The organism is Streptomyces sp. NPDC026522 (assembly GCF_055567555.1).
This window is the reverse complement of the sequence record NZ_JBVHQF010000003.1, coordinates 55,783-168,938: the sequence shown is the minus strand read 5'-3', so window position 1 is coordinate 168,938 and position 113,156 is coordinate 55,783. Positions and strand designations below refer to the sequence as shown.

Here is a 113,156-nt window from a genome sequence, read left to right as displayed (position 1 = left end):
CCTCGACGTCCCCTTCCTCGACGCCCTCGAAGGGGTGCCGGCGTGATGCGCGCAAAGGCCGTCGTCCTGGAGGAGTTCGGCCGGCCGCCGGCCCTGCGGGAGTACGAAGTCCCGCCCGCCCCGGCCGGGGGAATGCTCGTCGCCTGCCGCCACGGCGGCATCTGCGGCACCGACCTGCACCTCCAGCAGGGCCATCTGCCGATCCCCACCCCGCTGGTCCTGGGCCACGAGGGCCTGGGCACGGTCCACGAGCTGGGCCGGGGCGCCCCCGCTCACGACGCCACCGGGGCCGCGCTGCACACCGGCGACACCGTGATGTGGGCCTCCTCGATCGCCTGCGGCACCTGTGTGGCGTGCCGGCTGCACCGGGAACCGACCCTCTGCGAGAACCGCCGCACCTACGGGGTGAACCGCTCCACCGCCGACGGCCCCGAGCTTTCCGGCGCTTGGGCCGAGTACATCGTGCTCCAGCCCGGTACCACCGTCGTGAAGCTTGACGACGCCATCGACCCGCTCGCAGCCATGTCCCTGGCCTGCGCGGGGCCGACCGTCGTGCACGCCCTCTACGAGCGGCGGCCGGTCCGCCTCGGTGAGACGGTCGTGGTCCAGGGCAGCGGCCCGGTGGGCCTGGCGGCCGCCGCGTTCGCGCGGCTCGCCGGGGCCGCGAAGGTCATCGTCGTAGGGGGTCCCGACAGCCGCCTGGCCCTCGCGGCCGCCGCCGGCATCGGCGACGTACACATCGACATCACCGCGCCCGGCGGCAGTGCGGCCGTCCGGGACCGGGTCCTCGCAGAGACGGGGGGCGCCGGAGCCGACCTCGTCATCGAGTGCGCGGGTGTGCCCGCCGCCGTCGCCCAGGGCCTCACCCTCGCCCGCCGCGGCGGCTCCTACCTGGTCATCGGCCAGTACACGGATGCCGGTGACACCCTGCTCAACCCGCACCAGATCGTGCACCGGCAGCTCGACGTCGTCGGATCCTGGGCGTTCACCGGGGCGCACCTCGTCGAGTACGTACGCCTGTTGCCCGCCCTCACAGCGCGCTTCGACCTGGGCAGCCTGGTGTCGTCCTACTCGCTGGACGACCACGAGGCAGCGCTCGCCGCGGTGGCGGACGGTTCGGTGATGAAGGCGGTACTCACGAACCGGTAGGTGGGCGTGGGGTGATACGCGGGAGGAGCCGCCGGATGGTATCCGGCGGCTCCTCCCGCGTCAGCGCGATCAGTGGCCGGCTGCCACCGGCACGGCGTCGGCCCCGTCCGTCCCGGCGCCACCGGGCTGGGAACTGCCGTTCTGCTGCCTGGCGTCGATGAGGAGGAAGGCGGCGACCGCGGCCACGACGAGGATGCCGACCGCCCACCAGATCGCGGTGGCGTAGCCGTGCACCGCGGCCTCGTTCGCGAGCCGGGCCGCGTCCGCGCCGGAACGGGCGTGGGAGGCGAGCCAGTCGGTGGTCGCGCCGGCCGCGATGGTGTTCAGCAGGGCGGTGCCGATGGAGCCGCCGACCTGCTGGGAGGTGCTGACCATGGCAGAGGCCACGCCGGCGTCCTGTGGCTGCACGCTGCGGGTGGCCAGGCTCATCGCCGGCATGAAGGCCGTACCCATTCCCAGGCCGAGGAGCACCTGCGCGGGCAGCACCAGGCCCACGTACGAACTGTCGACCTCGATCTGGGTGAGCAGCGCGATGCCGAGGGCCGACGTCAGGAAGCCGGGCCCCATCAGCAGGCGCGGCGGCAGCCGGGTCATCAGACGGGTACCGATCTGCGTCGATCCGATCACCATCCCCACCACCATGGGCAGGAAGGCGAATCCGGCGACGACCGGCGTGTACCCCTTCACGATCTGCAGGTAGTAGGTGAGGAACAGGAAGAGGCCGAACATGCCGATGACGGACAGGCCCAGCGAGAGGTAGATTCCGCCCCGGTTGCGTTCGGTCACCACCCGGAGCGGTAGCAGGGGGGCCGTGACCCGCCGCTCGACGAAGAGGAACGTTCCGAGCAGGGCCACCGAGGCGAAGAAGAAGCCGAGGGTGACGGGGGCGGTCCAGCCGTCGGACTCGGCGCGGGTGAACCCGTACACCAGGGACAGCAGGCCGGTGGTGGCGAGGACGACACCGGGGAGGTCCAGGCGGGCGCCGTTGCGGGCGCCGGCCGGCTCACGGACCACGGTGACTGCGCCGACCACGGCCGCGACGGCGAACGGGATGTTGACGAAGAGCGCCCAGCGCCAGTTCAGGTACTCGGTCAGCACCCCGCCCATGATCAGGCCGACGGCACCGCCCGCACCGGAGATCGCGCCGTAGATCCCGAACGCCTTCGCCCGTTCCCTGGCCTCGGTGAAGGTGACCGCGAGCAACGACAGCGCGGCGGGCGCGAGCAGCGCGCCGAAGACGCCTTGCAGGGCGCGGGCGGCGAGTAGCATCCCGGGACTGACCGCCAGGCCGCCCAGCGCGGACGCGCCCGCGAAGCCGAGCAGTCCGATGATGAAGGCACGTCTGCGGCCGGTCAGGTCGGCGATGCGGCCGCCGAAGAGCAGCAGGCTGCCGAAGGCCAGCGAATAGGCGGTGATCACCCACTGGCGGTTGCCGTCGGAGATGCCCAGGTCGTGCTGGGCCGAGGGCAGGGCGATGTTCACGATGGTCGTGTCGAGCACGACCATCAACTGGGCGATGCCGATGAATATCAGCGCTTTCCAGCGCCGCGGGTCCGACTGGGCGGTTGCGTGCATCACGTCTCTCAGTTGACGTTCAGGGCGCCTGTTCAAGGCAGGGCAGCAGGGTGGGCAGCAGTACGGCGAGTACCTCGACGGCGGCGCCCAGTGCTTCCTCGCCGCCGGCTCCGCCTGCGGCGGTCCGGGCGAGAATGCCCTCTCGGGAGGCCAGCAGGAACACGGCGAGGCTCTGTGCGCCGACGCGCGTTCCGGTGCGCTCCAGCAGGGCGGCGAGGGCCCCGGTGACAGCCCTGTCGTGTTCGTGCAGCCGCATGCTGAGCTCCGGGGTGCGGGCCGCGTCGAGCCGGAACTCCAGGAACAGCAGGATCCAGCCCCGTTCGTCCGGATCGACTGCCAGGAGCAGTTCCCCGATCCGGCGTGCCGCCCCCGGCGCCGGATCCCGCAGCAGTCCTTCCAACTGATCGAGCCGGTGCGCGGAGTGGCGGTCGAACAGGGCGAGGACGAGGTCCTGCTTGCTCTCGAAGTTGGAGTAGAAGGCCCCCCGGGTGTACCCGGCCGCCGCGCACATGTCCTCGATGCTGGTCTTCGCGTAACCCTGTTCGACCAGCACCCGCCCAGCGGCGTCGAGCAGCCGCTCACGCGTGTGCACCCGCCGCCGGGGCGGCCGTCCGGAATCGGCGGCAGCAGTCTTCGATGGAGCCATGCCAGAACGATACAACAGTGTATTGAATGCACCGTGTATCGAACCGGTCGAGCTACGGGACCGGGTCCGTCGGCGCGCGGGTCAGGCCGGTGGGGGTCTCCGGCCGGCGGTGGTGCCCGGGCGGTGCCCCGTCAGTGGCCGGGCGAGAGTTCGCCGCTGAGCGTTCCGTGCAGGCGGGCGGTGCGCCCGTTCGGGCCGGTGATCTCCACGGCCTTGCCGCGCCGGCGGTACTTGGCCTCGACGGCGTCGAGGGCGGCGACGGGCGAGGCGTCCCAGACGTGGGCGGACGACAGGTCGATCATGCGATCAGGTAGCCGAGGCCGTGCTCCCGGTTGGGCGGAGCGATCACGAGCGCGACGGCGCGCCGGTCGCGGCCGAGATCATGGCCGGGTCGACCCCCGCGATGATCGAGAAGGAGAGCGCCTCGGGGATCAGCGCCAGCGCGACCACCAGGCCGCCGAGCACCTCGGTCCGGAACACGGTCGGAGACATCCGGGCGGCCCGCCCCGGCCGCCCCGGACCGCCGGGCGCACGGGCGCGGAGACGGGGGAGGAAGGCAAAACGGCACGGACCTCGGGCCCGGGCACACCCCAACCGGCGGGCGGGCGCGCGGAAAAGACGCGGAGACGCAGGAAGGGCCTGATCCGTCATGCGGATCAAGCCCTTCCTGCTTACGAAGTCGGGGTGGCGGGATTTGAACCCACGACCTCTTCGTCCCGAACGAAGCGCGCTGCCAAGCTGCGCTACACCCCGATCGTCACCTGTGCAGCGTGTGCTGTCCTGGCGACATCGATTACTTTAGCGGACCGTCGGCCGGAGACGAAATCCGGTTTTCGCGGGGCGCCCGCGGGCCGGTCAGCCGGGCTGGGCGGGGGTCAGCGTCAGGAGGGTGGCCTCCGGCGGGCAGGCGAAGCGGACCGGGGTGAAGCGGTTGGTGCCGCAGCCCGCCGAGACGTGCAGGTACGACCGGTTGCCGTTCGCCGTGTGCGTGGACAGGCCCTTGACCCGGTCGGTGTCCAGGTCGCAGTTGGTCACCAGGGCCCCGTAGAAGGGGATGCACAGCTGCCCGCCGTGCGTGTGACCGGCCAGGATCAGCGGGTAGCGGTCGGCGGTGAAGGCTTCGAGGACGCGCAGGTACGGGGCGTGCACCACCGCCATCGAGAAGTCGGCGTCCGCCTCCGGGCCGCCCGCGACCATCGCGTAGCGGTCCCGCTTGATGTGCGGGTCGTCCAGGCCGGTGAAGGCGAGCTCCAGCCCGTCCAGCTTCATCCGGGCCCGCGTGTTGGTCAGGTTCAGCCAGCCGGCCGCGTCGAAGGCGTCGCGCAACTCCTCCCACGGGTTGTGCACGGCGCCGACGACCGGCTTGTTGCCGTTCAGCCCGTGCCGGCCCTGCGCCTTCTCGATCAGGTAGCGACCGGGGTTGCGCAGCCGCGGCCCGTAGTAGTCGTTCGAACCGAAGACGTACACACCGGGGAAGGACATCAGCGGACCCAGGGCGTCCAGCACCTCCGGCACGCCCTCCGTGTCGGAGAGGTTGTCGCCCGTGTTCACCACGAAGTCCGGGCGCAGCCCTGCGAGCGACTGGAGCCAGGCGCGCTTCTTGCGCTGCCCGCCGACCATGTGGATGTCCGACACCTGCAGTATCCGCAGGGGCCGCATTCCGGCGGGGAGGACGGGGACCGTCACCCGGCGCAGCCGGAACGACCGCGCCTCGAATCCGGCCGCATAGGCCACACCCGCGGCCCCCACCGCCGCGATCCCGGCGGTGACCTTCAGGGGTACTCCGTAACGCGCACGCATGCCCCCATCGTCGCACCCCGTGTCACCCCTACGGAAAACCGGCGGGCGCCGACGCCGCCGCACCTGGCAGACTCGGTGCATGACCACGCTCAAGGCCAAGCTCCAGGAAGACCTCACCGCTGCCATCAAGGCGCGCGACGAGCTCAGCTCGTCCACGCTGCGACTGACCCTCGCCGCCATCACCAAGGAGGAGGTCGCGGGCAAGGAAGCGCGTGTCCTCTCCGACGACGAAGTCCTCAAGGTGATCGCCAAGGAGGCGAAGAAGCGCCGCGAGGCCGCGGAGGCGTTCAGCCAGGGTGGTCGGGCCGAGTCGGCGGCGCGGGAGCTCGCGGAGGGTGAGTTCCTCGACCAGTACCTGCCCAAGCAGCTCACGGACGAGGAGCTCGGCGAGATCGTGGCGCAGGCCGTCGCGGAGGCGAAGGCGGCCGGGGCCGAGGGGCCGCGGGCCATGGGCGCCGTCATGAAGATCGTGAACCCGAAGGTCGCCGGGCTGGCGGACGGCGGCCGCGTCGCCGCGGCCGTCAAGCAGCGGCTGTCCTAGGCGGGCCCGCCTACCAGGCCTACCTGGCCGAGCAGGCGTACATGCGTACATGAGGGAGGCCCGCGCCGGATCATCCGGCGCGGGCCTCCCTCATACAGGGCCTCGTACTAAGGGGCTACTGGACGTCGCCGCCGATCGTGCCCGGCGGGATGGGCAGCCCGGGGAAGGGGTCGACGGGAACGTCGCCGCCGGTTCCGGCGATCGTCGCCCCGCCCGGATCGCCGTCGCCCGGCTTGCCGTCCCGTCCGGGCTTGCCCGGCTTCCCCGGCTTGGCCGGCTTCGCCGGGGTGGGGCTGGCCGGCCGGTTGCCGCGGGCGCCCCCGGACGGGGAGGCGGTGTCGGCGATGAACAGCGTCGAGAAGCTCTGGTTCTCCCGGCCCGCCAGCGCGCCCGTCACCGCCTGCTTCCAGATCGGGCCGGGCAGCCCGCCACCGTAGACCTTGTCGTAGAACTCGCCGCCGATGGTGATGTTCTCCATCGACACCTGCTTGAGGCCCGCGGAGCCCACCCAGGTCGCGCCGGCCATGTTCGGGGTGTACCCGACGAACCAGGCGTTGTAGCGGTTCTCGGTGGTACCCGTCTTGCCCGCGCTCTGCCGGTCGGTGAGACCCGCCTGGGCGCCCGTACCGGAGTCGACCACGCCGAGCAGCAGGGTGTTGATGGTGTCGGCCGTCTTCTCCGACATCACCCGCTCGCACTGCGACTTGGGGACGGAGAGCGCCTTGCCGTGCGCGTCGGTGATCGACTCGATGGCGATCGGGGTGCAGCGCACGCCCCGGTTGGCGAAGGTCGCGTAGGCGTTGGCCATGGTCAGCGGGGACATGCCCTGGGTGCCGAGCGCGATGGCCGGGACCTCCGGCAGCTTGGCGCCGTCGGCCGGGACGACGCCGAGCTTGGTGGTCATCTCGGTGACCGGGCACAGCCCGATGTCGCTGATCATCTCGACGAAGTAGGTGTTGACCGACTTGGCCATCGCCTCCCTCATTCCGTACGGCCCGACCTCGGACTCCGACTCGTTCTCCACCCGGTCCTTGGGCTTGCTGTCGTTGACCCACGGCTTGTCGCCGCAGGTCTGCACGCCGCTCGGGTACTCCATGTCGTGCGGGGAGGCGTACATCTTGGTGGGCGGCATGCCCTGCTCGATGGCCGCGGCCGCGACGAACGGCTTGAAGGTGGAGCCGGTCGGGAAGCCGAAGTTGGAGCCGCCCATCCGCTTGTCGACGGAGTAGTTGATCTGCGTCTCGTCCTTGCCGAAGCCGTACGGCTTGGACTGCCCCATGCCGAGCACCCGGCCGGTGCCGGGCTGTACCAGGGTGACGGCCGTCGCGACCTTGTCGTCCTGGTGGACGTGGTCCTTGATGGACTCGTTGACCGAGTCCTGCGACTGCGGGTCGAGGGTCGTACGTACGGTCAGGCCGCCGCGGTTCCAGAGCTTGGCGCGCTCCTCGCGGGTCTTGCCGAACACCGGGTCGGTCAGGAACGTGTTGCGCACGTAGTCGCAGAAGAAGCCGGCGCCCTTCACGGCGGTGATGCAGCCGTTCTTGGGCCGGGTCACCTTGAGCGTGACCGGCTTCTCCTTCGCCTCGTCGGCTTCCGCCTGCGAGATGTCCTTCATGTCGGCCATCCGCTGGAGGACGACGTTGCGGCGCTTCATCGCCTCCTGGGAGTCGTTGACCGGGTCGTACCGGGTCGGCGACTGCACCACGCCGGCCAGCAGCGCGGACTCGTCCAGGGTCAGGTCCTTGGCCGGCTTGCTGAAGTAGCGCTGGGACGCGGACTCGATTCCGTACGCCTGCTGGCCGAAGTAGGTGATGTTGAGGTAGTTCTCGAGGATCTTCTTCTTCCCGAGTTCCTCCTCGACCTGGATCGAGTACTTCAGCTCGCGGATCTTCCGCCCGAGGCTCTTCTCCTGCGCCTCGCGCACCTTCGACTCGTCGTCGCCGGCTTCCTCGACGAAGACGTTCTTCACGTACTGCTGAGTGAGCGTGGACGCGCCCTGGGCCGCGCCGCCCTCCTGCGCGTTGCGGTTGACCGCGCGCAGGATGCCCTTGAGGTCGACCGCGCCGTGTTCGTAGAAACGGGAGTCCTCGATGGCGACGATCGCCTTCTGCATGTACGGGGAGATGGCCGTCAGCGGGACGACCTGCCGGTCCCGTGAATAGACGGTGGCGATCAAGCCACCCTCCGCGTCCAGAATCGTGGTGCGCTGGCTCAACGGAGGTGTCTTGAGATTGGCCGGGATCTCGTCGAATCCCTCGACCGTCCCCTTGGCCGCGAGGCCCAGGGCGCCGGCGCCCGGGATCGCGATGCCGGCCAGTACGACTCCGGAGAGAACAGACACCCCGAGGAACTTGGCGGCCTGTTGCGGCCCCGTGAGCCCGCCGCCCGAGCGCTTCTTTCCCATGGAGGGCAGCCTACGTTCTCATTCGCCGGACATGCGCGAATGCCTTGGCCTAAGCTGTCCCCAACTGTCACAGCAGCCCGGCGCGACATCAACCCCTCGGCTTGATTTTCACCCCTGCCGAATGGGATGGACTGATGTCCGAATCCCGCCGTTCACTCGGACGGTGCCCAGCGGTGATTCTCCGATTTCACCCGAATCGCCGGAATGGTCGGGCATGTCGTCGGATCACTCCGTCGGGTGATCTGCCGCTTACCCATAGTCCGTTCGGACCATTCAAGATTGGGCCCGTCGGGGGTGTTGCACTGTGCCCGCCTTCCGTAACGTCCTCAACTGGCAGCGGTGAATATGCCGCTACCGCCGTGGGGGAGCCTCGATTCGGGAGAGGACGGCGCCGGGATGGGCTGGGTTACCGACTGGAGTGCGCAGGCAGCCTGCCGCACTACCGATCCGGATGAACTGTTCGTTCAAGGAGCGGCACAGAACAGGGCCAAGGCGGTGTGTACCGGATGTCCGGTGCGGACCGAGTGCCTGGCCGACGCGCTCGACAACCGTGTCGAGTTCGGAGTATGGGGCGGAATGACCGAGCGGGAGCGTCGCGCGTTGCTGCGCCGGCGTCCCACCGTCACCTCGTGGCGACGGCTGCTCGAAACCGCCCGCACGGAGTACGAGCGCAGTACGGACATCCTCACCATGGATGTCGACGCGGAGATCGACGTTCCGTACGAGACGTACGCGGCAGCCGGGTAAACCGCCCCCAGCCGCACGTACGAACGCCTACGCTCCGGCCGGAACCCCGGTCGCGAGCTGCTCTCCGATGGCCCGCAGCCCGGCGAGGTCGTGCACATCGCCGGGCAGGGCGGCCACCTCGGCCACCGCCACCTCGGGGTGCAGTGAGGTGAAGCGGTCCCGCGTGCGCTGTTCGCGCGCGATCAGCTGCATCCGCTCGGCATGCAGGCGCAGCAGTCCCGCGGTGATCTCGTCCACGTCGGCGTCGACGGCGCTGGGGGAGCCGGTCTCGGGAGTGCCGGTGTCCGCGTCCGAGTCACGAAGTCCAGCTTTCCCGGACTCCTGATCGACAATGCCGGAGTCCTCAAGATTCTCTGCGGCGGCCAACGCCCGTTCCGCGGAGAGCTGTTCGGCGTCACTGCCGTGGACCCGGTTCAGTACCAGGCCGGCCAGCGGCATCCGTTCCGCCGCCAGCCGCTCGACGAAGTACGCCGCCTCGCGCAGGGCGTCCGGCTCGGGCGCGGCGACCACGAGGAAGGCCGTACCCGGGGCCTGGAGCAGCCGGAAAGTGGCGTCCGCGCGGGTGCGGAAGCCGCCGAACATCGTGTCCATGGCGGCCACGAAGGTCTGTACGTCCTTCAGCAGCGAGGCGCCCATCAGCTTGCTCAGCGTGCCGGTCATCAGCGACATGCCGACGTTCAGGAACTTCATCCCGGCCCGCCCGCCGACCTTCGCCGGAGCCATCAGCACCCGGATGAACTTCCCGTCCAGGAAGGACCCCAGCCGCTTCGGCGCGTCGAGGAAGTCCAGCGCGGACCGGCTCGGCGGGGTGTCGACCACGATCAGGTCCCAGTCGTCCCGCGCCCGCAGCTGGCCCAGCTTCTCCATCGCCATGTACTCCTGCGTGCCCGCGAAACCGGCCGACAGGGACTGGTAGAAGGGGTTCGCCAGGATGGCCCGGGCCCGCTCCCCCTCCGCGTGCGCCTCGACGATCTCGTCGAAGGTGCGCTTCATGTCGAGCATCATGGCGTGCAGTTCGCCGCCGTCGCCCGACACCCCCGCGACCTTGCGCGGCGTGTTGTCCAGCGAGGCGATCCCCATCGACTGGGCCAGCCGGCGCGCCGGGTCGATGGTCAGCACGACCACCTTCCGGCCGCGCTCCGCCGCCCGGACGCCGAGTGCCGCCGCGGTGGTGGTCTTGCCGACGCCGCCCGAGCCGCAGCACACGATGATCCGGGTCTTCGGGTCGTCCAGCAGCGCGTCGACCGCCAGTGCGGGCGGAGTGTCCAGGCCCATCTCGTCATCCACCAGCTTCCCGGTCGTCGGCTCGCCCGTCCTCGTGGACCGCTCGGTCATGCGTCGACCGCCTGCTTGCGCAGTTCCGTCGCCAGCTCGTACAGACCGGCCAGGTCCATGCCCGCGCCGAGCAGGGGCAGTTCGTACGTCGGCACGTCCAGCCCCTCCAGTACGGTCCGCTGCTCCCGCTCCAGCCGCACCCGGCCCGCGTGCTCGGCGGCCTGCGCCAGCAGCGGGTCCACCAGCCGCTCGGCCAGGCCGCCGCGGCGCGAGCCGCCCAGACCCGCGCGGGACAGGGCCTTCGCCACATCGGTGCGGCGCTCGCCGGCCGCGGCGCCCAGGGCTTCCTCGTCCAGGTGGTGCGGGCGGACCATGTTCACGACGACCCGGCCCACGGGGAGCCCGGCCGCCTCCAGTTCGGCGATCCCGTCCGCCGTCTCCTGGACCGGCATCTCCTCCAGCAGGGTGACCAGGTGGACGGCCGTCTCCGGGGACTTGAGGACCTTCATGACGGCCTGCGCCTGGTTGTGGATCGGCCCGAACCGGGCGAGCCCGGCCACCTCGTCGTTGACGTTCAGAAAGCGGGTGATCCGCCCGGTCGGCGGCGCGTCCATGACCACGTGGTCGTAGACGTACCGCCCGGCCCTGTCCTTGCGCCGCACCGCCTCGCAGGCCTTGCCGGTCAGCAGGACGTCGCGCAGGCCGGGCGCGATGGTCGTCGCGAAGTCGATCGCGCCGAGCTTCTTGAGCGCCCGGCCGGCCGAGCCGAGCTTGTAGAACATCTGGAGGTAGTCCAGCAGCGCCCGTTCGGCGTCGATGGCGAGCGCGTACACCTCACCGCCGCCGCCCGGCGCGACGGCGATCTTCCGCTCCTCGTACGGGAGCGCCTGCGCACCGAAGAGCTGCGCGATGCCCTGCCTGCCCTCGACCTCCACCAACAGAGTCCGTCCGCCCTCGCGTGCGAGGGCGAGCGCGAGTGCGGCGGCGACCGTGGTCTTGCCGGTGCCGCCCTTGCCGCTGACCACCTGGAGCCTGCTCACAGCGTCCGAGCCTAACGAGTCGGCCGGACGGTTCGTGTTCCGGGCCGGGGAACGAGGCCGCGCGAGGGGCCCGCGCGACAGGCACTACCCTCGCTCCCATGACCAAGAAGTTCGAATACGCGACGGTCCCGCTGCTGGTCCACGCCACCAAGCAGATCCTGGACACCTGGGGCGAGGACGGCTGGGAGCTCGTCCAGGTCGTGCCCGGGCCGAACAACCCCGAGCAGCTCGTGGCCTACATGAAGCGGGAGAAGGCCGCATGAGCGGGACGGTCGAGGCGAAGCTGGCCGAGCTCGGCCTGACCCTGCCGGAGGTCGTGCCGCCGCTGGCCACGTACCAGCCGGCCGTCCGGTCGGGCGTGTACGTGTACACCGCCGGTCAGCTCCCGATGGTCAAGGGCAGCCTGCCGGTCACCGGCAAGGTCGGCGCCGAGGTCTCGGCGGAGCAGGCCAAGGAGCTGGCCGCGACCTGCGCCCTGAACGCCCTGGCCGCCGTCAAGTCGCTGATCGGCGACCTGGACAAGATCGCGCGCGTGGTGAAGGTCGTCGGCTTCGTGGCCTCCGCCCCGGACTTCACCGGCCAGCCGGGCGTGCTGAACGGCGCGAGCGAGCTGCTGGGCGCCGTGCTCGGCGACAAGGGCGTGCACGCCCGCAGCGCGGTCGGCGTGGCGGTACTGCCGCTGGACGCCCCGGTCGAGGTCGAAATCCAGGTCGAACTCACCCCGGACGCCTGACCCCCGGCCCCTGCGGCCCGGCCTCCCGCTCCGCGGGTTCACCGGCGCCGCGGGGCGGTGTCCCGGTCCGAGCCGCGGAGCCGGGGCCGCCTGGCTCCGGCTCCGGCCGCGCGTATCTCTGCTGCTCCGGCGGGATGCCCCGCGCTGCCGCCCGGGCCCTGGCCCTGCGTGCGCGGCCCGGGCTCCGGCCGTGCGGGCGGGTAAGTGCTGCCGCTCCGCCGGGTCCCGGTCCCCGGGTCCCCGCTCCGGCCCCGGCTCGTGCGCGTCCGGGCTCGGATTCCCCTGCCTGCGGCCTGCGGCCTGCGGCCTGCGGCCTGCGGCCTGCGGCCTGCGGCCTGCGGCCTGCGGCCTGCGGCCTGCGGGCCGGCCAGGAGTTCGCTTCTTCCGGCCCCCGCGGCGGTTCCTGCCGCCGCCCGTCGCGGTCTTCAGGCTCAGCTCGCGTGGGGCGCGTCGCTATACCGCTCCGGCGGACCCGCGCTGCGGCCCCGGCCCCGGCCCTGGTGCCGTGTGCGCGCCCCTGGACCGTTCCCCCCCAGGCAGCCGTCCGGCCTCCGCCCCGTGCCGGCGATGGCCTCGCGGGCACCAGCCCCTGTGCGCGCCCCTGGACCGTTCCCCCCCCGGGCGCCCGTCCGGCCTCCGGCCCGGGCCGGCGATGGCCTCGCGGGCACCAGCGCTGTGGGGCTGCGGAGGCGAGGGACGCGGGTCAGCGGCCCCGCTGCCCGCTCCCGCCCCCGGGCTGCCGTGCCGGCGCCGGCCCCGGTCCGGGCGCGCCCCGGACCGGATCTCCGGGCCGCCCCAGAGCCTGCCCAGGTCTCCGGGGCCGCCCTCCGGCCCGGGCCGGGGAACGGCTGTCGCTCCAGCCCCCGGCTGCCGCGTCGGACCCGGTCCGCGGCCGTGCGCGTCCCGGCTTCGCTCACGGCCCCGCCGGCGGTTCCTTCCGCCGGTTCCGCCCCTGCCGGCCCGCCGTTGCGGGCTCCGGGCGCGGCCGCGCGCGGGTGCACCGCTCCGGCGGGGGTACCCGGGCCCGGGTCCGGCCGCCCCCGCGGTGGTCCGGGCAGGGGTGGCGGGGTGGGGGCACTCGAACATCGGGGCGGATGGCCGTAGCATCCGGCCATGCCCAACGGTGAGCAGGGACAGCAGCAGCCGCAACCGCACGGGACCGCCCCCGCCGGCGGCCAGTGGTACCCCCCGGAGTGGCCCGACCGGATCCGCGCGCTCGCGGACGGTTCCCTCACCCCCGTCGAACCCAGACGCGCCGCCACCGTGCTGTTGCTGCGGGACACCGACGCGGGTCCCGCCGTGCACATGCTGCGCCGCCGCACCTCCATGGCCTTCGCGGGAGGCGCCTACGCCTACCCCGGCGGCGGGGTCGACCCCCGTGACGAGGACCACCGCATCGGCTGGGCGGGACCGTCCCTCGCGCACTGGTCGGACCGGCTCGGCACGGACCCCCGTAGCGCCCAGGCCATCGTCTGCGGAGCCGTCCGCGAGACCTTCGAGGAAGCCGGCGTCCTGCTCGCCGGCGAAGCCCCCGACACCGTCGTCGGCGACACCACCGGCGACGACTGGGAGGCCGACCGGCTGGCCCTCGTAGCCCGGGAACTGTCGTTCGCCGAGTTCCTCGACCGCCGCGGGCTGCTGCTGCGCTCGGACCTGCTCGGGGCCTGGGCCCGCTGGATCACCCCCGCGTTCGAACCCCGCCGCTACGACACCTGGTTCTTCGTCGCCGCCCTCCCGGAGGGCCAGCGCACCCGCAACGCCTCCACCGAGGCCGACCGGACCGTGTGGATCCGCCCCGCGGAGGCGGCCGCCGGGTACGACAAGGGCGAGCTGCTGATGATGCCGCCCACCATCTCCACGCTGCGGTCCCTGGAACCGTACGAGAGCGCCGCCCACGCCCTGGCCGGGGCCGCACACCAGGACCTGGCCCCGGTCCTCGCCGAGGCCGCCCTGGAGGACGGGGATGTGGTGCTCAGCTGGCCGGGGCACGATGAGTTCACCAAGCGCGTCCGGCTCGGACGCCCCGGAGGTGCCACCGCATGACCGACGCCGCTGCCCTGCCCGGCCAGCCCCGAGGAGTGGTCTCCTCCGGGCCCGCCACCGCCCGCGCGGTCAACGTCCTGGCCCCCAACGCCTCCGCCATGACCCTGGACGGCACCAACACCTGGCTGGTCTCCGAGCCCGGCTCCGATCTGGCCGTCGTCATCGACCCGGGCCCGCTGGACGAGGGGCACCTGCGGGCGGTCATCCGTACCGCCGAGGAGGCCGGCAAGCGGGTCGCCCTGACCCTCCTCACGCACGGCCACCCCGACCACGCGGAGGGCGCCGGCCGCTTCGCCGAGCTCACCGGCACCAAGGTGCGCGCCCTGGACCCGGCGCTGCGCCTGGGCGACGAGGGCCTGTCCGCGGGCCAGGGCGTCCACGTCGGCGGCCTGGAGCTGCGCGTGGTCCCGACGCCGGGGCACACCTCCGACTCGCTCTCCTTCCACCTGCCCGCCGACCGGGCCGTGCTGACCGGCGACACCATCCTCGGGCGCGGTACGACCGTCGTCGCGCACCCCGACGGCCGGCTCGGCGACTACCTGGACTCCCTGCGCCGGCTGCGCTCCCTCACCGTTGACGACGGGGTCCACACGGTGCTGCCGGGGCACGGTCCGGTCCTGGACGACGCGCAGGGCGCCGTCGAGTTCTACCTGGCCCACCGCGCCCACCGGCTGGCCCAGGTCGAGACCGCCGTGGAGAACGGTTTCCTCACCCCGGAGGCCGTCGTCGCGTACGTCTACGCCGAGGTCGACCGGTCGCTCTGGCCGATCGCGGAATGGTCCGTTCGGGCCCAGCTGGAGTACCTTCGCGAGCACGGGCTGATTCCGGGGGGACCTGAATGACCACGCTGTTCTTGTTGCTCGCGCTGATCGTCACGGCCGCCTGGATCACCTCTGCGGTGACCCTCCGCGCGAAGGCCCTGGAACGCCGGGCGGACCGTCTGGAGCGGCGCCTGGGCCTGGTCCTGGAGCACTTCGGCATCGACGAGCCGGAGCCGGCCGGGATGGACGAGGTACGGGCCCTGGCCCGCGACGGCCGCCCCGTCGCGGCCATCCGCGCCCACCGCCGCGCCACCGGCTCGGACCTCCTGGAGGCCAAGCGCGCGGTCGAGGCGCTCACCGACAGGCCCTGATCACCCGCCCCAGGCCCCCTGACCGCCCGCTCCTGGCCGGAAACGACGGAAGGGCCCTACCTCTGGGGGCAGGACCCTTCCGCACCGGCCTGTGGTGGCGCCGCGGCGTCAGCGCGAGCGCTTCGCCAGCCGCTCCACGTCCAGCAGGATCACCGCACGGGCCTCCAGCCGCAGCCAGCCGCGGCCCGCGAAGTCGGCCAGCGCCTTGTTCACGGTCTCGCGGGAGGCGCCGACGAGCTGGGCCAGCTCCTCCTGCGTGAGGTCGTGCACGACGTGGATGCCCTCCTCCGACTGCACGCCGAAGCGGCGCGACAGGTCCAGGAGGGCGCGGGCCACACGGCCCGGAACGTCGGAGAAGACCAGGTCGGACATCTGGTCGTTGGTCTTGCGCAGGCGCCGCGCCACGGCGCGCAGCAGCGCGGTCGCGACCTCGGGCCGGGCGTTCAGCCAGGGCTGGAGGTCGCCGTGGCCCAGACCCAGCAGCTTGACCTCGGTCAGCGCGGTCGCCGTGGCGGTGCGCGGACCCGGGTCGAACAGCGACAGCTCGCCGATCAGCTCGCCGGGACCGAGGACGGCCAGCATGTTCTCGCGGCCGTCGGGGGAGGTGCGGTGCAGCTTCACCTTGCCCTCGGTGACCACGTAGAGCCGGTCACCGGGGTCGCCCTCGTGGAACAGGGCGTCACCGCGTGCGAGGGTCACCTCGCCCATGGAGGCGCGGAGCTCCGCGGCCTGCTCGTCATCGAGCGCCGCGAAGAGCGGGGCGCGCCGCAGAACGTCGTCCACGAGTCTCTCTCCTATGTCGACCGGCTCAGGGGACCGCTCCCCATTTTGCCGGACGGCTGAAACAGTGCGATCAATCACAAGGATGCCGGACGCGCGGGCGTGCTGTGCGGCGAGAGCCCCATCGGGGTGGTGTTACCTGAGGTCCGGGCGGGTGTCAGCGGCCGGCCTTAGGCTGGCCGGGTGTCCAATAAGCCGGTGAGAGCACAGGCCATGGGGTCCGCAGGAGTGACGGCGGCCCAGAATTCAGCCGTGGGCGAACACGCCCCCGGGAGGTCGTCCTCGGCGGCTCCGCCGGGCCCCGAGGGCAAAGGTTCGACCAAGAAACCCGCATCCGGGCGGGCCGCGAAGCAGCCGAAGGCGGCACCGGCCAAGAACGGCACCCGCGCGGGGAGCGCCGAGCCCAGTACCCCCAAGCCCGCTACCGCCAAGCCCGGCACCGCCAAGCCCGGCACCCCCGCCCGGTCCCCGAAGCCGGAATCCCGCCTCGCGATGATCCGCAGGGCCCGCCGGACCAACCGGGAACTGGCCGAGGTCTACCCGTACGCCCACCCGGAGCTGGATTTCCGCAACCCGTTCGAGCTCCTGGTGGCCACCGTCCTGTCCGCGCAGACCACCGATCTGCGCGTGAACCAGACGACCCCGGCCCTGTTCGCCGCCTACCCGAGCCCCGAGGCCATGGCCGCGGCCGCCCCGGAGCAGTTGGAGGAGCTGATCCGGCCGACCGGGTTCTTCCGGGCGAAGGCCAGGTCCCTGCTCGGCCTCTCGCAGGCCCTGTGCGAGAACTTCGGCGGCGAGGTGCCGGGCCGGATCGAGGACCTCGTGACGCTGCCGGGCGTGGGCCGCAAGACGGCCAACGTGGTGCTCGGGAACGCCTTCGGTGTCCCGGGGATCACCGTCGACACCCACTTCGGGCGGCTGGTGCGCCGCTTCAAGTGGACCGAGCAGGAGGATCCGGAGAAGGTCGAGGAGGAGATCTGCGCGATCTTCCCCAAGAGCGAGTGGACGATGCTCTCCCACCGCGTCGTCTTCCACGGCCGCCGGATCTGCCACGCCCGCAAGCCCGCCTGCGGTGCCTGCCCGATCGCCCCGCTCTGCCCGTCGTACGGGGAGGGTGAGACCGATCCCGAGAAGGCGCGGAAGCTGCTCAAGTACGAGAAGGGCGGCCAGCCGGGCCAGCGGCTGAGCCCGCCGCCGGACTACCCGGGCCTGCCCGCCCCGCCCTTGGGCGCCCCGGCGCCCTGAGGACGGGGCCCGCGCGGCTCGCCGAGGAACGAAACCGGCGCCGGGCCGCGTTGAGCGGGTGTCGCCGTCGCCGGGGTGGACACGGATCCAGGAGCAGGGGTGCCTATGACGCGGGGTACGAGGGACGAGAGCGTGACGGGCGTGCCGCTGGGCGCGCCGGGGGCCCAGGGCGGTGAGCCGTACGTCGGCCCGCGCGGCGGCGTGCCCCTGAGCACCCGGGGGCTGCCCGGCTGGCTGGATCCGGTGGTCGAGGCCGTGCGTACGGTGCGGCCCCACCAGCTGAGCCGGTTCCTGCCCCCCGAGGACGGGCGGGGCCGCCAGTCCGCCGTGCTGATCCTCTTCGGCGAGGGTCCCCAGGGCCCGGAGCTGCTGCTCCAGGAACGTGCGGGGAGCCTGCGCTCGCATGCGGGCCAGCCGTCCTTCCCGGGCGGCGCCCTCGACCCCGAGGACGGCGACCCGCAGACCACGGGGCCGCTGCGGGCCGCCCTGCGGGAGGCCGAGGAGGAGACCGGCCTCGATCCCGCCGGGGTCCAGCTCTTCGGGGCGCTGCCCCGCCTCTACATCCCGGTCAGCGAGTTCGTCGTGACCCCGGTGCTCGGCTGGTGGCGGGTCCCGACCCCGGTCGGCGCCGTGGATCCGGCGGAGACGGCCCGGGTCTTCACGGTGCCGGTGGCGGATCTCGCGGATCCCGCGCACCGCGTGACAGCGGTGCATCCGAGCGGCCATCTGGGCCCCGCTTTCACCGTCGAATCGGCTCTGGTCTGGGGTTTCACCGCGGGGGTGATCGACCGGCTGCTCCACTTCGCGGGATGGGAGCGGGAGTGGGACCGATCACGTGAGGTCACGATCGACTGGCGCGCATGAGACGGTGGCCCACGTGAACGTGCTGGACATCCTGTTGCTGGTCGCCGCCGTGTGGTTCGCGATCGTGGGCTACCGCCAGGGCTTCGTCGTCGGCATCATGTCGGTGATCGGCTTCCTCGGCGGTGGTCTCATCGCCGTGTCGCTGCTGCCTCTGATCTGGGACCGGGTCACGGACAACGGCACCCAGGTCTCCACCACCGTCGTGGTGATCGCCGTCGTCGTGATCATCATCTGTGCCTCGATCGGCCAGGCCCTCACCACCCATCTGGGCAGCCGGCTCAGACGGCACATCACCTGGTCCCCGGCCCGCGCGGTCGACGCCACGGGCGGGGCGCTGGTGAACGTCGTCGCGATGCTGCTCGTGGCATGGCTGATCGGATCCGCGCTGGCCGGGACCTCACTGCCCACCCTGGGCAAGGAGGTCCGCAACTCCAAGGTGCTCCTCGGGGTGTCGCGGGTGGTGCCGGCGCAGGCGAACACCTGGTTCTCGGATTTCAGTTCGACCTTGGCGCAGAACGGTTTCCCGCAGGTGTTCAGCCCGTTCTCCAACGAGCCGATCACCGAGGTGCGGGCGCCCGATCCGGCGCTCGCCCGGAGCGGGGTCGCCGACCTGGCCAAGCGGTCGATCGTGAAGGTCGTCGGCACCGCGCCCAGTTGCAGCAAGGTGCTGGAGGGCACGGGCTTCGTGTTCGCACCCGGCAAGGTGATGACCAACGCGCACGTCGTCGGCGGGGTCGCCGAGCCGACCGTCCAGGTGGGCGGCGAGGGAAAGCTCTATGACGGCAAGGTGGTGCTCTACGACTGGGAGCGCGACATCGCCGTCCTGGACGTGCCCAGGCTGAGGGCGCCCGCGCTGGAGTTCACCGACAAGGACGCGGCGAGCGGCAGCGACGCGATCGTGGCCGGCTTCCCGGAGAACGGCTCGTACGACATCCGTTCGGCGCGCGTCCGCGGCCGGATCAACGCCAGTGGCCCGGACATCTACCACCGCGGCACGGTCCGGCGGGACGTGTACTCCCTGTTCGCGACGGTCCGCCAGGGCAATTCCGGCGGCCCGCTGCTGACGCCCGAGGGCAAGGTGTACGGGGTCGTCTTCGCCAAGTCGCTGGACGACCCCAACACCGGTTACGCCCTGACGGCGGACGAGATCCGCGACGACATCCGGAGCGGGAAGACCGCCGAAGGGCGGGTCGACAGCCAGGGCTGCGCGCTCTAGACGCAGCCCCCGGAGCAGCAGCGGGCCCGGAGGGCTCTACATCCGCGGATGGCGCAGCCGGGCCGAAACCCAGCGGGCCCGGCGGCGCAGGATGCGCGGGATCCCGAGCCGAGGGTCGTGGCCGTCGCGGCCCTCCCCCTCGCGGGTGCCCGGCGCGGCGGCCGAGCGGCGTTCGTGTGCGGTGTCACGGTAGTCGTGCGTCCAGCCCATACTCCGAGCTGTGCCCGGGCCCCAAGGTCGGTAATCCCGTACGGGGCGGCCAATTGGCCTATGCGCCGGGCAATTGAACGACCATCACACGACCGTACGAAGGATCGGCCGACTGCCGGGGCCGGTCCGCTCAGCGGTCCGGTTCGGGGTCCTTGAGCCAGTTCACCAGTTCCGCCGAGAAGGCGGCGGGGTCCTCCTCGTGCGGGAAGTGCCCCAGACCGTCGTACAGCCGCCACCGGTAAGGGGCTTCGACGTACTGCCCGGAACCCGCGGCGCTGCGCGTGCGCATCACCGGATCGAGCGAGCCGTGCAGGTGCAGCGTCGGCACCCGCACCGGACGCTTCATCCGCCGGTTGAACTGGAGCCCGTCGGGCCGGGCCATCGAGCGCATCATCCAGCGGTACGGCTCGATCGAGCAGTGCGCGGTGGACGGGATGCACATCGCGCGCCGGTACACCTCGACGTCGGCGTCCTCGGGCGGCACCGGTCCGGACCAGTCCCGGATCAGCCGGCCCACGAGCGCCCCGTCGTCGGCGACGAGCTGCCGCTCGGGGACGAACGGCCGCTGGAACCCCCAGATGTGCGAACTCGCCCGGGCCTGACCGAAGTCCGCGAGCATCGCCGCGCGCCAGCGGCGCGGGTGCGGCATCGAGGAGACCACCAGCCGGCGGACCAGCTTCGGCCGCATCACGGCCGCCGTCCAGGCGAGGTAGCCGCCCAGGTCGTGCCCGACGAGGGCGGCGTCCGGCTCGCCCAGGGACCGGATGACGCCGGTGATGTCGAGCGCCAGGTTCGCCGGGTCGTAGCCGCGCGGCGTACGGTCGCTGCCGCCCACTCCGCGCAGGTCCATTGCGACGGCGCGGTATCCGGCGTCGGCGAGGGCCGTCAGCTGGTGCCGCCAGGTCCACCAGAACTGCGGGAAACCGTGCAGCAGGAGCACCAACGGCCCGTCACCGAGCTCGGCGACGTGGAACCGCGCCCCGTTGGCGGCGACGTCCCGGTGAGTCACTTCCTTCCCGCCGGGGATGTCGAGCCGTACCGCCGAGGCGGCCGTGGGCGGGGTGCCGGAAGCCGGCGAGGGGGCTGTCATGAGGACGAGCGTGCCACACCCACGGCGTTGTCACTGACCGGGCGGGGGTGCGGCTTGACGGTCCCGACGACGGCCGCGGTCTCCTTCATGGAGGCGATGGACCGCTCCGGCGGCTTGACCTTCTTGAACTTGGAGATGGCCAGCAGCGAGAGCACCCCGGCGAGCAGCAGGAACGCGGCGCCGACGATGAGGAAGGACCAGGCGAGCCCCAGCCCGAGGTTGTGGATCCCGTACGCCGCGGCGAAGCTCAGCACCGGCAGGGAGAAGAGCGCGAACACTCCTGCGATGGAGATCGCGGCGCCGCCGGTGCCCGCGCGCTTGACGTCCTGGCGCAGCTCCGCCTTCGCGAGGGCGATCTCGTCGTGCACCAGGGCGGACATCTCGGCGGTCGCCGAGGCGACCAGCTGGCCGAGTGTGCGCTCGGCTCCCTGCACCCCTTGGTCCAACGCGCTCATCGCTCTCTCCCTATGTCGTCCGTCGGCGACGGCTGTCCTCCGTCAGTTCAGATCATGCCGGACGGTCGCGCTCTGCGCTGGACCCGGCCGCCGCTTCGCCGCCCGAGAGCGTCGCGGCCGCTGCCGCGAGGCGGCGGTGCTCGGCCGCCTTCTCCTCGTGGATCCGCGCCATCCGCAGGTGGTACTCGGGGTTGTCCAGTTCGTAGATGTCCGGGATGCCGTCGTGGTCCTCGTCGCGCTCCTCGGCCTCCGTCAGCGCCCTGTACTTGCGGTCGCGGAGCTTGAGCAGCACGCAAGCGATGACCGCGGCGATGAGCGAGCCGATCAGGACGGCGGCCTTCACCTCGTCGGTGAGGGTCGCGTCGCCCGCGAAGGCGAGTTCGCCGATGAGCAGGGACACGGTGAAGCCGATGCCGGCGAGCGAGGCGACCGCGAAGACGTCCGGCCAGGCGAGGTCCTCGTTCAGTTCGGCCTTGGTGAAGCGGGCGGCCAGCCAGGTGCCGCCGAAGATGCCGATCGTCTTGCCGACGACCAGGCCGAGCACCACGCCGAGGGTCTCCGGCCGGGTGAAGACCTGGGCGATCGCCTCGTCGGAGAGCGACACACCGGCGGAGAGGAGGGCGAAGAGGGGGACGGCCAGGGCCGCTGAGAGGGGGCGTACGAGGTGTTCGACGTGCTCGCCCGGAGAGGTGTGCTCCCCCTCCTTGCGGGTGCAGCGCAGCATCAGGCCCATCGCGACACCGGCGATGGTGGCGTGCACCCCGCTGTTGTACATCAGGCCCCAGATCACCAGGGCGAGCGGGACGTAGACGTACCAGCCCCGGACGCCACCGCGCAGCAGGAACCAGAAGAGCACCAGGCCCGCGACGGCGCCGCCGAGCGCCGGGAAGTTGATGTCGCTGGTGAAGAACACCGCGATGATCAGGATGGCGAAGAGGTCGTCCACCACGGCCAGGGTCAGCAGGAACGCGCGCAGGGCCGACGGCAGCGAGGTGCCGATGACCGCGAGGACCGCGAGCGCGAAGGCGATGTCGGTGGCGGTCGGGACGGCCCAGCCGTCCGTCGAGCCGTCCCCGAGCACGTTGACCAGTACGTAGACCAGCGCGGGCACCGCCATGCCGCAGACGGCGGCGATCACCGGGAGGGCGGCCGCCTTGGGGTCGCGCAGGTCACCCGCGACGAGTTCGCGCTTGAGCTCGATGCCGGCGACGAAGAAGAAGACGGCGAGCAGACCGTCCGCCGCCCAGTGCTGGAGGGAGAGGTCCAGGCCGAGCGCGGCGGGGCCGACGTGGAAGGACCGGACGCTCTCGTAGCTGTCCGCCAGCGGGGGGACGTTGGCCCAGACGAGTGCGGCGATCGCGGCCACCAGGAGGAGCACACCGCCGACGGTCTCGGTCCGCAGGGCGTCGGCGACGTAGCGGCGCTCGGGCAGCGAGAGCCGGCCGAGCAGCTTGCGGTTCTGGTGGTCGGTGGGGCTGGGCGCGGCCACGTGGGGCACCTCCGGGGCGGTTGGACGGCATGGCGAAGCTCGTTGCCGACCAGACTTCCCGGCGCACCCTGGGTGATTCTTTACGTTCTTAATACTTTACAGGCGGTGCGCAAGGGCATATCCGGCGATCTTCACCTTATGCACGAAAGGGCCATCCGGCGCGTCGCGCCGGATGGCCCCCGAGGCCCGGATCGGAGCCGTTCCGCCGGGCTCAGTCCTCGCTGCCGGCGGCCGGCAGCTTGCTCTGGATCAGGTCCATGACCGAGGAGTCGGCGAGCGTGGTGACGTCACCGACCGCCCGGTTCTCCGCCACGTCGCGCAGCAGCCGGCGCATGATCTTGCCGGAGCGGGTCTTCGGCAGCTCCTGCACCGGCAGGATCCGCTTCGGCTTGGCGATCGGGCCGAGCGTGGCACCCACGTGGTCGCGCAGCTCGGCGACCAGGGTCTGCGTCTCGGACGCGCTGCCGCGCAGGATGACGAAGGCGACGATGGCCTGGCCGGTGGTCTCGTCGTTCGCACCGACCACCGCCGCTTCGGCGACCGAGGGGTGGGAGACGAGCGCGGACTCGACCTCGGTGGTCGAGATGTTGTGTCCCGACACCAGCATCACGTCGTCGACGCGGCCGAGCAGCCAGATGTCGCCGTCCTCGTCCTTCTTCGCGCCGTCGCCCGCGAAGTACTTGCCCTCGAAGCGCGACCAGTAGGTGTCGATGAACCGCTGGTCGTCACCCCAGATGGTGCGCAGCATCGACGGCCACGGCTCGGTGAGGACCAGGTAGCCGCCCCCGCCGTCCGGGACCTCGCGGCCCTCGTCGTCCACCACCGTGGCGCCGATCCCGGGCAGCGCGCGCTGCGCCGAGCCCGGCTTCGTCTCGGTGACGCCCGGCAGCGGGGAGATCATCATCGCGCCGGTCTCGGTCTGCCACCAGGTGTCCACGATCGGGCAGCGGTCGCCGCCGATGTGCTTGCGGTACCAGATCCAGGCCTCGGGGTTGATCGGCTCGCCGACCGAGCCGAGCACCCGCAGGCTCGACAGGTCGAACTTCGCGGGGATGTCGTCGCCCCACTTCATGAACGTCCGGATCGCCGTGGGCGCGGTGTAGAGGATGGTGACGCCGTACTTCTGCACGACCTCCCAGAACCGGCCCTGGTGCGGGGTGTCCGGGGTGCCCTCGTACATCACCTGCGTGGCGCCGTTGGCGAGCGGACCGTAGACGATGTACGAGTGCCCGGTCACCCAGCCGATGTCGGCGGTGCACCAGTAGACGTCGGTCTCCGGCTTGAGGTCGAACACCGCCTGGTGGGTGTACGCGGCCTGGGTCAGGTAGCCGCCGGAGGTGTGCAGGATCCCCTTGGGCTTGCCCGTGGTTCCCGAGGTGTACAGGATGAACAGCGGGTGCTCGGCGTCGAAGGCTTGCGGGGCGTGCTCCGCGGACTGGCGTCCGACGATGTCGTGCCACCAGACGTCGCGGCCCTCGGTGAAAGCGGTGTCCTGTCCGGTGCGGCGCACGACGAGCACGTGCTCGACCTGCGGGCACTTGGCGACGGCCTCGTCGATGGCGGGCTTGAGGGCGCTGGGCTTGCCGCGGCGGTAGCCGCCGTCGGCGGTGATGACCAGCTTGGCGTCGGCGTCCTGGATGCGGGAGGCGACGGCGTCGGCGGAGAAACCGCCGAAGACCACCGAGTGGGCGGCGCCGACACGGGCGCACGCGAGCATCGCGACGACGGCCTCGGGGATCATCGGCAGGTACACCGCGACCCGGTCACCGGCCTGCACGCCCAGCTCGGTCAGGGCGTTGGCGGCCTTGGAGACCTCGTCCTTGAGCTCGGCGTAGGTGATCGAGCGGCTGTCGCCGGGCTCACCCTCGAAGTGGAGGGCGACCCGGTCGCCGTTGCCGGCCTCGACGTGCCGGTCCACGCAGTTGTACGCGACGTTCAGCGTGCCGTCCGCGAACCACTTCGCGAAGGGCGGGTTCGTCCAGTCGAGCGTCTCCGTCGGCTCGGTGACCCAGGTCAGCCGCCGGGCCTGCTCGGCCCAGAAGCCCAGCCGGTCCGCCTCGGCCTCCGAGTACGCAGCCGAGGTGACGTTGGCGGCGGCGGCCAGATCGGCGGGCGGTGCGAACCGCCGCTCCTCCTTGAGCAGATTGGCCAGGCTTTCGTTGCTCACGACATCTCCCTTTCCCAGGGTGTCCGTTGTGTCCCCGGGGCATAGCTCATCAGTCAGCGGCCCAGGTGACAAGGGGTAGCCGAAAATTGGTTTAGACCTATAGCACGGCTGAGCCCATGCCAATGACCCCTTCCCGCTGCAGGGTGCGGAAAGGGGCCACTGGGTGGCACGGATACGGGAGGTTATCGGTTCGGGAGCCGCGCTGGCCTCGGCGTGGCCGGTTCCGTACCCCGCCGGGGGCGGGTCAGGCGTGGCCGCCGACGCTGTCGAAGATCCGGCAGTCGAAGAAGTCGTCGCCCTCCGAGAGCAGGTACGCCTGGGCTTCGCCCACGTTGAAGTACATCCCGTGCAGCTCCAGGGTGCCCTCGGCCAGTCGGCGCGCCACCGAGTCGTGCGCCCGCAGGTGCTCCAGCTGCTGGACGACGTTGGTCAGGCACAACTGCTCCACGGCGTCCGCCGGCAGCCGGCCCGCGATCCGGGCCCAGGGGTGGTGCCGGCTCCGCATCCGCTCCAGGCTGGGCTGTCCGTGCCGCAGCCAGCGCCGCAGCGGGGTCATCGGGGTACCCGGGTGCGAGCTCAGCAGGGCCTGCATCGCGCCACAGCCGGAGTGCCCGCACACGGTGATGCTGTCCACCTGGAGTACGTCCACGGCGTACTCGATCGCCGCCGCGACCGAATCGTCCGCGGCTTCCGCACCGGGGAGCGGGACCAGGTTGCCGACGTTGCGCACCGTGAACAGGTCACCCGGACCGCTGGCCGTGATCATGCTGGTCACCAGACGCGAATCGGCGCAGGTGAGGAACAGCTGGGAGGGCTGCTGCCCCTCGCGGGCGAGGCGGGCCAGCTCGTCCCGCACGAGCGGCGCGGTGTCCCGCTGGAAGGCGGTGATCCCGCTGGCCAGTTGACCGGCCCCGCGCCGCCGCGGCTCGGCCGCGGTGGCCGCGGCCGCCGTCGGTCCGGGAAGCGTACGGTCCTCCTCGCTCCCGGCGGCGCGGTGGTCGCAGTGGTTCTTCCAGGGCGTCCAGGGGCGGCAGCAGTGGTGCGCCCCGCGCTGGGCCGGCTCACCGCCTTCGCCCCGGGCGCTCTCGGCGGGCCGGGCCCCGGCCCGGCCCGTCACCTCGACCGAACCGCCGTGCGCGACGTGCGCGTCCTTCCAGTCCTGGAGCGCCTCGTAGGCGGCGTGGTCCATGAACGAGCCGTCCAGCTCGATCACCGCCTGCGCATCGTGCGGGATCTGGTTCAGCACCCGGCTCAGCCGCGGGACGGCGAGGAAGGTCAACTGCCCACGGGCCCAGACCCGGTGCACCCCGTCCAGCTCTTCGACCGTGATCCGGGTCCGGGCGAGCCGGTGCAGGGCGACCGCCACGGCCACCGCGATGCCGACGGTCACCCCCTCCAGGACGCCGCCGAGCACCACGGCCGCGATCGTCGTCGCGTAGACCAGGATCTCCCGGTGCCGGGTGACGGTGCGCACGTGCGTCGCGCTCACCATCTGCACCCCCACCACCATCACCAGCGCGGCGAGCGAGGCGAGCGGGATCAGGTCGAGGACCGGGACCAGCAGCCCGGCGGCAAGCATGATCCACAGCCCGTGCAGCATGGTCGCCCGACGGCTCACGGCCCCGGCCCTGACGTTCGCCGCGCTGCGCACGGCCCCGCCCGCGACGGGCAGCCCGCCCAGCGCTCCGGAAATGACGTTCGCCGCGCCCTGCCCGCGCAGCTCCTTGTCGAGGTCGGCGCGCGGCGGGCGGCTGCCGCTGGTCCGGCCGGTGGCGGTCAGCTTGTCGGTGGCCACGGCGGACAGCAGGGACTCCACACTGCCGACCAGCGTGACCGTCAGGACAGCGGCGACGATGCCGAGCACCGGCCCCTCGGGCAGCTCCGGCAGTGCGTGGCTGCGCCAGGACGGCAGGTCGACCCGCGGCAGGCGCAGCCCCGCCAGGGCGGCGAAGGTGGTGGCCGCGGCGACGGCGGCGAGCGCGGCGGGCACTCTGCGCAGGGCCCGCCCGGTCTGTCCGGGCAGCCGCGGCCAGCCGAGCAGCACGACCAGGGTCAGCACGCTCACGCCGAGCGCCGCGGGGTGCAGATCGGCCAACTGGGCGGGAAGGCCCCGGACGTTGGCGAGGGCGGAGCTCTGCGGGGTGCCGCCGAGCACGATGTGCAGCTGGGCCAGGGCGATGGTCACCCCGATGCCCGCGAGCATGCCGTGCACGATGGCCGGGCTCACCATGAGCGCCGACCGGGCGGTGCGCAGGAACGCGAGCCCGAGCTGGCAGCAACCGGCGAGGACGGTGATGGCGCAGGTGGTGCGCCACCCGTAGCGCTGGATCAACTCGGCGGTGACCACGGTCAGTCCGGTGGCCGCCCCGCTCACCAGGAGCGGCGCACCGCCGAGCCGCCCGGCCACGATTCCGCCGGCCGCCGCGGCCACCAGCCCGGCCTGGAGCGGGGCGCCGGTGGCCAGCGCGATGCCGAGGGAAAGGGGCAGGGCGATCAGGAAGACGGCGACGGAGGCGGACAGATCTGCGGACAGGCTTGCCGGCAGGCCTTTGCCGGGCCGGCTGCCTGGGTGGCGGGTGGCGGTGGAACTGGTGGCGGAGGTGGCTGTCATGGGTTCCCGTCTCCTCTGAGGAGGGATGAAGCGGCGGGAGTCAATACTCGGTAAATGGATGGTAATGGAGAGTAAAGAGAGATGGGAGGGAATGGGGGCAAACGGGCTAGGAATTAACCCTCAAGAGTGATTAAGCATTTTGTCCGGCTTGTCACATCTTCTTCAAAGCAGACCGCGTGGGACGGTGCGCCCGGAAGTCCCACGAGGGAACTGCGAGGGAGAGGTGTGCGGATGATCGCCGCTACGAAGAAGATCGCCGGCGGCCTGGTCGCCACGGTCCTGGTACTGGGAGCCTCCGGGTGCGGAAGCTCGGAACCCGCCAAACCCCCTGCTCTCGGGGGCCCGAACGCCAAGAAGGGCCCCGGCGCCCCGGAGGCCGCCCCGGGCAGCGTCAACCGGCTCATCGGCGACGGCTCGACCTCGTACACCGGCCGCCAGCCGAACGTACAGCAGCCCGAGAAGCTGAAGCCCGGGGAAAAGCCCCCGCAGTTCGTCGTCTTCTCCTGGGACGGCGCGGGCGAGGACAGTCAGAAGCTCTTTTCCCACTTCCGCGAAGTAGGCAAGGAATACAACGCGCGGATGACGTACTTCCTCAGCGGGCTGTACATGCTGCCGGAGGAGAAGCGTTCCCTCTACAACGCCCCGCAGCACGGACCGGGCCGCTCCGACATCGGCTTCGGCGACCCGCAGGGCATCAAGGACACCGCCACCCAGGTCCGTGCGGCCTGGCTGGAGGGCAACGAGATCGGCACCCACTTCAACGGCCACTTCTGCGGACCCGACGGCGGCGTGGGCACCTGGTCCGTCGAGGAGTGGAAGAGCGAGATCAACCAGGCCAAGTCCTTCGTCAAGAACTGGAAGACCAACTCGCCCGCGCTCAAGGACATGGAGGCGCTCCCCTTCGACTACGACAAGGAGCTCATCGGCGCCCGCACCCCCTGCCTCGAAGGCCAGAAGAACTTCATGCTGGCGGCCAGGGACATGGGCTTCCGGTACGACTCCAGCGGTATCAGCAAGCAGATCTGGCCGAAGAAGAAGGACGGCCTCTGGGACATCCCGCTCCAGCTGGTGCCCATGCCGGGCCGCGCGTTCGAGACCCTGAGCATGGACTACAACTACATGGTCAACCAGTCCGGGACGACCACGCAGGGCGACCCGTCGCAGCACGCGTACTGGGGCGAGCAGATGCGCGACGGCCTGCAGAAGGCCTTCGACCGGGTCTACCAGGGCAACCGTGCGCCGCTCATCATCGGCAACCACTTCGAGTCCTGGAACGGCGGCACCTACATGAAGGCCGTCGAGGACTCCATCAAGTCGATGTGCACGCAGAAGGAGGTCCGCTGCGTGCCGTTCCGTGAACTGGCCGACTGGCTGGACGCCCAGGACCCCAAGGTCCTGGAGTGGATGCGCACGCTCGACGTGGGCGAGGCCCCCAAGGACGGCTGGGCGAAGCTCCTGACGGCGGGGCCGCCGGCCAAGCCGGCCGCCCCGGCCGAGGTCAAGCCGGCTGCGGAGCCGGCCGAGGCGGGTTCGGACGAGGGCTGACCAGCCCCTGCGATCCGGCGGGGCGCGCCTCGCCGAGGACGAAGCCGGGGTCGACCTGTTCCGCGAGGTCGGCCCCGGCCTTGGCGTTGCCCCAGCTCTCGGCGTTCTTCAAGTGGAAGTGGACCATCTGCCGGGTGTACCGGACCCAGTCGCGGTCGGCGTACGAGTCCTCGGCGGCGTTCTGGAGCGCCTGCAGCGCGAGCCGGTTGGTCGCCTCCAGCAGCTCGAACGCGGCCGGGCGGCCCTTCTCCAGCGACCGCACCCAGTCCGAGTGCCCGACCGTGACCAGCAGGTCCTCGCCCACCTCGTCCTGGAGGAACTCGATGTCCTCGGGGCCCTGCACCTTGTTGCCGATCACCTTGAGGGCGATCCCGTAGTCCCGGGCGTACTCCTTGTACTGGCGGTAGACGGAGACGCCCTTGCGGGTGGGCTCGGCCACCAGGAAGGTCATGTCGAAGCGGGTGAACATGCCCGAGGCGAAGGAGTCCGAGCCGGCGGTCATGTCGACGACGAGGTACTCGTCGGGGCCGTCCACCAGGTGGTTCAGGCACAGTTCGACCGCGCCGACCTTGGAGTGGTAGCAGGCCACGCCCAGATCGGCCTCGGTGAACGGCCCTGTGGCCATGAGCCGTACGGGTTCCCCGTCGAGCAGCACGGTGCGGGCGCACGCGGCGTACACCGGGTTGTCCTCGGTGATCCGCAGCAGCCGTGAGCCGGTGCCGGGCGGGGTCGTCTTGATCATGGTCTCGGCGGACGCGATGCGCGGGTTCGATCCGCGCAGATAGTCCTTGATCAACGGAAGGTGCGCACCCATGGCGGGAAGCGCCGCGGCTTCGTCCTCGCCGAGCCCGAGGGCGACGCCGAGGTGCTGGTTGATGTCGGCGTCCACCGCGACGACAGGGGCTTCATTGGCTGCGAGGTGGCGGATGAAGAGGGAGGACAGCGTCGTCTTTCCGCTGCCGCCCTTTCCCACGAAAGCGATCTTCATGTTCACGAAGGGTAGTCGATCGATCGCTGTCTGTGCTCTGAGTGAGTGAAGAAGACCACTCCAAGGAGGGGTCGGTGCTATGGGGCGGCAGTGCGTAGGCTCCTTACTTATGAGTAGCGCTGCTGACCCGCTGGCCCCACTGGCCGGGCTGCCGGGTGTCGCCGATTCCGTGGATTCCGTACGCAAGGCCGTGGACCGGGTCTACGGGCACCGGGTGATGCGCCGGCGCGGCGGCGAGATCACCTCGGAAGCCGCCCTGCGCGGGGCGCGGGCCAGCGCGGCGCTGTCCGGGGCCGACTGGGCCCTGGAGGAGGTGCGCCGCCGGACCGACTTCGGCGCGGAGGAGCAGGCGCGCACGGTGGGTGCGGCCCTGCGCCTGACGGCCGAGGCCGGGCAGCTGCTGAGCATCTGGCGCCAGTCGCCGTTGCGCGTCCTCGCGCGCCTGCACCTGGTCGCCTCGGGGTCCACGCTGCCGACGGGGGCTGGGGCAGGGGTCGGGGCCGGTGAGCGCGGCGGTGACACGGTGGGGCGGCCCCGGCTGGCGGGCGAGCCGGTGGACGAGCCGCTGATCGAGGCCCCGCTGCCGAGCGCCGATGAGGTCGCGGGCAGGCTGGACGGGCTGTCCCGGCTGGTCATCGCGGGCGGCTCGGCCCCGGCGCTGGTCACGGCGGCGGTGGTGCACGGCGAACTGCTGGCGCTGCGTCCGTTCGGCACGTACAACGGCCTGGTCGCGCGGGCGGCCGAGCGCATCGTGCTGATCAACAGCGGGCTCGACCCGAAGGCGATCTGCCCGGCGGAGGTCGGCCACGCGGAGCAGGGCCGACAGGCGTACGTGGCGGCCTTCGACGGCTACCTCTCCGGAACCGCGGAGGGGATGGCGGCCTGGATCGCGCACTGCGGGCGGGCGGTCGAACTGGGCGTGCGGGAGTCGACGGCGGTCTGCGAGGCGCTCCAGCGCGGCGCGGCCTGATCGTCCCGGCGGGCGCGTCCCCCGGGGGCTCCCCGCACAGGGTTGCGGCGACACCGTCTTGCTTTGGTGTCGCCGCTGGCATTCCCGCCGGGGTACCAAGCGTCCTCGATGTTGCCCATCAGGCCGGGAACTTTGCCCGTGCCTGGTGCGGCTGGCCCGTAATCGACGGGTCGACGTCGCGTGGGTGCTCGGCGTTCCTGCTCGGTCCGTGGGCCTTACTGCGTTTTAAAGATGATCCTCTCGGATGTTCTTTGGTCTCGCGGGCCGTTGATTCCTTTGTACTCCGCTTCCGAGAGGAGCGAAACCCCTGGGCCTCACTTCTTTACCTTTCTTCGCATTTACGGGTGATCCGGACATGTGATATCGGACGGAGTTGGCCATTGCGGAGCATTGCGGGGGGTTAAGAGGGGCGGTTGGGCAGGGAGGCTGGCGCGGGGCAGGGCATTCCGGCGCGCCGACCGGAGCGCCGGTCAGGGCGCGCGGGGGCCGAGCCGGCGCTGCTTGGGGCGCACGCCGGCTCGGGTGGTCGACCCGGTTGTCGCCCGCGGCCGTCGTCCGGGGTCGTCGGCCGGGGCCATCGGCCGGCGTGCCGGCCGGGTCGGAATCAGGCCGGCTTTCAGGCGGCCGCGGTGGCGGCCCGGCGGCGGCTGGCGTACCAGACGAGCCCGGCGGTGACCGCCGCCGCTCCGACGGCCGCCGCGGCCACCCACGCCGGTCGGGCGGTCATCGACAGCCCGGGCACCCGCTGCTTCAGCCGTACGGGCCGGTTGAAGACCAGCACCGGCCACTCCCGGGCCACCGCCTCGCGGCGCAGGGCCCGGTCGGGGTTCACCGCGTGCGGGTGTCCGACCGCCTCCAGCATCGGCACGTCGGTGATCGAGTCGCTGTAGGCGTAGCACCGCGCGAGGTCGTACCCCTCGGACTCCGCGAGTTCGCGCACGGCTTCGGCCTTCGTCGGTCCGTAGGCGTAGTAGGCGATCTCTCCGGTGAAGCACCCGTCCTCGCCGACGACCATGCGGGTGGCCACGACGCGGTCCGCGCCGAGCATCTCCCCGATGGGCTCGACCACTTCGGCGCCGGAGGTGGAGACGATCACTACGTCACGCCCGGCGGTGTGGTGGGCCTCGATCAGCGACGCGGCTTCGTCGTAGATGATCGGGTCGATGAGGTCGTGCAGGGCTTCGGCGACGATCTCGCGCACCTGCTGGACGTTCCACCCCTTGCAGAGGGCGGACAGGTACTCGCGCATCCGTTCCATCTGGTCGTGGTCGGCGCCGCCGGCCAGGAAGATGAACTGGGTGTACGCGGTGCGCAGGACGGCCCGCCGGTTGATCAGGCCGCCCCGGTAGAACGACTTGCTGAAGGTCAGGGTGCTTGACTTCGCAATGACGGTCTTGTCCAGGTCGAAGAAGGCAGCGGTCCGAGGCGAGGAGTGCGGCAAGGGCTGATTTTCCACGCCCCGAGCATATGCGCCCACCATTCGGCGTAAGGTGTGGCGCGTGGGTTTGCCTGAGAAGGCTCTCGGGTACACCATGGAAGTCACGGATCGTTCGCGACCGTGCTAACCCGGTCTGGCTCCTCCCCCCCCGAGTCGGACCGTGGGGACGACCCCCGCTCTCCCCCCCGGCGGGGGTCGTCGCATGTCCGGGCGCGGTTCGCGCCCCTTGCCTTCGGCTCTTGATGAACATCTTTCCAGCCCCTCCTGTTCGGTGGGCCCGCCTGCGAAGGCCCTCACCCCTCAGAACTCGTGACTCTGTGTAGTTGTTCCGGCGCGCTCTGAACTCACCCGATGGGGTGGTGGAGATATCCACAACCGCGTTCTTGTCCACAGATATCGAGCAAGATCCACTTCTTTTTCCTGATCGCTGCACCGTGATTCCAGCCGCGAAGTCCGCGGTTCATGGATTTGCAGAGAGAAGGGGGCGGAGATCGTGGCTGGATCGAAGTCGTGTGAAGTTCCGGAGTTCGGAGTGTCGGGTGGGGCCGTGGCGCCGAACCGGACGGGCGGGCCCGTGCCCGGTGGCGGACGGCCGTTGATCATCACCGAGGATCCCCTGCTGCTCGACGATCTGCTGCGGCTGTGCGCCGCTGCGGGCGCCGAACCGCATGTGCACCACGCGGTGCCCGAGCAAAGCGGAACGCTCGGTGCGGCAGGCGTCCGCCGGGCCGGGTGGGCCGCGAGTGAGATGACGGGCGCGGACGGGGAGGCGCCAAGCGGCGTCAACGGCGCCGACGACCGAGACGAGGAGGCGGGCCGGCCGCGCGGTGGCACCGACTGGGAGTCCGCCCCTCTCGTCCTCGTCGGGGACGACGCCGCGCGGCGGGTGCGCGGAGCGCCGCGGCGGGACGGGGTGTTCCTCGTGGGCCGGGACCTGGACGACCCGGGGGTGTGGCAGCGGGCGGTGGAGATCGGGGCTGAGGAGGTGCTGCGGCTGCCCGACGCCGAGAGCAGGCTGGTCGACCGCATCGCCGATGTGGTGGAAGGGGCAGGCCGGCCCGCCCTCGCCGTTGGGGTGATCGGCGGCAGTGGCGGAGCCGGGGCTTCTACCCTGGCCTGCGCCCTCGCCGTGCGGGCCGCCCGGGCCGGGGAGCGGACCATCCTCATCGACGGGGACCCGCTCGGCGGGGGAATGGATGTGCTGCTCGGCGGCGAGGCCGCCGAAGGGCTGCGCTGGCCGGACTTCGCCGGGTCGCGGGGCCGGGTGGGTGCCGGTGCGCTGGAGGAATCACTGCCCGAGCTGCACGCCCTGAGGGTGCTGAGCTGGGACCGCGGGGACCGGGTCGTGGTGCCGCCCGCCGCGATGCGGTCGGTGGTGGCCGCTGCCCGGCGCCGGGGCGGGGTGGTGGTGGTCGACCTGCCCCGGCGGGTGGACGAAGCCGTCGCCGAGGTACTGGCCCAGCTGGATCTGGTGCTGATGGTGGTGCCGGGCGAGCTGCGGGCCGTTGCCGCCGCGGGGCGGGTGGCCGCTGGGGTGCGGATGGTGGCCCGGGACGTCCGCGTCGTCGTACGGGGCCGCTGTCCTGACGGGCTCGACGCCGAAGCCGTGGCGGACCTGCTGGGGGCGCCGCTGGCCGGGGTGGTGCCGGTCGAGGTGGGGCTTCCGGGGCGGGTGGCCGAGGGGGAACCGCCGGGGGCGCGGGGGCGTGGCGCGCTCGCCCGGTTCTGTGACGGCTTCTGGCAGCGGGCGCTCGGCTCCGCCCAGGGGGTGCCGGCATGAGCGCGGTGCTGCTGGACGCGGTGCGGCAGCGGCTCGCCGAGAGCGGGGCGGAGCCGACGCCGGCCAGGGTCGCGGCGGCTCTGCGGGCACAGGGCCGGCTGCTCGGGGACGCGGAAGTGCTGGGCGTGGCCGCCGAGTTACGGTCGGAGCTGGTCGGCGCCGGCCCGCTGGAGGCGCTGCTCGCGGATCCGGAGGTCACCGATGTGCTGGTGGCGGCCCCGGACCGGGTGTGGGTGGACCGGGGCGGCGGGCTGGAGCTGACCGGGGTGACCTTCGCCGACGCCGAGGCGGTGCGCCGCCTCGCCCAGCGGCTGGCGGCCGTCGCGGGACGGCGGCTGGACGACGCCCGGCCCTGGGCCGACGCCCGGCTGCCGGACGGCACCCGGTTGCATGCCGTACTGCCACCCGTGGCGGTCGGGTCGGCGTGCCTTTCGCTGCGGGTGGTGCGGCCCAGGGCCTTCACGCTGGACGAGCTGGTGGCCGCGGGCACGCTGCCGCCCGGCGGGCAAACGCTGCTGGCGGCGATGGTCGAGGCCCGGTTGTCGTTCCTCGTCTCCGGTGGGACCGGCACGGGCAAGACCACCTTGCTCAGTGCCTTGCTGGGGCTGGTCGGCCCGGGCGAGCGGATCGTACTCGCCGAGGACTCGGCCGAGCTGCGCCCCGACCATCCGCATGTGGTGCGGCTGGAGACCCGGCCCGCCAACCAGGAGGGGGCGGGGCTGGTCACCCTGGCGGACCTGGTCCGGCAGGCGCTGCGGATGCGGCCCGACCGGTTGGTGGTGGGCGAGGTCCGGGGCGCGGAGGTGGCCGACCTGCTGGCGGCGCTGAACACCGGGCACGAAGGCGGGTGCGGCACGGTACACGCCAATGCCGCGGCGCACGTACCGGCTCGGCTGGAGGCCCTCGGGACGGCGGCCGGGCTCGACCGGGCCGCCTTGCACAGCCAGTTGGCGGCCGCGCTGGCCCTCGTGGTGCACCTGGTACGGGACCGCTCCGGCCGCCGTCGGGTCGCCGAGGTGCACGTCCTGGAGCGGGATCCGGCCGGCCTGGTGGTCACGGTGCCGGCGCTGCGGTGGGGTGCGCGGGGCTTCGTACGGGAGCACGGCTGGGCCAGACTCGGCCCGTTGCTGGGCGGTGCCCGGTGAGCGCCGGGGCGGTGGGGGCCGTGGGCTCGGTGCCCGTGTTCGCCGGGCTGTTGTGTGCCGGAACCGCGGCGTGGCTGCTGGCTGGGGGCGACCAGGTGTCGCGGCGGGCCCGGTTGGTGCTGGGCGGGGGCGGGCCGGTGCTGCCGGGTGGTCCCGTCCGCTGGGAGCGGCTGGTGATCGCGGTGCGGGTGCGGGCCGCGCGGTGGCGGGAGTGGACCGGCCTGGGTGTGGGCCTGCTGGTGGCGCTGCTCGGCGGGTCGGTGATCCCCGTGCTGCTGGGGGCGGCCTCGGTGCCGCTGGTGCGGCGGTGGCTGCGGATCCGGGAGCGGGAACGGGACCGGGCCGGACGGGCAGCCGAGGTGGTGGCGCTGTGCGCGGCTGCCGTGGGGGAACTGCGGGCGGGTGCGCAGCCCGGGCAGGCCTTGACCGCCGCGATCCGGCGGGCAGCCGCCGGGGAGGGCCGGGCCGGCGCGGCGGAACCCGGGGTGCTGGCCGCCGCGGCGTTCGGCGGGGACGTGGCGGCGGCGCTGCGCGAGGCGGCGTGGGAGCCGGGTTCGGAAGGGCTGGCCGGGATGGCGGCCTGCTGGCGGGTCTCCGTGGACGGCGGCGCGGGGCTGGCCGCCGGACTGGAGCGGCTGGAGGGGGCGTTGCGGGCCGAGCGGGACCGGCAGGAGTCGCTGCGGGCCCAGTTGGCGGGGGCCAGATCGACCGCGGTGGTGCTCGCGCTGCTGCCGCTGGTGGGGCTGTTGATGGGGACGGCGCTCGGCGCGGATCCGCTGCGGGTGCTGCTGCACACCCCGATGGGATGGGGCTGCCTGTTGGCGGGCGGGGTGCTGGAGGTGCTGGGACTGCTGTGGTGCCGGCGGATCGTACGGATGGGGGAGCGGTGATGGGCGGACCGGTGGCTCACCGGCTGGAGATGGCGGCTTGCCTCGCGGTGGCCGTGCTGTGTCTGGGGTCGGTGGTGGCGGCGCGGATACGGGAGCGGGCGGCCCGCCGCCGGTTCTCGGCGCTGCTGGCGGTGCAGGCGGCCCGGCCCGGGCCGGCTTGGGGCGGGCGGATACGTGGCCTGGCGGCGGCGTGGGCCGGGCCGGCCGGAGCGCTGGTGGCGTGCTGGGTGCTGGTCGGCGGGGTGCTGGGGGCACTGCTCGGTTGCGGGGCGGCGTTCGGTGTGCGGCGGGTGCTCCGGCACCGCCCGGCGGCCGGGGTGGATCCGGCAGAAGCGGAGCGGCAGTTGCCGTTCGCGGCCGACCTGCTGGCGGCGTGTCTGGCGGCCGGGGCCGGTCCGGTGGAAGCGGCCGAGGTGGTGGGGGAATCGCTGGGCGGTCCGGTCGGTGAGCGGCTTGCGCTGGCCGGCGCGGAGCTTCGGCTCGGCGGCGAACCTGGGTCGGCGTGGGGGAGGTTGGCCGAGATACCGGGTGCCCGTCCGCTGGCGGAGTGCCTGGAGCGGGCGGCCCGTACGGGGGCGCCCGCCGCGGAGCCGGTCTCCCGCCTGGCGGCGGCCGTGAGGGCCGACCGGGTCCGGCAGGCCGGTGCCAGGGCACAGCGGGCGGCGGTGCTCATCACCGCACCGGTGGGGCTGTGTTTCCTCCCCGCGTTCCTCGCGCTGGGAGTGGCGCCCGTGGTGATCGGTATGGCTTCCGGTCTCTTTTCGGGCAGTTGAGATCACCAGCTGAAAACAGATCAAGAACGTAATCCAACAGGAGGCTCTCATGAAGATCATCTGGATTCGGGTTCGGGCGGCACTGACCGGTCGTCACCGCGACGCGGGGATGTCGACTTCGGAATACGCCATGGGCACGATCGCGGCCTGTGCGTTCGCCGCGGTTCTGTACAAGGTGGTGACGAGTGAAGTGGTTTCGACGGCGCTTCAATCGACCATCGGGAAGGCCCTCGATGTGCCGTTCTGAGAAAGCTCCGGGGGGAATCGGAGACCGCGGATATGTGACGGCGGAGGCGGCCCTGGTGATCCCGGCGCTGGTGCTGTTCGCGGCGCTGCTGGTGTGGGCGCTGATGGCGGCGGCCGCGCAGATCCGGTGCGTGGACGCGGCGCGGGCCGGGGCCAGGGCCGCGGCCCGGTCGGAGCCGGCGGACGTGGCGGTGGCGGCGGCCAAGGCGGCCGCCCCGCCGGGGGCGGAGGTGGGGCTGGAGCGGGCGGGCGACCTCTGGCGGGTCCGGGTGTCCGCGCCCGCGCCCGGGCCGGGCGGGCTACCGGTCCGGCTGGGTGCGCAGGCGGTGGCCCTGGCGGAGGACAGCGTGGGGCCGCCGCCGTGAGCCGGGACCGGGGTTCCGCCACGGTGTGGGCCGCGCTGGTGACGACGGTGCTGGGGGCGGTGTTCGGGGGTGTGCTGCTGCTGGGGCAGGCGGTCGTGGCACGCCACCGGGCGGCGGCCGCGGCGGACCTGGCGTCCCTCGCGGCGGCGGCCGCCTGGGCGCACGGCCCCGAGGTCGCGTGCGGGACGGCGGCCCGGGTGGCCCGGGCCCAGGGGGCGGCCCTGACGGAGTGCCGCCTGCGGGGGGAGGTAGCGGACGTCACGGCCCGCGCCCCGATGGGCCCCTTCACCCCCTCCTCCACCGCCCGCGCGGGCCCACCCCTACCGGTCGCCGCCCGGAGGGAGCCGCCAGAGCCCGTCGGCGTCCGGAGGGAGCCGCCAGAGCCCGTCGGCGTCCGTGCGGGGCCGCCCGGGCCCGTCCCGGCCCGTGCGGGGCCGGGCCCCCTCGGCGGCGTTCGTAAAGACCGACCCCGGCTCGTGGGCGCCTGCGCGGGGCCGCCTCTGGGCCTGCCGACCCCAGCGGGTCGGCCGGGCGGGGCGGGGGCCCGGCTCGGGGTGATTACGCCGATGCCCCGGGGAGGTGGGGCTGCCCGGGCGGGTTCCGGTGGCCGCGCCTCCTCAAGGTCCCGGCTCCCGCGGCTCCCGCGGCTCCCGCGGCTCCCGCGGCTCCCGCGGCTCCCGCGGCTCCCGCGGGGCGTCGGGCCCGAGCGGGTCGGCCGGTTGGGGGGCTTCCGCCAGGAGGCGGGTGAGGAGGCGGATCGCGCCGCGCTTGTGGAGCGGGTCGTTGCCGTTGCCGCACTTGGGGGACTGGATGCACGACGGGCAGCCGGCCGCGCATTCGCAGGCGGCGATGGCGTCGCGGGTCGCCGTCAGCCAGGCGCGTGCCGTGTGGAAGGCCCGTTCCGCGAAGCCGGCTCCGCCGGGGTGGCCGTCGTAGACGAACACCGTCGGCAGCAGGGTGTCCGGGTGCAGCGGGACGGAGACGCCGCCGATGTCCCAGCGGTCGCACGTGGCGAACAGGGGAAGCAGCCCGATGGAGGCGTGCTCGGCGGCGTGCAGGGCGCCGCCGAGTATCTCCGGGCTGATCCGGGCCTCGTCCAGTTGGTCCTCGGTGACCGTCCACCACACGGCGCGGGTACGCAGGGTGCGCGGCGGCAGGTCCAGCTTGGCCTCCCCGAGCACCTCACCGGACAGCAGCCTGCGCCGCAGGTAGGAGACGACCTGGTTGGTGACTTCGACGGAGCCGAAGCAGAGCCGTCCCCGCCCCCACGGGATCTCGTGCTCGGTCTCCAGCACCGAGATGGAGGTCGTGTCCCGGGCGGTCGTCGAGAACGGCGGGCTGGCCTCCTCCACCAGGGCCACCGAATCCTCCAGGTCCAGGTGCTTCACCAGATAGGTGCGCCCCTGGTGGAGGTGGACGGCCCCGTCGTGGACGGCGGTGTGGGCGGCCGACTCGTCGACCGTGCCGAGCAGCCGGCCCGTGGCGGCCTCCACGATCTGCACCGGGCGCCCGCCGCCGCCCCTGATGTCCGTCAGGTCCGAGGCGCGCTCCCGCCGGGTCCAGTGCCAGGCCGTCGCCCGGCGCCGGAGCAGTCTCGCCGCCTCCAGCTGGGGGAGCAGTTCCGCGGCCGCCGGGCCGAACAGGATCAGGTCCGGCTCCGTCAGCGGAAGCTCCGCCGCGGCCGCGCACAGGTGCGGGGCCAGCACGTACGGGTTGTCGGGGTCCAGGACGGTGGCCTCCACCGGTCGGCGGAACAGTGCCTCGGGGTGGTGCACCAGGTAGGTGTCCAGCGGGTCGTCCCGGGCGATCAGGACGGCCAGCGCCCCCTGCCCCGAGCGGCCGGCCCGCCCCGCCTGCTGCCACAGGGAGGCCCGGGTGCCCGGGTACCCGGTGATCAGGACGGCGTCGAGGCCCGACACGTCCACGCCCAGCTCCAGGGCGGTGGTCGCGGCCAGCCCCAGCAGCTCCCCGGAGTGCAGGGCCCGCTCCAGGGCGCGCCGCTCCTCCGGCAGATAGCCGCCGCGGTACGCGGCGACCCGCCCGGGCAGCGAGCGGTCCACCGCCGCCAGCCGTTCCTGGGCGATCACCGAGATCAGCTCGGCGCCGCGCCGGGAGCGCACGAAGGCGACCGTGCGTACCCCCTGGACCACCAGATCGGTCAGCAGGTCGGCGGTCTCGGCGGTGGCGGTGCGGCGCACGGGGGCGCCCCTTTCGCCCTTGAGGTCGGTCAGCGGCGGCTCCCACAGGGCGAAGACCACCTCGCCGCGCGGCGAGGCGTCGTCCGCGACCTCGGTGACCGCCACCCCGGTCAGCCTGGACGCCGCGGCCGCCGGGTCGCTCGCGGTGGCGGACGCCAGCAGGAAGACCGGCTCGGAGCCGTAGCGCGCGCACAGCCGCCGCAGCCGCCGCAGCACCTGCGCCACGTGCGATCCGAAAACGCCCCGGTAGGTGTGGCACTCGTCGATCACGACGTAGCGCAGCGCCTTGAGGAACGAGGACCAGCGCGGGTGGCCGGGAAGGATCCCCCGGTGCAGCATGTCGGGGTTGGTGAGGACGTAGTTCGCGTACTGGCGGACCCATTCGCGTTCCTCCACCGGCGTGTCCCCGTCGTACACGGCGGGGCGGATCGCGTTGCCCAGCGGCGCGGCCAGCGCCCGGACGGCCCGCCGCTGGTCGGCTGCCAGGGCCTTGGTCGGGGCCAGGTAGAGGGCGGTCGCTCCCCGCCCGTTGGGCGCCTGCGCGCCGTCCGCGAGGGCGGACAGGACGGGCGCCAGGTACGCCAGCGACTTGCCGGAGGCGGTACCGGTGGCGACGACCACGGAGGTGCCGTCCAGGCCGTGCTCGGCGACTTCGGCCTGGTGGGCCCACGGATGTTCGATCCCGGCGGCGGCGATGGCCGCTACGACATCTGATCGAATACGGTCCGGCCAGACCGCATGACGACCCGCCCGAGGGGGCAAGTGCTCCGTATGGGTGATGCGCGCAGCCCGGGAAGGCCCCGCTGCCAGCCGGTCCAGGACCGTGCCGGGGGTGGGTCGTGCGTCCGCGTGAGCCGTGGGCCGACCGGGATCGTGAGTATTGGCCATTGGAACCGAGTGTGTCACTGGCGTGCGGGACAATGGTCCCAAGGCGTCGTGCGCGCCTGCCGGTAAGTGATTGAATGCCATTGCGGCAGCCAATCCCTCCTCTACCTTCGGGTAGGGAGGCCCCTGGGGGGCGCCGCTCGATAGCAAGGTGCTGGAGGATCCGTGGACCTGTCCCTGTCGACTCGCACTGTCGGCGACCGCACGGTCGTAGAGGTCGGTGGCGAGATTGATGTGTATACCGCGCCCAAGCTGCGCGAGCAGTTGGTGGAGTTGGTGAACGACGGCAGCTACCACTTGGTTGTCGACATGGAGCGAGTGGACTTCCTCGACTCCACCGGCCTCGGTGTGCTCGTGGGAGGCCTCAAGCGCGTTCGCGCCCACGAGGGCTCGCTGCGTCTGGTCTGCAACCAGGAGCGCATCCTCAAGATCTTCCGTATTACCGGTCTGACGAAGGTGTTCCCGATCCACACCACGGTGGAGGACGCCGTCAACGCCACCGACTGACGCTCCCGGGCGGCGACCAGCCGTCAGGGAGCCGACGACGGGCGGGGGTACCGGGCCATGGGCGGTCCGGGCCCCTGTAAGGCACGCCCGAGCGCCCGCTTGGCGCCATAGCCCGCGCCCGAAGTCCGAGGCGCCCGTAGTCCGAGGGGGACGCGCATGGCCACCGTTGAACTCCGCTTCAGCGCCCAGCCCGAACACGTCCGGACGGCGCGCCTGGTCGCCGCCGCCGTGGCGCGCCGGGCCGGTGTGGAGGAAGCAGTCCTCGACGAGGTCCGCCTCGCCGTGGGCGAGGCCTGCTCGCGTGCCGTCGGGCTGCACCGCAGCAACGGACTCACCGCGCCCGTCCGGGTGGTGCTGACCGAGGAGGAGAAGTCGTTCTCCATCGAGGTCGGCGACGAGGTTCCCGGCCCGGCCGGCGGCCCGGCGGATGCCGTGCCGGGGATCGAAGCCGTCCTGGACCCCGACATCGAGGGCGAGGACGAGATGGGCCTGGCCGTCATCAGCGGGCTCGTCGACGACGTCGAGGTGACCAGCGGCGAAGCGGGCGGAACCATCCGGATGACCTGGCCCGTCGCGCGGGATTCGGTCCTGTCGTAGCCGGGCCCGCCTCTGCGCGCCCCCGGTCCGCCGCGCCCGTGGGCTCCGCCGGGCTGCCGTACCGCCCGCGCCGGGGCCCGTTCCGCCGCGTCCTCCGCCCGTTCGTGGTGCGGGTCTCGGCCGCGCCGTGGGGTGGGGTGCCTGGTGGTGCCGTCGGAGGGTTGGGCTCCGGGTGGCGGGGTGCCGGTCCGCCGGGGTGGCGCCGGGTGCGCGTGCCATCGTATCTTCTGATCTTTATCAAGGCCCTGCTGAGCAGGGCCTTTTCCGTTTTCGTGGGCGCGCCGTCATGAATATCCGGCTCAATGATCAATCGTCAATGCCTTTGCCCCATTACTACTTTCGAGGGTAATGGAGTGACGCGATCTATTGCTGAGGAGCAAGAGCAGGCCAATTCCGTTTCCCGCCCACTGTTTTGATCAGGTCGCGCTCCCTACAATCCGTCCACATCTTGAGCTCATCACGTCAAGGAGGACGAATGACGGGGCTCTTCACCCCCAACGCGCCGATCGGCAACTCCGATCTGGCAGCCGCAGTGCTCACCGATGACAATCGCCTCATCGTCATCGTGATCGCCGCGGTCGCACTTGCCGCCCTCGTCGTCGCGCAGATCCTGGTGCGCCAGGTGCTCGCCGCCGACGAGGGCACCGACAGCATGAAGAAGATCGCCGCCGCCGTTCAGGAAGGCGCCAACGCCTACCTCGGCCGACAGCTGCGCACGCTCGGCGTCTTCGCCGTCGTCGTCTTCTTCCTGCTCTTCCTGCTCCCCGCCGACGAATGGTCCCAGCGGGCCGGCCGCTCCGCCTTCTTCCTCGTCGGCGCCCTCTTCTCGGCCGCCACCGGCTACATCGGCATGCGCCTGGCCGTTCGGGCGAACGTCCGCGTCGCCGCCGCGGCCCGCGAGGCCACCCCCGTCGAGGGAGGGCCCGCCAAGGACCTGACCGAGGTGTCCCACAAGGCGATGAAGATCGCCTTCCGCACGGGCGGCGTGGTCGGCATGTTCACCGTCGGCCTCGGCCTGCTCGGCGCCTCGTGCGTCGTGCTCGTCTACGCCGCCGACGCCCCCAAGGTCCTGGAGGGCTTCGGCCTCGGTGCGGCCCTCATCGCGATGTTCATGCGCGTGGGCGGCGGCATCTTCACCAAGGCCGCCGACGTGGGCGCCGACCTGGTCGGCAAGGTCGAGCAGGGCATTCCGGAGGACGACCCGCGTAATGCCGCGACCATCGCCGACAATGTGGGCGACAACGTCGGCGACTGCGCCGGTATGGCGGCCGACCTCTTCGAGTCGTACGCCGTCACCCTCGTGGCCGCGCTCATCCTCGGCAAGGCCGCCTTCGGCGACCTGGGCCTGGCCTTCCCGCTGATCGTCCCCGCCATCGGCGTGGTCACCGCCATGATCGGCATCTTCGCGGTCTCCCCGCGCCGCTCCGACCGCAGCGGAATGACCGCGATCAACCGCGGGTTCTTCATCTCCGCGGTGATCTCCCTGGTGCTGGTCACGATCGCCGTCTACGTGTACCTGCCGGCCACCTACAAGGAGCTCATCGGCGTCGAGAACGCCGCGATCACCAACCACAGCGGTGACCCGCGGATCCTGGCCGTCGTCGCCGTCGCCATCGGCATCGTGCTCGCGGCCCTGATCCAGCAGCTGACCGGCTACTTCACCGAGACCACCCGCCGTCCCGTCCGGGACATCGGCAAGTCTGCGCTGACCGGCGCGGCCACCGTCGTCCTCGCCGGCATCTCGGTCGGCCTGGAGTCCGCCGTCTACACCGCGCTGCTCATCGGCCTCGGCGTGTACGGGGCGTTCCTGCTCGGCGGCGCGTCGATCACGCTGGCGCTCTTCGCGGTGGCCCTGGCCGGCACCGGCCTGCTGACCACGGTCGGCGTCATCGTCGCCATGGACACCTTCGGGCCGGTCTCCGACAACGCCCAGGGCATCGCCGAGATGTCGGGCGACGTGCAGGGTGCGGGCGCGCAGGTGCTCACCGACCTGGACGCCGTCGGCAACACCACCAAGGCCATCACCAAGGGCATCGCCATCGCCACCGCGGTCCTCGCGGCGGCCGCGCTGTTCGGCTCGTACAACGACGCCATCGCGACCGCCGTGAAGGAGGTCGGGGCCAAGGCCGGGGAGATGAACCTCAGCCTGGACATCGCCCAGCCCAACAACCTGGTCGGCCTGATCCTCGGTGCGGCCGTCGTGTTCCTGTTCTCGGGCCTGGCCATCAACGCCGTCTCCCGCTCCGCGGGCGCCGTCGTCTACGAGGTGCGCCGGCAGTTCCGCGAGCACCCCGGGATCATGGACTACTCGGAGAAGCCCGAGTACGGCCGCGTCGTCGACATCTGCACCAAGGACGCGCTGCGCGAGCTCGCCACGCCCGGGCTGCTCGCGGTCCTCACCCCGATCGCCGTCGGGTTCTCGCTGGGCGTCGGCGCGCTCGGCTCGTTCCTCGCGGGCGCCATCGGCACGGGCACGCTGATGGCCGTCTTCCTCGCCAACTCGGGCGGGGCGTGGGACAACGCGAAGAAGCTGGTCGAGGACGGTCACCACGGCGGCAAGGGCAGTGAGGCCCACGCCGCGACCGTGATCGGCGACACCGTGGGCGACCCGTTCAAGGACACCGCCGGTCCGGCCATCAACCCGCTGCTCAAGGTCATGAACCTGGTGGCCCTGCTGATCGCCCCCGCGGTCGTGCAGTTCAGCTACGGCGCGGACACCAGCGCCACGGTGCGGGCGATCGTCGCGGCCCTGGCCATCGCCGTCATCATCGCCGCGGTGTACATCTCCAAGCGGCGCGGCATCGCGGTCGGCGACGACACCGAGAGCGGCGCGGCGGAGCGGGTGGCCACGCCGGCGCCCGACACGGCGACGGTCTCCTGACGGGGGCTGACGGGCCCGGCCGAAATGGACAGCTCCTGACCGGTCCTGAACGGGCCTCCAGGGAGGCCTGAGCGGCCCCCTCGGTGGCTTTGCGGGCATCGGGCCTGACCGGGCTCGAAGGTACGCCCGAACGGCGGACGGGCGGCGCGGACTCACGCGCCGTCCGTCCGCCTTTGCATGTCACCCGATGGCTGGCGTGTATCTTCCGGGCCGAGAGCCTTCGAAGGGACCAATCCGGTGAACAAGAAGTTTGCGACCGCGGTGTCCGGCGGTGCGGTACTGATGCTCGTGCTGTCCGGGTGCGGCGGGGACGACGGCGACAAGAAGGCCGACGCATGGGCCAAGAAGGTCTGTGACGCCTGGCAGCCCGAGCTCACGAAGATCGAGGCCGCCAATGTCGACATCAAGCGCGTGGCCACGGAGAGCAGCAAGCCGGAGGAGGTCCAGAAGACCGACTCTGCGGCGTTCCTGGTCATGTCGGACTCGTACAAGTCGATGGGGACCGCCCTGGCGGCCGCTGGGGTTCCGCCCGTCAAGAACGGCGCGGAGACCCAGAGCACGGCGGTGAAGGGCTTCGAGTCGACGTCGAAGGGCTACGCCGACTTGAAGACCAAGATGGACGCCCTCGACGTCAAGGACCAGACGAAGTTCGCCGAGGGCCTCAAGGACGTCGCCGGCGGCCTGCAGACCGCCACCCAGGGCGGCAAGGAGGCCCTGGACCGGCTCAAGTCGGGCGGCCTGGACAAGGCGATGAACGGCCAGAAGGGCTGCCAGGTCCAGACGTCGGCGAGCGCCTCGGCGAAGTAGCGCCCGCGGGGCGGGGCGGGGCCGGCGCGGTGCCGGCCGGTCCCGGGTCCTCCGTCGTACGTCGACCCGGCCGCCCGGGGCCGGAAGCGGCCCCGGGCCGCCCTCTTGGCCCTCGCCGCCCGTCCCGCCCCCCGCCGCCGGCCGACGACCGGTCGTCGGGTGCCCCCGTCGGCCCCGCCCCTGTAGGCCCCGCCCCCGCCACCCCGTAATCGCCCGCGACGCCCGCCGGTACACGGCCGCGCGGCACACGCATTGTCGGAGCCAGCCGCCACAATGGGCGGGTGAGTACCACCAGCCTCCCCTCGCCCGACCGCGCCGCCGAGCTCCGCACCGCCCTGCTGGCCGCCGGCTTCACCGCCGACGGGCTGCTCGACCTGCTCGGCGCCCCCGCCTACGCCGCGTTGGCCCGCAGCGAAACGGTTCCGGCCCTGCGCGCCACCCGCGACCACGCCGACGCCCCGCTCGCCACGCTGGTCCGGCTCTTCCTGCTCCAGCAGCCGGTGCCCTCGGCGCGGGCCGCGGCCGCGCTGCCCGTCGCGGCGGCGCTCGCCGACGGCTGGCTGCGGCCGGCGGAGGCCGCCGATGGCGAGGACACGGTGCGCGCCACCGTCGACGTGCGCCCGTACGGCGGGCCCGCCGGGGAGGACTGGTTCATCGTCTCCGACCTGGGCTGCGCCGTCGGCGGCGCCGGCGGGATCGGCAGCCGGGAGGAGGGGGTGGTGCTCGGCGTGGGCGGCGCGTCCACCACGCTGGCCGGGATCACCGTCCGCATCCCCGTCGGGTCCGCGCTGGACCTCGGCACCGGATCGGGGATCCAGGCGCTGCACGCCGCCCAGCACGCGACGCGGGTCACCGCCACCGACGTCAACCCGAGGGCCCTGGAATTCACCCGGCTGACGCTGGCGCTCTCCGGGGCACCGGAGGCCGAGCTGCTCGCGGGGTCGCTCTTCGAGCCGGTCGGGGACGCCACGTACGACCTGATCGTGTCGAACCCGCCGTTCGTGATCTCCCCGGGCGCGCGGCTGACGTACCGGGACGGCGGGATGGGCGGCGACGACCTGTGCCGGACCCTGGTCCAGGAGGCCGGCTCCCGGCTCAACCCGGGCGGGTACGCGCAGTTCCTGGGGAACTGGCAGCACGTGGAGGGCGAGGACTGGCGCGACCGGCTCCGCTCCTGGGTGCCGCGCGGCTGCGACGCCTGGATCGTGCAGCGGGACGTGCAGGACGTGACGCAGTACGCCGAGCTGTGGCTGCGCGACTCCGGCGACCACCGCACCGACCCCGCCGAGTACGCGCGGCGGTACGAGGACTGGCTGGACGAGTTCGAGGCCCGCAAGACCAGGGCGGTCGGCTTCGGCTGGATCACCCTGCGCCGGACCGACGCGGCCGAGCCCTCGATCGTGGTGGAGGAGTGGCCGCACTCGGTGGAGCAGCCGCTCGGCGAGACGGTCCTGGCCCACTTCGCCCGGCAGGACTTCCTGCGCGAGCACGACGACGCCGCCCTGCTGGCGGGGTACTTCGCGCTGGCCGAGGAGGTCGTCCAGGAGCAGGTCGGCGCGCCCGGGGCGGAGGACCCGGAGCACGTGGTGCTGCGGCAGAACCGCGGGATGCGGCGGGCGACCAAGGTCGACACGGTCGGTGCGGGCTTCGCCGGAGTGTGTGACGGCTCACTCAGCGCCGGCCGGATCCTGGACGCGATCGCGCAGCTGATGCAGGAGGACCCGGTCGTCCTGCGCGACCGTACTCCGGAGGCGATCCGGATGCTGGTGGAGCAGGGTTTCCTGGAGCCCGTCGCCGCCCCCGGGCGGTAGCGGGAAGGTGCCGGGGGCTCGCGCCCAGCACCGCGCGCCGGCAGCCCCCGGCATGCGCCCCCGGCCTTGCGGTACCGCCGTCGCGGCGGCCGTCACCGCAGGCGGGCGCGGTCGCGCCGGGTCTGCGGATCCGGCGTTCGCGGCGCGGGCGGACCGCCGCGCGGGCCGGCTCCGCGGGGGCAGCGGGAAGACGCCGCCGAGCAGGGCGGAAACCCCGCGCGAGCGGGGCCCGGGGCCGGCTCCCGGAGCGGGGCCAGACGGCCCCCCGGCCACTCGGCCCGGTGATCGCCAAGGGCCCGGCGCGGTATCCGGGCGGCAGAAGTGGCACTTGTCGGGTTACCGTTCGAGTGGCCGTTGCGGGCTTGTGCCGTTTGACACGGGGGCGGGTTGTACCGTCACACTCCGCAGCGTCGCCGTACCGCGACCGAGTGCCGACCGGAGAGAAGAGCCAAGTTGTCCCCGACTAGCGAGACCGCAGAGGGCGGCCGCCGACTCGTCATCGTCGAGTCCCCTGCCAAGGCGAAGACGATCAAGGGCTACCTCGGCCCGGGATACGTCGTCGAGGCGAGCGTCGGGCACATCCGCGACCTCCCCAGCGGCGCGGCCGAGGTTCCCGACAAGTACACCGGCGAGGTCCGCCGTCTCGGCGTGGACGTCGAGCACGATTTCCAGCCGATCTACGTGGTCAATGCGGACAAGAAGGCTCAGGTCAGGAAGCTCAAGGAGCTGCTGGCAGAGTCCGACGAACTCTTCCTCGCCACCGATGAGGACCGCGAGGGCGAAGCCATCGCGTGGCACCTGCAGGAAGTCCTCAAGCCCAAGGTCCCCGTCCACCGGATGGTCTTCCACGAGATCACCAAGGACGCGATCCGCGACGCCGTCGCCAACCCGCGCGAGCTGAACCAGCGCATGGTCGACGCGCAGGAGACCCGCCGCATCCTCGACCGCCTCTACGGCTACGAGGTCTCGCCGGTCCTGTGGAAGAAGGTCATGCCGAAGCTGTCGGCGGGCCGCGTCCAGTCGGTGGCCACCCGCCTCGTCGTCGAGCGGGAGCGCGAGCGCATCGCCTTCCGTTCCGCCGAGTACTGGGACCTGACCGGCACCTTCGGCACCGGCCGGGCCGGTGACCCTTCGGACCCCTCCACCCTGGTCGCCCGCCTGAACGCGGTCGACGGCAAGCGCGTCGCGCAGGGCCGCGACTTCGGCTCGAACGGGCAGCTCAAGAGCGAGGTCCTGCACCTCGACGAGGCGAACGCGCGGGCTCTGGCCGCGGCGCTGGCGGACACCTCGTTCGCCGTCCGCTCGGTCGAGTCCAAGCCGTACCGCCGCTCCCCGTACGCCCCCTTCCGCACGACGACGCTCCAGCAGGAGGCCTCGCGCAAGCTCGGCTTCGGTGCGAAGGCGACGATGCAGGTGGCCCAGAAGCTGTACGAGAACGGCTTCATCACCTACATGCGTACGGACTCCACCACGCTCTCCGACACCGCGGTGTCGGCGGCGCGGGCGCAGGTCACGCAGCTGTACGGGGCCGACTACCTGCCGGAGAAGCCGCGCGTCTACGCGGGCAAGGTCAAGAACGCCCAGGAGGCGCACGAGGCGATCCGGCCTTCGGGTGATCGTTTCCGCACTCCGGCCGAGACGGGTCTGACCGGCGACCAGTTCCGCCTGTACGAGCTGATCTGGAAGCGGACCGTCGCCTCCCAGATGAAGGACGCGGTCGGCAACTCGGTGACCGTGAAGATCGGCGGACGGGCCTCGGACGGCCGGGACGCCGAGTTCAGCGCGTCCGGCAAGACGATCACCTTCCACGGCTTCATGAAGGCGTACGTCGAGGGCGCGGACGACCCGAACGCGGAGCTGGACGACCGCGAGAAGCGGCTGCCGCAGGTCGCCGAGGGCGACGCGCTGTCGGCCGAGGAGATCACGGCGGACGGCCACTCGACCAAGCCGCCGGCCCGCTACACCGAGGCCTCGCTGGTCAAGGAGCTGGAGGAGCGGGAGATCGGCCGGCCGTCGACGTACGCGTCGATCATCGGCACGATCCTGGACCGCGGCTACGTCTTCAAGAAGGGCACGGCGCTCGTCCCGTCCTTCCTGTCGTTCGCCGTCGTCAACCTGCTGGAGACGCACTTCGGGCGGCTCGTCGACTACGACTTCACCGCGAAGATGGAGGACGACCTCGACCGCATCGCGCGGGGCGAGGCCCAGTCCGTGCCGTGGCTGAAGCGGTTCTACTTCGGGGCGGAGGACGCGTCGGAGGTCGTACCGGCCGACGGCGACCACCTCGGCGGTCTGAAGGAGCTGGTCACCGACCTGGGCGCGATCGACGCGCGGGAGATCTCCTCGTTCCCCGTCGGCGACGGGATCGTGCTGCGCGTCGGCCGGTACGGGCCGTACGTGGAGCGCGGCGAGAAGGACGCGGAGGGTCACCAGCGGGCGGACGTCCCCGACGACCTCGCGCCCGACGAGCTGACGACGGACTACGCGGAGGAGCTGTTCGCGAAGCCGAGCGGCGAGTTCGAGCTGGGCGCCGACCCGGTGAGCGGGAACCAGATCGTCGCGAAGGACGGTCGCTACGGGCCGTACGTGACGGAGATCCTGCCCGAGGGCACGCCGAAGACGGGCAAGAACGCGGTCAAGCCGCGGACGGCCTCGCTGTTCAAGTCGATGTCCCTGGACACGGTGACGCTGGACGACGCGCTGAAGCTGATGTCCCTGCCGAGGGTCGTGGGCGTGGACGCGGAGGGCGTGGAGATCACCGCGCAGAACGGGCGCTACGGCCCGTACCTGAAGAAGGGCACGGACTCGCGGTCGCTGGAGACCGAGGACCAGCTGTTCTCGATCACGCTGGACGAGGCCCTGGCGATCTACGCGCAGCCGAAGCAGCGCGGGCGGGCCGCGGCCAAGCCGCCGCTCAAGGAGCTGGGTACGGACCCGGTGAGCGAGAAGCCGGTGGTCGTCAAGGACGGCCGGTTCGGGCCGTACGTGACGGACGGCGAGACGAACGCGACGCTGCGGCGGGACGACGACGTCGAGACGATCACGCCGGAGCGGGGCTACGAGCTGCTCGCGGAGAAGCGGGCGAAGGGGCCGGCGAAGAAGACGGCCAAGAAGGCCCCGGCGAAGAAGGCGCCCGCGAAGAAGGCGCCCGCCAAGAAGGCCGCCGCGACCAAGACGGCCGCGGCCAAGACGGCGACGGCGAAGACCGCTGCCGCGAAGAAGACGACGGCGGCGAAGAAGACGGCGACCGCGGCAGCTGCGAAGAAGGCCCCGGCGAAGCAGGCGGCCGTGACGGCGCCGGTGTCGACGGACGAGTAGCCTCCGGCGCCCGCAGAGGTGCGTGGGTGTGGCCGGACCCCGGTGCTGCGGCGCCGGGGTCCGGTGGTTTCCGAGGGACCCGCCCGGTCCTTTTCGGAGCGGAGGCCGGGATTCCGCGGCGTCGCCCGGAGGTTATCCACAGGCCCCGGCAGTCGCTTGGCGTAACGGATAGGCTGGGCGGATGACGCGAGCCGAGCAGCCACCGGTCGTGACCGCCCCCGAGGACCCCACCTACGACGAAGCCCTAGCCGCGGACTCCCGTGAGCGAGCGGTGCACGCGCTGCTGCGCACGCCCAGACTGCGGCGGCTGTGGAGCGCCCAGCTGGTCAGCGGCATCGGCGATGCGCTCGCCCTGCTGGTGCTGGTGCTCTTGACGCTCCAGGCGGCCGTCTCCGAGGAGGCCTTCGGCGGCGGCTACCGAGGTGCCGCCTTCGCCGTCGCCGCCGTCTTCGGGGTCCGGATCCTGGCCACGCTGGTCTTCGGCGCCGTGCTCCTCGGCCCGCTGGCCAAGCTGACCGCCCCCGGCGGCAAGCTGGACCGCCGATGGACGATGGTCGGCGCCGACGGGGTGCGGATAGCACTGTTCGTCGTCGCCCCGCTCTGGCTCGACTGGATCCCGGCGCAGGCGGTGACCGCGCTGCTGGCCACCGTGTTCGTCTCCGGCGCCGCCGAGCGGTTGTGGACGCTGGCGAAGGAGAGCGCTGCTCCCGCCCTGCTGCCCGCGCCGCCGCCGGAGGGGGCGACCGTACGGCCGCTGCCGGACCACCTGGACACGCTGCGCCGCCTGACGCTGCGTACGGGGTTCGCCGCGATGCCCGTCGCCGCGGTCGTTCTGCTCGCCGCGAGCCTGATAGGGCGGGCCCTCGGGCTGGGCGTGGAGTGGTTCGCCGAGAACGAGGCGGCGCTGGGTTCGTACGTCGCCGCCGGCCTGTTCGCCGCGTCCGTCTCCCTGCTGCTGCCGCTGGTGCTGCCCGAAGCGAAGACCCCGCGTCCGAGGTCACCGCTGGAGGGCCTGCGCGCCCCCAGGGCGGGGGACCGGCCCGAGAAGGGGCGTACGGGGGCCATCGCGCTGCTCGTCACGGCATGCGCCGCCGTCGCCGCGGCGGTGGCCTGCGCCGCCTCCGTGGCGGCGCTGCACGCCTTCGACCTCGGCGGCGGCCCCTCCTCGTACGCCCTGCTGGTCCTCGCCCTGGTCGGCGGGACCGGTTCCGGCATCCGGGCCGCGCAGGCCGGCAAGGTGCTGCCGGGGCTGTCGCGGCGCCGGCTGCTGGCGCTCGCCATCGCGGTGACGGGGCTCGCGCTGCTGCTGACCGGGCTGGTCCCGGACACGGCGACCGTGCTGTTCCTGTCGCTGCTGGCCGGGCTGGCCGCCGGGGTGGCCGCCAACACCGGGCACACCCTGCTCGACCAGGAGACCGAGGAGTTCCGCCGGGCCCGGGTCACCGAGCACCTCCAGGCCGTCGTCCGGGTGGCCGTCGCCGCCGGGGCCGTCCTCGCGCCGCTGCTCGCCGCGGCGATCGGCCCGCACCGGCTCGGCGGTGGCCGGGTGGTGTTCGCCCACGGGGGCGCCGGATTCACCCTGATGCTGGTCGGCGCGCTGCTGCTGCCGGTCGCGGCGGTGGTGCTGGCCAAGGCCGACGACCGCCGCGGGGTGCCGCTGCGCCGTGACCTGCGCGAGGCGCTGCGGGGCGGGGAGCCGGTACAGGCTCCGTCGGCGACCGGGTTCTTCATCGCCCTGGAGGGCGGTGACGGGGCCGGCAAGTCCACCCAGGTGGAGGCGCTGGCCGACTGGATACGGGGCAAGGGCCACGAGGTCGTCGTGACCCGGGAGCCCGGGGCCACGCCGGTCGGCAAGCGGCTCCGCTCCATCCTGCTGGACGTCTCCTCCGCCGGGCTGTCGAACCGCGCCGAGGCGCTGCTGTACGCCGCCGACCGGGCGGAGCACGTGGACACGGTGGTCCGGCCCGCACTGGAGCGGGGCGCGGTGGTCATCACGGACCGCTACATCGACTCCTCGGTGGCGTACCAGGGCGCCGGGCGCGACCTGTCGCCGACCGAGATCGCCCGTATCTCCCGCTGGGCCACGGGCGGACTGGTGCCGAACCTGACGGTGCTGCTCGACGTGTCGCCGGAGACCGCCCGCGAGCGGTTCACGGAGGCGCCGGACCGGCTGGAATCGGAACCGACGGAGTTCCACCAGCGGGTGCGGGCCGGGTTCCTGACGCTGGCCGCTGCCGATCCGGCGCGCTACCTGGTGGTCGACGCCGGCCAGGAGCCGGGCTCGGTGACCACGGTCGTACGGCACCGGCTGGACCGGATGCTCCCGCTCTCCGAGGCTGAGATCGAGGCCCGGGCCGAGGCCCGGCGGCTCGCCGAGGAGGAGGCCAGGCGCAAGGCGGAGGAAGAGGCGGCGCGCAAGGCGGAGGAGGCCCGGCTGCGGGCCGAGGAGGAAGCCCGCCTGGCCCGCGAGGCCGAGGCCGCGCGGATCAGGGCCGAAGCGGAGGCCGCCCGTAAGGCGGAGGAGGAGCGGCTGCGGGCCGAGGAGGAGGCCCGCGCCCGGGCCGACGCCGCGCGACTGCGTGAGGAGGCCGAGGCGAAGGCGCGCGCCGTCGAAGCGGAGCGGCTGCGCAAGCAGGCCGAGGAGGAGGCCCGGCTGCGGGCCGAGGCCGAGGCGCGGCGGCTGGAGAAGCAGCGGCGGGCGGAGGAGGCCCTGCTGCGGGCCGAGGAGGCGCGCCGGCTCGCGGAGGCTTCGGCGGCCGCCGCTGCGGCGCGGACGGCTGCGGAGCCGGCCCCGGCTCCGGCGGCGCCCGCGGTGTCCATGCGTAAGGATCCGGAGCCCGAGCCGGAGCAGCCGCGCTCCCGGCGGCCGCATCCGGACGATGCCGTCACGGTCGAGACGCCGGTGGTCAAGCGGGTCGTACAGCCCGACGACGTCACGCAGACGGTTCCGGTCCCGAAGGTCGACCCGGCGGCGGAGACCTCCGTCCTGCCGCCGGTCCGGCCCGATGACCCGCGCCGGGACCGGGCCGCCGGGCCGGGCGGTGCCCAGGCGGCCCCGTCGGCTCCCTCGGCCCCGTCGGCGTCGCGGCCCACCGCCCGCCACCCGCAGGAGAGCCCGGCCGACCGGGTGCCGCCGGGCATGTTCCGGGACGGCGGGAACGACGTGACGCGCGAGCTCCCGACCCTGGACGAGGACGGCCGGCCGCGCCGGGAGCGCCCGGAGTGGGCCGAGACGACCCCGCTGGACGATCTGCCGACCTTGGCCGACGAACTGCTGGGACCGCGTCCGGACGACGAGGACGACGACCGCCCGCGCCGCCGCCGCTGAGCGGGGCCGGGTTGTCAGTGGCTACCGCCACAATGTGGACAGGCAGCCGGGACGGCACTTCGGGATGACACCCCGGGATGACACCCCGGTACGGCACGCATGCGCATGTAGGACAGGCACGGACAGGGAAAGGCGGTGGGCGGGATGCCCGTATGGGACGACCTGGTGGGACAGGATCGCGTGCAGGCACAGCTCGCCGCCGCCGCCCGTGACGCGGACACCCTGGTCACGGCGGTCTCGGCGGGATCGCCGCCCCCGGACGCGTCCAAGATGACGCACGCCTGGCTGTTCACCGGGCCGCCCGGCTCCGGCCGCTCCACCGCCGCCCGCGCCTTCGCGGCCGCCCTCCAGTGCACCAGCCCCGACCGCGCGCTCGGCGGAGAGCCCGGCTGTGGCTTCTGCGACGGCTGCCACACCAGCCTGGTCGGCACGCACGCCGATGTGGAGGTCGTCCGTACCGACCTGCTGTCCATCGGTGTGAAGGAGACCCGGGAACTGGTCCGCCGGGCCCAGCTGTCGCCGGCCGTCGGGCGCTGGCAGGTCATCGTCCTGGAGGATGCCGACCGGCTCACCGAGGGGGCGGGCAACGTGCTGCTCAAGGCCGTGGAGGAGCCCGCTCCGCGGACGGTGTGGCTGCTGTGCGCGCCCTCCCTGGAGGATGTGCTGCCCACCATCCGGTCCCGCTGCCGGCACCTGACGCTGCGTACCCCGCCCGTGGCCGCCGTCGCCGATGTGCTGGTGCGGCGCGACGGCATCGAGCCCGGCGTCGCCGCTGCCGTAGCCCGCGCGACCCAGGGGCACATCGGCCGGGCCCGCCGGCTGGCGACCGACGAGGCCGCCAGGTCGCGCCGGGCGGCCGTGCTGCGGCTCCCGCTGCGCGTGGACGATGTGGGCGGCTGCCTGAAGGCCGCCCAGGAGCTCGTCGACGCCGCCGCCGAGGACGCCAAGCAGGTCGCGGAGGAGGTCGACACCAAGGAGACCGAGGAGCTGCGGGCCGCCCTCGGCGCCGGAGCGGGCGCGGGCAGCCGGATGCCGCGCGGTACGGCGGGCGTGATGAAGGAGCTGGAGGACCGGCAGAAGCGCCGTCGTACCCGGACCCAGCGCGACAGCCTCGACCTGGCGCTGATCGACCTCACCGGCTTCTACCGGGACGTGCTGGCCCTCCAGCTCGGCTCGGGCCTGGCCATCGCGAACGAGGAGATACGGGGGGACCTGGACCGGATCGCCCGTGCCTCGGGGCCCGAGCGCACCCTGCGGCGCATCGAGGCGATCATCGCGTGCCGGGACGCCCTCGACCGGAACGTGGCTCCGCTGCTCGCGGTGGAGGCCATGACGATGGCCCTGCGGGCGGGCTGAGCACGCCGACCGCGTTGACGTGTTCACCCGTACGAGGGGTCCGGGGGCTCCCGCCCGGCGGATCCCCTTCCCCCTGGGGGGCCGGGCGGTCGGCGGCCGGCGGGCCCCCGTAGCGGCTGGCACGGCGCGGTCCCGGGCGCCCGGCAGGTCGTAGGCTCACCGCATGGACACCAGCCGCCTGCTGCGTACGACCGGAACCGTGATCGCGGCTGCCGGGCTGCTGCTCTCCGGATGCACCTCCGGCGGGCTGGGCGAGCCCCGGGCGTCCGCGTCGCCGGGCGCGCCGGGATCCGTACCGGCGGCGCTGCGTCCGTACTACGAGCAGAAGCTGAGCTGGCGTGATTGCGGTGTGCCGGGCTTCCAGTGCTCCACGATGAAGGCTCCCCTGGATTACGCGGACCCGGGAACCCCTGATTCGGCCCAGGCGATCGACATGGCGGTGGCCCGCCGGGTGGCGACGGGCCCGGGCAAGCGGCTCGGCTCGCTCGTGGTCAACCCGGGCGGCCCCGGCGGATCGGGGATCGGGTACCTCCAGGCGTACGCGGGCATCGGCTACCCGGCGGCGGTGCGCGCCCAGTACGACATGGTGTCCTTCGACCCGCGCGGGGTGGACCGCAGCACTCCGGTGGAGTGCCTGACCGGCCCGGCGATGGACAGGTTCACCCAGGTGGACCAGACGCCGGACGACAAGGCGGAGCAGGCGCTGCTGGTGGCGGCGTTCAAGGAGTTCGCGGCGGGCTGCCAGGCGCACTCGCGGCGGATCCTGGCGCACGTCTCGACCGTCGACGCGGCCCGGGACATGGACATGCTGCGGGCGGTGCTGGGCGACGAGAAGCTGACGTACGTCGGGGCGTCGTACGGCACCTTCCTCGGCGCGACGTACGCGAACCTGTTCCCCGGCCGCGTGGGCCGGCTGGTCCTGGACGGCGCGATGGACCCGTCCCGGTCGGCACTGGAGATGAACCGGGACCAGACCGAGGGCTTCGAGACGGCCTTCCGCTCCTTCGCCAAGGACTGCGCGAAGCAGCCCGGCTGCCCGCTCGGCCAGGGATCCCCGGACGCGGTGGCGCAACGGCTGGAGGAGTTCTTCCGCAAGGTCGACGCCCAGCCCCTGCCCTCGGGCGACGCGGGCCGGCCGCTCGGCGAGTCCCTGGCGACGACCGGGGTGATCGCGGCGCTGTACGACGAGAGCGCCTGGCCGCAGCTGCGCGAGGCGCTCACGGCCGCGCTGGGCGGCGACGGCTCGGGCCTGCTGGCGCTGGCGGACAGCTACTACGAGCGGGAGCCGGACGGCAAGTACGCGAACCTGATGTTCGCGAACGCCGCCGTGAACTGCCTGGACCAGCCCCCGGCCTTCAGCGGCCCGGCGGCGGTCGAGGCCGCGCTGCCGTCCTTCGAGAAGGCCTCGCCGGTCTTCGGGGCGGGGCTGGCCTGGGCTTCGCTGAACTGCGCGTACTGGCCGGTGCCGGCCACCGGCCAGGCCGGCCGGCTGACCGCGAAGGGCGCGGCGCCGATCGTGGTGGTCGGCACCACCCGCGACCCGGCGACCCCGTACAAGTGGGCCAAGGGCCTCGCGGACCAGCTCGACTCGGGCACCCTGCTGACCTACGACGGCGACGGCCACACGGCGTACGGGCGCGGTAGCGACTGCATCGACACGGCGATCAACCGCTACCTCCTGGAGGGCACCCCCCCACCCCCGGCGAAGCGCTGCTGACCCCCGCCACCCCCCTCTGCACAACCCGGTTCGGGGCACCCCGTTCAACCCTGTAGACTTGGCGCCGCTGCTGATGAGAGCACCTCTCCGGGGGAATTCTTGTCGTCCCAGCGGTGCCGCCTTAGCTCAGTTGGCCAGAGCAACGCACTCGTAATGCGTAGGTCTCGGGTTCGAATCCCGAAGGCGGCTCTGTGGAAGCCCCAGGACTCACTCGCCGTGACCTGGGGCTTTTGCTTGTTCTCCGCCAGGGACCCGGTCGGGCGCACCTCCAGAGGTGGGAGCCGGCCTCTGGAGGGATGCGCACCGTCTTGCGGGTCAGGCGCGGGCGCCCGGGTCGTGGGTGGTCAGGGAGGCCTGGACCGCGCGGGCGTGGGGGCCCTGCCACCAGGGGATCGTCTCCACCAGGACGGGCTTGGTGCCGGAGGCCAGGACGAGCGCCCGGCCCGGGGGCATCGCGCTCAGGTCGGAGACCTTCAGGACGCGGTCGCGGCGGACGGACTCGTTCACGGAGCGGTTGCCGGACCAGCCGCCGGGCTCCGCCTGGCGGGTCGTGGAGTACTCCCGCAGTTCGTACTCGCCCGCCAGCTCCGACAGGTCCCCGAGGAAGCGGGTGTCGGAGACGCCGCCGCCGTAGACCCGTACGTTCGCGGCCGACCAGAGCTTCTCCATGCCGCGCTCGCCCCAGACTTCGACGCCCTGGGCCCAGGACTGGAGGATCGTCATCAGGACGATGCCGCGCGAGCCGTAGTGCGAGTAGAGGTCGGGCAGGGCGCGCCAGCGGCAGACGTTCGCCGCCTCGTCCAGGACCCCGACCAGCGGGCGGGCCAGCCGGCCGCCGCGCTGGGTGGTGGCGTACTCCTCGGCCGCCTCGACGACGGCCACGGTCAGTGCGGTCACCAGCGGGCCCGCCGAGTCGCTGCCCTCCCGGGAGAGCGAGTAGAGGGTGGAGTCGCTGCGGACGAACTCGTGGGGGTCGAACTCCGGGCGGTCGTCGTGGTGGGAGGTGGGCGTCACCCACCGGTTGACGTCGGGGTTGATGAGGCAGGACGCCATCTGCTGGGCGACGCCGTAGATGCCGCTGCGCTGCTTGTCCGGCGCGGTGATCACGCCGGCCAGGGAGTCGGCCGGCATCAGCTGTCCCGCGCCGCGCAGGATGCGCTCCGGGGTGTCGTCCTTCGGGTTGGCCAGCCAGGTGTAGATCTGGGTGATCGGGGACTTGGCCGTGGCCGCCGCGAGCAGCAGGTTGGCGAGCAGGTCCTGGCCGGCCGGGTCGAAGAACGCGTCCGTGGCGGCGTCGGCGTCCCGTGAACCCGACGCGAAGTGGTCGGCCAGCTTGCGGGCCTTGGCGACGTCGGTCACGTACGACAGGGGGTTCCACCACCAAGCGGGCGGCTCCTGTGCCACCTGCTGGGGGTCGAAGACCCAGACCGGACCGCGCGCCGCGCGGGGGCCGCGGGTGGCGTCGACGATGTCCCGCTTGTTGGAGGTGACGAGTACCGCGCCGGGGGCGTCGAGGATCGCGGGGATGGCGCGCCGGGTCGTCTTGCCGGTTCGGGGGCCCCAGATGTCGATGTGCATGTCCTCGAAGGAGCCGTACAGCGGCTGCCGTCCCCGCAGTGAGCGGCCGATGAAGACGCCGGGCACGTTGCCGTGTACGCCGAGCCGCTCGGCGGTCGCGGCGGCGCCCTTCATGGTGAGCTTGCCGAGTTCCTCACCCTGGGCGAGATGGCGGGCCGCGCTGTCCACATCGGGCTTGTCGCGCAGGCGCCGGCGGATCCGGTACACGGCGGTCGCGACAGCGGCGAGCAGCAGTGCCTCGGCCGCCGCGACGGCGTTCGCCGCACCGTTCGGCCACGCGTAGTCGCCCTTGGCCAGGGCCACCGCGAAGGACAAGGGGTTGCCCGGCGGGGCCGGCTGGCCGGCGAAGGTCGCACCGAGGCGGGCGGCGAGCCAGGCGCCGCAGAGGAGGGCCAGGACCGAGCCGACGAGCAGGACGATCTCGATCGTCCAGTCCTCCTCGGAGCGGGGCTTCTTCTGCTGTTGGACGGTCATGGTCAGGACTTTCCTTCCGGGATGTCGTCGCATCCCTTTCCGCTACGCATGCTTCTCGCCGCCTCCGGCCTCGCTGGGGTCGGTGCCCGGCGGGATCGGCACCCGGTAGACGGCGGTGATCTGGTCCTGCACGTCCCAGGTGCTGAACTCGACGTTCTTGCCGGGGCGGGGGGCGTGCAGGATCTTCTTGCCGGCCGGGTCCCACACGAGGCCGACGTGTTCGGAACCCGCGCTGCTGGGGTGGAAGAAGATCAGGTCCCCGGGCTGGGCCTGGCTCAGATCGATCTTGTACGGACGGAGCCGGTCCTCCTGCTCGTACGTGGTCCCGCCGATGTTGATCTTGTGGCCGCTGGCTTGGTAGTAGATCCACTGCGTGAAGCTGGAGCAGTCGAAGGAGACGGGGTTGTCGCCCTGCAGCCGGGGAGCGCCCCAGACGTACGGCTGGCCGATGCCCCGCTGCGCCCAGCGGAGCGCCGCCCGCACGACCGGGTCGTCGGCCGCCGGCAGTACGCCGGTCACGCCGGCGCCGTCCGGGGGCACCGCGGTGCCCTTGCCGTTCTTGGCGCAGTCGGCGTACGTGGCGTCCTTGCCCTGGCTGCCGGCGCCGCCGGGAACCGTGCCGTAGTCGGGGTTGGCCGAGACCTTGCCGTTGAGCCAGTCCTCCGGGTCGACCATGCCGGGACCGTTGTCCTGACCGGGGACGAAGGGGTTGTCGACGCCGGGGAGGCGTACCTCCCAGTGCAGGTGCGGGCCCGTGACGTTGCCGGTGGCGCCGACCGTGCCGATCTGGTCGCCGCGCTTGACGGTGCTGCCCACCGAGACGGAGATGCTGGTCTGGTGCGCGTACAGGGTGATGACGCCGTTCGCGTGCTCGATGTCGGTTTCGTTGCCGTACGAGCCGCCGTTGCCCGCCTTCACCACCTTGCCGTCGGCAGGGGCGTAGATCGGGGTGCCGCTGGGCGCGACCAGGTCGAGCCCGGTGTGGTAGCCGAGGCTCCAATGGGGGCCGCTCTCGTGGTACTTGGTGCCGAGCTGGTACGTGCCCTGCTTCAGCGGCCACTGCCAGTCCTTGCCGCCCGCGGGCTGCGGGTCGGCGGCCGGCTTGAGCAGCGGGCGGGAGAAGGCGGCCGGATCCATCCGGGCCGCCGTGTCCTGGCCGCGGTCGGGGGCGCCACCGTAGGGCGGGGTGGACCACGAGCGGGGCGAGGACGCCTTGATGCTCAACGCCTCATTGGGCTGGGCGTCGTTGCCGACCGGCTCGGGGATGTCCGAGTGCTGTCCGAGGGTGGGGAAGCCGGGGTTCTTCTCGACGGTCGTCTTCAGATGGGCGTACCAGCCCTCGATCAGGCTCTTCTCACCGGTGAGGTTGCCGCGGTAGCGGGCCGCCTGGGTGAGGACCACGCGGGGGTAGACGGTGTTGTCCTTCTTCGAACCGGAGTAGGACAGCAGGGCGTCCCAGGGCTTCGTCTCGGCCTTCAGCGCGTGCAGGAAGTTGGCGGCGGCGAACGCCGCGTCGTCGATGTTGTAGAGGTCCTTCTTGCCGTCGCCGTTGCCGTCGTCGCCGTAGTCCTTCCAGGCGTCGTCGCCGAACTGGAGCAGCCCCATGTAACCGGCGCTGTTCTTGCCCCCCGGCGCGGCGGACGGGTCCTGGCCGAACTTGGTCTCCTGGTACATCTGTCCGGCGATCAGCGTCCAGTCGAGCCCCTCGTAACGGGCCGCGCCGCGCATCGCGGCCAGGATCATCCGCGGGGGTATCTCGTTGCGGGCCGTATCGCTGGGCATGTAGACCTTGCCGGCCGGCATGATCGGGTTGGTGGCCGCCTTGTCACCGGTGTTGCCGTCGGCCGCGTTCTCGCCGTAGTTGCCGCAGGCCGCCTGCGCGGCGCCGCTGCCGAGGCCGCCCACCAGGGCGCTGATCATGACGATGGCGAGGAAGCCGATACCGCCGATCGGCAGCAGGCTGCCGCCGCCGAGGATCAGCAGCCACTTGCCGTTGCCCTTCTTCTTGCCGCCGCCACCGCCGCCACCGCCCTGGCCGCCCCCCTGCTGGGCGGCCGCCTTGGCCGATCTCGCCACCTTGGCGGCCTTCGACGCGGCCGCCAGCACGGCAGGAGCCACCATCGGGTCTCAACTCCCAGCTTTTTCGGATGCGCCCACGTTGCCCAGGCCGTAGAGGTCGAACGCGGAGACCTTCCACGCCCCGCCGTCCTTGCGGGCGCTGACCAGCCAGGAGTTGTTCTCCGTACGGGTCTGCTTGCCGTTCTCGGAGCGCACCGCGGTCAGCGAGACCACGCTGGACACCATCCGGCCACTGCCGCGGGCGAGTTCGTCGGCGATCATCGCGTCGCGGACCACGGTCGCCTTGCCGACGGACGAGCAGCGCACCGCCTGGCAGGTGGCCCAGTCCTTGCCCGTGGGAAGCGCGGTCAGCTGGTTCATCTGGTCGCCGCCGACGGTCAGGGCCAGCAGCGGCTTCGCCCAGGTCGCGGCCTGGTCGGTGGAGTTGTACGTGCTGAGTCCCGCCATGTACCCGGCCATCGCCCGGTGCGCCTCGGCCAGTTCCGCCGGTGTGACGATGGCCGGCACGGCGTCGGAGGCACCGGTACCGGTCTGCTGAGTCCCGTCACCGGCGGGGGCGCCGTGGCCGGCGCCCTTGTCCTGGGCGGCCGTCGTGGGGGCCTTGGCGTCCGACGGCGCACCGCCGTCGTCGTCTCCGTCGAAGACGGTGAACACCACCAGGGCGCCGATCAGCAGAACGCCCAGTACCGCCAGGGCAAGTGCCGCACTTCGCTTGTTGTCGGCAGGTGACTCCACCGTCCCGGGCCTCCCTCAGTCAGGTCGCCCGGACACGGTAGGGGGAGGGACGGCCGATGACGCACGTCTTTTCCCCGTGGGGAAAGACGGGGAAAAGGCGAGGAAAGGAGGGGACTTCCGGCCCGGCCGAGCCGGCGAAATCCGTGCGGAGAAACCGCGAAGAGGTCGCCGGAACTCTTCACCGCTCCTGCTCAGACGGAGGATGCCGCGGGGCCGTACGGGTCGACGGGCAGCGGCTCGAACGGGTACGTTGTGTGTCCGTCCTTGGGCGAACAGGCCGCGAAGGGCCCCAGATCGGCGTCCATCAGCACCCGTAGGTGCGGATCGGCGTGATGGAGCCACCAGGTGGACATGCCCAGGGCCGGGTCGTGCCGCAAGTGCTCCCAGGCCAGCCAGAGCGCGGAGAGCCGGGCTCCCGCCTCGGGGTGCTCCCACCAGCGCGGACACCACGTGGCGGTAGAGCCGTTCACCCGGCGCCGCACCATCTGCGACAGGTATTCGGAGACGAAGACGAAGACATCGGCGAAGTGGAACTCCACCTCGTCGTCGGACGCCTGCTGTGCGTCGGCGTCGTCTGTGCTCATGGTCGAGCCTTCCGTGCGGGCTGTCGGTTCGGGGAGTGCGCCGGGCGAGGGGTGGTCAGTGCTCGATGCCCACGGGCTTCGGCACCACCTCGGCGGCCACGGGGTTGGTCACGCCGTGCGTGGAGGGGCCGCGCGGGGCCGGCGGCGCGCTCAGCTCGGGGGCCAGGTCCTGGGCGGTGCGGCCGGTGGTCTCCGTGAGCACCGCGCTCTCCTCGTCCTTGCTCGGTACGTGCGTTCGACCGTATCCGGGTCAGGACAGGATGATCCCGAGGACCAGCAGGCCGACCACCACCGCGCCCATGACGAAGCGGACCGTCGGGTCGCCCTGCTCCCAGAGGTCGTGCACCAGGGCCCAGCCCGTCACGCGGGCGGCGCGGCCGTTGTGCAGGCTGGGAGCCGGGTCCGGGTCGTCCGCCGGGGCGTCGGTCTCCGAGGCCGGGATGCCGATCGTCCCCTGCTGGGCCTGCGCCACCATGACCAGCCCCTCCAGCAGCTCCGGCATCGTGTGCGGAGTGAGGGGATAGGCGACGGTGCCGTGCGGAGTCCGCAGGCAGAGCTTCGACTGCCAGGGGTTTGCCGGCTCGTAGCCGTCGATCCAGGCGTGCTGGGCCTCCGTCGCGGGGGGAACGTTCTGCTGCGGGAGGGCGTACTGGTCGCTCAACTCTCGTCCTTCGCACGGTCGGGCACGGCTCGGCACCCGTCACCCGGGCACGACCCGCCATTCTTGCGGAGCGCGGGGAGGGCCGGGCCGCCCCGGGGTCCCGGACCGCCGCGCGAGGATTTCCCGCACTTTCCCCGACTTTCCCCGCTCTTTCCCCGCGGGGAAAAAGGGAAGGGTGATGGGCTCTTCATTTGCCACACTGCCGTTCCGCACACCTGGCTTGAAATCCAGGGGCCCGCCAACCGGTCGGCCGGCGGAGGGGGAGCACACGCGTGGGAGAGACGGACTCGATGACGGACCACAACAGCTCTGCTGGCGGGGTCGGCGGGGGCCGGCCTTCCGGGCAGCCGGGGCCGGTCGGCCCCGCGGGGCACGCCGACGAGCAGCAGGCACAGGCGCCCGCCCAGACGCACCCGCCCCACCCGCCCCGGCAGCCGGTGTCCGCTCCGTACGGCTACCAGACCGGCGCCCAGCCTCCGGCGCCGCAGTCCTCGGACGCCGCGCGCGCTCAGGTGGCCGCGGCCTGGGTGCGTACCACCCGGCCCGGCACCGTGCCCCCGGGCGAAGCGGCCGTGCCGGCCCTGCCCCCGCGCGCGGACCAGCCGGCCAGCCCGTCGAAGAAGGACGAGCGCGACCGGGCGAAGGCCGCGCACCGGGCCGCCCAGGACGCCAAGAAGGCCGAACGCAAGGCCGCGTACGAACAGAAGAAGGCGGCGCGCGAGGGCCGCAAGCAGGGCGGCGGCGCCGCGGCCCCCGTGGCCGCGCCGGTTTCCTCGGCGGCCAACCCCATGACGACCCGACCGCCCTCCGCCGCCCCGGAGCCCAAGGCAGCCGCGCCCGCCGCGGCGCCCGCGGCATTCGACGTGCCGCGTCCGGGTGGGCGGCTGCCCGCCCAGGGGCGGCGTACGCACGTGGCCCTGCGGGCGACCCTGCTGATCACCACCTGCGCCTTCGCCCTGGGCTCGTGCGGTGTCGCGGGCCTGGTCATCGGCAAGTCGTCCGTCGCGGTGCAGAGCGGCGCCCTGGACGAGAAGGACCTGGAGCGGTACCGGCTGACCGACTTCCCGACCCAGGCCGCGGCGACCTTCGCCGAGGAGTACGTGACGCTCTGCATGACGTACTCCCCGCAGACCGCCGACAAGCGCCGCGACGCGCTGACCCACTACACCTCGTCGGGCGTGGACCGGGACTGCGGAGTGAGCGGTCAGGCCAGCCAGAGCGTCCGCCAGGCCAAGTGGGACGGGACCGTCGAGGAGCTCCCCGAGTACGGCGCGAACGGCCGCTACCTGGGCATCCAGGTCAAGCTGTCGACCGGCCGCACCACCACCCTCTCCGTGCCGGTGTACGTGAAGGACCTGGCCACCGGGTCGGGACTGCGCGTCGCGGGCAACCTGGGCGAGATGCCGTTGCCTTCGCGCGGCAGCGTTCCCGTCGTCAAGCAGGACAAGGAAGTCGTCGACCAGGCGCTCTCCGACCAGCTCAGGGCGAAGGTGCTGCCCGGCTACTTCAAGGCGTGGGCGGCTTCCGACGCGACGGGGCTGACCCGCTTCACGACCCCCGACGCGACCCAGGCGGCGACCACGGGCCTGGCCGGGGTACTGGCCTCGCCCGACGTGCAGGAGGTCGTGGCGCTCGCACCGGCGGGCAGTGAGAACGGCAAGGCCGTCCAGTACGGCCCGGGCCAGACGGTGCAGGCGCGGGTGACGGTCGTCTGGGGCGGCGCGCCGTCGCCCGGGGCGAAGGGGGCCCCGGCCCCCGCCCCCACCGTGAAGCGCTCCTACCGGCTGACGGTGGTGAACACCGCCCAGGGCTGGTTCATCAAGGACATCCACGGCGGCGTCCTGGACCCGACGGGTGGCATCGCGGACGCCGGAGCGAGCGGCCCCGCCGCCGCGGCCCCCGAGGAGAGCGCCCCGGCGGCCGGGGCTCCGGCGGCCGGTGCTCCGGCCGGCGGTGAGCCCGGTCCCGCCCCGGCCAAGTCCCCCTGACGCAACCACGCGTCGCGATCCCGCGTCGCAACCCCGTGTCGCGATCCCGCGGCGTATCCCCTCCCACGTATCGCAGTCCCAGTGAAAGGACATCGCCATGTACCTGGCGGCTACTACTCTCAACGGCATGTTCGGAGAGATCCAGAAGATCCTCCTGGGCATCGGCACCACCGTGGCCGTCTGCTCCCTGCTCATCCTCGGCATCCGGATGCTGCTGTCGATGAAGCGCGGCGACGGCTTGCGCGAGGCGTTCCAGGGCTTCGGCATCATCGCGCTGGCCGCCCTCATCATCGGCGGCGCGACCGGTCTCGCCGGTCTGCTGATCGACCTGGGCAGCCAGATCGGTGGCGGCGGCAGCAAGAGCTGACCGACCCGGGCAGCGGCCGGCGGCACATCGCATCCGCCCGGCCCGCACCCGTGACCCGCGGTCCGCAACCACGTCAGAGAGGGGGACCGGCTGATGGCACAGGACGCATCGGACGCACCCGAGCCGATGGTCGCCTACGACCACACGGATCTGCTCAACCGGCCCAAGCGCATCTGGAACTGGGGCAACATCCCGCTCCCGGGCCTGCTGCTGCCCGCCCTGGGCGCGGCCTTCGGCTTCGGTGTCCTGTGGCTGGTGGCGCTGCTCTCGCTCTCCGCGTTCCTGCCCTTCCTCGGCATTTCGATGCTGACGTCGGTGCTCTACCTGGGGCCGCCGGTCGCCGTCTACTTCGTGTGGGGCCGACCGCTGCCCTCCGCACTGACACTCAGCCAGCAGCTGGTCGTCTGGGCCGACTACTGGTGGCAGCCCAAGCGCTTGCAGGGGCTGGCCGCCGACCGGGAACCCGAGGAACTGCACTGGCAGGTGATCCTCTGGCAGCCGGGATCGCCGCGCTGGCAGCGGCAGTACGAGGAGGCCCGCGCCACGGCGGCCCGGCACGGTTCCTCGTACGCCGGGCATGCACACGTCGTAGCCCCGCTCGCCGCGCACCCCGCACCGGCACCCGTACCCGTATCCGCACACTCCGAGACCGCAGGATGAGTCCTTCATGATCATGATGATCCTTCTGGGCGGGGCGGTCGCCTTCTTCGTGATCGCCATGATCATCGCCGCCGCCGGCTCCAAGAAGTCCAAGGGCGGTCAGGGCTCCGGCGGTACGCGCTACACCGGCGGCCCCCGCAACCAGGCCGCCCGGACCACGCGCCGCGAAGACCTGCGGCTGCCCTACCGCTACGCCGACGACATGGTCTTCGTGCACGGCGAGTCCGTGTGGACCGGCCTCGTGCTGCCCACCGCCATCGACGAGTACCTCAACGCCACCGAGCTCCAGGCGATGGCCGAGGGCCCGGCCCGCGGGCTGCTCAACCTCGCCCGCGGCGACCGCAACGTCGAGTGCCACTACCGCAAGGTGTACCGGCCGATCACCGCCGTGGAATGGGCCGAGCAGCTCAACACGGTGGCGTGGGACCCGACCGAGAACTACAAGGCGTACAACCTCCGCAAGGCGGAGTACCAGGAGCGCATCGGAGCGACCCGCGAGCGCAACATCCTGCTGGTCAAGCTGGGCTCGCTGAAGCGGGCGTCGAACGGCAGCGGGGTGCTCCCCGGCGGGGACGACCCGGTCGAGGAGCCGGGCCTGGGCCGCGCCCTGCGCGACACCGCCGACCGGGCGGCGGCGGGCGCCACCGGCGTCCACGACGAGTACCTGTCGCCCGGCGTGCTGGCCCAGTGGACCCAGGTCGCGCGGGAGGTCCACGAGAGCCTGGAGGGCCTGAACGGCGTGCCGCTGACCCGCGAGGAGCTGGTCTGGCTGATCCGCAAGCCGCTCCACGGCGACCTGGCCGTACCGCCGGAGCCGGTGCTCGGGTCCCGCTCCTGGGGACCGGACCAGTTCGACCTCGTCGTCGACTTCTCCGGCGAGAACCACAAGACGCACATCGTGCTGCACCAGTACGACGAGGTCACCGGCGAACAGCACACCAGCTACACGACGACGCTCGTGGCCGCCAGCTGGCCCACCGAGACCCGCTTCCGGCAATCCACCGCCTGGGCGCGCTACGCCTCGCAGCACGTGGACTTCCCGGTCGAGATCGACATGCGGTTCACCCTGATCCCGTACCTGAAGTTCAAGGACCGGGCGAAGAAGATCAGCGGCAACCTGGTCGACGAGATGAACGACATGGCCAACTCCGGCCGCTCGCCCGGCACCCAGCTCGCCAACCAGGTCACGCGGGCCCAGCACCTCCTCGACGACGTCGAGGAACACAAGATGCCGGGCATGGAGGCGCAGATCCGCTTCACCATCTCCGCGCCCGACCTCGCCGAGCTGGAACGCCGGCGCCGCGTGCTGGAGATGCAGTTCAAGCAGGACCTGAAGGTCACCCTGCTGCGGCCGACCCGCCAGCAGTGGCGGCTGCTCCAGTCCCAGCTGCCGGGCGACGCGCCCAAGCTGCCCATCGCGCCGTACCTGCGGCTGCAGGAGGTCGAGCAGTTGGGCGCCGGCCTGCCGACGGCGGGCACCGAGCTCGGTGACAACCCCGAACACCGGTCGGGCAGGCGGCTGGGCTGGGTGGGCAACCTCGTCGGCTGGGCCGGGAAGATGCCCGTCCACTACTCCTTGCACGTCGGACCGGCCCGCAACGACGGCGGTGGCCTCGCCATCGTCGGCGCGTCCGGCGGTGGCAAGTCGTCCCTGGCACTCCAGAAGTTCTACGAGGAGTCGGAGTCGGGCGTGCGCTGCCTGGTCATCGACCCCAAGACCGACTTCGCCCAGCTCTGCTACTACCTGGCCTTCGGCTCCCAGGTGAACGACCCGGCCTTCGCGCACGATGCGGACACCGGCCTGCTGGGGACCGAACGGAGCCGCTTCCAGCCGGTCAACCCGGAATTCTGGGCCGAGACCGAGGTCGTCGACCTCCTCAAGGGGCAGGCCGGCGTGCTCGACCCGTGGGTGGTCGCCCGTGACGTCCCCTCGGGCCGGCTGCTGGCCGAGTCGATGCTCCGCGGGTTCCTCGGCGACGAGGACTACCAGCGCGTACGGCTGCCCGTGATCGAGGCGATGGCGACGGTGGTCGGCTGGTACAACTCCGCGATCCGGCAGGCCACCGAGCAGGGGCTGACCGCCAGGGAGGCGGAGCTCAAGGTGCCGAGGCCGACGCTGTGGCAGGTCGTGGACGAGGTCGTCAACGCCTACGACCACGCGGTGGCCAGCGGGGACCGCGAGGCCGTCAAGGAGCTCAAACTGGCCCAGATGCTCCTGACCGAGCTGCGCACCCTGCCGTACGCGCGCCTCGCCTTCGCCGAGCGCCCGCAGACGCTGTCCGCGATGCGCAAGCGCCGTACCGTCATCACCTTGCGCGGCTTCCAGTCCCCGTCCTCCTCGGACCCGCGCAACTGGAACCCCGCCGAACGCCTGGCCGCCACGGCGCTGATGGCGGTCGTGGAGCTGGGCAGCCAGATGCTCGACGTCGGGTACGAGAAGAACCCGGTGACGGGGGAGATCGGGCTGCGGCCGAAGGCGCTCTTCGTCGACGAGGCGTACGTCGTCACCGCGACCGAGAGCGGCCGGGACCTGATGCGGCGTGCCCTCAAGCAGGGCCGCTCGTACCTGGCCGTCACGGTCCTGATCACGCAGCAGGCCATCGACCTGGTCCAGATCGAGGACTCCGAGGCGCGCAGCGGTGGCGCCAACCAGATCCACACGGTGTTCGCCTTCAAGCAGAAGTCCGCCCAGGAGGCGTCCCTGGTGGCACCGCTCCTCGGCCGGCCCGAGAACGACGCCAAGGTCATCTCGGCCCTGCAGGAACTCCGTACGGGCGTCTGCCTGCAGCGTGACGTCGACAAGCGGGTCGGCACGGTGGCCGTGGACCTCGTCTTCAAGGAGATCCTCGCCGCCACGGACACCAACGGCACCACCCGCCCCGCCCGCCAGTCTGTCGATCCGCCGCTCAGCGTGTGGGACTGGACCTTCATGCAGGAGGCGGCCCAGGCCGAGGAGGCCGCGGCCGCGGACGCGGCGCAGCCCGCCGCCGTCTGACCGACCCGTACCGAGCCCGTTCCGTACGCCGTACGCCGTACCCAAGGAGACACCATGCGCCTGTCCAAGAGCCTCACCGCCGGGGCCGCTCTCGTGGCACTCGTGGCCCTGACCGGTTGTGGGGGTGGAAGCAAGGGCGGCAGTGGTCCGACGGACGACCTCGGCCTGCCGACGGCCGGTGACATGGCCTCCATCGAGAAGTTCGTCAACCAGCACGCCCAGTGCACCAACCTGCGGCCCGTAGACGAGGAAGGGGCGGGCGTCCTGGAGAAGGAGGCCAAGGACCCTGCCTGGGCGATCAAGGAGCGGGCCGTCTGTGACGACGGATCCCGCCAGACGATCACGCTGCTGGCGATCTCCGACATGGCGAAGTTCCAGGCCGCGAACCGGTCCGGCGAGAAGGTCGAAGCACTGGTCGGGAAGGACTTCGCGGTCGTGCCGACGGACGACAGGACCGTCAAGGCACTGGTGGACGCCAAGATGCTCCTCCTCACATGCGACGCGAGCAGCTACTCGATCCCGAGCGGTTACAAGCAGCACAAGGGGCTGGCAGAGGGCTGCCTCCTGACCGACTACGTCCGTTCGTAGCCACCCGACACCCTTAGCCCCTGAAGCGGAACTCCCGAAGGAAGCAGATGTCCGTGCGCCGTCGCGCCACGTCACGAGTGTCCACCCCCAGAGCCCGTTCCGCACTCGACCGGGTGTGGGGCGCCGGTCGTGCGGTTCGGACTGGTGCGTTCGTTGTTCTCGCGCTGCTGGCACTGTCGTTCGCCGTTCCCGGTACGGCGCACGCCGAGGACTTCGCCTGCAGTTTTACCGGGGATGACAGCTACTCCCATGACAGTCCGGGAGCCAGCGGCGAGTCCATCATGCCTGCCGTCAACCAATGGGAAGACAAGGCGAAACGCGCCAAGAACCTCAACGATACGACGGGAATGGTCACCGGCGCGGTCAGGATGCCGGAGGGTCCCGAAAAGTACACCCTGTACGAGATGAATGGCATGCGGGGCCTGAACTGGTCCATGACGTTCAGGGGCAGGGGTAACGCCTCCGACACCAACGGCACGCGCGGCAGTGGCGCCGATCACTGCTCGATCATGGACCTCGTCAACAACGGCATCGCCAACATGGTCTTCAACGGAACGAAGATCCTCGCGCGCTCCGCAATTTCCATCAAGGAACTGGCCTCCAACCCGAGCCCCCTCAGCGGGCTTTACGCCGGCCGGGACAGCGTGGTGAAGACCTTGAAGAACAACGTCTTCATTCCTGCCGTGCCCGTCATGATCTCGCTCACCGGCATCTGGGTCTTCACCAAGTGGCGCAAGAACGAGATGCGTGAAGCCTGGTCGGGCGTCGGATGGGCTTCGTTGACGACAATCGCCGTCGTCGTGCTCCTGACGGGCGGTAACTACGACAAGGTCATCAGCGAAGCGGACACCGGCATCGGCAATTTCAACTCGCTGCTTTCCGAGGCGGTGCTCGCGGGTGTCTCGGGCCAGATGCAATCACCTTGCGATCTGGCCGAAGGGGCGTACAACCGAGGCCTGCGCGTATCCAGCTGCGCTATGTATGACACTTTGGCAGTCCGTCCCTGGGCGTTGGGCCAGTTCGGCGAGAACGGCACCAACTGCATCTTCCGAAAGGATGGCGGCAAGGTCGAGAACGGTGCGTGCATACCGAAGAGCACCGGTACCGAATGCAGCTACGGAAAAGGCGCCCGCTGCGAGGACGTCCGGGTCAAGCAGATCGTGTCACAGTCGACGACCAACATGGACGAGTACCCCAGAGACGGCAAGAAGAAGGAGATCAACAAGGAGAAGGACGAGTGGATGCCCATCCGCATCGACATTGCGGGCGGAAGGGGTGAGGGCTATCCGGGGAAAGCGCCCGACCAGCACATTTACCCGGTTCCCTTCGATGAATGGTCCGGCCACAACGCCGGGGCGCGCGTCGGGCTCGCCTTCTACTCGTTGATCGCCGCGCTGATCGTGGGTCTGATGGTGATCGTGCTCAGCGCACTGACGCTGCTGTGGCACGCCGTGACTCTGATCATGATCATCATGCTGCCGCTGATAGCGACGCTGGGCATCCATCCGTCACAGCAGAAACTGCTCAAGGGCTGGCTGCAGACGTTCATTCACAGCTTCGTGCTGCGGGCGGGCTTCGGCATCATCCTCACGGTGCTGCTCGTGCTCTACCAGATGATCCTGCCCGCGAAGATTTCCCTGGGCATGCAGTTGCTGATGCTGCTGCTGGTCACCATCGCCGTCGTGATGATGCTCAAGAAGCTGCTCTCGGGCGCCTACAGCCCGAAGATCGCGGGGGCGGAAGACGCGCTGGGCGCGGGAGACATGGCGAACTCGTTGACCGGTCAGCTGGGTGCGCACAGTCAGCGTCTCGCGGGCAATGCCGCCGCCGGTACCGCCAGGGCGGCCGGCCGGGTCGCCGGGCGGGGCGCCGGGAACGTCGGACGGGGCATGGACAAGGCCGTACTCGGGGGACGGCTGCAGAAGGGCGGTTGGATCGCTCCGAGCAACCCCAAGCGGAAGCAGCGCAAGGCCGCGCAGATGGGGGCGGAGATCCAGCAGGACCAGTACGACGAGATGGTGAAGAGGAGGGGCGCGGCCCCGGAGGCCGGGCAGTCCGCCGACCAGGAACCCCAGCCGTCCCGTCGCCGCAGCGGACGGGTCAGCGCGTCCACGCAGTCGGCGCCCGCGCAGCAGGGGCAGGGAGCCCAGTCGGCACCCGCCCCCGCCGCACCCGCACCGCAGACTCCCGTGCCCGCCCCCGCGGCGCCGCCGGCTCCCCGCTCCGGCGGCCGGGTCAGCGGCGACGAGGTGCCTCAGCGGCGGCAGCCGCCCCCGCGGGCCGCGGAGCCGCGGACGCCGCAGCCGCCCGCGCCACCGCACCAGCCTCCGCCGCCGCGCAACGGCGACCGGATGCCGCGCTAGGAGACGCCGACCATGGCAAGCGTGATCACCGACCACCCGCCGCAGGAGGTCGCCGCCGAGCTGGGCGCGCTGCTGCGCGTGGACTGGCGGACCGTACGGGACGGGATCCCGGCCGACGGGGGCGAGCGCCGCGCGTGGTGCGCGGCCTCAGGTTGGGAGCCGCTCTGCCCGGAGGCGGACCTGTGGGTCCGCACGCGCCGGGGCGGCCGGTTGCACCTGGCCGCCCCGGCGGCCCCGGGCGGCCGGTGGCCTTCGCTTCGTACACGGTGTGGAAGGTCAGGGCGGACCCGGCGTCCGAGGCCGCTGACCGCACGGCGGCCGGGCCCGAAGAACGTCCGTACTCCGCTCTGCCAGGTGGGCTTCAGACCCACGCCCACCGCACCCCGGCGCGGGGCCTCCGGGCCGTCCGCCGGCACCGGCGCGGGAGTCGCCCCCGGTCTCGCGCCCCGCCCCCACGCCACAGGAATGGACGGCCAGGCATGAACACTCGTCCCGCCCTCGGGTCCCTCCGCCGCCTCCTGCGCCAGGAGAAGAGCGACGACTGGGCCGTGCGGCTGCTGCCCCGGGTCGTCTTCGGGCTGGCCGGTGCCTACACGGTCTTCCTGCTCGCCTCGGTCAGCATGTCCTCGTTCGTCACCGTGTGCGCGGTTCTCCTCCTGGCCGCGGCCGGGTGGCTGCTGCGCCGCCGAGGCCAGTTCCTGCTGGCGCTCGTCTCGACGACCGTCACGTCCGCGGTCACCGGATACTTCGCGGCCGTCGGCGCCATGGCCCGCGGCGAGGCGGACGGACTGCTCAGCGGGCAGGCCGTGTTCGGATACTGGGCGCTCGCCGGGATGGCTCTGCTGGGGGCATGGATCCCCAGGGACCACTCCGGTCGCCGCGGGGTCACGGTGCTGACCGCCGACGTGGTCCTTGTCGTGACGTCCGCCGTGGGGACGGTCCTCCCGGCCGTGTCGGTCCCGCTCGGATTCCTCGGCCTGACCCTGGTACTGGCCGTGCGCGGTGGCGGATTCACCACGGTGCGGAGCCGGCTCGGGCGGGCGAAGCGCCGTGTTTCGCGACGCCCTGTGCCGATTGCCGACACCGACCGTTAGTTGAGTGATGGACCATCACGATCCAATGGGCACAGGCACGGACCTGGTTGTGGAACAACTTTGTCGATGCCAATTCACCTGCTCTAGAGTCCCCGGGAGTCTTGATCAACTCGGGGGGATCTTTCATGGTCACGACAGTACGCAAAGTGCCGCCTACATCCGTTCGGTCAACCGGTTCCTCCGCCCCACTGCCCTGCCAGCGGCGACCGGACATATTCAGCCAGCCGCTGCTCACCAATCCGCCCGGGGGCAAGGGGGGACCGCCGCTCCAGACGCGGCGGCGGCAGGCCCTGACCCACGCGGCCCGGCAGCTCTGCTCCTCCTGCCCCCTGTGGGCGGAATGCCTGCGGGACGCCGTCGTCCAGTCCGATCCCGGCGGGTACGCGGCGGGCACCACCCGGCAGGACCGGCGGTGGATCCGTCGGCGGATCGCACTCGGTGACGCCCAGGGGCGGCTGGCGCTCCGGCCGGACGGCGAGGGGAGGCAGGTGGCAGCCGAGGCCGTGCTCGCCGCGTTCCATGAGCTGCAGGAGCACTGGGCGAGCCGCCCCGCGCTGTCGTCGGCCACGGGTACGCGGGAGGATCAGGTCGGCCCGGGCGATGGCAAGGCACACCGCGCCGCGGCGAGCGGAGAGCCGCAGCCGCACACCGGTCAACAGCGAGTCAACACGGACGAGGTATCGATGGCGCCCCCGGCAGGCGAACGGATCACTTTCTCACTCGACGATCCGGCCCGAGCCATACAGACGGCCGTACTCGGCCCGCTGGTGCGCTCCACGCTGTGCACCCTCGAAGTCACCGAGCAGATCGCGGCCATGCTGGTCCGTATGCCCAGCGCAGGGGTCAGGCCGGAACTGCTGGGCGCCTTGGGCGAAGTGCGCCGACGTCTTGTGGCGTGGCGTGCGGCATCGGGGGATGCCGGCCCGTACCGCCCGGCAGGCGGCGGGCTCACCGGATCGGTGAGCCTGGAGCTCGTGACCAGTGACCCGCTCGGCGCGTTGCGACAGGACATCTTCGAACCCCTGCTGAACCGGCTCGCCGAATCGATTCGCCAGATCGAGGTGCTCACGGCCGTGCTGAGCACCGCGCCGGACGACGGTGTCCTGGACGGCCGCGCCCCGGGCGGCGGCGCCCCGGACTGGGACTCGCCCGACCGGGCGGAACTGGCTGCTTTGCCCCCGGCTCTCGGTGAACTCGGCGCGCGCATCGACCAGTACGCCGCCGAGGCACCCCGGCCTGAGGTCCACGCCTGGCCCGCCGACGGCGTCCGGCGTGACACCCCGCTGCGCTCCGTACCGGACCTCGCCTCCGGGGGCGCGGCCCCGCTCGCCCCGGCAGCCGCGCCGAGCCTCCGGCAGGCCGTCGAGCAGGCAGTGACGGCCTTCCCGGGGCCGTTCACCGGCCGGGACGTCCTGCTCGCGCTTCCCCGAGGGGCGTACCGGCAACCGGCGAAGTCGGTCAGCAACGCCTTGTCCGCCATGGCCCAGGCGGGTCGCCTGCTGCGCGTGTCCCGCGGCAGGTACGCCCTGGCCGCTCCGTCCACCGGCGTATCCGCCGCGAGCTCCTGAAGGGGTCCGCACCGTGCATCCCACCCACCCGGCCGCCGAAGTCCGCGTCTTCTCACACAGCGCGGGGCTCATCGACGGCGTTCCCGTGACCGCACCGCCGTACGTCGACATCCAGGAGGTCGTGATCGCGATCCTCCAGCAACGCGCCCAGCAGATGGGCGGGTCGGCCCTGGCGACGATCAGCGACGACCGCTACGGCGGCACGATCCGCCTCCTGATCCACCCGGACGGAACCACGGAACCGGCTGACTGAGCCGCTCGCCGGACGCCGACGGCCCCCTCGTCAGGGGGGCCGCCGATGCCTGCGGAGCCGGTGACGCCCCTGTCCGGGCGGCGTGGTCAGGCGGTCCGGGCGCGCTGGGTGATCACGATGCAGGTGAGCACGATGGCGGCGGTGAGCGGGACGGCCGGGGTGATGTGTTCGCCGAGCAGCAGCACCGCCCACACCAGCGTCAGCAGCGGCTGCGCCAGCTGGAGCTGGCTCGCCCGTGCCACGCCGATGAGGCCCATGCCCTTGTACCAGACGACGAATCCGCCGAACTGCGAGATCCCGGCGATGTAGGCCATGCCGACCAGGGCCTTCGCGGTGAGGTGGACGGGCTCGTGCGGGAGCGCCCACAGGGCCACGGCGAGGTTGACGGGAGCGGCGAGCACGACGCCCCAGGCGATGACGCGCCAGCCCGGCATGCCCGCACCCGAGAGCCGGCCGCCGAAGGCGTAGCCCGCCGCGCAGACCAGCAGGGCGCCGAAGAGGTAGAGGTCCGCGACGGTGGGCCGGCCGTGGTTCTGCGACAGGGTGTACACGATGACGGTCGCCGCTCCGAGGCCCGCCGCAGCCCAGAAGACCTTCGACGGGCTGCGCCGGGTGAGGACGGCTGAGAACACCGCGGTGGCCATCGGCAGCGCACCGATCACGATCGCCGAGTTCGCGGTGGACGAGGTCTGCAGGGCGAGCGTGGTGAGCAGCGGGAAGCCGACCGCACAGCCGCCCGCGACGACGGCGAGCGCGGGCCAGTCCGCGCGGGCCGGCAACGGCGCCCGGGTGATGAGGAGCGCGGCGCAGGCGATGACGGCGGCCAGGACGCCGCGCACCCCGATGGCGCTCCACGGCCCGAACCCGTCGAGCGCCCACATCGTTCCGGGGAAGCTGAAGGAGAAGCTGACCACGCCGAGGGCGGCGAAGAGGGTGCCGCTGGAGACCGCGGGTGTGGTGAGGGGGGCGAGGGAACCCTGCTGTGCCGTCATGACTGTCCGTTCTTGCGGTTGCGGGAGATTTCTTCCAGCCGTACGGAGATGACCTGCGCGAACCGGGTGGCGGCGCTCTCCGCGAACGGCATGCTGAACGAGGGCTCGCAGAGCTCCAGTTCGAGGACCAGGGGCTGTCCGTCGGCGTCGCGGATGAGGTCGACGCGGCCGTACAGCAGCGGTTCGCGGAGCTCCAGGTGGGCGGCCGCGGCGTCCAGGGCGGCCGCCGCGACCGCCCGTTCGTCCTCGGCGGCGGCCCGCGCCGTGCGGGCGTCCTGGGTCGGCTCGTCGACCGTGCCGTCCGGCAGGAGCAGCGCGCGCTTGCGGATGGCGTGGCTGTAGACGCCGTCGAAGTGGATGAGGTCGGTCTCGCCGTCGTGGTCGACCGAGTCCAGGTAGGGCTGGAGGATGACGTGGCAGCCCTGGTCGAGCAGCTTGGTCACGTACGCGGCCGCCTCGGTCTCGGACGACCGGGGGAAGCGCTGCACGTCCCGGGAGTAGGCGCCGACGGTCGGCTTCACCACGATCTCCCGGGCCCGGTCGTGCCGGGCGAGGAACGTGCGCAGGGCCGCCGCCGGGTCGGCTCCGGGGGCCACGAAGCCGCTGGGTACGACCGGTACGCCGGCTGCCGCAAGATCGGCGAGGTAGCGCTTGTCGAGGTTCCACCGCACCACCGGGAGCGGGTTGAACAGGTACGTCACGTCGGTGACGTACTCGCACCAGTCCAGGAACTGCGGGAGGCTCTCGACGTAGCTCCACGGAGAGCGCAGCAGTACGGCGTCGAAGCGGTCCCATTCGATGTCCGGATCCCGCCAGGAACATATCTCGGCCCTGATTCCGGCTGCTTGGCAGGCGTCGAGCAGCAAGGGCATGTCGTAGTCGATGGCGAGGCTGGTCTCGTCGGTGACCAGGGCCAGATGGTTGCCCATCGGGTGAACTCCAATACGGGGGAGAGGCGGGGGTCGAGGAGGCGGCCGGGCGGCTACCAGGGGACGGTCTGTGCGCCGTGGGTGTAGCTGCCCGTCGGGCCGTCGTCGGCGAGCAGCGCCATCGCGACGCTCGTCCGGGCTCCGTCCGCGACGTCGAGATCGCCCTCGCCGTCGTTCATCGCGGTCCTGGTGTAGCCCGGGTGGACGGCGTTCACCTTGACCGGTGTTCCGCGCAGCTCGTAGGCGAGGTGGACGGTCCAGGAATTGACCGCGCTCTTGGAGGCGCTGTAGGCCGGGAGCGACTTGAACATGGGGCTGTACGCGTACGACGCGGGGTCGCTGTGCGTGGTCAGGGAGCCGAGCAGACTGGACACGTTGACGATGCGGCCGGCCGGGGACCTGCCGAGCAGCGGGAGGAAGGCCGTGGTCACCTCGACGACGCCGAACAGGTTGGTGTCGAAGGTCTCCCGCCACTGCCGCATCGGCTGCTCGGACGGCTGCTTCCCGTACTCCTCGATACGGATGCCGGCGTTGTTGACCAGGATGTCGAGGCGGCCGTGGCCGCTCTCCACCTCCCGGGCGGCGGCCCGGATGCTCTTCGGGTCCGTGATGTCGAGTACGAGCGGGTCGACGGTCAGGCCGTCGCCGCGCAGCGTGGCGGCGGCGCGGGTGACCGCTTCGCGATCGCGGCCCGCGAGCAGGACGTGGACGCCGGCGCCGGCGAGCTGGCGCGCGGTCTCGAAGCCGATGCCCCGGTTGGCACCGGTGACGAGGGCGAGTCGGGGCAGTGGGGCGGGCAGTGGGTGGGGCAGCGGTTCGGGCATGCGGATCTCCAACACGGAAGCGAGGGGGGGGAGGGGGCCGGACGGCGGTACCGGTCCGCTAGAGCACGGTCAGGAACTTCGCCACGGGCGCTCCGAAACGGGCGGTGTCGATCAGGAAGGCGTCGTGCCCTTCCCGGGAGTCCATCGCCACGAATTCGACGTCCGTGCCACCGGCGGCGAGGCCTTCGGCGATCTCCCGCTGCTGGCGCAGCGGGAACAGGATGTCCGTCTCCACGCCGATGACCAGCGCCTTCTCCAGGCGGATCCGGGAGAGCGCCGCGTCGGTGGTGGTTCCGCAGGACTCGCCGAGGTCGAACCGGTCCATGCAGCGGCTGAGGCAGAGGTAGCTGTTGGGGTCGAAACGGCGCGCGAAGCGCCGGGCATGGCGCTCCAGGTAGTCCTCCACCTGGAATTCGTGGCCGAAGGGTTCGTGGTGGCCGTCGTCCGCGCGGTCCTGCGGCGCGATGCGCGCACGGCCGAACCGGTCGTCCCACTCCCGGGCGGACCGGTAGGTCAGCATGCCGAGCTTGCGCGCGGTGAACATGCCGCGCTGCGGGTAGCTCCCGTCGTCGTACCGGCCGCCGTTCCAGTGCGGGTCGCACCGGATCGCCTCGCGCTGGAGCGAGCGGATCGCGATCGAGAACGGCAGGGCGCGCGCCGCGCCGCAGACGTTGATGTGGCCGCGGGCCAGCCCGGGATGGCGGGCCAGCAGGGACAGGGCGCTCATGCCGCCCATGGACGTGCCGATCACGCACGCCAGCCGGTCGATGCCCAGCGCGCGCACCGTGTGGGCCGCCGCGTCGGCGATGTCCTCCATCGACAGCTCCGGGAAGCCGGGTCCGTAGGGCTCGCCGGTGGCGGGGTCGACCGAGGCGGGCCCGGTGGACCCCTTGCAACTGCCGAGCGAGTTGAGGCAGATCACGTACCAGCGATCGGTGTCGACGGGCTTTCCGGGCCCCACCATCGCCTCCCACCAGCCGGGGCCGGTGTCGGCCGGGTGGGAGGCAGCGTGGGCGTCGGGCGAGAGACCGGTGAGGATCAGGACGGCGTTGTCGCGTTCCGGGGCCAGCCGTCCGACGGTCTCGTACGCGATGCGCGCGCCGGTCAGCGTTCCGCCCCGGCGCATGGCGAAGCCTGCGGGAAGGTCGGCGAAACGGGCCGCGGGGGGGATGAATTCCCTCATGTGTCTGGTTCCTGCCAGGTGGTGGTGTGCCGCGAGACGATGGGGCCGCCTGCCGGGGGTCAGGCCACGCCGGCGCCGGATTCCAGGGATGCGAGCCACTCGTCGTCCGAGCCCTCGACCATCCCTTCCATGAGGAACGTGGAGAGGTAGCGTTCGCCGGTGTCCGGGAGCATGGCGAGGAGCACCGAGCCCGCCGGCGCGGTTTCGGCGACGCGCAGTGCGGTCGCCAGGGTGGCGCCGGCCGAGATGCCGGTGAAGATGCCCTCCTCGGCGGCGAGCCGGCGGGCGGTGTCGCGGCCCGCCACCTCGTCGACGGTGACCAGTTCGTCGATGACGCTGGCGTCGAGGACGCCGGGTACGAAGTTGGGGGCCCAGCCCTGGATCCGGTGGACGTTCCACTCCTGTCCGGCCAGCACGGCGGCGTTGTCCGGCTCGGCGGCGACGATCCGGACCCCGGGGCGGGCCGTCTTCAGCATCTGGCCGACTCCGGTGAGGGTGCCGCTGGTGCCGAAGCCGGTGACGAAGTAGTCGAGCCGCTTGCCCGCGAAGTCGCCGAGGATCTCCGCGGCGGTGGTCTCGCGGTGGTACGCCGGGTTGGCCGGGTTGTCGAACTGGTTGGCCCGGAACCAGCCGTGCTTCGCGGCGAGTTCGTCCGCGATCCGGTTGCCGCCGCTGCTGCCGAGGTGGCCCGGGAAGAGGAGCACCCGGCCGCCGTAGGCCCGGATCAGCTTGCGCCGTTCCGCCGAGTAGGTGTCGCCCATCACCGCGACGAACCGGTAGCCGCGGGCGGCGGCCACCATCGCCAGGGCGATGCCGACGTTCCCGGAGGTGCACTCGACGATGGTGTCGCCGGGCTTGAGCAGCCCCTTCGCCTCGGCGTCGAGGACGACGGAGAGCGCGAGGCGGTCCTTCACGGAGCCACCGGGGTTGAACGACTCGACCTTCACGTAGACCGTGGCGTGAGCCGGGGACATGCGGTGCAGCCGGACGATCGGGGTGCGGCCGATGGTGTCGAGGATGCTGTCGTGGAGGGGCATCGGAAAGTACTCCTTGGGCGGTGTGCGTGGCGTTCCTGGGGGCGGGGGCCGGCCGGACTAGGCGGCGGGGGCGTTCTCGAAGGCGGGGGCGACCATGGCGAGGATCGTCTCGACCGCCCGTGCGCTGAGCTCCTCGTCCAGCGGGGCGTTGAACTCGGCCAGTTCGACGCCGCGGAGCTGCTCCGCCGGGATCGCGTCGAAGATCGCCCGGATCTGCGAGGGCAGCAGGCCGTCCGGCACCGTGTAGTCGGCCGGTACGTGGCCCGGTTCGAGCACGTCCCAGTCGATGTGCACCCATACCGGGGCGTCGCCGATCGCCGCCAGGACGTTCTCCGCCGTGGTCTGCGCCGGGGGGATGATCCGGACGCCGTGCTCGGCGATCAGCGCGCCCTCGGCCCCGTCGATGTCGCGGGAGCCGACCAGGACGGCCTGCCCGGGGCGCAGGCCGGAGCCGTGGCCGCTGTCCCAGAGCCCGCAGGCGCCGGCGAGGACCATCCCGCCCAGGTACCCGGTGCCGGTCGTCTCCGGCGTGTTGAAGTCGCCGTGCCCGTCGATGTAGAGCACCACGGCGTCCGGGTGCTCCCTGGCCACGACCGGCAGGGTGGCGAGGCTCGCGGAGCAGGTGTTGGAGATCAGGACCGTCCGGCTGCCGTTCGCGATGCTCCGGTTGACGGCCCGGCCCAGCCCGGTCAGCGTCTCCCGGGCCTGCGGGAGGCTGACGCTCCAGTCGTCGTCGGCGGGCGGCGCGGGCTCGCCGATGAAGCGGGCGGTGAGTCCGTAGCGGTCCTCCAGGGCCCGCGCGATGCGGGCGGCGCCCTCGATCATCCGGGGCTCCCGGTCGGCCACCCGGCCCTGGGACACGATGAGGTCGATCATTTGGTGAGCATCTCCTGTTCGTTTGCAAAAGCCGGCCGGGGCCGGAAGGGGCACCCGCCTTTTCGCTCCGCGTTCTCCTCGATGAGCCCGTACTGGAGCCATTCGAGTGCTCCGACGCCGTAGGAGCCCAATTGCGGTGAGTGCTGCATTCCGTCGTAAAGGTGTATTCGGTTGCGGATGTTCGCGCGGACCTTCCGGCCGCTCGGCGTCTCGCCGGCGAACACGTCGAAACGCTCCCGCGGATTGATGACGATGGCGAAGTGTTCGCCGAGATTCCGGCTGCGCCGGTTCAGGTGCGCGGGACTGCTCATGTTGCAGAACAACGGCATCCCGTTGAAGCACATGGACCAGGATGCGGAATCCGGATCCCGCCCGACGTCCGCCGGCCAGGGCGCGGGGTCGAGGTGGTGCAGTTCCTGGAGCACCCGCCAGCCGAAGGCGTGGTACTCCTCGACGGTGCGCGCGCTCACGGCTGCCTTCGAGACCATCACGAGCAGCGGATATGCCGTGTCCAGCTGTCCGTCCCAGTCCCGGGACAGCTCGACGTACTCGGTGAGGGCCTGCGCCAGGTGCCGGAAGCCCTCGCTGTCGGCGCTCTCCACGAAGACGAACCGCAGGAGCTGCTTCCGGAACGCGTTCCGGGAGAAGACGCACGGGAAGTCCGGACCGGCCAGCCGTGCCGCGATCTCTTCGAAGGCGGCGCGGTGCCATCCCCCTCCGCCTGCGAGGACTTGCGCCTGGGAGATCAGCTTCGTGGTCTGCTGCAACCTTTCCACCTGAGCATCCATTTCTACGGGCCCTGCCGTTTCGAATGAGAGGGGGGAGAGGGTCGATGCCCTTTCCGGGACGTGCCGCGTCTCCGGCACATTCGCGGAGGCAGATATTCCGGCACGGGTTCGGTTCATGTCCCCACCGGGGCCTCCGGATTCGATTCACCGGGCCGCGGCGTCGCCATCGTTCCGCAGGAATTCCGGGTTCCGCAACGCCTTGCCACCAAGGGCTCAGTGGGGGTGTACACCGCGTACGCCGATGGTTGTATGGCGATGCGCCCGAGGCCATTCCTAGGCTGCGGCCGTGATCAATTCCGCTGGCTACCTGAGCGTCCCCGTTTCGGCTCGCATTCCGGGTCTCCGAGGGCACAACGCCGCACATACGGCGCGTTTGTGCTGGGCGGAAGCCCGCCCGTCGGTCCAGCTGGTGTTCCTGCTGCGGTTCGTGGTGGGGACGGTGTCCGCCGCCGGGCTGCCGCAGGCCACGGGCCGGACCGTGCTCGGCTTGGCGGCCTGGTGGTGCGCGGTCGCCTGTGCGTACCTGCTCAACGGCGTGACGGACGTCCGCGAGGACCGGGCGAACGGCTCCCGACGCCCGATCGCCCGGGGCGAGCTGCCCGTCCGTACCGCCGGGTCCGTCACGGCGCTGCTGGCCGTCGCCGCGCTGGTCCTCGGCGGCCTGGCCGGGTCCGGGGTGCTCGGGTGGGTGGTGGGGTTCCTGCTGCTCGGCTGGGCGTACTCGGCCTCCCCGGTGCGGGCGAAGGAATCGAGCGGGCTCTGCGCGGTGGTGGTGTTCGGCCTGGGCGCGACCTCGTACGCGGCGGGCGTCTCGGCGGCCGGGTCCGGGTGGACGGCGACCGGCGGGGTGTTCGGCTGCGTGATGGCGGCCTGGATGGCTCTGGTCGGTTCCCTGGTCAAGGACTTGGGGGACGTCGGCGGGGATGCGGCCGGCGGCCGGCGCACCGTCGCGGTCGTGCGGGGGGTGGCGGCGGCGCGGGCCCTGGCCGTGGCGGGCGCCGTGCTGGTCGGCGCGGCCGGGACGGCGACGGCCGCCCTGTGGGCCCCGCTCGCCCTCTTGGGGGCGGTGCCGGTGGCGGCCGGGGCGGTGTGGGTGGTCGTCCGGGTGGTGGGCGATGCCCGGCGGGCCGACGCGGACCGTGCGCAACGGCGCGGCGCCTACCGGGCCTTCATGGTCACGCAGTACGGCGCGAACCTGCTCATGCTGGGCGCGTTCGCTGCAGCATGAGCCGGGCCGGCCTGGGTCGACGTCAACCCTGGCCGGGGAAGGCCTTGTTGAGGGCCTGGACCCGGGAGCCGGCCCCGAGCTTGCGGTAGGCGTTGTGCAGGTGGCGCTTGACGGTGGCCTCGCTGATCTCGAACCGACGGCCTATCAGCCGGTTCGTCAGCCCCGCCCGTACCGCCTCCAGGATCTGCCGCTCCCTTAGCGTCAGCAGGTCCAGGGCCGGCGCGTCCGAGGTGTCCTCAGCAGCGCCGGGAGCCTCCCCCGCTTCGGGGGCGGAGGGCCGCTGGGCCTCCTCGTAGCCCCGGATCCCCTGGTACAGACGGCTCCCGGCAGCGGCCCGGAAGGCGGTGCTCACCGTCTGCGCCGCCGCGTGCCGCTGATCGGCCGGCACCAGTTCGACGGCCTCCCCGACCGAGACCTGCATGGCCTGCCAGAGCACCTCCGCCGCGCGTACCGACTCGGACACCGGAACCTGCTGGACCACGCGGTGGGCCCCGAGCAGCCGGGAGTACTCCCGGACCCCCGGGGGCTCCGCGTGCTCGCCGGCCTCCAGCGCGTGTGCGCACTCGGCGACGATGTTCTGTGCCTGATGGCGGCACTGCCGCCAGATGTCCTCGCGGGACACCAGTGGGCTGCCGAGTCGCCCCAACGCCGCCCGGTAGGCCTCGATGATCTCGGGTGTGGCGGAACGAAGCTGCCCGGCAGCCGCCTGATGACCCACTGGTGTCTCCTTCCGGCCACGAAGCGTCGCGGTCGCCCGTCCCGGGCGACGCTCTCCGTGTGGTGGCGTGGGCAAGCTAACATCCGAGCGGTGGACCCGAAAGAGAAGATCCAATTGGTGGGATCGCGGGTCACCGTGCGTAGTCATTGCTGGCCGTGGCCCCGGTTGCGGGCCGACGCCGCCTTCCGTGAACCGGGTGCCCGACAACCCCCCTTCGGCTCGTCGGTCGAGGGGCGGACGGTGTTCTCCGGGGACCCGGGCGCGGCCCCCGTGGCAGCCGGTGGCCGGTTCCGGTCGCCGGGGTGAGGGGGGAGGGCTAGCTTTGGTTGGTGGTGCTCGGGGGTCTCGTGGTAGGAGGCCAGGCATGACGAAACGTTGGCGCGGTACGGCGGTCGGAGCGGCCGCGGTGGGGCTCGTGGTGGTACCGCTCGGGGTCAGCGCCGGATACGCCTGGGACACGCCCGCCGCCCCGGCTTCCGTGACCCGTACGGCAGTGCAGCCGTCGCCCCCGTCGCCCCCGTCGTCCGACGGCTTCCCGCAGCTGACGCCCGCCGTGCAGCGGCAGTTGGACGAGGCAGTCCAGAAGGTGATGAAGGAAGCCCAGGTCCCCGGGGTGATCGTCTCCCTCTCGGCGCCCGGAAAGGGCACCTACGAGCGGACCTTCGGGGTGGCCGACAAGACCACCGGCGCACCGATGAAGCCGGACCTCAACATGCGGATCGGCAGCGAGACCAAGACCTTCACCGTCACCGCCCTGCTGAAACTGGTCGACGCGGGCAAGGTCGGGCTCGACGACCCCATCGGCAAGTACATCTCCGGGGTCCCCAACGGGGACCGGATCACCCTGCGCCAGCTCGCCGAGATGCGCAGCGGCCTCTTCAACTACTCCCAGGATCCGGGCTTCTTCAAGGCCCTGACCAGCGACCCGCAGCGGGTGTTCACCCCGCAGGAGCTGCTTGCGTACTCCTTCAAGCACCCGGTGATGTTCGCGCCGGGAGCCGACTTCTCCTACTGCAACACCAACCTCATACTGCTCGGGCTGGTGGTGGAGAAGGTCAGCGGGCACAAGCTCTCCGACTACATCCAGCGCAACGTCCTCGAACCCGCCGGGCTGCACCACACGCTCTTCCCCACCGGCGCCGAGTTCCCGAACCCGCACGCCCAGGGCTACACGAACCAGACGGCTTCCGGGAAGACGGAAGACGCGGCGGACTGGAACCCCTCCTGGGGCTGGGCCGCCGGAGCGATGATCTCCGACCGTGATGACCTGCGGACGTGGGCCAAGGTGCTGGCCACCGGCACCCTGCTGACGCCGGAGACCCAGGCCCAGCGGTTGAAGGTGCTGAACGCGAACGGCATCCCGGACTCCGGGTACGGTCTCGGCATCTTCAACGTCGACGGCTGGATCGGGCACAACGGCTCGCTGCCCGGCTACCAGTCCCTGACCATCTACCTCCCCGGACCGCAGGCCACCTTGGTGGTGCTGCTCAACACCGACATCAGCTACCAGGGCGCCGAACCCAGCACCCTCTTCGGCCAGGCGATCACCAAGACGGTGACTCCGGACCACATCTTCGATCTGCCCGCCCAGCCCGCCCCCGGCCACTGAACCTCCCGCACAATGGCCGCATGGACGAACAGACGCTGGGAGAGCGGGACGTGCGGTTGCGGGTCGCCGGAGCGGCGGACATCGAGGCCGCCGCCGCGTTGTTCCGTGGCTACCTCGACTTCTACGAGGTGAAGGTCGAAGACCCGGACGCCCCGGGCGCGTTCCTCGCCGAACGGATCCGGGGCGACGAGTCGCTGGTCCTGCTGGCGGACGTCCCGGGACTGGGCACGGTCGGCTTCGCGCAGGTCTACCGGACCTTCGCCTCGCTACAACTGCGGCCCGTGTGGATCCTCAGCGACCTGTACGTGGCCCCCGCCGGCCGGCGTACCGGCGCCGGCCGGGCCCTGCTGCGCGAGGTGGTGCGCCGGGCGGCGGAGGCGGGCGTCTGCGGCGTCCAACTGGAGACCGCCTACGACAACCGCATCGCGCAGGGCCTCTACGAGTCGGAGGGCTTCGTGCGGGAGGGGTACCACATCTACTTCCACGAGCTCGGCTGAGAGCCGGGTCGGGGCGAGCCGAACCGGCCTCGGAGCAGGCGTGTTTCACGTGAAACAACCCGTCAGCCGGGCTCACTTCGCGTCCGCGTAGCACTCCACGACGGCCGTGCTGAACGGGAACCGGACCGGGGTGTCGCCGAAGGTGAGCCGGCCGGCCAGGTCGCCGGCGGCGCGGATGGCCTGGGCGACGGCTTCGGCCTCCTCGGCGGGGCAGTGCACGATCACCTCGTCGTGCTGGAAGAAGACCAGCTCGGCGCGGAGTCCCTCGGCGGCGATGGCCTGGCGCAGGGCGGCGAGCATCAGCAGGGCCCAGTCGGCGGCGCTGCCCTGCACGACGAAGTTGCGGGTGAAGCGGCCGCGGGCACGAGTGTTGGTCGAGGCGTAGCCGGGGGTCCAGGCGCCGTCCTCCCGGTCCTGCGGGAGCCCGGCCTCGCCGTCGTCCTCGGCGGAGCCCGCGGGTGGCGGGCAGGTCCGGCCGAGCCAGGTGCGCACCAGCCGGCCCTCTTCGCCCGCCCTGGCTGCGTCGTCCACGTAGGCCACGGCCAGGGGGAAGCGGCGGCGGAGCGCGGCGAGGTTCTTGAGGCCGTCCCCGGAGGTCTGTCCGTAGACGGCGCCGAGGACGGCCAGCTTGGCCTTGTCCCGGTCGCCGGAGAAGCCCTGGCGGGAGATGGAGGTGTAGAGGTCCTCCGGGCGGCCGGCCACCTCCATGAACGCCGGGTCGCGGGAGATCGCGGCGAGCACCCGTGGTTCCATCTGGTCGGCGTCGGCGACGACGAGCCGCCAGCCGGGGTCGGCGACGACGGCCCGGCGGATCACCTTGGGGATCTGCAGCGCGCCCCCGCCGTTGGTCACCCAGCGGCCCGTCAGGGTTCCGCCGGGAATGAACTCGGGCCGGAAGCGGCCGTCGTGCACCCAGTCCCCGAGCCAGGACCAGCCGTGGGCGGTGTAGATCCGGTACAGCTTCTTGAACTCGATGAGCGGGGCCACGGCCGGGTGGTCGAGGCCCTGGATCTCCCAGCGCCGGGTGGACTTGAGCCTGATCCCGGCCTCGGCGAAGGCCCTGACGACGTCGGCGGGCAGCTCGGGGTGGACACGGCGGCCGAACGCGGTGGAGATCTTGTCGGTCAGCTCCGCGAGGCGCCGGGGTTGGCCGCTGCCCGCGTAGCGCTCGCCGAGCAGTTCGGTGAGCAGGGCGCGGTGTACGTCGGCCCGCCAGGGCAGCCCGGCCTCGTGCATCTCGGCGGCGACGAGGAACCCGGCGGACTCGGCGGCGGTGAGCAGGCGCGTGCGGTCGGGGTGGGCGGTGGCGTCGTGCCGTCTCGCCTGGTCGGCGTGGACGGCGATGAGGGCGTCCAGGGGGACCGGGGCGGGCCGCGGGTCGAAGAGGGAGTCCTGGGTGCCGGGCTCGGCGGCGCGGGCCGGGGGGTCGGGCGGGACGGGAAGGCCGTTCAGCCTGGCCCAGGCGGCCGCTGCGGAGCGGGGTTCGCCGAACCGGCCCTCGTGACGGAGCAGCAGCAGTTCGGCGTCCTCGACGTCGTAGCACCGCTCGACGCGGACGCCGGCGGCGAGCAGCCGGGGGTAGACGGCGGCGGTGGACTGCCAGACCCAGCGGGTGCCGACGGGGGCGGAGCGCACGGCGTGGGCGGGGTCGCGGACGCGGAGCGGGGCGGGTGCCGTTCCGGGGCGGGCGGGTGCCGTTCCGGGGTGGGCGGGGGGTAGGGGGGTGGCGTGCCACCAGCCGTCGGCGGCCTCGGCGAGGGCCCAGTGGGGGGTGCGGCCGGTCATGGGTGCGAGTGTGCCACCGGGGGGTGACAGGGGGTCGTCTGCGGCGCCGTCGCGCGGAGCGCCCCCGGCTGCGCCGGGCTTCCCGGGGCTCCGCCCCGGACCCTCCCCCCAGACTCCGTCCGGGGGGACCCCCCGCGCCTCAAACTCCCCCAGCTACCGCTGGGAGGTGCCCCCACGGGGCTGGACAGACCGCCTCAAACTCCCCCAGCTACCGCTGGGAGGTGCCCCCACGGGGCTGGAGATGGGCGGTGGGGCCGGGAAGAGGGCGGGAGGGGTGGGGGGAAGGGGCCGTGGGAGGGTGAAGGGGTGAAGGACATCGTCGATCGGGCCTGTGAGGCCGCTCTGTATGCCCAGGACGACGCCGCGCTGGATGCCGGGGCCTCGTTGCTCGCCGCCGATGCCGCGCGCTGGACCGGGGCCGCGCGGGAGTTGCTCGGGCGCGGGGAGGCGTACGTACGGCAGGCCTGGGAGCGGGGCTGGCGGCCGGCCGACGTGCTGCGGCTGGTCCGCCGGGACCTGGACGAGCGGCACGCGCGGATCACCGCCGACCTCGTCGCGGCCGAGGCGCGCCGCTACGACCGGCTGCCGGAGCGGTGGACGGACGCCGAGGTGTGGTGGTCCGAGGACAGCCGCTACGGCGACCGGCTCGCGCAGCGCGAGAAGACGGACCGGTTCACGCTGGCGACGGCGGTGCTGGAGGTGTTCCGGCTGCTGATCCGGCTGCCGTCGGTCGAACCGGTCGGCCCGCTCCCGGGCGACCCGGCCGACCCCCTTGAGCACGCCCACATCGAGCCCCGCATGCTCGGGCGGATCCGGGCCCTGCTCGCGAAGGCCGAGGCGACCACCTACCCGGAGGAGGCGGAGGCGCTGAGCGCCAAGGCCCAGGAGCTGATGGCCCGGCACACCGTCGACGAGGCCCTGCTCGCCGCCGGCCGCGGAGGCCCCGCCCGGAAGCCCGGCGCCTGCCGGATCGGCGTCGAGCCGCCGTACGAGGAGGCCAAGGCGGTACTGCTCGACGCGGTGGCCACCGCCAACCGCTGCCGCGCGGTGTGGAACAGCGGCTTCTTCTTCTCCACGGTGGTCGGTTTCGAGAGCGACCTGGAGGCGGTGGAACTGCTGTACACCTCGCTGCTCGTCCAGGGCACGGCGGCGATGACCCGCGCCGAGGCCGCGCAGCGCTCCGGCGGTCGCAAGCGCACCAAGACCTTCCGGCAGTCCTTCCTGCTCGCCTACGCCAGCCGGCTCGGCCACCGGCTCGCCGAGACGGCGGAGCACACCGCGTCCGAGACCCCGGCCCACCTGCCCGCGCTGGTGGCCCGGGACGTCGCCGTCACCACCCGGGCGGAGGAGATGTTCCCCCGCACCACGACCACCCGGCTGCGCGGCGCCACCGACCACGCGGGCTGGGAGGACGGCACGGCCGCCGCGGACCGGGCCCACATGGGCGACCGTCGGCGCCCCCTGCCGGGCTGACGCACGCGCCGCGAGCCATCGGCCGCACCCGTCCCGTTACGCTCGCTCCCATGAGCTGGCTCCGGGCGTTGAAGGACACCGCCCGGGCCGGCATGAAGGTCGAGCGGGCCCGGCTGGAGCCGCTCGTCGCCGTGCGCGCCGCCGCCGGGCTGGCGATCGTCATCGGTGCCGGGCTGGCCTTCCTCGGGCCGGGCGCCGCCGCCAGTTCCGCCTTCGGGGCGTTCACGGCCGCCACCGCCACCTTCCAGCAGAGCTGGCGCCCGCGTCCCGTACTGGCCCTCGCCTCCGGGCTGACCCTGGCGGTGTCCACCTTCATCGGCTATCTGGTCGGCTCCCGCGACACGCTCGCCTTCCTGGCCCTGCTCGCCGTCTGGACCTTCGTCGCGGGACTGCTGTGGGCGGCCGGTCCCACCGCCGGGATCCTCGCCTCGGGCAACGTCGCGATCATGCTGGTCACCGTCACCCTGCCGACGTCGATCCCGCAGGCGGCCGGGCACGCCGCGGTGATCGCCGCCGGCGGGGTGGTGCAGGCGCTGCTCATCGTCCTGTTCCCGGTCCGGCGTTGGGGCGCCCAGCGCGACGCCCTGGCCGACGCGCTCGCCGCCGAGGCCGACTACGCCCGCCGGCTGCGCTGGGACCCGCTGGCGTCCTTCGACCCGCAGCCCCTGATGAAGGCGCGGGACGCCGCCGCCGTCACCGTCCGCCAGGCCCGGCAGCGCCCCGCCGAGCTGCACGGGGCGCGGGGGCTCGCGGAGCGGATCCGGCCGGTGCTGGCCTCGCTGGCCGACCCGGCGGTCGGAGCCCCCGCCGAAGGCCCGGCGCGGGACCGGGTGTCCGAGCTGCTCGCCGCGGCCGGCACGGTCCTGGACGCCGCCGCGCGGGCGATCCGGCACGGGGAACCGGTCCGGATCCCGGCGCCCTCCCTGGCCGTGCTGAAGGCCCCCGACCAGGGCGAGGTGCTCCAGGGTGCCCCGCTGCGGGCCGCGCGCCGGCTGGCGGCGCTGCTGGACGACGTACTGGAGACGGCCGATCCAGGGTCCGGCCGGACCGCCGATCCGGGCGCCGCGATGCTGCGGCCCACGCTGCCCGCCCTGGTGCCGCAGGTGGTGAAGGCGGTACGGGCCGAGCTGCGGTCCGGGTCGCCCGTGCTGCGGCACGCCCTGCGGGTCACCGCCGTCGTCTGCGCGGGCTACGCCATCGGCCGGGCGCTGCCCTTCGGGCACGGGTACTGGGCGCCGATGGCTTCCGTGATGGTGATGCGGCCCGACTTCTCACAGACCTGGTCCCGGGCGGTGGCCCGGTTCGGCGGCACCCTCGTCGGGGTGTCCGTCGCGACCGCCGTCGTGCGGCTGGCGCAGCCCGGGATGTACCTGTCCGGGCTGCTGGCCGTGCTCACCGCGGGCCTGATGTACGCGCTGATGCGGACCGGCTACGTCGTGGGCCAGGCGTGTCTCTCCGCCTACGTGGTGTTCCTGCTCGGCATGGGCGGCCTGCGCTGGGACCAGACCGTGTACGACCGGGTGGCCCTCACCCTGGTGGGCGGCGCCCTGGCGATGGCCGGGTACGCCCTCTACCCAGCCTGGGAGACGCCCCGGCTGCGCACCCGCCTGGCCGACTGGCTCGCGGCCGCCGGGCGGTACGCGCAGGCGGTGCTCGCCCAGTACGCGGACCCCGGTGGCGCCCGGCGAGAGGACGTCCGGCGGGCGCTGCTGGCCACCCGGGACGCCCGGATCGCCTGGCAGGAGGCGGTCGGCCGGGCGGCGGGGGAACCGGTGCGGCACCGCGGCCTGTCCCGTGCGGCGGCCGACGCCGCGGCCGACGCCGTGGCCGCGCTGGGCCGCGCCGTCATGCTGCTGGAGGCGCACATCCCGGACCGCACGCACGCCCCGGTCCCGGGCGCGGCCGCGCTGGCCGCCGCGGTGCGGGCGGACACCGAGGCGGGTGCGAAGGCGGTGCGGGAACGGAAGGTGCCCGAGTGGGGCGCGGTGCGGGCGGTTCTGGCCGATCCCGGCTGGGAAGCGCGCGCCCCGGGGGTGCTGCGGGCGGCGGCGCAGCAGGTACTGGAGGCGCTGGAGGAGCTCTCCGCGGCCCTGCGTGCCTGATCAGCGGGGGTATCGGGGTCGGGAACGGCGCCCCAGTGATCACAGCGGCACCCTCCGTGCACGTGCATCTGCCCATGCAGCACGCCATGAACAGAGCTATGATCCGGTGCAGTTGACATCTGCACTATCGGGGGCTTCCTGTGGACCACGCGTACAACGGGATGGCAGCTGCAGAACTCACTTCCTTGTTTGGGCTGACCTGGCAGAAGAGCAGACACAGCAATTCGCAAGGTTCCTGTGTCGAGTTCGCCAAACTGCCGGGCGGCGACGTCGCGATGCGCAACTCGCGCTTCCCGGACGGCCCGGCGCTCATCTACACGCCGGCCGAGATAGTGGCGCTGCTGCTGGGCGTCAAGGACGGCGAGTTCGATCACCTGGTCATCTGAACCGCTGATCGTACGGAACCAGGCACAGCGTCACATCCGGCCATGCACGTGCACCGGCCGGGACTGATCGCACCGATCAGTCCCGGCCGGTGTGTGCGTTTCTCATGCCTGGTCCGCCGGTGCCGCCCGCCGCCGTCTCACTCGTGGAGCAGGAACAGCGCCCACACGACCTTGCCGGTCAGCCGTCCCGCGAGCGGGTGCCAGCCCCAGCTGTCGCTGTACGAGTCCACCAGGAACAGCCCGCGCCCGGACTCCAGGTCGAAGTTCTCCTCGGTCCGCTCGGGCGAGAACGCGCCGCCCGGCCGGTCCTCGCTGGGGTCCCGCACCGCACACACCAGCCGGGTGCTCCACCGCATCAGGTGCAGCCGGACCGGAGCGTCCGGATCCGCGGCCGTCCCGCGCGCGTCGTCGGGCAGGGCGTGGCGCAGCGCGTTGGTGACGAGTTCCGAGACGACCAGGGACACGTCGTCGAAGCGCTGGTCGAGGCCCCACTGGGACAGCGTCGAGCGGGTGAACGAGCGCGCTCCGCGGACCGCTTCGAAGCGGGCGGGCAAGGCGCAGGAAGCGGACCCCGAGACAGCCGTGGGGTCGACCGGGGGCAGCCCCTGCCGTAACGGCTCGAGCATGGTCGATCCATTCGTCCCCATGCGAGGCACTCCCGGGATTCGCGGACGGAGCGGCGTCTCCGGCCAGAAAGAACTGCGGGGTGGGTCCGGCGCCGGCGCGAAGAGCACGCAGGTGCGCGGGGACCATCGTTCCGAATGCCGAAGCCGGATGCAAGGGCAGATGCACGTGCACGCGCCGGACCTGTCCCGTCCGTGATGGTTCTTGCTCATTTCTTCCTACGCATACTTACGGACTTCTTTTCCGGGACGCCGGATTCCGTTACAGAACGAGTACGGGCGGGTGCGTTTTGGTGGCAGACTGCGGCCCCTGGGGTTCGGGGGCCCCAGCGACGCAGCACGCAGACGACAGCGCTGACCACGCGCACACCATTGCGATGGGGAGGGCAGGACTAGTGACCGCAGAAGCCAGCGGTTCCGTGGTGCGCCGCATCCTCCTGGGCTCACAGCTCAGGCGACTCCGAGAATCCCGCGGCATCACCCGTGAGGCGGCCGGCTACTCGATCCGCGCATCCGAATCGAAGATCAGCCGCTTGGAGTTGGGAAGGGTGAGCTTCAAGGCCCGCGACGTCGAAGACCTCCTGACGCTCTACGGTGTCACGGACGGCGCCGAGCGGGAGTCCCTCCTGGGGCTCGTCCGCGAGGCCAACGCGGCGGGCTGGTGGCACAGTTACGGCGACGTGCTGCCCGGCTGGTTCCAGACGTACATCGGACTCGAAGGCGCCGCCTCCCTCATCCGTATCTACGAGGTCCAGTTCGTCCACGGGCTGCTGCAGACGGAGGCCTACGCCCAGGCCGTCGTCAAGCGCGGCATGCCGGGCGCCTCCTCGGCCGAGATCGACCGCCGCGTCGCGCTGCGCCTGGAGCGGCAGAAGGTCCTCGTCTCCGAGAGCGCCCCCGTCTTCCACGCCGTCCTCGACGAGGCCGCGTTGCGCCGCCCCTATGGCGACCGCGACGTGATGCGCGGCCAGCTGGAGCACCTGATCGAGGTGTCCCAGCGCCCCAACGTCCAACTCCAGGTGATGCCGTTCTCCTTCGGCGGCCACGCGGGCGAGAGCGGCGCGTTCACGCTGCTGCGCTTCCCGGAGTCCGACCTCCAGGACATCGTCTATCTGGAACAGCTCACCAGCGCGCTCTACCTGGACAAAGACGAGGAAGTGGCGCAGTACGCACGGGCGATGGAGCGGCTCCAGGCGGACTGCCCCGATCCCGACCGGACCCGCGATCTCCTGCGCGGTCTTCTCCAACTGTCTTGAATCGCACGTAGTATGACGTCTGATCAGTGCATGACGACGACCGATCGGTCTCCGGTGCAGCGCACGGGTGCGCGCTCGCAGTAAGGGATGGCATGTCCATATTCGACGACCTGGCTCACCAGTACATCGATGGCGAATGGCTGCCCGGCGCCGGTTCGTGGGACATCATCGACGTCAATCCCTACAACGGCGAGAAGCTCGCGGCGATCACCGCGGCCACGGTCGATCAGGTGGACCAGGCCTACCGCGCCGCCGACCGGGCGCAGCGGGAGTGGGCCGCCACCAGCCCCTACGCGAGACGTGCCGTCCTGGAGCGGGCCCTGCGGATCACCGAGGACCGCCAGAAGGAGATCGTCGAGGCGATGATCGACGAGCTCGGCGGGACGCGTCCCAAGGCCGAGTACGAGGTCCACCTCGCGATGGAGTTCATCCGCGAGGCGATCCAGCTGGCCATCCGGCCCGAGGGCCGGATCCTGCCCTCGCCGGTGGCGGGCAAGGAGAACCGCGTCCAGCGGCTCCCCGTCGGGGTCATCGCCGTGATCAGCCCCTTCAACTTCCCGTTCCTGGTGACCATGAAGTCGGTCGCCCCCGCGCTCGCCCTCGGCAACGCCGTCGTGATCAAGCCGAACCAGAACGCCCCGGTGGTCGGCGGCGGGGTCATCGCCAAGGTCTTCGAGGACGCGGGGCTCCCGGCCGGGCTGCTGAACGTCCTGGTCACCGACATCGCCGAGATAGGCGACGCGATCCTCACCCACCCGGTCCCCAAGGTGATCTCCTTCGCCGGTTCCGACCGGGTCGGCCGGCACGTCGGCGCCGTCGCCGCCCGCCACTTCAAGCGGACCGTCCTGGAACTCAGCGGCAACAGCGCCCTGGTCGTCCTCGACGACGCCGACCTCGACTACGCGGTGGACGCGGCCGTCTTCAGCCGCTTCGTCTACCAGGGCCAGGTCTGCATGGCGGCCAACCGGATCCTCGTGGACGCCTCCGTCGCGCAGGAGTTCACCGACAAGTTCACCGCGCGGGTACGGAGCCTGAAGACCGGCGACCCGCACGAGGCCGACACCCACATCGGCCCGCTGATCAACTCCTTCCAGGCCGACGCCCTGACCGCCCTCGTGGACCGGGCCGTCGAGGAGGGCGCGCAGGCGCTCGTACGCGGTTCTACGCGCGGCAACCTCGTCGAACCGACGGTGCTGGCCGGACTCCCCGAGGACTCCCCGCTCCTGGGCCAGGAGATCTTCGGCCCGGTGGCGCTGCTGGTGGTGTTCGACGGCGAGGACGAGGCCGTCCGGCTCACGAACGCCACCCCCTACGGGCTCAGCGGCGCCGTGCACACGCGCGACGTGGAGCGCGGGGTGCGGTTCGCCCAGCGGATCGAGACCGGGATGATCCACGTCAACGACTCCACCATCGGCGACGAGCCGCTGGCGGCCTTCGGCGGCGAGAAGGCCTCCGGGCTCGGCCGGCTGAACGGCGAGGCGACCGTGGAGGCCTTCACCACCCAGAAGTGGATCTCCGTGCAGCACGGCCGGACGAATTTCCCCTTCTGATCCGGAAGACTTCTGATCCAGAAGAGGGCGTGATTGCGGACAGGGCCTGACCGCAAGTCTCCGTAGCGTGTTCCTTGTCAGCAGCAGACGGGAAGACACACCCTACGGAGGCGGTTCAGCATGGTCACGCACGTACCCGCGGAGTCCTACGGCGATGAGCGCGGTGCGCTCCTTTCCTTCGTGGAGGCCCAGCGCGGCGGCATCCGCCGCTCCGTGCTCGGGCTCGGCGAGGAGCAGGCGGCGAGCCGCCCGAGCGCGAGCGAGCTGTCCCTGTCGGGACTGCTCAAGCACTGCGCGGAATGTGAGCTCAACTGGCTGCGGATGGCCCAGCAGCGGCCGAACGAGCGCCAGCGCACGCAGGAGACCTGGGGCGACTCCTTCCGGCTCGTCGGGGACGAGACGACCGCCGGGATCCTGGCCTTCTGGGACGACGTGGCGGCGCAGACCGCCGAGTTCGTCGCGGGCCTGGAGAGCCTCGACGAGACGTTCCCGCTGCCCGACGCGCCGTGGTTCCCCAAGGACGGCAAGGTGTCCATGCGCTGGATGCTGCTGCACCTGGTCGAGGAGTTCGCCCGGCACGCCGGCCACGCCGACGTCGTGCGCGAGTCCCTGGACGGCAAGACGGCCTTCGAGCTGGTGGCCCTGGCCGGGACGGCCGGGTAGCGGTCCGCGCGGGCGGCCCGTCGCGGCCGCTCCTCGCGGGCGGGACTTGCACCTCACGCCGCGTGAGGGCCCAGAGTGAAGGGCGTACCCAACCAGAGGAGCGGGAGCGATGGGCTACTCCGTGGGCCAGGTCGCCGGTTTCGCCGGAGTGACGGTGCGCACACTGCACCACTACGACGAGATCGGCCTGCTCGGTCCGAGCGGGCGCAACCGGGCGGGGCACCGGCGTTACGACGACGCCGACCTCGACCGGCTGCAGCGGATCCTGTTCTACCGGGAGCTCGGCTTCCCGCTCGAAGAGGTCGCGGTCCTGCTGGACGATCCGGACTCGGACCCGAGGGAGCACCTGCGCCGGCAGCACGCCCTCCTGTCCGACCGGATCGACCGGCTCCAGCGGATGGCCAAGGCCGTAGAGCACGCCATGGAGGCGCACCAGATGGGAATCAACCTCACGCCCGAGGAGAAGTTCGAGGTCTTCGGGGACTTCGACCCCGACGAGCACGCGGCCGAGGTCCGGCAGCGGTGGGGCGGCACCGACGCGTACGAGGAGTCCACCCGACGGGCGGCTTCCTATACGAAGGAGGACTGGCAGCGGATCCAGCACCAGGCGGACGACATCAACCGGCGCCTGGCGCGGCTGCTGGAGTCCGGTGCCGCCCCGGACTCCGAGGCGGCCATGGACCTGGCCGAGGAGCACCGCGGATCCATCACCGCGAACCACTACGACTGCTCGTACGAGATGCACACCTGCCTCGGTGAGATGTACGTCGCGGACGAGCGGTTCACGGCGTACTACGACGCCGTTCGTCCCGGACTGGCGGTGTTCCTGCGGGACGCCATCCTGGCGAACGCCGTCCGCTCCGTGTGACCCGTACCGTTTGCCGCACCGCCCCCTCCCGGTCCCTGGAACCCGGTGGGGGCGGTGTGCGTTCATAATTGAAACCACCCGTGGTTGAAACCACCCGTGTCGCGCGCCGCGCAGCGGACGTCCCCCGATCCAGGAGAGCCCGGAACTCGTGTACACGCTTGCGCTCGCCCCTGAGTGGCTGTCCCCGGAGTACCTGATCGGGCAGTTCGGCCTGATCGGCACCCTGGTCATCGTCTTCGCGGAATCGGGTCTCTTCGCGTTCCTGCCCGGCGACTCCCTGCTGTTCACGGCGGGCCTGTTCACCGCGAGCGGTGACATCAGCCAGCCGCTGTGGCTGGTCTGCACGCTGATCGTGGCGGCCGCGATACTCGGTGACCAGGTGGGCTACCTGATCGGCAAGTTCTTCGGACCCAAGCTGTTCAGCCGGCCGAACTCCAGGATCTTCAAGCGGGAGAACCTGGACGCGGCGCACGACTTCATGGACAAGCACGGCCCCAAGGCCATCGTGCTCGCCCGGTTCGTCCCGATCATCCGTACGTTCGCGCCGATGGTGGCCGGCGCGGGCGCGATGAAGTACCGCACCTTCCTGGCGTTCAACATCATCGGCGGTATCGGCTGGGGCGCGGGCGTGACGGTGCTCGGCTACAACCTGGGCCAGTTCGACGTCATCAAGAACAACATCGAGACGATCTTCATCGGCATCGTCCTGATCTCGGTGATCCCGGTGATCTTCGAGGTGCTCAAGGCGCGCAAGCACAAGAAGGCCGCGGCCGCCGAAGCCCCCGCCGCCGTGGGCCGCCAGCGGGAAGGCGAGCCGCAGGTCTCCGCCCAGCGCGGCCGCCACGCCAAGCGCTGACCCGCTCCCCCCGTACGGCGCCCCGGAGAGCACGAGCCTCCGGGGCGCCGTCGCATGTGCCCCCGTACCCCGCAGGCGGCGGTGCCCCCGTACCCGCCCCGCGTCTCAGAAGCCGCGGGTCCGCTTCGCCGCCCGGCGGGTGGCCGCGCTCGCGGCGCCCGGGATGCGCATGAACAGTCGTGAGGTCTCCGAACCCAGGTTGACGCCGATCGCGATGGCCAGCGCGATCGCGGCCGCGTTCACCAGCGAGGCGAGCCCTTCGTTCAGCCGGTTCTCGGCGATCAGCAGCAGCCCGTAGTACGTCGCCGAGCCCGGCAGCAGCGGGCCGATGGCCGCCGTCGTGTAGGGCAGCGCGGAGGCGAAGCGGTAGCGGGAGAAGAGCTGCCCGAACAGGCCCACCAGCCCGGCGGCGATGGCGGTGGAGGGCACGGGCGGGATGTTGCCCGCGTAGTGCAGGGCCCCGAAGGTCACCCAGGCGACCCCGCCGTTCAGGGTCACGATCCACACGGTGGAGCGTTCCTGCTGGAGCAGGATGGCGAAGGTGAACACCAGCACCATCGAGGCCGCGATCTGGATCAGCGGCCGCTGCGTGATCAGCAGGACCTCGTCCGGGTTCGGCTTGGCGTTGAGCTGGAGCCCGATGTACAGCATCACGAGCACGCCCATGATGATCCCGATGAAGAGGTACATGACCTCCAGCAGGCGGGCGGAGGCGGTGATGTAGAAGCCGGTCAGGCCGTCCTGCACGGCCGCGACCAGGGCCCGCCCGGGCAGCAGCGCGAACAGGCCGCCGGTGATCACCGCGGAGGCGCGTACGTCGATCTCGGCCAGCTTCAGCGCCACGCCGATCGCGGCGGGCGGCATCGCGGCCACCACGAACTGGTAGAACTCCGGCAGTCCGCGCCCGGCGCACAGCCACGCCAGCCGGTCGCCCAGGACCGCGCCGATGGCAGCGGCGACGAAGACGAGCACGCCACCGCCGACCAGCGTCGAGGCGGCCCCGGCGAGCAGCCCGGCGGCGGCCGTGAGCACCCAGGTCGGGTACGGGTGCCGGTTGCGGCGGATCTCCGCGAGGCGCCGGTAGGCCTCCTCCAGCGAGACGTCGATCTCGTGGGCGCTGATGTCGTCCACCAACCGGTAGACGGCCGCCAGGCGGGTGTAGTCGGTGCCGCGGCGGCGTACGGTCCGGCTCGCCGAGACCGGGTCGTCCACCAGGGAGGGCTGGTGGGTGATCGACAGGAGGGTGAAGGTGACGGTCGGCTCGCAGCGGTCCAGCCCGTAGCTGCGGGCCACCGCGAACATGGCGGCCTCGACGTCCTCGGCCCCCTCGCCGCCCGCGAGGAGCAGCTCGCCGATGCGCAGGGTGAGGTCGAGCACGCGGCCGACGGCCGGCCCGGCCTCGCTCTGCTTCTGCACCGGCTCCGGTACGGGCCGGACGTCCACCGGCATGCGCAGCATGGTGCGCATGCGGTCCTGCCAGGGGGACTCCGGCATGCGGGAGACGGGGAAGCCGTGGCCCGGGGTGTACGCGGGCGGGGAGTGCTGGGCGCTGTAGGTGGCCGGGGGAGCGAAAGCGGAACCCTCGGGCTCGGCGGACTGCGCGGCCAGGCCCTCGGGGACGGCGAACTCCGAGGTCGGCTGGTCCGCTTCCGACGTGTCGGACGCCGTCCCGGGCGGCCGGGCGAAGGCGCTGTGCGCCTCGTCGGACGTGGGCTTCTTGTCCTCTGCCCGGTCGGCCTCCGCCACGCGTCCTCCAGTCAGCGATCACCAGCGGTATCAGTATGCGGAATCGTTTCCTCCCCGGCGAAAGCGGAACCCCGCGGAAGCCGGACGGGCCGGCCGCCCCCGGATACGGCGACGGGCGGCGCCCCCCTCAAGGGGGCACCGCCCGCGGTGTCACAGGGGCAGCGGGACGTCCCGCTCACCCGCGTCCGAGCACAGGGCTCAGTGGTGGCCGCCCTGGGCCTCCAGGCGCTTGTACGAGGCCTCGATCTCGGCCTCGGCCTCGGCGCGGCCCACCCAGTTGGCGCCCTCGACCGACTTGCCCGGCTCCAGGTCCTTGTAGACCTCGAAGAAGTGCTGGATCTCCAGGCGGTCGAACTCGGAGACGTGGTGGATGTCGCGCAGGTGCTCCACGCGGGGGTCCGAGGCCGGCACGCACAGCAGCTTGTCGTCGCCGCCCGCCTCGTCCGTCATGCGGAACATGCCGATCGCGCGGCACTTGATGAGGCAGCCCGGAAAGGTCGGCTCGTCCAGGATGACCAGCGCGTCCAGCGGGTCGCCGTCCTCGCCCAGGGTGTTCTCGACGAAGCCGTAGTCCGCCGGGTAGCTGGTGGAGGTGAACAGGCGACGGTCCAGACGGATCCGGCCGGTCTCGTGGTCCACCTCGTACTTGTTCCGCGAACCCTTGGGGATCTCGATGGTGACGTCGAACTCCACGTCCTGCTCCTCCATGATCAGCTTCATTGCTTCGAGTGCGTTGATTCACCTGCGTGCGCGTGCGCCCCGAGCCCTGCCGGGTGGGGTGCCATGCTCGCGGCAAGACGCAATGGTTAAGTGTCCCTCACGCATATGTGTGATCGCGAAAGGGGCTGGTCCGAGGTGCCTCTGGTCAAGACGTGGCAGCTCATCGCGGGGTCGGCCGTGGCCGGCCTTGCCCTGTCGGCCGTGACGGTGGCCGCCGCGGGTCCGTGGGACTCCGGCCAGCGTAAGGCCGAGCGGGACAGGGCCGCCTCCTGGAACCTCACGGGTGGCGCAGATCACGCTCCGGGCTCCGCGGCGGGATCGCTGCCGCAGGCCGCCCCGAGCGCGCCCGGAGTGCTCGCTGGGATCGGTCCGGGCACCCTCCGCAAGGCCGGAGCGCCGGATTCCGGTGGCTTGGCGGCCGTACTGGAGCCCCTGTTGGCCGACCCCGCGCTGGGTACCTCCCGTACCGCCTCGGTGGTCGACGCGGCGACCGGCGAGGTGCTGTACGAGTCCGGGTCGCGCGACGCCATGACCCCCGCCTCCACCGTCAAGATCGCCACCGCTTCGGCCGCGCTGGCCGCCCTGGGGCCGGAGTACCGGATCCGCACCACGGTGGTCCCCGGGGCCGGGCCCGGACAGGTCGTCCTGGTGGGCGGCGGCGACCCCTCGCTCACCGCGCAGAAGAAGAGTCCCGCCGGATCCGGCGGCAGCCTCGTCGCCCTCGCCGCCGACACCGCCCAGGCGCTCAAGGCCGACGGCACCGATTCGGTGACCCTGAGCTACGACGACTCCCTCTACACCGGTCCGGCCAGCCCGACCGGCGACGCCAACCTCGCCCCGGTCACCGCCCTCATGGCCGACGAGGGAAGACCCGACGACTCCTCCTCGGGCCCCGTGGAACGGAGCAAGGACCCCGCCCGGGACACCGCCCGCGCCTTCGCCGCCCTGCTCAAGGAACGCGGCATCAAGGTCACCGCCGACCCCGCGAGAGCCAAGGCGCCGGGAGGCGCCCAGCCGCTGGCCACCACCCTGTCCACTCCGCTCGGCGGTCTCGTCGAGCGGATGCTCACCTACAGCGACAACGACATCGCCGAGGCGCTCGCCCGCCAGACGGCCCTCGCCGCCGGGCAGCCCGCCAGCTTCGAGGGCGCCGAGAAGTCCGTCACCGCGAAGCTCGCCGCCCTCGGCGTCGACACCGCAGGCGCCCGCTTCGCCGACGGCAGCGGCCTCAACCGCTCCGACAAGGTCAGCAGCGGCCTGCTCACCGGCCTCCTCGTCCGGGCCGCCGACCCGAAGCGGCCCGAGCTGCGGCCGGTCCTGACCGGGCTCCCGGTCGCCGGGTTCACCGGCACCCTGCGCGCCCGCAACGCCGCCGGCTCCCAGGCCGCCGGCCTGGTCCGGGCCAAGACCGGCACCCTCACCAACGTGAACGCCCTCGCCGGGACCGTCGTCGCCCCTTCCGGCCGGCTGCTCGCCTTCGCGTTCCTCAGCGTGAACGGCCCCGACGGCGCGACCGCCGAGCGCAGCCTGGACAAGCTGGCCGCCGCGGTGGCGGCGACACCGTAGCTGGCGTCGAGGGGATCCCGCGGGCGGGCCGGTCCACGTACGGTTGACGCATGACGAGCATCGGTGGTGCGGAGATGGTCGACTGGAACCTCGCGGTGGCGACCGCGACCCGGCTGGTCCGGCCCGGCCCGGAGGTCAGCAGGGACGAGGCCCGGGCCGTGGTGGCGGAGCTGCGCGGGCACGCCAGGACGTCGGAACGGCACGTGCGCGACTTCACCCGGATGATGGGCGCACTGCCCGAGGGGGCCGCCGTCCACGACACGCCGGTCCTGGTCGTCGACCGGGCCGGCTGGGTCAAGGCCAATGTGGCCGGCTTCCGGGAGCTGCTGGCCCCGCTGCTCGGCAAGATGCAGGAGCGCCGCGGCAACACCCCCGGCGGCGCCGTGTTCGGAGCGGTCGGCGGCAAGGTCACCGGCGTCGAGCTGGGCATGCTGCTGAGCTTCCTGGCCTCCCGCGTGCTCGGCCAGTACGAGACCTTCGCGCCCCCGACCCTCGACCTGCCGGGCTCGGCCCAGGGCGGCGGCCGGCTGCTGCTCGTCGCCCCGAACATCGTGCACGTGGAGCGGGAGCTGGCGGTGAACCCGCACGACTTCCGGTTGTGGGTCTGCCTGCACGAGGAGACACACCGTACGCAGTTCACGGCCGTCCCGTGGTTGCGCGCCCATCTGGAGGGCGAAATCCAGACGTTCCTCGCCGCCACCGAGATGGACCCGATGACCGTGCTGGAACGGCTGCGCGAGGCGGCCCAGAGCTTCGCCGGCGCCCGCCCCGACGCCGAGCAGGGCGAGGGGGGCCGTTCGCTGGTCGAGCTGGTGCAGACCCCCGAGCAGCGCGAGGTGCTGGCCCGGCTCACCGCCGTGATGTCGCTGCTGGAGGGCCACGCCGACTTCGTGATGGACGGCGTGGGGCCCGAGGTGGTGCCTTCGGTCGCCGAGATCCGGGAGAAGTTCCAGCAGCGCCGGGCCAGCGGCGCCAGCCGCCTCGACGCCGTGCTGCGCAAGCTGCTGGGCCTCGACGCGAAGATCCGCCAGTACCGCGACGGCGAACGGTTCGTCCGGGCCGTCGTCGGCGAGGTCGGGATGGAGGGCTTCAACCGGGTCTGGACCTCGCCGAACACGCTGCCCACCAAGGCGGAGATCGCCAAGCCGGCGGACTGGGTGGCCCGGGTCCACCGCAAGGGGAGCGAGGGGCGCGACGGGAGCGAAGGGGCGTGAACACCGGCGCGGCGCAGGGCGCGTTCCCGCGCCGGGCGGGTGTGAACTTGTCTCGTTGGGGGAAGCAGCATCACCCTTCCGAGGGACCGTGGGCCGTGGAAGGGCGTGCGATGCTCAGGGAACGGCTCGGTTCTGTCACCATCGACGCACTCTGAGTGACAACCGGAGCGACAACCGGAATCCCGGGGCCCCTCGTCGGGGATCCCGGCGGTACCGGGCAGACCGACGAAGCCCCTGCGCACCACCCCCACGCCTCCGAGGCATCCGAACTCCACGAAGGGCACCGGACATGGGTCCCCATCCTGCGGTCGCGGCGATACGCCTGGCGGTCCGCCGCGTACTCCACGACGTCCTGACCGACCTGACCGACCCCGGCGACCGGAACGTGAGCGGCCGTCCCGCCCACGGCCCCACCGGCCGCCCCGGCGCGGTTCCCCGGATCCCGTCCGGCGCGACCACCGGCACCCCGGACGGCGCCGCGCCGCTCGTCCTCGTCGCCTGCTCGGGCGGCGCCGACTCCATGGCGCTCGCCTCCGCCCTCGCCTTCGAGGCCCCCAAGCTCGGTCTCCGGGCCGGCGGGGTCACCGTCGACCACGGACTCCAGGCCGGCTCCGACCTGCGCGCCGCCGAGGTCGTCTCCCGCATGACCGCGCTCCGCCTGGACCCGGTGGAGTCCGTCGCCGTGCGCGTCGGCCGCGACGGCGGGCCCGAGGCCGCCGCGCGCGATGCCCGCTACGCCGCCCTGGACGAGGCCGCGGACCGGCTCGGGGCCGTCGCCGTGCTGCTCGGCCACACCCGCGACGATCAAGCCGAAACCGTCCTGCTGGGCCTCGCCCGCGGCTCCGGCATCCGCTCGCTGTCCGGCATGGCGGAAGTGTCCGGCGGCACCGGACGCAGCCACCGCTACCGGCGCCCGTTCCTCCACATCGACCGGCAGACCGCCCGCAAGGCCTGCATGGTCCAGTCCCTGCCCGTCTGGGACGACCCGCACAACATCGACCCGGCCTACACCCGCTCCCGGCTGCGCCACGAGGGACTGCCCGCCCTGGAGAAGGCGCTCGGCAAGGGAGTCGTCGAGGCGCTCGCCCGTACCGCCCAGCTGTCCCGCGACGACGCCGACGCCCTGGACGCCTGGGCCGCCGACGCGGAGACCCGCGTACGCGACGAGGACGGCCGGCTGGAGTGCGCCAAGCTGTACGCCCTGCCCCCCGCCGTCCGCCGCCGGGTGCTGCGCCGGGCCGTGGTCGCCGCCGGGTCGCCAGCGGGCTCGCTCTTCGCCCGTCACATCGAGGAAGTCGACCGGCTCATCACCGGATGGCGCGGTCAGGGCGCCATCAACCTGCCCGGCCGGGTCGAGGCCCAGCGGCAGGGTGGCAGACTTGTCATCCGGCAGGGCTGATTGGTGCTGAAACGCGGCTGAGTCCTCCGGGGGCACCCACCTCCGGAGTCCCGGCCGACGACGAAAGTGATGCGGGTGGACGAGAAGGACATGGGCGACGACCTCCAGTCGGTGCTCATCACCAAGGAAGAGATCGACGCGAAGCTGGCGGAGCTGGCGGCGAAGATCGACGCGGAGTACGCGGGCAAGGACCTGCTCATCGTCGGTGTGCTCAAGGGCGCCGTGATGGTGATGGCGGACCTGGCGCGCGCCTTGTCCACCCCGCTCACCATGGACTGGATGGCGGTGTCCTCCTACGGCGCCGGGACCCAGTCCTCCGGCGTCGTGCGGATCCTCAAGGACCTGGACACCGACATCAAGGGCAAGCACGTACTGATCGTCGAGGACATCATCGACTCCGGTCTGACCCTGTCGTGGCTGCTGTCGAACCTGGGCTCCCGCGAGCCGGCCTCCCTGGAGGTCGTCACGCTGCTGCGCAAGCCCGACGCCGCGAAGGTCGCCATCGACGTCCGGTGGGTCGGCTTCGACATCCCGAACGAGTTCGTGGTCGGCTACGGCCTGGACTACGCCGAGAAGTACCGCAACCTGCCGTTCGTCGGCACGCTCGCCCCGCACGTCTACGGCGGCTGACCGGCCCCACGCGCCGTGCGGTGAACCCCGCGCCCGCCCCCGGGGAACCTCAGGGAAACCTGCGGCCTCCGGGGGAACCTGGCGGCGCTTCCCGCCGTTGGACCAGGGGAAGACGGGTCTGTCAGCCGTCCCACGAGGCCGCGGGTGACAATTCAGGGGTACATTCCGAAGAACAGTCTTTACTCACAGCAGCATTTACCTACGGGCAGGAGGGACGGGGTGCCTAGCGCCCCGTATGGATGGACGTGAAGCGATACTTCCGTGGGCCGGTCATGTGGATCGTGCTGGCCGTCCTCGCCGTGGTCGTGTTGATGAACGTCGTCGGCTCCGGCGGCGGCTACAAGTCGGTGGAGACCAGCGAGGTCATCAAGGCGATCAACAGTGGCCAGGTGCAGAGCGCCAAGCTCACCACCGGTGACAGCCAGATGATCAAGATCGAGCTCAAGAAGGACCAGAAGCTCGGCAACAACGACGGCAGCAAGTTCCAGGCCAACTACATCGGGGACCAGGGCGTCCAGCTCGCCCAGAACCTCCAGACCAAGTACGAAGCCGGTCAGATCACCGACGGGTACACCGTCTCGCCGGACAAGACCAGCCCGTTCCTGAGCGTGCTGTTCTCGCTGCTCCCGTTCGTCCTCATCGTCGTCGTCTTCCTGTTCCTGATGAATCAGATGCAGGGCGGCGGCTCCCGGGTGATGAACTTCGGGAAGTCCAAGGCCAAGCTCATCACCAAGGACACCCCGAAGACGACGTTCGCCGATGTCGCGGGCTCCGACGAGGCCGTCGAGGAGCTCCACGAGATCAAGGAGTTCCTCCAGGAGCCGGCGAAGTTCCAGGCCGTCGGCGCCAAGATCCCCAAGGGTGTGCTGCTCTACGGGCCGCCCGGCACCGGCAAGACCCTGCTCGCGCGTGCCGTCGCGGGCGAGGCCGGTGTTCCCTTCTACTCGATCTCCGGTTCCGACTTCGTCGAGATGTTCGTCGGCGTCGGTGCCTCGCGCGTCCGCGACCTGTTCGAGCAGGCCAAGGCCAACGCACCGGCGATCGTCTTCGTCGACGAGATCGACGCCGTCGGCCGGCACCGCGGTGCGGGTCTCGGCGGCGGGCACGACGAGCGCGAGCAGACCCTCAACCAGCTGCTGGTCGAGATGGACGGCTTCGACGTGAAGGGCGGCGTCATCCTGATCGCCGCCACGAACCGGCCCGACATCCTCGACCCGGCGCTGCTGCGCCCGGGCCGCTTCGACCGGCAGATCGCGGTCGACCGCCCGGACATGCAGGGCCGTCTGGAGATCCTCAAGGTCCACCAGAAGGGCAAGCCGGTCGCCCCGGACGTCGACCTCTCGGCCGTCGCCCGCCGTACCCCCGGCTTCACGGGTGCCGATCTCTCCAACGTTCTGAACGAGGCCGCGCTCCTCACGGCCCGCTCGAACAAGAAGCTGATCGACAACCACATGCTGGACGAGGCGATCGACCGCGTCGTGGCGGGCCCGCAGAAGCGGACCCGGATCATGTCGGACCGGGAAAAGAAGATCACCGCGTACCACGAGGGCGGCCACGCCCTGGTCGCGGCGGCCTCCCCGAACTCCGACCCGGTCCACAAGATCACGATCCTGTCCCGCGGCCGGGCCCTGGGTTACACCATGGTCCTGCCCGACGAGGACAAGTACTCGACCACGCGCAACGAGATGCTCGACCAGCTCGCGTACATGCTGGGCGGGCGCGCGGCCGAGGAACTGGTCTTCCACGACCCGACCACGGGCGCGGCGAACGACATCGAGAAGGCCACCGCCACCGCGCGGGCCATGGTCACGCAGTACGGCATGACCGAGCGGCTGGGCGCGATCAAGTTCGGCGGCGACAACACCGAGCCGTTCCTGGGCCGCGAGATGTCGCACCCGCGGGACTACTCGGAAGAGGTCGCGGCGCTGGTCGACGAAGAGGTCAAGAAGCTCATCGAGACCGCGCACAACGAGGCGTGGGAGATCCTGGTCGAGAACCGGGACGTCCTGGACAACCTCGTGCTCGCCCTGCTGGAGAAGGAGACGCTGGGCAAGGAGGAGATCGCGGAGATCTTCTCCACGATCGTGAAGCGCCCGGCCCGTCCGGCGTGGACCGGTTCAGCCCGCCGTACCCCCTCCACCCGTCCGCCGGTGCTCTCTCCCAAGGAGCTCCAGCTGACCAACTCGGCGAACGGCGCCTCGGCGGCGAGCTCGCCGGCGGTGTCGGTGGAGAAGGCCCCCGAGGCCGCTCCGGAGGACCGCGCCGAGTAACCGGTCGAGCCGGTGGCCCCCCGAGGCCCCGGAATGCCTGCCGCGCCCCCCAGGTTCTAGCCTTGGGGGGCGCGGCACTTTCATCAGCCCGCGAGCGCTGTGCACACAGGAACGAGGAAGAGATGACCGACCCAGTGACCCTGACCGGTGGCGAGGGCACGATCGGCGAGTTCGACGAGAAGCGTGCCGAGGCGGCCGTGCGGGAGCTCCTGATCGCGGTCGGCGAGGACCCGGACCGCGAGGGGCTGCTGGAAACGCCGGCCCGGGTGGCGCGCTCGTACCGGGAGATATTCGCCGGTCTCTGGCAGAAGCCGGAGGAGGTCCTGACGACGACGTTCGACCTCGGCCACGACGAGATGGTCCTGGTGAAGGACATCGAGGTGATGAGCTCCTGTGAGCACCACTTGGTGCCCTTCCACGGTGTCGCGCACGTCGGCTACATCCCGTCGGCGGACGGCAAGATCACCGGCCTGTCGAAGCTCGCTCGCCTGGTGGACGTGTACGCCCGCCGCCCGCAGGTGCAGGAGCGGCTGACCACGCAGGTCGCGGATTCCCTGATGGAGATCCTGGAGCCGCGCGGCGTCATCGTGGTCATCGAGTGCGAGCACATGTGCATGACCATGCGCGGAGTCCGCAAGCCCGGCGCGAAGACCATCACGTCGGCGGTCCGCGGCCAGCTCCGCGACCCCGCGACGCGCAATGAGGCCATGTCGCTGATCATGGCTCGATAGCCGGCCCCCGGACCGGTGCCGGTCCGCCGGGCCCGCGCCGCGGACGTCAGGCGCGGGCCGGGGACTGCGGGGTGGTGTCGTCGTCCTCGGGCAGCTTGAGGACGTGCTCCAGGAAGAGGGCCGCCGCGATGACCGCCGCGCCCGCCAGGACGGAGCCGCCCGCGTACCAGGCCTGGTCGCGTCGGGCCGGGACGTCGAGGGAGTCGGTCAGCAGGAACACCCCGACACCCCCGTACATGCCCGCCACCAGGGCCGCGACCAGGGCGCTGGCCTGCCCGAAGACCACCGCACGGGCCGCCATCAGGGGTTCGACCCCCTTCGCGCCCGGACGGCGCTCGCGCTGCGCCTTCAGGCGCGCCCGCATCGACAGCCCCGTCGCGAAGAGGATCACCGCGATCACCGCGAGGACGACCGGCGCGGCCAGGGGCACGCCCGGCAGGGTGCCGTAGGCGTTCCACAGCCGGGCGCCCGCCCAGGACAGCACCCCGGCCACCACGAAGATGCCCGCCAGGACCGCCGGCCTCAGTTGCTTCACGTGCCCGTTCCCCGCTTTCTGAGCCGTTCCGTCAGCAGTGAACAGGCTAACGACTACTCGGGGAGGTGGAGTTCCAGGTCCGGACGCGCAGCGACGCCGGTCAGGCCGATTCCGGCCAGCAGCGCGGAGACCGCGCCGTGGCCCGGGAGCTGGGCCTCGGGGTCGATGTCGTGCCAGGGCGCGAGCACGAAGGCCCGCTGGTGGGCCCGGGGGTGGGGCAGGGTGAGGACCGGGTCGTCGGAGACCACGTCGGCGTACGCGACGATGTCCACGTCGATCGTGCGCGGCCCCCAGCGCTCCTCGCGGACGCGGTCGAAGGCTTCCTCGATGGCGTGCCCGCGCTCCAGCAGGGAGGAGGGGGGCAGGGTGGTCTTCACGCTGACGACCGCGTTGAGGTACGAGGGCTGCGAGCCGGGCGCGACGCCCCACGGCTCGGTCTCGTAGACGGGGGAGACGGCCTTGACCCGCAGGCCCGGGGTGTCACCGAGGGCGTCGATGGCGCCCTGGAGGGTCTCCAGGCGGTTGCCGAGGTTCGCGCCCAGCGCGACGACGGCCCATTTGGGGTTGGACAGGGTGGTGTCCGCAGCGTCGACCTGCTCCACCACCGAGGCGGGCACGGGCTGGACGGTGGGGTCGCTCTGGGCGCTGAGTCCGTTGTTCATGCGCGGCTCCGGGTGATCGTGATGGTCACGTCGTCGAAGGGGACGGTGATCGGCGCGTCCGGCTTGTGGACGACGACCTCGACCTGCGCCACCGCTTCGTGCTTGAGGCACTGCTGTGCGATCCGCTCGGCGAGGGTCTCGATCAGGTCGACCGGCTCTCCCTGGACCACGTCGACGACTTCCTCGGCCACCACCCCGTAGTGCACGGTCTTGGCCAGGTCGTCGTCGGCCGCCGCGGGGCGGGCGTCGATGTGCAGCACCAGGTCGACGATGAAGGTCTGGCCTTCTTCGCGTTCCCGGGGGAAGACGCCGTGGTGCCCGCGAGCCTTGAGGCCGCGCAGCGCGACACGATCCACGCGAATCACTCCTGTTTCGTAGGTGCTTCCGGCCCGGGGACTCCCCGGGGCCATGGGCCTACGCCGAGTGCGGTCGGCGTCGTCCACCTTCGAATTTACCTGCGATAAACCTCCGGCCCCGCCCATGGGGTCAGTCCGTGTCCCCTTCGTCCTCATCTTCGGAGTCCGTAAGGACCGGGGAACCGTGGTGGGACCACAGGCGCCAGCCTTCCGGTGTGCGTCGGAACACATTCGTGGCGACGACCAGCTGACCGACCAGCGGGCCCAGTTCCCCGCCGTCCTCGGCGGGCCCGCCGCTGAGGATGTTCTCGGTGCAGGTGACCAGGGCGGTGTCGCCGAGGACGGCCACCTTGGTGTCGGTGAGGAAGAACTGGATGTACTCCGTGTGGGACATGATCAGGGCGTACGAGCGCAGTACCTCGCCGCGCCCGGAGAGCACCGGCCAGCCGGGGTGCACGCACGAGATCTCGTCCTCCAGCCAGAGCGCCGACAGTGCGTCGAAGTCCCCCTGCTCCATGGCCTCGTAGAAGGCGGTGTTGATCTCTTCGACGGCCTCGATGTCGGTACGGCTCACCGTGCCCCTTCCCGGTCGCTCTGACGGATCACAGTGCCCCTTCCACGGCGCGGGCCACCCGAACCGCGTCGGCGCTCGCCCGTACCTCGTGGACCCGGACCGCCCAGGCGCCCTGGTGGGCGGCGATGGCGGAGACGGCGGCCGTGGCGGCGTCCCGCTCCCGGGCGGGCGGCGGGGCGGCGTCGGCGCCGGCCAGCACCCGGCCGAGGAAACGCTTCCGCGAGGCGGCGACCAGCAGCGGGAAGCCCAGCTCCCGCAGCTCGCGCAGGTGGGCGACGAGTGCCAGGTCGTGCTCGGCGTTCTTCGCGAAGCCCAGCCCCGGGTCGACCACGAGCCGCTCGGGCGCGATGCCGCCGGCGATGACGGCGTCGATGCGGTCGCGGAGTTCGGCGGTGACCTCGGCGAGCACGTCCGTGTAGACGGCGAGGCTGTTCATGCCGGCGCTGAAGCCGCGCCAGTGCATGACCACGAACGGCACCTCCGCGGCGGCCACGGCCGGGATCATGCCGGGGTCGGCGAGTCCGCCGCTGACGTCGTTGACCAGGCGCGCTCCGGCGGCGACGGCCTGCGCCGCGACCTCGGCCCGCATGGTGTCGACGGAGACGACGACCCCCTCGGCGGCGAGGCCGCGCACCACCGGGACGACCCGGCGCAGCTCCTCTTCGGCGTCGACGCGGGTGGCGCCGGGCCGGGTCGACTCGCCGCCGACGTCGACGAGGTCGGCGCCCTGGGCGACGAGGTCGAGGCCGCGCTTGACGGCGGCGGTGGTGTCGAACCAGCGGCCGCCGTCGGAGAAGGAGTCGGGGGTGACGTTCACGACGCCCATGACCCCGCAGCGGTCCCACTCCGGCAGGCCCGTCACCCGGCCCCGGCCGGTGGCCCCGTGGTTGGTGTTCATAGCTCAAGGGTAGGGCCCGTGCCCTGGCCGGGCGGCGGCCGGGCACGGCCCCGCGGGCCCGAGATCCCGGCCACCGGCGCCCGTGCGGTCGCCCGAGGAGCGGCCGCCTGCGAAGCCGTGGTGGGGCGCCCGGCCCGGGCGCCCCACCACGCGGCTTGCGCCGCCAGTGCCCGGCGGCCTGCGCCTACCGCGCCTCGCGGTCTGTGCCGCCCGGGCTCCCGGATCCTGGCCGCCCCCCGCCACGGCGGCTGCGTCCGTCCGCTAGCACCGGGCGGACGTCACGGGCGCGCGGGCCGTACGGGCCATGGTGGCCGACGTCCGGGCCGGGCAGGGCCGGTTGGACGGCATCGTGCACGCCGCGCTCTCTCGCCGTCTGCGCTGCCCGGGTCCTGCGGTCTGTGCCGCCCCGGCTTCCGGTTCCTGGCCGAGCGCGAGGTGGGGGGCGTCCTGGCCGCCACGGCGGCTGCGTCCGTCCGCTTCCGTTGTGGCGGACGTCACGGATGTGCGGGCCGTACGCGCCGTCGTGGCCGACCTCCGCTGGGCGGATCGTGCACGCCGCTGGGAACCTGCGGCCCGTGCCGTCGGGCTTGTGCCGCCGGGAAACCCGTGGCCTGTGCTGGTGCGGGTCCGGCGGTCTGTGCCGACCGGGCTTCCGGTTCCTGGCCGAGCGCGAGGTGGGGGGCGTCCTGGCCGCCACGGCGGCTGCGTCCGTCCGCTTCCGTCGTGGCGGACGTCACGGATGTGCGGGCCGTACGGCCGGGCCGTCGTGGCCGACCTCCGCTGGACGGCATCGTGCCCGCCGCCGGGAACCGGGGGCCCCGCGGTCTACGCGGCCGTGGGTGGCGGCCTACGCCGGCCGGGCACGAGGGCCTGCGCCGAGCGCGGCCCGCGCCCACCGCCCGGGGCGCTGGCCCCGGGCGGGTGCGTCGTCCGGGGGCTAGGCCGCCTGGACTTCGCGGTCGCCCGGCTGGGGCGGGACCGTCGGGGCGTCGTGCGTGTGGGCGCACGGGCGGACCGGCTTCGGGCGGCGGCGGCTCGCGAAGAGCCGGGGCAGGGCCAGCGTCACGAAGCCCTCGGCCTGCATCACGGCGAAGCCGATCCGGGGCAGGTCGCGGGTCTGCCGGTAGACCATGAAGCGCGGCTCCCAGCGGGGGCGGAACTTCTCGTTGAACTTGTACAGGGACTCGATCTGGAACCAGCGCGACAGGAAGACCAGCAGCCCGCGCCACATCCGCAGGACCGGACCGGCGCCGATCTTCTCGCCACGGGCGAGGGCCGCGCGGAACATCGCGAAGTTCAGCGAGACCTTCTCGATGCCGAGGTCCGGGCAGGCCCCCAGGGAGGCGACGATCAGCAGCTCGTTCATTCCGGGGTCGGCGGCGCGGTCGCGGCGCATCAGCTCCAACGACATGCCGTCCTTGCCCCACGGGACGAAGTGCAGGATGGCCTTGAGGTCGCCGTACGGGCTGGTGTCGCCCTCCTCCACGCGGTGCGCGGTGGCGATGAAGCAGTCCCCGTCGCCCGGGTCGCCGACCCGGCCCAGCGCCATGGAGAAGCCGCGCTCGGTATCGGTGCCGCGCCAGGCCTCGGCGGCGCCGCGGACCTGCTCCAGCTCCTGCTCGGTCAGCTCGCTGACCCGGCGGACCTTGGTGGTGTAGCCGTTGCGCTCGATGCGCTTCACCATCTGGCGGACGTTGCGCATGGCGCGTCCGGCGAGGGAGAAGTCTTTGACGTCGACGATCGCCTCGTCACCCAGCTCCAGCGCGTCCAGGCCGGTCTCCCGGGTCCAGACCTCGCCGCCGGTCTCGCTGCAACCCACGACGGCCGGGGTCCAGGAGTGGGTCTTGGCCTCCTCCATGAACCGCTCGATGGCGCCGGGCCAGGCCTCGACGTCGCCGACCGGGTCGCCGGAGGCGAGCATCACGCCGGAGACGACGCGGTAGGTGACGGCGGCCTTGCCGCTGGGGGAGAACACCACGGCCTTGTCGCGGCGCAGCGCGAAGTGGCCGAGGGAGTCGCGGCCGCCGTGCTTGGCCAGCAGCTCGCGCAGCTTGGCCTCGTCGTCGGAGGTGAGCCGGGCGGCCGGGTGCTCGGGGCGGAAGGCCAGGTAGATGGTGGTGACGGCGGTCAGCATGCCCAGCGCGCCGAGGGAGTACCCGACGGTCCAGGAGACGCGGCCCGAGTAGTCGACCGGTCCCTCGAAGCCGAAGAGCCCGTAGACGACGTGCGTGATCTGCTCGTACAGGCTCGGGTTGCCGACGACCTTGTTCGGGTGGACGTTGACGATGACCAGGCCGAGACCGATGGAGCCGGCGCTCATCAGGACGAAGTTGGCCAGCGCCTTCCAGCGGCTGCGGGGGTCCGGCAGGGCCTTGAATTCATCCTGGTGGCGCACCAGCAGGCCGAGCAGCACCGCCGCGATGACCACTCCGATCACGGAGTGCCGGTACGTGAACTGCGCCACTGCGCCGGCCGGCAGCAGGACGACGGCGGCCCGCCAGGCCCGCCGCTTGCGCCGCTTGAGGCCGTGGGCCAGCAGCAGGATCAGTACGCCCGCGCTGATGGAGAGCGCGGCGGCGAACGGACCCAGGGCGCCCGGCAGCACCTCGGTGACCGAGTGGAACCGGCTGTGCCGGAACCGCGGGAAGACACCGCCCGCGATGTCCAGCAGACCGACGATCATGACGGCCGTACCTACCAGGCCGGGCACCGACTCCGGCTTGGGTCCGCGGAGGAATCGGCGGACCGCCTTCGGAACCTGTCCCGACTTATCGCCATCTATCCTGCTAGACATCGCTTCCCGTTGCTCCGCGAGAGATCATGTGGCCGAAGGCCGCGACAGCCTCCGGAGTGTGGTGCGTCCCCTAG

General features: G+C 72.1%; 97 protein-coding genes, 2 tRNA genes and 1 pseudogene (1 of these 100 running past the window's edge). 57 read left to right on the top strand and 43 right to left on the bottom strand.

Annotation, left to right across the window (positions count from 1 at the left end; all coding sequences use genetic code 11):
* On the top strand, positions 1-46 hold the final stretch of the coding sequence (locus ACZ4M3_RS09125) for a phytanoyl-CoA dioxygenase family protein (RefSeq protein WP_467730971.1). 767 nt of this gene lie to the left of the window's left edge; only the last 46 of its 813 coding nucleotides appear in the window; its start codon lies beyond the left edge, outside the window; its stop codon occupies positions 44-46.
* The gene (locus tag ACZ4M3_RS09120; protein WP_467731332.1) at positions 46-1,149 is read left to right on the top strand and encodes a zinc-binding dehydrogenase; all 1,104 of its coding nucleotides are present in this window, start codon (positions 46-48) and stop codon (positions 1,147-1,149) included. The genes ACZ4M3_RS09125 and ACZ4M3_RS09120 overlap by 1 nt, the downstream gene beginning before the upstream one ends.
* A gap of 69 nt (positions 1,150-1,218) precedes the next feature.
* Here the strand turns inward: ACZ4M3_RS09120 and ACZ4M3_RS09115 are convergent, their stop codons facing one another.
* The 6 genes from ACZ4M3_RS09115 to ACZ4M3_RS09090 all read right to left on the bottom strand — a co-directional run bounded on the left by ACZ4M3_RS09115 (position 1,219) and on the right by ACZ4M3_RS09090 (position 5,170).
* Positions 1,219-2,724 (bottom strand): MFS transporter, encoded by a 1,506-nt coding sequence (locus ACZ4M3_RS09115; protein WP_467731331.1) that lies wholly within the window; start codon positions 2,722-2,724, stop codon positions 1,219-1,221.
* 19 nt (positions 2,725-2,743) lie between these two features.
* Positions 2,744-3,370, bottom strand: a complete 627-nt coding sequence (locus ACZ4M3_RS09110; protein ID WP_467730970.1) for a TetR/AcrR family transcriptional regulator — start codon at positions 3,368-3,370, stop codon at positions 2,744-2,746.
* Between the two features lie 131 nt (positions 3,371-3,501).
* Complete coding sequence (locus ACZ4M3_RS09105; protein ID WP_467730969.1) at positions 3,502-3,672, bottom strand: hypothetical protein; 171 nt, start codon at positions 3,670-3,672, stop codon at positions 3,502-3,504.
* A 43-nt stretch (positions 3,673-3,715) separates the two neighbouring features.
* Positions 3,716-3,862 carry a SulP family inorganic anion transporter gene (locus ACZ4M3_RS09100; RefSeq protein ID WP_467730968.1) on the bottom strand — a complete coding sequence of 49 codons (147 nt, stop codon included), beginning with the start codon at positions 3,860-3,862 and terminating at the stop codon, positions 3,716-3,718.
* A 187-nt stretch (positions 3,863-4,049) separates the two neighbouring features.
* A tRNA-Pro gene (locus ACZ4M3_RS09095) sits at positions 4,050-4,123 on the bottom strand.
* Between the two features lie 102 nt (positions 4,124-4,225).
* Positions 4,226-5,170, bottom strand: coding sequence for a metallophosphoesterase (locus tag ACZ4M3_RS09090; RefSeq protein WP_467730967.1), 945 nt, complete (start codon positions 5,168-5,170; stop codon positions 4,226-4,228).
* A 79-nt stretch (positions 5,171-5,249) separates the two neighbouring features.
* Here ACZ4M3_RS09090 and ACZ4M3_RS09085 point away from each other — a divergent pair, with 79 nt between their 5' ends.
* On the top strand, positions 5,250-5,711 hold the full coding sequence (locus tag ACZ4M3_RS09085) for a GatB/YqeY domain-containing protein (protein WP_467730966.1): 462 nt from the start codon (positions 5,250-5,252) through the stop codon (positions 5,709-5,711).
* 115 nt (positions 5,712-5,826) lie between these two features.
* Here ACZ4M3_RS09085 and ACZ4M3_RS09080 read toward each other — a convergent pair whose 3' ends face one another.
* The gene (locus tag ACZ4M3_RS09080) at positions 5,827-8,115 is read right to left on the bottom strand and encodes a transglycosylase domain-containing protein (protein ID WP_467730965.1); all 2,289 of its coding nucleotides are present in this window, start codon (positions 8,113-8,115) and stop codon (positions 5,827-5,829) included.
* Positions 8,116-8,511: 396 nt separating this feature from the next.
* Here ACZ4M3_RS09080 and ACZ4M3_RS09075 point away from each other — a divergent pair, with 396 nt between their 5' ends.
* On the top strand, positions 8,512-8,862 hold the full coding sequence (locus ACZ4M3_RS09075) for a WhiB family transcriptional regulator (protein ID WP_467730964.1): 351 nt from the start codon (positions 8,512-8,514) through the stop codon (positions 8,860-8,862).
* A gap of 27 nt (positions 8,863-8,889) precedes the next feature.
* Here the strand turns inward: ACZ4M3_RS09075 and bagB are convergent, their stop codons facing one another.
* The gene (bagB, locus tag ACZ4M3_RS09070) at positions 8,890-10,137 is read right to left on the bottom strand and encodes an ATPase BagB (protein ID WP_467731330.1); all 1,248 of its coding nucleotides are present in this window, start codon (positions 10,135-10,137) and stop codon (positions 8,890-8,892) included.
* A gap of 56 nt (positions 10,138-10,193) precedes the next feature.
* Entirely contained in the window at positions 10,194-11,177 is a 984-nt protein-coding gene (gene bagA / locus ACZ4M3_RS09065) for an ATPase BagA (RefSeq protein ID WP_467730963.1), read from the bottom strand.
* Between the two features lie 98 nt (positions 11,178-11,275).
* Between bagA and ACZ4M3_RS09060 the strand changes: the two genes are divergently transcribed.
* The 5 genes from ACZ4M3_RS09060 to ACZ4M3_RS09040 all read left to right on the top strand — a co-directional run bounded on the left by ACZ4M3_RS09060 (position 11,276) and on the right by ACZ4M3_RS09040 (position 15,085).
* Positions 11,276-11,440 (top strand): DUF4177 domain-containing protein, encoded by a 165-nt coding sequence (locus ACZ4M3_RS09060; RefSeq protein ID WP_136216794.1) that lies wholly within the window; start codon positions 11,276-11,278, stop codon positions 11,438-11,440.
* On the top strand, positions 11,437-11,910 hold the full coding sequence (locus ACZ4M3_RS09055) for a RidA family protein (RefSeq protein ID WP_467730962.1): 474 nt from the start codon (positions 11,437-11,439) through the stop codon (positions 11,908-11,910). Before ACZ4M3_RS09060 ends, ACZ4M3_RS09055 begins: the two co-directional genes overlap by 4 nt.
* Positions 11,911-13,023: 1,113 nt before the next feature.
* On the top strand, positions 13,024-13,953 hold the full coding sequence (locus ACZ4M3_RS09050; RefSeq protein WP_467730961.1) for an NUDIX hydrolase: 930 nt from the start codon (positions 13,024-13,026) through the stop codon (positions 13,951-13,953).
* Entirely contained in the window at positions 13,950-14,795 is an 846-nt protein-coding gene (locus ACZ4M3_RS09045) for an MBL fold metallo-hydrolase (RefSeq protein ID WP_467730960.1), read from the top strand. The genes ACZ4M3_RS09050 and ACZ4M3_RS09045 overlap by 4 nt, the downstream gene beginning before the upstream one ends.
* Positions 14,792-15,085, top strand: a complete 294-nt coding sequence (locus ACZ4M3_RS09040) for a hypothetical protein (protein WP_467730959.1) — start codon at positions 14,792-14,794, stop codon at positions 15,083-15,085. The genes ACZ4M3_RS09045 and ACZ4M3_RS09040 overlap by 4 nt, the downstream gene beginning before the upstream one ends.
* A gap of 108 nt (positions 15,086-15,193) precedes the next feature.
* On the opposite strand, the gene ACZ4M3_RS09035 is transcribed toward ACZ4M3_RS09040, so the two are convergent.
* Positions 15,194-15,868, bottom strand: a complete 675-nt coding sequence (locus ACZ4M3_RS09035) for a Crp/Fnr family transcriptional regulator (protein ID WP_003981529.1) — start codon at positions 15,866-15,868, stop codon at positions 15,194-15,196.
* A gap of 210 nt (positions 15,869-16,078) precedes the next feature.
* Between ACZ4M3_RS09035 and nth the strand changes: the two genes are divergently transcribed.
* The 3 genes from nth to ACZ4M3_RS09020 all read left to right on the top strand — a co-directional run bounded on the left by nth (position 16,079) and on the right by ACZ4M3_RS09020 (position 19,190).
* Positions 16,079-17,110: an endonuclease III gene (gene nth, locus ACZ4M3_RS09030; protein WP_467730958.1), complete on the top strand. Its 1,032-nt coding sequence runs from the start codon at positions 16,079-16,081 to the stop codon at positions 17,108-17,110.
* A gap of 105 nt (positions 17,111-17,215) precedes the next feature.
* On the top strand, positions 17,216-17,974 hold the full coding sequence (locus ACZ4M3_RS09025) for an NUDIX hydrolase (RefSeq protein ID WP_467730957.1): 759 nt from the start codon (positions 17,216-17,218) through the stop codon (positions 17,972-17,974).
* Positions 17,975-17,987: 13 nt separating this feature from the next.
* Complete coding sequence (locus ACZ4M3_RS09020) at positions 17,988-19,190, top strand: MarP family serine protease (protein ID WP_467730956.1); 1,203 nt, start codon at positions 17,988-17,990, stop codon at positions 19,188-19,190.
* Between the two features lie 36 nt (positions 19,191-19,226).
* Here the strand turns inward: ACZ4M3_RS09020 and ACZ4M3_RS09015 are convergent, their stop codons facing one another.
* The 6 genes from ACZ4M3_RS09015 to ACZ4M3_RS08990 all read right to left on the bottom strand — a co-directional run bounded on the left by ACZ4M3_RS09015 (position 19,227) and on the right by ACZ4M3_RS08990 (position 27,212).
* Positions 19,227-19,400, bottom strand: a complete 174-nt coding sequence (locus ACZ4M3_RS09015) for a hypothetical protein (protein WP_467730955.1) — start codon at positions 19,398-19,400, stop codon at positions 19,227-19,229.
* A 130-nt stretch (positions 19,401-19,530) separates the two neighbouring features.
* Positions 19,531-20,490: an alpha/beta fold hydrolase gene (locus tag ACZ4M3_RS09010; protein ID WP_467730954.1), complete on the bottom strand. Its 960-nt coding sequence runs from the start codon at positions 20,488-20,490 to the stop codon at positions 19,531-19,533.
* Positions 20,487-20,945 (bottom strand): phage holin family protein, encoded by a 459-nt coding sequence (locus ACZ4M3_RS09005; RefSeq protein WP_453354911.1) that lies wholly within the window; start codon positions 20,943-20,945, stop codon positions 20,487-20,489. Before ACZ4M3_RS09005 ends, ACZ4M3_RS09010 begins: the two co-directional genes overlap by 4 nt.
* A gap of 52 nt (positions 20,946-20,997) precedes the next feature.
* Positions 20,998-22,434: a Na+/H+ antiporter NhaA gene (gene nhaA / locus ACZ4M3_RS09000; protein ID WP_467730953.1), complete on the bottom strand. Its 1,437-nt coding sequence runs from the start codon at positions 22,432-22,434 to the stop codon at positions 20,998-21,000.
* Between the two features lie 211 nt (positions 22,435-22,645).
* Complete coding sequence (gene acs, locus ACZ4M3_RS08995) at positions 22,646-24,601, bottom strand: acetate--CoA ligase (protein WP_467730952.1); 1,956 nt, start codon at positions 24,599-24,601, stop codon at positions 22,646-22,648.
* A gap of 244 nt (positions 24,602-24,845) precedes the next feature.
* Complete coding sequence (locus ACZ4M3_RS08990) at positions 24,846-27,212, bottom strand: SulP family inorganic anion transporter (protein ID WP_467730951.1); 2,367 nt, start codon at positions 27,210-27,212, stop codon at positions 24,846-24,848.
* Positions 27,213-27,443: 231 nt separating this feature from the next.
* Between ACZ4M3_RS08990 and ACZ4M3_RS08985 the strand changes: the two genes are divergently transcribed.
* Entirely contained in the window at positions 27,444-28,757 is a 1,314-nt protein-coding gene (locus tag ACZ4M3_RS08985) for a polysaccharide deacetylase family protein (RefSeq protein WP_467730950.1), read from the top strand.
* On the opposite strand, the gene ACZ4M3_RS08980 is transcribed toward ACZ4M3_RS08985, so the two are convergent.
* Entirely contained in the window at positions 28,711-29,745 is a 1,035-nt protein-coding gene (locus ACZ4M3_RS08980) for an ATP-binding protein (RefSeq protein ID WP_467730949.1), read from the bottom strand. The two genes, ACZ4M3_RS08985 and ACZ4M3_RS08980, sit on opposite strands and share 47 nt — an antisense overlap.
* Before the next feature lie 109 nt (positions 29,746-29,854).
* On the opposite strand from ACZ4M3_RS08980, the gene ACZ4M3_RS08975 reads away from it, so the two are divergent.
* Positions 29,855-30,715 carry a Fic family protein gene (locus ACZ4M3_RS08975; protein WP_467730948.1) on the top strand — a complete coding sequence of 287 codons (861 nt, stop codon included), beginning with the start codon at positions 29,855-29,857 and terminating at the stop codon, positions 30,713-30,715.
* Between the two features lie 616 nt (positions 30,716-31,331).
* Here the strand turns inward: ACZ4M3_RS08975 and ACZ4M3_RS08970 are convergent.
* Positions 31,332-32,195 carry an HAD family hydrolase gene (locus tag ACZ4M3_RS08970; protein ID WP_467730947.1) on the bottom strand — a complete coding sequence of 288 codons (864 nt, stop codon included), beginning with the start codon at positions 32,193-32,195 and terminating at the stop codon, positions 31,332-31,334.
* Between the two features lie 505 nt (positions 32,196-32,700).
* On the opposite strand from ACZ4M3_RS08970, the gene ssd reads away from it, so the two are divergent.
* The 7 genes and pseudogenes from ssd to ACZ4M3_RS08935 all read left to right on the top strand — a co-directional run.
* Positions 32,701-33,933 carry a septum site-determining protein Ssd gene (gene ssd, locus ACZ4M3_RS08965; RefSeq protein ID WP_467730946.1) on the top strand — a complete coding sequence of 411 codons (1,233 nt, stop codon included), beginning with the start codon at positions 32,701-32,703 and terminating at the stop codon, positions 33,931-33,933.
* Positions 33,930-35,078 carry a TadA family conjugal transfer-associated ATPase gene (locus tag ACZ4M3_RS08960; RefSeq protein WP_467730945.1) on the top strand — a complete coding sequence of 383 codons (1,149 nt, stop codon included), beginning with the start codon at positions 33,930-33,932 and terminating at the stop codon, positions 35,076-35,078. Before ssd ends, ACZ4M3_RS08960 begins: the two co-directional genes overlap by 4 nt.
* Positions 35,079-35,098: 20 nt before the next feature.
* A complete protein-coding gene (locus ACZ4M3_RS08955; RefSeq protein ID WP_467730944.1) occupies positions 35,099-35,968 on the top strand; it encodes a type II secretion system F family protein in 870 nt (289 codons plus the stop codon).
* On the top strand, positions 35,968-36,741 hold the full coding sequence (locus ACZ4M3_RS08950) for a type II secretion system F family protein (protein WP_467730943.1): 774 nt from the start codon (positions 35,968-35,970) through the stop codon (positions 36,739-36,741). Before ACZ4M3_RS08955 ends, ACZ4M3_RS08950 begins: the two co-directional genes overlap by 1 nt.
* Before the next feature lie 49 nt (positions 36,742-36,790).
* Positions 36,791-36,988, top strand: a complete 198-nt coding sequence (locus tag ACZ4M3_RS08945) for a DUF4244 domain-containing protein (protein ID WP_467730942.1) — start codon at positions 36,791-36,793, stop codon at positions 36,986-36,988.
* A complete protein-coding gene (locus tag ACZ4M3_RS08940) occupies positions 36,975-37,352 on the top strand; it encodes a TadE family type IV pilus minor pilin (protein ID WP_467730941.1) in 378 nt (125 codons plus the stop codon). Before ACZ4M3_RS08945 ends, ACZ4M3_RS08940 begins: the two co-directional genes overlap by 14 nt.
* A pseudogene (locus ACZ4M3_RS08935) lies at positions 37,349-37,609 on the top strand (Rv3654c family TadE-like protein); the annotation flags it as partial. The gene ACZ4M3_RS08940 and the pseudogene ACZ4M3_RS08935, both read left to right, overlap by 4 nt.
* A 360-nt stretch (positions 37,610-37,969) precedes the next feature.
* On the opposite strand, the gene ACZ4M3_RS08930 reads toward ACZ4M3_RS08935, so the two are convergent.
* On the bottom strand, positions 37,970-40,519 hold the full coding sequence (locus ACZ4M3_RS08930) for a DEAD/DEAH box helicase (protein ID WP_467730940.1): 2,550 nt from the start codon (positions 40,517-40,519) through the stop codon (positions 37,970-37,972).
* 81 nt (positions 40,520-40,600) lie between these two features.
* Here ACZ4M3_RS08930 and bldG point away from each other — a divergent pair, with 81 nt between their 5' ends.
* The 10 genes from bldG to ACZ4M3_RS08880 all read left to right on the top strand — a co-directional run bounded on the left by bldG (position 40,601) and on the right by ACZ4M3_RS08880 (position 56,946).
* Positions 40,601-40,942: an anti-sigma factor antagonist BldG gene (bldG, locus tag ACZ4M3_RS08925; RefSeq protein ID WP_008743037.1), complete on the top strand. Its 342-nt coding sequence runs from the start codon at positions 40,601-40,603 to the stop codon at positions 40,940-40,942.
* 156 nt (positions 40,943-41,098) lie between these two features.
* Complete coding sequence (locus ACZ4M3_RS08920; protein ID WP_467730939.1) at positions 41,099-41,539, top strand: ATP-binding protein; 441 nt, start codon at positions 41,099-41,101, stop codon at positions 41,537-41,539.
* Between the two features lie 475 nt (positions 41,540-42,014).
* Positions 42,015-44,420 (top strand): sodium-translocating pyrophosphatase, encoded by a 2,406-nt coding sequence (locus tag ACZ4M3_RS08915; RefSeq protein WP_467730938.1) that lies wholly within the window; start codon positions 42,015-42,017, stop codon positions 44,418-44,420.
* A gap of 237 nt (positions 44,421-44,657) precedes the next feature.
* Positions 44,658-45,227: a small secreted protein gene (locus ACZ4M3_RS08910; RefSeq protein ID WP_467730937.1), complete on the top strand. Its 570-nt coding sequence runs from the start codon at positions 44,658-44,660 to the stop codon at positions 45,225-45,227.
* A gap of 281 nt (positions 45,228-45,508) precedes the next feature.
* Positions 45,509-47,038 carry a DUF7059 domain-containing protein gene (locus ACZ4M3_RS08905; protein WP_467730936.1) on the top strand — a complete coding sequence of 510 codons (1,530 nt, stop codon included), beginning with the start codon at positions 45,509-45,511 and terminating at the stop codon, positions 47,036-47,038.
* A gap of 453 nt (positions 47,039-47,491) precedes the next feature.
* Positions 47,492-50,356, top strand: coding sequence for a type I DNA topoisomerase (gene topA / locus ACZ4M3_RS08900; protein WP_467730935.1), 2,865 nt, complete (start codon positions 47,492-47,494; stop codon positions 50,354-50,356).
* 181 nt (positions 50,357-50,537) lie between these two features.
* Complete coding sequence (tmk, locus tag ACZ4M3_RS08895; protein WP_467730934.1) at positions 50,538-53,684, top strand: dTMP kinase; 3,147 nt, start codon at positions 50,538-50,540, stop codon at positions 53,682-53,684.
* A gap of 144 nt (positions 53,685-53,828) precedes the next feature.
* Positions 53,829-55,040, top strand: a complete 1,212-nt coding sequence (locus ACZ4M3_RS08890; RefSeq protein ID WP_467730933.1) for a DNA polymerase III subunit delta' — start codon at positions 53,829-53,831, stop codon at positions 55,038-55,040.
* A 163-nt stretch (positions 55,041-55,203) separates the two neighbouring features.
* Positions 55,204-56,757 (top strand): alpha/beta hydrolase, encoded by a 1,554-nt coding sequence (locus tag ACZ4M3_RS08885; protein WP_467730932.1) that lies wholly within the window; start codon positions 55,204-55,206, stop codon positions 56,755-56,757.
* Between the two features lie 115 nt (positions 56,758-56,872).
* A tRNA-Thr gene (locus ACZ4M3_RS08880) sits at positions 56,873-56,946 on the top strand.
* 126 nt (positions 56,947-57,072) lie between these two features.
* On the opposite strand, the gene ACZ4M3_RS08875 is transcribed toward ACZ4M3_RS08880, so the two are convergent.
* The 6 genes from ACZ4M3_RS08875 to ACZ4M3_RS08850 form a co-directional block, all read right to left on the bottom strand.
* Positions 57,073-58,809, bottom strand: coding sequence for a type IV secretory system conjugative DNA transfer family protein (locus tag ACZ4M3_RS08875; RefSeq protein ID WP_467730931.1), 1,737 nt, complete (start codon positions 58,807-58,809; stop codon positions 57,073-57,075).
* Positions 58,810-58,851: 42 nt separating this feature from the next.
* Positions 58,852-60,930 carry a peptidoglycan DD-metalloendopeptidase family protein gene (locus tag ACZ4M3_RS08870; RefSeq protein ID WP_467730930.1) on the bottom strand — a complete coding sequence of 693 codons (2,079 nt, stop codon included), beginning with the start codon at positions 60,928-60,930 and terminating at the stop codon, positions 58,852-58,854.
* Positions 60,931-60,936: 6 nt separating this feature from the next.
* Positions 60,937-61,623 (bottom strand): hypothetical protein, encoded by a 687-nt coding sequence (locus tag ACZ4M3_RS08865; protein WP_467730929.1) that lies wholly within the window; start codon positions 61,621-61,623, stop codon positions 60,937-60,939.
* 191 nt (positions 61,624-61,814) lie between these two features.
* Positions 61,815-62,207, bottom strand: coding sequence for a DUF4913 domain-containing protein (locus ACZ4M3_RS08860; RefSeq protein WP_467730928.1), 393 nt, complete (start codon positions 62,205-62,207; stop codon positions 61,815-61,817).
* Positions 62,208-62,262: 55 nt separating this feature from the next.
* Complete coding sequence (locus ACZ4M3_RS08855) at positions 62,263-62,409, bottom strand: hypothetical protein (protein WP_467730927.1); 147 nt, start codon at positions 62,407-62,409, stop codon at positions 62,263-62,265.
* A 48-nt stretch (positions 62,410-62,457) separates the two neighbouring features.
* On the bottom strand, positions 62,458-62,868 hold the full coding sequence (locus tag ACZ4M3_RS08850; protein ID WP_467730926.1) for a hypothetical protein: 411 nt from the start codon (positions 62,866-62,868) through the stop codon (positions 62,458-62,460).
* Positions 62,869-63,140: 272 nt separating this feature from the next.
* Here ACZ4M3_RS08850 and ACZ4M3_RS08845 point away from each other — a divergent pair, with 272 nt between their 5' ends.
* The 9 genes from ACZ4M3_RS08845 to ACZ4M3_RS08805 all read left to right on the top strand — a co-directional run bounded on the left by ACZ4M3_RS08845 (position 63,141) and on the right by ACZ4M3_RS08805 (position 74,744).
* On the top strand, positions 63,141-64,856 hold the full coding sequence (locus ACZ4M3_RS08845) for a conjugal transfer protein (protein ID WP_467730925.1): 1,716 nt from the start codon (positions 63,141-63,143) through the stop codon (positions 64,854-64,856).
* A 127-nt stretch (positions 64,857-64,983) separates the two neighbouring features.
* On the top strand, positions 64,984-65,223 hold the full coding sequence (locus ACZ4M3_RS08840) for a hypothetical protein (protein ID WP_467730924.1): 240 nt from the start codon (positions 64,984-64,986) through the stop codon (positions 65,221-65,223).
* Between the two features lie 93 nt (positions 65,224-65,316).
* Positions 65,317-65,883: a hypothetical protein gene (locus ACZ4M3_RS08835; RefSeq protein ID WP_467730923.1), complete on the top strand. Its 567-nt coding sequence runs from the start codon at positions 65,317-65,319 to the stop codon at positions 65,881-65,883.
* Between the two features lie 7 nt (positions 65,884-65,890).
* On the top strand, positions 65,891-68,878 hold the full coding sequence (locus ACZ4M3_RS08830) for an ATP-binding protein (RefSeq protein ID WP_467730922.1): 2,988 nt from the start codon (positions 65,891-65,893) through the stop codon (positions 68,876-68,878).
* 54 nt (positions 68,879-68,932) lie between these two features.
* Complete coding sequence (locus ACZ4M3_RS08825) at positions 68,933-69,466, top strand: hypothetical protein (RefSeq protein WP_467730921.1); 534 nt, start codon at positions 68,933-68,935, stop codon at positions 69,464-69,466.
* A gap of 47 nt (positions 69,467-69,513) precedes the next feature.
* Positions 69,514-71,829, top strand: coding sequence for a hypothetical protein (locus ACZ4M3_RS08820; protein ID WP_467730920.1), 2,316 nt, complete (start codon positions 69,514-69,516; stop codon positions 71,827-71,829).
* A 479-nt stretch (positions 71,830-72,308) separates the two neighbouring features.
* On the top strand, positions 72,309-72,923 hold the full coding sequence (locus ACZ4M3_RS08815; RefSeq protein WP_467730919.1) for a hypothetical protein: 615 nt from the start codon (positions 72,309-72,311) through the stop codon (positions 72,921-72,923).
* A 146-nt stretch (positions 72,924-73,069) separates the two neighbouring features.
* Entirely contained in the window at positions 73,070-74,491 is a 1,422-nt protein-coding gene (locus ACZ4M3_RS08810; RefSeq protein WP_467730918.1) for a WhiB family transcriptional regulator, read from the top strand.
* A 13-nt stretch (positions 74,492-74,504) separates the two neighbouring features.
* Complete coding sequence (locus ACZ4M3_RS08805; protein WP_467730917.1) at positions 74,505-74,744, top strand: hypothetical protein; 240 nt, start codon at positions 74,505-74,507, stop codon at positions 74,742-74,744.
* A gap of 86 nt (positions 74,745-74,830) precedes the next feature.
* Here ACZ4M3_RS08805 and ACZ4M3_RS08800 read toward each other — a convergent pair whose 3' ends face one another.
* Genes ACZ4M3_RS08800 through ACZ4M3_RS08770 form a run of 7 tightly spaced genes read right to left on the bottom strand, consistent with a single transcriptional unit; the run spans position 74,831 to position 81,361 of the window.
* On the bottom strand, positions 74,831-75,736 hold the full coding sequence (locus ACZ4M3_RS08800) for a DMT family transporter (RefSeq protein WP_467730916.1): 906 nt from the start codon (positions 75,734-75,736) through the stop codon (positions 74,831-74,833).
* Entirely contained in the window at positions 75,733-76,665 is a 933-nt protein-coding gene (locus ACZ4M3_RS08795; protein WP_467730915.1) for an ATP-grasp domain-containing protein, read from the bottom strand. Before ACZ4M3_RS08795 ends, ACZ4M3_RS08800 begins: the two co-directional genes overlap by 4 nt.
* Before the next feature lie 53 nt (positions 76,666-76,718).
* Positions 76,719-77,489 carry an SDR family oxidoreductase gene (locus ACZ4M3_RS08790; protein WP_467730914.1) on the bottom strand — a complete coding sequence of 257 codons (771 nt, stop codon included), beginning with the start codon at positions 77,487-77,489 and terminating at the stop codon, positions 76,719-76,721.
* Between the two features lie 58 nt (positions 77,490-77,547).
* Entirely contained in the window at positions 77,548-78,672 is a 1,125-nt protein-coding gene (gene metX / locus ACZ4M3_RS08785) for a homoserine O-acetyltransferase MetX (protein WP_467730913.1), read from the bottom strand.
* Positions 78,673-78,731: 59 nt separating this feature from the next.
* Positions 78,732-79,709, bottom strand: coding sequence for a cysteine synthase A (gene cysK, locus ACZ4M3_RS08780; protein WP_467730912.1), 978 nt, complete (start codon positions 79,707-79,709; stop codon positions 78,732-78,734).
* A gap of 57 nt (positions 79,710-79,766) precedes the next feature.
* Positions 79,767-80,585 carry an arginase family protein gene (locus ACZ4M3_RS08775; RefSeq protein ID WP_467730911.1) on the bottom strand — a complete coding sequence of 273 codons (819 nt, stop codon included), beginning with the start codon at positions 80,583-80,585 and terminating at the stop codon, positions 79,767-79,769.
* Positions 80,582-81,361 carry a YqcI/YcgG family protein gene (locus tag ACZ4M3_RS08770; RefSeq protein ID WP_467730910.1) on the bottom strand — a complete coding sequence of 260 codons (780 nt, stop codon included), beginning with the start codon at positions 81,359-81,361 and terminating at the stop codon, positions 80,582-80,584. Before ACZ4M3_RS08770 ends, ACZ4M3_RS08775 begins: the two co-directional genes overlap by 4 nt.
* Positions 81,362-81,659: 298 nt before the next feature.
* Between ACZ4M3_RS08770 and ACZ4M3_RS08765 the strand changes: the two genes are divergently transcribed.
* The gene (locus ACZ4M3_RS08765) at positions 81,660-82,601 is read left to right on the top strand and encodes a UbiA family prenyltransferase (RefSeq protein WP_467730909.1); all 942 of its coding nucleotides are present in this window, start codon (positions 81,660-81,662) and stop codon (positions 82,599-82,601) included.
* A gap of 22 nt (positions 82,602-82,623) precedes the next feature.
* Here ACZ4M3_RS08765 and ACZ4M3_RS08760 read toward each other — a convergent pair whose 3' ends face one another.
* Complete coding sequence (locus ACZ4M3_RS08760; RefSeq protein ID WP_467730908.1) at positions 82,624-83,319, bottom strand: helix-turn-helix transcriptional regulator; 696 nt, start codon at positions 83,317-83,319, stop codon at positions 82,624-82,626.
* Between the two features lie 364 nt (positions 83,320-83,683).
* Here ACZ4M3_RS08760 and ACZ4M3_RS08755 point away from each other — a divergent pair, with 364 nt between their 5' ends.
* Both ACZ4M3_RS08755 and ACZ4M3_RS08750 read left to right on the top strand, forming a co-directional pair.
* The gene (locus ACZ4M3_RS08755; RefSeq protein WP_467730907.1) at positions 83,684-84,928 is read left to right on the top strand and encodes a serine hydrolase domain-containing protein; all 1,245 of its coding nucleotides are present in this window, start codon (positions 83,684-83,686) and stop codon (positions 84,926-84,928) included.
* 20 nt (positions 84,929-84,948) lie between these two features.
* Entirely contained in the window at positions 84,949-85,425 is a 477-nt protein-coding gene (locus tag ACZ4M3_RS08750; RefSeq protein ID WP_467730906.1) for a GNAT family N-acetyltransferase, read from the top strand.
* A 72-nt stretch (positions 85,426-85,497) separates the two neighbouring features.
* On the opposite strand, the gene ACZ4M3_RS08745 is transcribed toward ACZ4M3_RS08750, so the two are convergent.
* Positions 85,498-87,210 (bottom strand): bifunctional 3'-5' exonuclease/DNA polymerase, encoded by a 1,713-nt coding sequence (locus ACZ4M3_RS08745; RefSeq protein ID WP_467730905.1) that lies wholly within the window; start codon positions 87,208-87,210, stop codon positions 85,498-85,500.
* Between the two features lie 306 nt (positions 87,211-87,516).
* Here ACZ4M3_RS08745 and ACZ4M3_RS08740 point away from each other — a divergent pair, with 306 nt between their 5' ends.
* From ACZ4M3_RS08740 to ACZ4M3_RS08730, 3 genes are all read left to right on the top strand, one after another.
* On the top strand, positions 87,517-88,683 hold the full coding sequence (locus tag ACZ4M3_RS08740; protein ID WP_467730904.1) for a DUF2786 domain-containing protein: 1,167 nt from the start codon (positions 87,517-87,519) through the stop codon (positions 88,681-88,683).
* 50 nt (positions 88,684-88,733) lie between these two features.
* Entirely contained in the window at positions 88,734-90,785 is a 2,052-nt protein-coding gene (locus ACZ4M3_RS08735) for an FUSC family protein (protein ID WP_467730903.1), read from the top strand.
* A gap of 140 nt (positions 90,786-90,925) precedes the next feature.
* Positions 90,926-91,171, top strand: coding sequence for a DUF397 domain-containing protein (locus tag ACZ4M3_RS08730; protein ID WP_190185982.1), 246 nt, complete (start codon positions 90,926-90,928; stop codon positions 91,169-91,171).
* Positions 91,172-91,308: 137 nt separating this feature from the next.
* Here ACZ4M3_RS08730 and ACZ4M3_RS08725 read toward each other — a convergent pair whose 3' ends face one another.
* A complete protein-coding gene (locus ACZ4M3_RS08725) occupies positions 91,309-91,818 on the bottom strand; it encodes an ATP-binding protein (protein WP_467730902.1) in 510 nt (169 codons plus the stop codon).
* 353 nt (positions 91,819-92,171) lie between these two features.
* Between ACZ4M3_RS08725 and ACZ4M3_RS08720 the strand changes: the two genes are divergently transcribed.
* From ACZ4M3_RS08720 to ACZ4M3_RS08700, 5 genes are all read left to right on the top strand, one after another.
* Complete coding sequence (locus ACZ4M3_RS08720) at positions 92,172-93,050, top strand: helix-turn-helix domain-containing protein (protein WP_467730901.1); 879 nt, start codon at positions 92,172-92,174, stop codon at positions 93,048-93,050.
* Positions 93,051-93,142: 92 nt separating this feature from the next.
* Entirely contained in the window at positions 93,143-94,600 is a 1,458-nt protein-coding gene (locus tag ACZ4M3_RS08715) for an aldehyde dehydrogenase family protein (protein ID WP_467730900.1), read from the top strand.
* 120 nt (positions 94,601-94,720) lie between these two features.
* A complete protein-coding gene (locus tag ACZ4M3_RS08710; protein WP_467730899.1) occupies positions 94,721-95,263 on the top strand; it encodes a DinB family protein in 543 nt (180 codons plus the stop codon).
* A gap of 109 nt (positions 95,264-95,372) precedes the next feature.
* Positions 95,373-96,131 carry a MerR family transcriptional regulator gene (locus ACZ4M3_RS08705; protein WP_467730898.1) on the top strand — a complete coding sequence of 253 codons (759 nt, stop codon included), beginning with the start codon at positions 95,373-95,375 and terminating at the stop codon, positions 96,129-96,131.
* Positions 96,132-96,279: 148 nt separating this feature from the next.
* Positions 96,280-96,987 (top strand): VTT domain-containing protein, encoded by a 708-nt coding sequence (locus ACZ4M3_RS08700; RefSeq protein WP_467730897.1) that lies wholly within the window; start codon positions 96,280-96,282, stop codon positions 96,985-96,987.
* Positions 96,988-97,092: 105 nt separating this feature from the next.
* On the opposite strand, the gene ACZ4M3_RS08695 is transcribed toward ACZ4M3_RS08700, so the two are convergent.
* Both ACZ4M3_RS08695 and ACZ4M3_RS08690 read right to left on the bottom strand, forming a co-directional pair.
* Positions 97,093-98,733 (bottom strand): threonine/serine exporter family protein, encoded by a 1,641-nt coding sequence (locus tag ACZ4M3_RS08695; protein ID WP_467730896.1) that lies wholly within the window; start codon positions 98,731-98,733, stop codon positions 97,093-97,095.
* Between the two features lie 198 nt (positions 98,734-98,931).
* On the bottom strand, positions 98,932-99,426 hold the full coding sequence (locus ACZ4M3_RS08690; RefSeq protein WP_030031597.1) for an inorganic diphosphatase: 495 nt from the start codon (positions 99,424-99,426) through the stop codon (positions 98,932-98,934).
* A 162-nt stretch (positions 99,427-99,588) separates the two neighbouring features.
* Here ACZ4M3_RS08690 and dacB point away from each other — a divergent pair, with 162 nt between their 5' ends.
* The 6 genes from dacB (at position 99,589) to folE (ending at position 107,263) form a co-directional block, all read left to right on the top strand.
* Complete coding sequence (gene dacB, locus ACZ4M3_RS08685; protein WP_467730895.1) at positions 99,589-101,019, top strand: D-alanyl-D-alanine carboxypeptidase/D-alanyl-D-alanine endopeptidase; 1,431 nt, start codon at positions 99,589-99,591, stop codon at positions 101,017-101,019.
* A 50-nt stretch (positions 101,020-101,069) separates the two neighbouring features.
* Complete coding sequence (locus ACZ4M3_RS08680) at positions 101,070-102,233, top strand: zinc-dependent metalloprotease (protein ID WP_467730894.1); 1,164 nt, start codon at positions 101,070-101,072, stop codon at positions 102,231-102,233.
* A gap of 289 nt (positions 102,234-102,522) precedes the next feature.
* Positions 102,523-103,632, top strand: a complete 1,110-nt coding sequence (gene tilS / locus ACZ4M3_RS08675) for a tRNA lysidine(34) synthetase TilS (protein ID WP_467730893.1) — start codon at positions 102,523-102,525, stop codon at positions 103,630-103,632.
* Between the two features lie 69 nt (positions 103,633-103,701).
* Positions 103,702-104,262 (top strand): hypoxanthine phosphoribosyltransferase, encoded by a 561-nt coding sequence (hpt, locus tag ACZ4M3_RS08670; RefSeq protein ID WP_136216392.1) that lies wholly within the window; start codon positions 103,702-103,704, stop codon positions 104,260-104,262.
* A 239-nt stretch (positions 104,263-104,501) separates the two neighbouring features.
* Complete coding sequence (gene ftsH, locus ACZ4M3_RS08665) at positions 104,502-106,532, top strand: ATP-dependent zinc metalloprotease FtsH (protein ID WP_467730892.1); 2,031 nt, start codon at positions 104,502-104,504, stop codon at positions 106,530-106,532.
* Between the two features lie 122 nt (positions 106,533-106,654).
* Complete coding sequence (gene folE, locus ACZ4M3_RS08660; RefSeq protein WP_453356698.1) at positions 106,655-107,263, top strand: GTP cyclohydrolase I FolE; 609 nt, start codon at positions 106,655-106,657, stop codon at positions 107,261-107,263.
* Between the two features lie 46 nt (positions 107,264-107,309).
* Here the strand turns inward: folE and ACZ4M3_RS08655 are convergent, their stop codons facing one another.
* The 6 genes from ACZ4M3_RS08655 to ACZ4M3_RS08630 all read right to left on the bottom strand — a co-directional run bounded on the left by ACZ4M3_RS08655 (position 107,310) and on the right by ACZ4M3_RS08630 (position 113,082).
* Positions 107,310-107,798, bottom strand: coding sequence for a DUF3180 domain-containing protein (locus ACZ4M3_RS08655; protein ID WP_467730891.1), 489 nt, complete (start codon positions 107,796-107,798; stop codon positions 107,310-107,312).
* A gap of 53 nt (positions 107,799-107,851) precedes the next feature.
* Entirely contained in the window at positions 107,852-108,460 is a 609-nt protein-coding gene (gene folK / locus ACZ4M3_RS08650) for a 2-amino-4-hydroxy-6-hydroxymethyldihydropteridine diphosphokinase (protein WP_467730890.1), read from the bottom strand.
* Complete coding sequence (folB, locus tag ACZ4M3_RS08645) at positions 108,457-108,816, bottom strand: dihydroneopterin aldolase (protein ID WP_136216387.1); 360 nt, start codon at positions 108,814-108,816, stop codon at positions 108,457-108,459. Before folB ends, folK begins: the two co-directional genes overlap by 4 nt.
* A gap of 130 nt (positions 108,817-108,946) precedes the next feature.
* Positions 108,947-109,390, bottom strand: a complete 444-nt coding sequence (locus tag ACZ4M3_RS08640) for a nuclear transport factor 2 family protein (RefSeq protein ID WP_453356701.1) — start codon at positions 109,388-109,390, stop codon at positions 108,947-108,949.
* Between the two features lie 28 nt (positions 109,391-109,418).
* Positions 109,419-110,288 carry a dihydropteroate synthase gene (gene folP / locus ACZ4M3_RS08635; RefSeq protein ID WP_467730889.1) on the bottom strand — a complete coding sequence of 290 codons (870 nt, stop codon included), beginning with the start codon at positions 110,286-110,288 and terminating at the stop codon, positions 109,419-109,421.
* Between the two features lie 937 nt (positions 110,289-111,225).
* Positions 111,226-113,082 carry a phosphatidylglycerol lysyltransferase domain-containing protein gene (locus ACZ4M3_RS08630; protein WP_467730888.1) on the bottom strand — a complete coding sequence of 619 codons (1,857 nt, stop codon included), beginning with the start codon at positions 113,080-113,082 and terminating at the stop codon, positions 111,226-111,228.
* Between the last annotated feature and the right edge of the window lie 74 nt (positions 113,083-113,156).

Excerpts from the sequence above, each read along its gene's own strand:
- ACZ4M3_RS09120 (WP_467731332.1), top strand. The coding sequence starts at position 46 with ATGCGCGCAAAGGCCGTCGTCCTGGAGGAGTTCGGCCGGCCGCCGGCC.
- ACZ4M3_RS09115 (WP_467731331.1), bottom strand. The coding sequence starts at position 2,724 with ATGCACGCAACCGCCCAGTCGGACCCGCGGCGCTGGAAAGCGCTGATA.
- ACZ4M3_RS09110 (WP_467730970.1), bottom strand. The coding sequence starts at position 3,370 with ATGGCTCCATCGAAGACTGCTGCCGCCGATTCCGGACGGCCGCCCCGG.
- ACZ4M3_RS09105 (WP_467730969.1), bottom strand. The coding sequence starts at position 3,672 with ATGATCGACCTGTCGTCCGCCCACGTCTGGGACGCCTCGCCCGTCGCC.
- ACZ4M3_RS09100 (WP_467730968.1), bottom strand. The coding sequence starts at position 3,862 with ATGTCTCCGACCGTGTTCCGGACCGAGGTGCTCGGCGGCCTGGTGGTC.
- ACZ4M3_RS09090 (WP_467730967.1), bottom strand. The coding sequence starts at position 5,170 with ATGCGTGCGCGTTACGGAGTACCCCTGAAGGTCACCGCCGGGATCGCG.
- ACZ4M3_RS09085 (WP_467730966.1), top strand. The coding sequence starts at position 5,250 with ATGACCACGCTCAAGGCCAAGCTCCAGGAAGACCTCACCGCTGCCATC.
- ACZ4M3_RS09080 (WP_467730965.1), bottom strand. The coding sequence starts at position 8,115 with ATGGGAAAGAAGCGCTCGGGCGGCGGGCTCACGGGGCCGCAACAGGCC.
- ACZ4M3_RS09075 (WP_467730964.1), top strand. The coding sequence starts at position 8,512 with ATGGGCTGGGTTACCGACTGGAGTGCGCAGGCAGCCTGCCGCACTACC.
- bagB (WP_467731330.1), bottom strand. The coding sequence starts at position 10,137 with ATGGGCCTGGACACTCCGCCCGCACTGGCGGTCGACGCGCTGCTGGAC.
- ACZ4M3_RS09060 (WP_136216794.1), top strand. The coding sequence starts at position 11,276 with ATGACCAAGAAGTTCGAATACGCGACGGTCCCGCTGCTGGTCCACGCC.
- ACZ4M3_RS09055 (WP_467730962.1), top strand. The coding sequence starts at position 11,437 with ATGAGCGGGACGGTCGAGGCGAAGCTGGCCGAGCTCGGCCTGACCCTG.
- ACZ4M3_RS09050 (WP_467730961.1), top strand. The coding sequence starts at position 13,024 with ATGCCCAACGGTGAGCAGGGACAGCAGCAGCCGCAACCGCACGGGACC.
- ACZ4M3_RS09045 (WP_467730960.1), top strand. The coding sequence starts at position 13,950 with ATGACCGACGCCGCTGCCCTGCCCGGCCAGCCCCGAGGAGTGGTCTCC.
- ACZ4M3_RS09040 (WP_467730959.1), top strand. The coding sequence starts at position 14,792 with ATGACCACGCTGTTCTTGTTGCTCGCGCTGATCGTCACGGCCGCCTGG.
- nth (WP_467730958.1), top strand. The coding sequence starts at position 16,079 with ATGGGGTCCGCAGGAGTGACGGCGGCCCAGAATTCAGCCGTGGGCGAA.
- ACZ4M3_RS09025 (WP_467730957.1), top strand. The coding sequence starts at position 17,216 with ATGACGCGGGGTACGAGGGACGAGAGCGTGACGGGCGTGCCGCTGGGC.
- ACZ4M3_RS09015 (WP_467730955.1), bottom strand. The coding sequence starts at position 19,400 with ATGGGCTGGACGCACGACTACCGTGACACCGCACACGAACGCCGCTCG.
- ACZ4M3_RS09010 (WP_467730954.1), bottom strand. The coding sequence starts at position 20,490 with ATGACAGCCCCCTCGCCGGCTTCCGGCACCCCGCCCACGGCCGCCTCG.
- ACZ4M3_RS09005 (WP_453354911.1), bottom strand. The coding sequence starts at position 20,945 with ATGAGCGCGTTGGACCAAGGGGTGCAGGGAGCCGAGCGCACACTCGGC.
- ACZ4M3_RS08990 (WP_467730951.1), bottom strand. The coding sequence starts at position 27,212 with ATGACAGCCACCTCCGCCACCAGTTCCACCGCCACCCGCCACCCAGGC.
- ACZ4M3_RS08985 (WP_467730950.1), top strand. The coding sequence starts at position 27,444 with ATGATCGCCGCTACGAAGAAGATCGCCGGCGGCCTGGTCGCCACGGTC.
- ACZ4M3_RS08980 (WP_467730949.1), bottom strand. The coding sequence starts at position 29,745 with ATGAAGATCGCTTTCGTGGGAAAGGGCGGCAGCGGAAAGACGACGCTG.
- ACZ4M3_RS08975 (WP_467730948.1), top strand. The coding sequence starts at position 29,855 with ATGAGTAGCGCTGCTGACCCGCTGGCCCCACTGGCCGGGCTGCCGGGT.
- ACZ4M3_RS08970 (WP_467730947.1), bottom strand. The coding sequence starts at position 32,195 with ATGGTGGGCGCATATGCTCGGGGCGTGGAAAATCAGCCCTTGCCGCAC.
- ACZ4M3_RS08960 (WP_467730945.1), top strand. The coding sequence starts at position 33,930 with ATGAGCGCGGTGCTGCTGGACGCGGTGCGGCAGCGGCTCGCCGAGAGC.
- ACZ4M3_RS08950 (WP_467730943.1), top strand. The coding sequence starts at position 35,968 with ATGGGCGGACCGGTGGCTCACCGGCTGGAGATGGCGGCTTGCCTCGCG.
- ACZ4M3_RS08945 (WP_467730942.1), top strand. The coding sequence starts at position 36,791 with ATGAAGATCATCTGGATTCGGGTTCGGGCGGCACTGACCGGTCGTCAC.
- ACZ4M3_RS08940 (WP_467730941.1), top strand. The coding sequence starts at position 36,975 with ATGTGCCGTTCTGAGAAAGCTCCGGGGGGAATCGGAGACCGCGGATAT.
- ACZ4M3_RS08930 (WP_467730940.1), bottom strand. The coding sequence starts at position 40,519 with ATGGCATTCAATCACTTACCGGCAGGCGCGCACGACGCCTTGGGACCA.
- ACZ4M3_RS08920 (WP_467730939.1), top strand. The coding sequence starts at position 41,099 with ATGGCCACCGTTGAACTCCGCTTCAGCGCCCAGCCCGAACACGTCCGG.
- ACZ4M3_RS08915 (WP_467730938.1), top strand. The coding sequence starts at position 42,015 with ATGACGGGGCTCTTCACCCCCAACGCGCCGATCGGCAACTCCGATCTG.
- tmk (WP_467730934.1), top strand. The coding sequence starts at position 50,538 with ATGACGCGAGCCGAGCAGCCACCGGTCGTGACCGCCCCCGAGGACCCC.
- ACZ4M3_RS08890 (WP_467730933.1), top strand. The coding sequence starts at position 53,829 with ATGCCCGTATGGGACGACCTGGTGGGACAGGATCGCGTGCAGGCACAG.
- ACZ4M3_RS08885 (WP_467730932.1), top strand. The coding sequence starts at position 55,204 with ATGGACACCAGCCGCCTGCTGCGTACGACCGGAACCGTGATCGCGGCT.
- ACZ4M3_RS08875 (WP_467730931.1), bottom strand. The coding sequence starts at position 58,809 with ATGACCGTCCAACAGCAGAAGAAGCCCCGCTCCGAGGAGGACTGGACG.
- ACZ4M3_RS08870 (WP_467730930.1), bottom strand. The coding sequence starts at position 60,930 with ATGGTGGCTCCTGCCGTGCTGGCGGCCGCGTCGAAGGCCGCCAAGGTG.
- ACZ4M3_RS08860 (WP_467730928.1), bottom strand. The coding sequence starts at position 62,207 with ATGAGCACAGACGACGCCGACGCACAGCAGGCGTCCGACGACGAGGTG.
- ACZ4M3_RS08840 (WP_467730924.1), top strand. The coding sequence starts at position 64,984 with ATGTTCGGAGAGATCCAGAAGATCCTCCTGGGCATCGGCACCACCGTG.
- ACZ4M3_RS08835 (WP_467730923.1), top strand. The coding sequence starts at position 65,317 with ATGGCACAGGACGCATCGGACGCACCCGAGCCGATGGTCGCCTACGAC.
- ACZ4M3_RS08830 (WP_467730922.1), top strand. The coding sequence starts at position 65,891 with ATGATCATGATGATCCTTCTGGGCGGGGCGGTCGCCTTCTTCGTGATC.
- ACZ4M3_RS08825 (WP_467730921.1), top strand. The coding sequence starts at position 68,933 with ATGCGCCTGTCCAAGAGCCTCACCGCCGGGGCCGCTCTCGTGGCACTC.
- ACZ4M3_RS08820 (WP_467730920.1), top strand. The coding sequence starts at position 69,514 with ATGTCCGTGCGCCGTCGCGCCACGTCACGAGTGTCCACCCCCAGAGCC.
- ACZ4M3_RS08815 (WP_467730919.1), top strand. The coding sequence starts at position 72,309 with ATGAACACTCGTCCCGCCCTCGGGTCCCTCCGCCGCCTCCTGCGCCAG.
- ACZ4M3_RS08800 (WP_467730916.1), bottom strand. The coding sequence starts at position 75,736 with ATGACGGCACAGCAGGGTTCCCTCGCCCCCCTCACCACACCCGCGGTC.
- ACZ4M3_RS08795 (WP_467730915.1), bottom strand. The coding sequence starts at position 76,665 with ATGGGCAACCATCTGGCCCTGGTCACCGACGAGACCAGCCTCGCCATC.
- ACZ4M3_RS08790 (WP_467730914.1), bottom strand. The coding sequence starts at position 77,489 with ATGCCCGAACCGCTGCCCCACCCACTGCCCGCCCCACTGCCCCGACTC.
- metX (WP_467730913.1), bottom strand. The coding sequence starts at position 78,672 with ATGAGGGAATTCATCCCCCCCGCGGCCCGTTTCGCCGACCTTCCCGCA.
- cysK (WP_467730912.1), bottom strand. The coding sequence starts at position 79,709 with ATGCCCCTCCACGACAGCATCCTCGACACCATCGGCCGCACCCCGATC.
- ACZ4M3_RS08775 (WP_467730911.1), bottom strand. The coding sequence starts at position 80,585 with ATGATCGACCTCATCGTGTCCCAGGGCCGGGTGGCCGACCGGGAGCCC.
- ACZ4M3_RS08755 (WP_467730907.1), top strand. The coding sequence starts at position 83,684 with ATGACGAAACGTTGGCGCGGTACGGCGGTCGGAGCGGCCGCGGTGGGG.
- ACZ4M3_RS08750 (WP_467730906.1), top strand. The coding sequence starts at position 84,949 with ATGGACGAACAGACGCTGGGAGAGCGGGACGTGCGGTTGCGGGTCGCC.
- ACZ4M3_RS08745 (WP_467730905.1), bottom strand. The coding sequence starts at position 87,210 with ATGACCGGCCGCACCCCCCACTGGGCCCTCGCCGAGGCCGCCGACGGC.
- ACZ4M3_RS08735 (WP_467730903.1), top strand. The coding sequence starts at position 88,734 with ATGAGCTGGCTCCGGGCGTTGAAGGACACCGCCCGGGCCGGCATGAAG.
- ACZ4M3_RS08725 (WP_467730902.1), bottom strand. The coding sequence starts at position 91,818 with ATGGGGACGAATGGATCGACCATGCTCGAGCCGTTACGGCAGGGGCTG.
- ACZ4M3_RS08720 (WP_467730901.1), top strand. The coding sequence starts at position 92,172 with ATGGGGAGGGCAGGACTAGTGACCGCAGAAGCCAGCGGTTCCGTGGTG.
- ACZ4M3_RS08715 (WP_467730900.1), top strand. The coding sequence starts at position 93,143 with ATGTCCATATTCGACGACCTGGCTCACCAGTACATCGATGGCGAATGG.
- ACZ4M3_RS08710 (WP_467730899.1), top strand. The coding sequence starts at position 94,721 with ATGGTCACGCACGTACCCGCGGAGTCCTACGGCGATGAGCGCGGTGCG.
- ACZ4M3_RS08705 (WP_467730898.1), top strand. The coding sequence starts at position 95,373 with ATGGGCTACTCCGTGGGCCAGGTCGCCGGTTTCGCCGGAGTGACGGTG.
- ACZ4M3_RS08680 (WP_467730894.1), top strand. The coding sequence starts at position 101,070 with ATGACGAGCATCGGTGGTGCGGAGATGGTCGACTGGAACCTCGCGGTG.
- tilS (WP_467730893.1), top strand. The coding sequence starts at position 102,523 with ATGGGTCCCCATCCTGCGGTCGCGGCGATACGCCTGGCGGTCCGCCGC.
- hpt (WP_136216392.1), top strand. The coding sequence starts at position 103,702 with ATGCGGGTGGACGAGAAGGACATGGGCGACGACCTCCAGTCGGTGCTC.
- ftsH (WP_467730892.1), top strand. The coding sequence starts at position 104,502 with ATGGACGTGAAGCGATACTTCCGTGGGCCGGTCATGTGGATCGTGCTG.
- folE (WP_453356698.1), top strand. The coding sequence starts at position 106,655 with ATGACCGACCCAGTGACCCTGACCGGTGGCGAGGGCACGATCGGCGAG.
- folK (WP_467730890.1), bottom strand. The coding sequence starts at position 108,460 with ATGAACAACGGACTCAGCGCCCAGAGCGACCCCACCGTCCAGCCCGTG.
- folP (WP_467730889.1), bottom strand. The coding sequence starts at position 110,288 with ATGAACACCAACCACGGGGCCACCGGCCGGGGCCGGGTGACGGGCCTG.
- ACZ4M3_RS08630 (WP_467730888.1), bottom strand. The coding sequence starts at position 113,082 with ATGTCTAGCAGGATAGATGGCGATAAGTCGGGACAGGTTCCGAAGGCG.